Here is a 115,343-nt window from a genome sequence, read left to right on the forward strand (position 1 = left end):
TTGCCTCCGCTGCACGTGCGGCCTCCGCCTCCGCGGCGGCCTTCTGCGCAGCCGCCTCCTGCGCCAGTCTGCGCAGCCGCTCTTCTTCCGCCTGCCGTTGCCGTTCGATTTCGGCCGCTCTGACGCGCTCGGCGTCGTTGAACCGATAGAGCGCCACTTCGCGGCGCAGCCGCTGCTTTTCGAGCACGATCGCCTGCAGCCGCTCGACGCGCCGCCGCTCGCGCTCGAAGGCGCGCAGCGACAGATAGCTGGTGATATCGGTCACGTCCATCGTCTTGCCGGGTGACGGCAGCATGCCGGAAAAGTTCAGCCTCAGCGCCGGCTCGACACCCGGAAGCGCCTCCGCGCCTGGATTGAGGCCGATGCCGACCGTCGCGCTGATCCGCTTCTCCGGCAAGGCGATCTGTGCGTCAGCGGTAACCCGGGCCAGATCGTTGGCCACGGTCACATTCTGCACCCTGAGCGTTCCGTCGGTGACGTTGAAGGGAATTCCGAGCGGCGGCAGCTTCGCCTCGCCGTTGTTGAGCAACGTCTCGACGATCGGATGCACCTTGCCGGCATTGATCTGTTCCTGCATCGGGTCGGTGGCGGCAAGCAGCGGCGGAAGGATGGCAAGGTTCAGTCCGCGTATGCTCGTGTCGCCGAGTCTCAGCTCCCCCGAACCATTGAGCGAGCTGGCGATCTCGCCAATCGTCTTTCCCGAGGCCTCCATCGACAGCGACAGGCCGAACTTGCCGTTGGCGATCGGTGCGCCATCGCGCAGCCAGATGACGCCCGCAAGATCGGAATCGGCAAGCGCCAGCTTCGTCTGCAGGAAACCGGTGCCGTCGGCATTGGTGAAGAGAAGATTACCGGAGAGCTTGCCGCCATCCCAGTTGCCGGCCATGTCGTTGAGCTGCAACTCGTCGCCCTTATAGGCGACGTTGCTGATGAAATCGGACACTGGCGTTTCCGGCAGGCCAGGCCAGAATTCCTTGGCCGACAGCTTCACCCTGACGTCCAGATCCTTGAAGGTGGGCAAGCCCAGCGGCGCCTTCGACAGCGTGCCGCTGGCGGGATCAACGATCTGGCCGAACACCGCCTCGCCGAGCCAGCCGGCATCTGCCTTGGCGAGCGTCAGCTCGCCGCTCGCCGTCGTCTTCGCAGCCTTGCGGTCGAAGGTCAGCGCACCGGAAAACGCATTGTCGGCCGCATGTCCCTTGAGATCGGACAAAACGATCTTGTCACGATCGACGGCGGCGTTGACCTGCAGGCCGAACGGCAACCCCGTTCCGGTCTGCGGCAGGGCTATGCCGTTCATGATGAGATAGGGGTCGATATCGGCGCTGTCGAGCGAGACGACGATCTGACCGTTCATGAAGCTCTCCGGCCGCACGTCAACCTTGCCCTTCGCGGTAAACGAGGTCCGGTCGGTCGCAAAGGTCAGCGCCGCATCGGCAGGATCGTTGCCAGACGCCTTCACCTTGAGCGTCAGGCGGCCATTCGCGCCGACATCGACCGGCAGCGGGTCGAGTCCGGCCTGGCCGAACAAGATTGACGGCACGGCGTTTTCGAGCGTCGCCTCGAGGCTCGTCGTGCCGTTGCCGGTCAGCGCCAGAAGATCGGACATGCGGTAATCGAGGTTGACCCGGCTGCCGTTCGAGACGCCGGCCAGTGTCACTGTCAGCGCATCACCCTCATCGCCACCGAGCGTCAGCGCGCCGCGCAACGCCGTATTGCCGTACCAGCCGGCATTGCGCACCAGCCGGTCGAGCACGGGGTGGTGTGGAAGATGCTCGCGCAGCATGGTGAAGAAGCCGCCGGGATCGGCCGATTTGAAGGTGATTTCGCCCGCACCCTTGTAGTCGAGCAGCGAGCCTTCGGCGCGGCCGGTCGCCGTCAACTCGGCGCCTGCGAGATTCTTGACCGACAGCCGGTCGACCGCAAGCGCCCCGTCCGCGATCGTGAAGGTGGTCTCGACATTCTCGGCGTCGACCCCGAAGGCGGTGAACCTGTCGGCCTTGAGCTGTGCGGCGATCTTATGGTCGAGGACATTGTCGCCGCTCTCCTGCCCGGTCGCAAGCCCGGCCAGCGCCTGCAGCGCGTCAAGATCGAGCGTATCGCCATTCAGAGCCACCGACAGGGTCGGCGTCTGGCCGGAGATCGCCTGCCGCTCCAGGCGGCCCTTCAGCGTCGCCGATCCGACGGCGATTTCGAGGTTCTCGAAACGCTGCAATTCATGAGTCAGGCTGACATTGGCGGAAAACCCCGCCTGCCGCAATTGACGGATGGCCGGGTCGACCGAGCCGGCCAGCCAGGAGGCTAGGCCCGTTGGCTGGTTAGAGGCCACCACGATCTGGCCGTTGAAAGACGGGTCTCCCTGAAGCAGGAGCTTGCCCTTGCCCTCGACCTGGGTCCGCCCCGGCAGCGTGCCGACGGCGCTATCGATCATCCAGCCCGTACCGGCCGGCTCCAGCTCCAGTTGAACATCGCGTAGCGTCGTGTCGCCGGCGACGATCGCCGGCAGCTTGACGCTTGCCTTCCCCGGCACCTGCGGGATCGGCACCTGCGCAACAATATCGATCAGAGAATTCAACCGCTGGCGCGCCGAAACCGCGGCATCCCGCGTCGTCTTGCCAGCCGCGCCCTGATTGCCGATGCGGTTCACGTCTATCTGCTGCCCGTCGGCGGTCAACAGGAATTCCGGCGCGTTGCCGGTATCGAGCGTCGCCTCCCCGGTTATCACATAGGGATCGTCCGTCGGACCGATCTCCATCCGGTATTCGGGAATGCGGATACGTTCGTTGGTAAGCTCGAAGCGCCCCTTGAGCCTCGGCGGCTGCTCGTTCTTGTTGGCCGACTTGGCGCTGTTGCCGCTTTCGATCGCCGCCGAAAGCTGGCCCTGATAGTTCGGCTTGCGGTCGACCAGCTTCAGTTCGCCGTCGAGATCGATACTGACCGGATGTTTGTCCGGCGACAGCTTCGTGCGCATGCGCAGCACGCCCCTCTCGTCCGGCTGGCTGCTCGAAATCGAGAAATTGCCATGTTCGCCGTCGAGGACCGCATCGCCCTCGACGCGCCAGGGGCCGGCGAGCGATTTGGCCGACATCTCCGCATTCAGGCCGGTGATGCGGCGCGCCCGGCCCGACTGGTCGTCGAGGAAGTCGACTTCGCCACCGCTGACATGCACATTTTCGAGAACGACTGTTTTGGCCGGTATTTCGGCGCGGCTGCCGCGCATCCAGTCGAGTGTGCCGTCCTTGAGCAATCTGAGGCGCACCTTCGGATTGACGACGCGCATATCGAAGATCAGCGCCTCGCCCGACAGGAATGGCGCAAGCTCGGCATCCATGGAAAATTGTTCGACCTTGACGATCGGCGTGCCGTCGGCCTCCTGACCGACACGCACGTCATGCAGCGTGACCGACGGAAACGGCAGCAGACGGGCATCCACCGTGCCATGGACGGTGACTTTCTTGCCAATGATGCGGCTTGCCTGATCCTCGAAGTTCTTGCGGAAATCGGTCCAGTCGATGAACAGCGGCGCAAGCAGCGCCACAAACAGCACTACGACGATCACTCCCCCCAGAAAGACGAGGAACCGGCCTACCAATGCGAGGATTCTCCATTCGGGATTGTGTTGCCGACACTGTTCAGGGTTCTGTTGTCGACACTAGCGCTATTCATGGGATGGGCAAGGCCCAAGTTCATGAGAATATTCCGTTTTCAGCCTTGGTGAAAAATCTTGCCGGGGTTGAAGATACCATCCGGATCGAGCGCCTGCTTCACCTGTCGCATCAGATCCACCGAGCCTCCGAGCTCCTGCTCTAGAAAGGCCATCTTGCCTTGTCCGATCCCGTGCTCGCCGGTGCATGTTCCGTCCATATCGAGTGCCCGGCGGTTGAGCCGCTCAACGAAGCGCTCGGCCCTGGCGATGTCTCCGGCGCTTTTGTCGTCGAACAGCAGCAGCACATGGAAGTTCCCGTCGCCGGCATGGCCGACGATAGGGCCGAGCAGCCCATGTTCCTCGATATCCGCCTGCGTTTCGGAAACGCAGTCGGCAAGCCTCGATATCGGAACACAAACATCGGTCGAAAGTGCGGCAAGCCCCGGCGCCAGCGCCCTCGCGGACCAATAGGCGTCATGACGCGCCTTCCAGAGCTTTGTCCGCTCCTCGGCATTGGCGGTCCAAAAAAACTCGCCCCCGCCGCATTCAGCCGCGATCTCAGCGAAGGCTGCCGATTGCAGCGGCACGGTCTCGTCGGTGCCGTGGAATTCGAGGAAAAGTGTCGGGCTTTCGGCATAAGACAGGCCGGAATAGGCGTTGCACGCCCGCATCTGCACAGCATCGAGCAGCTCGATGCGCGCCACCGGAATGCCCATCTGGATCGTCATGATGACGGCATCGCAAGCTGCCTTGATGCTCGGAAAGGCGCAGACGCCGCCGGCTATCTTCTGCGGGATAGCCTGCAGGCGCAGCGTCACCGAGGTCAATATGCCAAGCGTGCCTTCGGCGCCGACAAAGAGCCGCGTCAGGTCATAGCCGGCCGACGACTTGCGGGCACGCCGCGCCGTGCGGATCTCCTCACCATTGGCGGTGACTACCGTAACGGCAAGGACATTGTCCTTCATCGTGCCGTAGCGCACGGCATTGGTGCCGGAAGCCCGCGTCGACGCCATGCCGCCGATCGAGGCATTGGCTCCGGGATCGATCGGGAAGAACAGGCCGGTATCACGCAGATGGATGTTCAGGGCCTCGCGGGTGATACCGGGTTCGACCGTGCAGTCGAGATCCTCCGGATTGACCTCAAGGACCCGGTTCATGCGGCTGAAATCGATTGAAATACCGCCGCTGACGGCATTGACCTGACCTTCCAGCGAGGAGCCGGTGCCGAAGCCGATCACTGGAGCCTTGTGCGCCGCACAGGCCCTGACCGCCATCTTCACATCGTCGGCGCTTTCGGCAAACAGAACGCCGTCGGGCAGTTGCGGCGGGATATAGGTGGTCGTATGGGCGTGTTGTTCACGGAAGGACTGGCCGGTCTGGAAGCGCTCGCCGAAGCTCTGTTTGAGAATACCGAGGACGGCGGATATCCCCGCCTCATTGCGTGTTCCAGCCCTTGCGTCCTTCAGCGCCATCCCTTTGATCTCCCTGCCATTCCGCGTAGACGAGACCGCGTCCCGGAAACTACAGCGCCGTGCGCCTGCTCAGACGCACAAGGACGCTGTACAACTTTAAAATTGCTGCGTAATTCGTCTCACATCGATTCCGAGTTTAAGGAGATATGCAGCAGGCTGGGTATGGGGCAAGTCAACGCGGCTGTCCAGTTCAGATTGGGAAAAGATTTCACTCCTCTTTTGTTGGAGACCAGGGGCTATGGACAGGCCCCGGCCGCCTCAGACGATCGGTGGATTGAGGAGCGCAAAGCCCTGCTGCCGTCGATAGGGGAAATAAGGATAAGGTGCAGTCACCGCGCTGACCTCGTCGAGTCTTTCAATCTGATTCTTCGACAGGCTCCAGCCGGCCGCGGCAAGGTTCTGCCTGAGCTGATCTTCGTTCCGGGCGCCAATGATGACGCTCGATACTGTCGGCCGGCCGAGCAGCCAGTTTATCGCGATCTGCGGTACTGTCTTGCCGGTCTCCGCTGCGATCGAATCGAGCACCGCGATGATGTCGAACAGCCTCTCATCATCGACAGGTGGGCCGTATTGAGCCGTCTCGTGCAGGCGGCTTGCGGCCGGCAGCGGCTCGCCACGGCGGATCTTGCCGGTAAGCCGCCCCCAGGCGAGCGGGCTCCAGACGAGAGCGCCGACGCCCTGGTCCGCGCCGAGCGGCATCAGTTCCCATTCATAGTCGCGGCCCGCCAACGAATAATAGACCTGATGGGCGATATAACGCGGATAGCCTTGACGCTCGGCCGCGGCCAGCGACTTCATCAACTCCCAGCCGGAAAAGTTCGAGACGCCGACATAACGGATCTTGCCTGCGGCGACGAGGCCGTCGAGCGTCGACAGCACCTCCTCGATCGGCGTCGAGGCATCGAAGGCGTGAAGCTGCAAGAGGTCGATATAGTCGGTGCCAAGCCGGCGCAGCGCATCCTCGGTCGCCCGGATCAGCCGTGCCCGCGAGGTGCCCCAGTCCTGCCGCCCCTCGCCCATCGGCAGCGCGGTCTTGGTCGAGATCAGCACGGCGTCCCGCCGGCCGCGGATCGCCTGGCCGAGCACTTCCTCGGAAGCGCCGACCGAATAGACGTCAGCCGTGTCGAAAAGATTGACGCCGGCTTCGAGGCAGATGTCGACGAGCCGCCGGGCCTCTTCGGCACCGGTATTGCCCCAGGCGCCGAACAGTGGGCCGCTGCCGCCGAACGTACCCGCGCCGAAGCTCAAAACCGGCACCCTGAGCCCGGAGGCCCCGAGTTTTCTGTACTCCATCGATCTGTCTCCTTTGTTTCCTCTGAGATAGACCCAGCCTCTCCATTGATATAGATTGCCTGATAGAACATCATCTGTGACTTGAATTCATCATGAGCCGTCAGGACATCAACCGCTCCGGCGAGATGGAAGTCTTCGTCAGCGTTGTCGAGCGCGGCGGCTTTTCAGCAGCCGCCACCGCGCGGCGCATGACGCCGTCGGCCGTGAGCAAGCTCGTCGCCCGGCTGGAGGCGCGCCTCGGCGCCCGCCTCGTTAACCGCTCGACCCGCAAGCTGCAACTGACGCCTGAGGGCTGCGCCTTCTATGAGCGCAGCATCGCCATTCTTGCCGATATCGCCGAGGCCGAACGCCAGGCTTCCTCAGGCGAACAGGCCTCGGGCCGCATCCGCATCAACACCAGCGGCTCCTTCGGCAATCATGTGCTGGCCCCGCTCGTGCCCGCCTTCCTGGCGCTTCATCCCGTCGTGACGCTCGATATCGCCCACACCGATAAGGTGGTCGATCTGATGGAAGAACGCGCCGATGTTGCGATCCGCACCGGCCCCTTGAAGAACTCCAGCCTGATCGCCCGCAAGCTCGGCGCCACCGGCAAGCTCATCGTCGCTTCACCCGATTATCTCAGGCGGCATGGCGAACCGCGCAGCGTCGCCGATCTCAGCCGTCATTGCCGGATCGGATTTTCCTACGCCCGCGCCGTAGAGGGCTGGCCGCTGCGCGAGGACAGCGAAACCGTGTCGGTGCCGATCACGCCCGGCGTGCAGGTCGCCGACGGCGAAGCCATGCGCCATCTGGCACTTGCCGGCGCAGGCCTTGCACGACTGGCCGCGTTCACGGTGCGCGCCGATATCGAAGCCGGCCGGCTGGTGCCGGTGCTGGAAGCGGCCAATCCCGGCGATATCGAGGAATTCTATGCCGTCTATATGGGCCAGGGCGGGCCGCTGCCGGCGCGCGTGCGCGCGCTGCTCGATTTCCTCGTCGAACATGTGCGTCTCTGATGAGATAACAAGGACTTGATGCGGCGGCTTGAGTCAAGTTCGCATGGCAGATCGGCCGGAAGCCAGATTTCGTAATTGACCGCACTCGAGGCAGCCGCCTATACCGAGGCCGCGCCGACCGGCCCTTCAGCCGGCCTCTCTTCGTCATGCCGGAGCTTCCTCCCATCTTCAGCCCTCAGGACTTGGCACCGGCCGGGAAACATACGGGGATTCATGCCACTCAGCCACGCACGCCGCCTGATGCGGGATGCCGGCCTGCCGAAATGGGCGCTGCTGCTCACGCTTTCCACGGCCTTCACCGTCTTTCTCGAACTCTTCGCCCTGCCCGCCTCGCTGCTGATCGGACCGATGGTTGCCGCCATCGTGCTGGCGCTGACCGTCGGCAAGGGAAAGCTTCGCGTGCCGCTTCAGCCGCTGCAGTTCGGTCAGGTCCTTGTCGGTCTGATGATGGCGCGCACCATCACCCCTGATATTCTCGGCGCCATGGCGAAGGAAGCGCCGCTCTTCCTGCTGTTCGTCTTCTCGGTGATCGCCATCGCCACCGGTCTCGGCTGGCTGTTGACGCGCTGGCAGGTGCTGCCGGGCACAACGGCCGTCTGGGGCTCGTCGCCGGGCGCTGCCTCCGCCATGGTCATCATGTCGGAAGCCTATGGCGCCGATGCCCGCCTCGTCGCCTTCATGCAGTATCTGCGCGTCGTCTTCGTCGCCGTCGGCGCTTCGGCGATTTCGCGCCTCTGGGTGGCGGCCGACGGTGGCGAGCCGCCGCCGCTCGTCCTCTTTCCCGCAGTCGACTGGCCGGCCCTTGCGGCGACGCTCGCCTTTGCCGGCTTTTGCACCTATGCCGTACGCCGCCTGCGCATCCAGGGCGGCATGATCATCGTTCCGCTCTTTCTCGGCGCCTTCCTGCAAGGCATCGGCCTGCTGAAGATCGAGCTGCCGATGTGGCTGCTCGCCACGGCCTATGCGCTCGTCGGCTGGAGCATCGGCCTGCGTTTCACCCGCTCGATCATCAGCCACGTGGCGCGCGCCCTGCCGCGGGTCGCCGCCTGCATCGTGCTGCTGATGGCGCTCTGCGGCTGCATGGCAGCGGCACTGCACGTCTTCGCCGGCATCGATCCGCTGACCGCCTATCTCGCCACCAGCCCCGGCGGAGCCGATTCCGTCGCCATTATCGCCGCATCAAGCGATGTCGACGTGCCCTTCGTGATGGCGATGCAGACCGGCCGTTTCTTGGTCATTCTGCTGATCGGGCCGGCGCTCGCCCGCTTCATCGCGCGCCGTTCCGGCCTTGCGGAAAATCCCGTCTGAGACTGACCCACTGGCCGGGAGTGACGCCGTACGCCTTCTTGAAATGGCGATTGAAATGCGCCTGGTCGGCAAAACCCGTCGCGGCCGCCACATCGGCAAAACCCTCGCCGGCACCCATCAGCGCCCTCGCCTGCTGCAGGCGCCGCATCAGCAAGTAACGGTGCGGGCTGGTGGCAAAGGCCGTGCGGAAATGCCGTGACAGCGTGAAGCGGTCGAGGCCGGTAATCTTCTCCAGTTCGTCCGAGCGCACCGGCCTGAGCGCATGTGCCTCCAGATAATCGCGTGCTGCCCGCACCTGCCGCCAGGCGACCGTGCCCAGTGGCCGGCGGCGCACCTGCGAATGCCGTAACAAGCCACCGGCGACGCGGCTGACGAAATCGTCGACGAAAAGCTCGTCCAGCTCCCGATCGAGTGCGCCGAGCGCTCCCAGAAGCACCTTCGCCAGCGCACTATCGGCAGTCACGGGCTGCTCGACGAAGGGAAGCCCGACCTTCTCCACCTCAAGGCATTCCATCAGCAGCGAAGGCTCCAGGTAGAGCATGCGGTAATGCAGCCCGGCCTCGGTCGCCGCGCCGCCGTCATGCTCCTCGTCGGGATGCAGCACGATCACCTGCCCCGGCAGGCTGAAGCGCCGCTCGCCGCGATATGTGAAAGTCTGAACGCCGTGCAGCGTGACACCAAGCGCATAGGTATCGTGCCGATGCGGCTCGAAGACGTTGCCGGAAAACTGCGCCTCGATACGCTCGATGCCGGGAAAGGCGGGCGCAGTCAGGATGCCGCTGCCGGCGGGCACGGCCAGCATGCCGCTGCCGGCGGGCACGGCCAGCATGCCGCTGCCCACCTGCGGCTCGCACAAACGTTCAAGACCCTCGAAGACCTGCGGCGTTAGATCCTGGCTCAACGCGTTTCGATACCCTGATGAGAGAGACTGGAATGTTTGATACCAAAATTGCGATCGTCCTGCGAAACAATCTTGCTGGCTGGCAGAAGCTGAACGTCACAGCCTTCCTGTCGACAGGCATCGTCGGACAATATCCTGAGATCATCGGCGAGCCCTACAAGGACCGCGCCGGCAATCTCTACAATCCGCTATCGATCCAGCCAATCATCGTGCTTTCCGCCGACGAAGCGACGATATCGACCATCCACCGCCGCGCGCTGGAACGTGAGGTAACCTCCTCCATCTTCATCGAGGAGATGTTTGCCACCGGCCACGACGCCGCCAACCGCGCCGTCTTTGCCGAGTTTGCCCCTGACGACGCCAATGTCGTCGGCATCGCGATCAGAGCCGACAAGAAGATCGTCGACAAGATCACCAAAGGCGCGACGATGCAGCATTGATGCGATCAGCGGAAACGAAAGAGGCCGAGCGCGAGCTCGGCCTCTGTTGTCTGAAAGAGCGCCTGCTCAGCCCTGCGTGATCGGCGCGATCTGGATTTCGACGCGGCGGTTCTGGGCACGTCCAGCTTCGCTCGCGTTGGAGGCGACGGGTTGGGACGGGCCGAAACCGACGGCGGAGACGCGGCGCTGGTCGATACCTTGGCCGCCGAGATAATCGGCAACCGAAAGCGCGCGGCGCTGCGACAGGTCCTGGTTATGCTGCAAGCTGCCGGTCGAATCCGTATGGCCGTTGACGTCAATCAGCGTGCGGTTGAACTTGCGCAGCACGATCGCCACCGAATTCAGCGTCGGATAGAAGCCCGGTTTCACGGCATCCTGGTCGACGTCGAAAGTGATGTTCGAGGGCATGTTGAGGATGATGTTGTCGCCCTGGCGGGTGACGGAGATGCCGGTACCTTCGAGCTGGGCGCGAAGCTCGGCTTCCTGCTGGTCCATGTAGTTGCCGATCGCGCCGCCGGCCAGCGCGCCGATACCGGCGCCGATCAGCGCTGCGTTGCGCTTGCCATGTCCGCCGCCGCCGACGGCCACACCGACGAGAGCGCCACCGAGCGCGCCGAGCGCAGCACCGCCCGCGGTATTGGAAACTTTCTGCTCACCAGTATAGGGATCGGTCGTCGTGCAGGCGCTGAGATAGCTTGCTGCGACAGCCAGAAGTATGAATTTCTTGATCATGGACAGGACGGTCTCCGTTCAAAACTGATGCGAGCAAATGGCAAGGATTACGGCAAGAAAATGAAGATGTTCCCTTGATAGGGGAATTTCAGGCGCCGAAACAGCAGCCATGTTGCAGCAATGCGCTGATATCACCAGTTTTTATCAATAGGTGGGGCGCTAGGCTGCATCTGATATCGCGCGGAACGCCAGTGGCCGGCCCCGCCCTTCGAGGCCCCTGTGAGGCACCTCAGGATGAGGTCGGAGTCGCGGCTTGCCAACGCAAGACGCAGTGAAGAGCACAACAATTAGCCCTCATGGTGCGGAGGCCCAAGGGGCCGCCTCGAACCACGAGAGCGGTTAGCTGGATGATCAACCTTTAGAAATTCTGGAACAGCTGCCTGACCGTATCGTAGGTCGCATTAGCGATGTTCAGCGATTGCAGACCGAGCTGCTGCTGCGTCTGCAGCGCCCTGAGCCTGCTCGACTCCTCCTCCATATCGGCATCGACGAGCCGGCCGATTCCGGCGGTGACGTTGTCGTGCAGCTGCGTGGCGAAGTCGTTCTGCAGCTCAATGCGTTTTTCCAGCGCGCCGAAGGCAGATCCGACCGTCGTCAGCTGCGTCAGCGCGGCATCGACGACGCTGATCATTTCGTCGACCTGCCCTTTCGTCGTGTTTGCCGATAGCGAAATGACGACCTGCCCTGCTGTGGTCCCGTTTTTGCTGGTTATCAGCACGTAGTTCTGCGCGGTCCCGAGCTCGGTGGCGAAATAGGCCGAGGTCAGCACGCCGTATTCGCCCGAACCGGTGGCCCGGTCGTCGATCAAATAGCGCGCATCCTTTGAGGTTGTGGCCCCGACAGGCGTATTGTCGATATGGTAGCTCAGCATGCCCACAGAGACCGTGCCGTCGGCATTGCGAATGAAGGACGCCGGAATCTGGCGCGGCTGCGTGGGCGTCGCATCATTATTGAGGATCACCCAGTTATCGCTGTTGAAGGTCGCCGATTCCGAAATGCTGCGCAGCTGCTCCTGCAACTGTTTGAGTTCTTCGTTGATCTTGTTCTTGTCGACCCCGTTCTCGGTGGCGGCGACAAGCTTGGCCTTGATCTCGGAGACGACGTCGATGACATTCTGCACACCGGTATAGGCCGTGCCCATCGTCGCAGCCGCCATACCGAGCGCGTCCTGGATCGCCGAAACGGCCTTGTTGTCGGTGCGTGCGGTGGTGGCGATCGACCAGTAGACGGCGTTGTCGGCCGCTTTGGCGACACGCATGCCTGTCGTGATGTGGTTCTGCGTGACCGTCATACTGCGATTGATATCACGCAGCACAGAGAGCGCCGCATCAACGGAAACGCGCTGATAAATACTCACGGAACTAGACTCCAAAAACACAACAGAACGCAACTGAACAGGGATGAACCTTCCACGCAGACACTCATGTCCGGGGTCGCTGGGTCTCCAGCGCATTGCCTTCAAGAAACGAAGAAGGCCACGGTTCCTGGCCACGATCATTGCCGCTTATGCTTAAAAAACGGCTAATCTTCAGAGGAAATTTATCTTGTTCCGCAAGACTTCATACACCATAAGAAACGCCGCCGAAGGCAATCCGGCGGCGTGTTCAATGCGGATGGAAGGCTTATTCGGCGGCCTGCAGCTGCTCCTCGCCGGGTGCCGCAAGCGGCCTTGTCGCGACCGACATCTCCTCGTGCAGGCGCGCCTCCTCATGCGCATGCGGCTTGGCGAAGCGGGCAAGCAGGAGATAGGCGACCGGTGTGATGAACAGCGTCACCAACGTGGCGAAACCGAGGCCGCCGACGATCACCCAGCCGAGCGCCACGCGCGCTTCCGCACCCGCGCCATGGGCAAAGACCAGCGGCACGCCGCCGAGAATGGTGGCGATCATCGTCATCATCACCGGGCGAAGGCGCAGCGCGCAGGCCTTTTCGATCGAGGAGCGCACGTCCTCGCCCCTGTCGCGCAGCTGATTGGCGAATTCGACGATCAGGATGCCGTTCTTCGCCATCACGCCGACGAGCAGCACCAGGCCGATCTGGCTGTAGATATTCAGGCTGGAGCCGGTGATGATCAAAGCGAAGACGGCGCAGGCAAGGCCGAGCGGCACGGTCGACATGATGATCACCGAGGAGAGCACGCTTTCGAACTGGGCGGCGAGAACCAGGAAGATGATGACGATGGCAAAGCCGAAGGTCAGCGCCATGCCGCTCGAATTCTCTTCCAGCGTCGCGGCTTCCGCAAGCGGCAGTAGACGCGCGCCGGGCGGCAGCAGGGGTTCCGCAAGTTCCGTCACCTGTCTGACTGCATCGCCGAGCGACATGCCGTTCCTGAGGCCGGCGGTGATCGCGACCGAGGCGAGCTGCTGCTCGCGGTTCAGCTGCGGCGCGACCGAACCTTCCTTCATCGTGGCAATGACGGACATCGGCACGATCTTGCCGTCGCTGGTTTTCAGGAACACGTTTTCGAGATCCGTGGGATCATCGATCGGCCGCGTCGTCGAAGTCAAAAGCACGGGATAGGATTCGCCGTCGACGAAGACGTCGACCACCGAGCGCCCTTCGAGCAGCGACTGGATCGCCGTCGAAAGCCCTGATATGTCGATGCCGAGATCGGACGCGCGCTCGCGGTCGATCGCCACCGATACCTGCGCCTGGCTGGGCTCGTTGGTCAGCCGCGGCGTATCGTATTGGCCGGTGGCATCGAGCGCCTGCACCAGCTTGGCGGCCGCCGCCGTCAGCGCCTCGTGATCGTTACCAACAAGCGCCATTTGCACGCCGCTGCCGGCGCCGCGGATGCGCAGGCTGTTGGAGGAAATGGCGTTGCCGCGCAGCGCCGGCACCTTCGCCGCCGCCTGGTTGATGTCGCCGACGATCTCCGCCTGCGTCCTCTGCCGCTCTCCCCAAGGGGCAAGCGTCAGCACCATGAAGCCGCTGTTCAGCGAGCCGCCCTGACCGGAGATCGAGAAGACATTGCGGATGTCACCGCTGTCGACCAGCGGCTGCAGATATTCCTCGACGAGCTGCATCTTGTCTCGGGTATACTCCAGGCTCGATCCCTGCGGCGTCGTCAGCCGCATCATCACCAGCGACCGGTCCTCTTCCGGGGTCAGTTCACTCTTGACCGTCGAGAAGGCGATGAGTGCCGCGCCGGCAAAAATCATCGAGACCAGGATAACGACGAAGGGCGCATTGAGGCATCCGTGCAGCGCCCATTTATAGCAACGGGCGAGCGCGCCGCCGAAACGGCCGAGGGCGCCGTGATCTTCAATCATCGGCTTCGTCAACATGCGCGAGGCAAGCATCGGGCACAATGTCAGCGCCACGATCGACGACAGTCCGACCGAGAAGGCGAGCACGAAGCCGAATTCGCGGAAGAGACCGCCGACCTGCCCAGGCAGGAAGGAGAGCGGGATGAAGACGGCCGCGAGCGTCGCCGTCGTGGCGATAACGGCGAAGAATACCTCGCGCGTGCCGAGCACGGCGGCCGCACGCGGCCCCATGCCCTCGGCGCGCCGGCGCACGATGTTTTCGAGCACCACGATCGCGTCGTCGACGACGAGGCCGGTGGCGAGCACGATGGCGAGCAGCGTCAGGATGTTGATCGAGAATCCGACCATGTAGATCGCGGCCAGAGTCCCGATCAGCGCCACCGGCATGCTGACGGCCGGGATCAGCGTCGCCCGCCAGTCGCGCAGGAAGAGATAGATGACGGCGGTGACAATGACGGCGGCGAGCACCAGCGCCAGCACCACCTCATGGATTGCGCCCTGGATGAAGACGGCGTCGTCGCTAGTGATAGCGATCGTCGTTCCCTCAGGCAGCGTCTTCGACAGCTGCTCGACGGCAGCCTTGATGCCGGTCGAGATATTCAGCGTATTCGACTGCGCCTGGCGGATGATGCCAAGGCCGATGCCCGCCTTGCCGTTTGAACGCAGCGCCGTATCGCCGTCGCGGGGCCCGAGCGTCACGGTCGCCACGTCGCCCAACCGGACGCGGTCCTGCAGCATAACATTGGAAAAATCCGCCGGCGTCTGCAGGTTGGCGGTAGCGCGCACGACGATATCCTGCGTCGTGCTCTTCAGCGAGCCGGCGGGAACGTCGAGCGCGGCATTGTCCAGCGCCTTCGTCATGTCGCCGATCGTCAGCCCGCGGCTGGCAAGCGCTCCCTGATCGACATCGACGCGGAATACCTTTTCCTGTTCGCCATATTCCTCGACATCGGCGACGCCGTCGACGGAGGCGAGGCGATCGATCACCTCGTTCTCGACCAGTTGCGTCAGGTCGTCCATGTTGAGCTTGGTCGAGGTGACGGCAAGGCGCATGATCGCCGAGGAATCTGAATCCGCCTTGACGATCTGCGGCGCATCCGCCTCGTCGGGCAGGTTCTGGGTGATGCGGCCGATTGCATCGCGCACGTCGTTGGCGGCGACCGCGAGATCGATCGCATCGGAGAATTCGAGCGTTACCCGGCTCTGGCCGAACGAAGAAGTAGACGAGATCGATTTCAGGCCGCTGACGCGGGCGGCGGCGCCTTCGATCACCTTGGTCAGTTCCTGGTCAATCGTCTGCGGCGAAGCGCCGTCGAAGGTGGTGCGTACCGTGACAACGGGACGGTCGACATCCGGCAGCTCTCGCACTTCGACGCCGACATAGGCTGCAAGGCCGGCGACGACCATTAGCGTGTTGAACACCAGCGCCAGGATCGGCCGGCGAACGAAAAGCGCGGTGAAGCTCTGCTTGCCCGACGCTCGGTCCTGAGGCATCTCGGTCACGCTCATTGGGTCGCGACCTCCCCGCTCGCGGCGATATCGGCGGAAACACGGACCGCGCCGCCCTCACGCACGCGCTGCAGGCCCTGCGTCACGATCTTATCGCCGTCCTTGAGATCGGCCTTGACGAGAATGAAGTCGGGATTGCGCTGCACGATTCTCACCCGCACCTTGTGCGACTTGTCGTCCGTCACCTGCCACACGAAAGATCCTTGCGAATCCCACTGCACGGATTGCGGATCGACCGCCGGGTATTTGTCGCCGGGAAATTTCATGCTGACGCTGAAGGACATGCCGGCGCGCAGCTCGTCGGAAGAGTTGTCGATCCGGGCGCGCAGGCGCAGCGTGCGGCTTGCCGCGTCGATACGGTTGTCGATCGCCTCTATCACGCCCGAAAACACCTGCCCAGGCTTTGCCACCGACATCGCCTCCACCGGCTGGCCGACTGCAACCGTATTGGAAAAACGCTCCGGCACCCAAAAGTCGACGAGGATTTCCGATCGGTCGTCCAATGTGACGATCGGCGTTGATGTCGTGACATTATCGCCGATATTGACCGGCACGATGCCGACGATGCCGTCAATCGGCGCCGTGATGTTGCGCCGGGCGAGATTGAGCTCGGCGGCCTGCAGCTGCAGCCGCGCGCCCTGCTCGGCGATCTCGGAATCGAAGACGTCCATGCGCGACACGCTGGATTTGATGTTGTGGTAGAGATTGGACTTCTCGACGGCGGCTTTCACCGCCACATCCGCCTGGCCACGGGCGATCACCTGCTCCTCGCTGTCCAGCTTGGCGAGAACCTGCCCCGCCTTCACCCTGTCGCCCGACTTGATGAGTATTTCGCGGATCGTGCCCGTGGCCTGCGGCGTCACCGCGACCGAGCGGATCGCATCCCCCGTGCCGATGGCGTTCAGCCGGTCGTTGACGACGCCTTGAACGACGGCCTGCGTCGCGACGAGAATGGCGCTGTTGCGCCCGCCGCCGCTGCGGTGGTTCTGTCCCTGTCCCGGCCCTTGGCCCCGTTGCCCCTGCCCCCCGCCGGAAGCACCGGCATCAGCTGTTTCAGGCGCTTTAGGCGCGATCATGGAAACGAGGCTATCCGGAATGCCTGCATCGCGCATCTTGTCGCCGGCGCCGGGCGCAAGGAAAACCCACGCGGCAAAACCGGCAATGATGACGATGAGCGAAAGTACAAACTGCTTCCAAAAGGCCATTCACGTCTCCGGAGGGACTCGAGGTTGGACCAGGGTCGGTCGAAAGAGGCGCTGCGCGATCGGCATCCCGGAGATCTAATCCCCAGGGATCGAGATTCCCGGCTGGTGCGACAATATCGCGCTTTTGCAGCTTAACGGCAAGCATAAGCACCCGGCATTACCGATTTGTAATATCAGCAAAGATTGGAAATAATCCGGCCGCTCACTTTTGCTTGAACGAAGCTCGCAAACGTCTTCTCGCCGGCTCTGTCGGTACGGGATATCCAGCAAAACCAGTGAAGAGCAATGTCTATCGGCGCATCGACCACCGCAGGCCGATCGTCGCTGCGATCCCCAGTATCGGCCACACCGCCCAGAAGGTCCCGCTCCAGGTGAAGAGGTTGATGCCGATGATGCCGAGCGCGACGATCGCGAGCGTGGCAAACTTGCGATCGAACCAGGTCTGACCGCGATTCCAGGCAAGCGCCGCCACCACGGCAAGCGCCAGCACGGGAAACCGCGCCCAGAAAACGCCCTCCCACGACAGGAGATTGATGACGATCAGCACGACGGCGATGACGCCGAGCACGGCAAACAGCTTCCGTCCGCCAGGCGCCGGCCTTGCCTCGGTCATGACGGCGGCCGCTGGCTGCGGCCGGGTGGCGGCCGCTGGCTGCGGCCGGGTGGCGGCCGCTGGCTGCGGCCGGGCGGCGGCCGCTGGCTGCGGCCGGGCGGCGGCGGGTCGTTCGGCAGGCGGGGCCTCGTCGCTTCCGTCGCCGATTCTCACCGCATAGCTCGGCACGCCCTCTTCGACGTTCTTCACCATCAGCGGCCCGAGAAACTCGAAACCGACCGCCACCTTGTTGCGCACCTGGTCGTAGACGGTGCTCGATATCACGATGCCGCCGGGGGCGGCCGAGGCCTGCAGCCGCGCGGCGATATTGACACCGTCGCCATAGATGTCATCGCCCTCGACGATCACGTCGCCGAGATTGATGCCGATGCGGAAGAGCATGCGCCCGTCGCTTGGGCGGCGGGCATTGAAGCCGGCAAGTTCGTTCTGCGTATCGACGGCGGCGCGCACCGCCTCGACCACGCTCGGAAACTCGGCGATCAACCCGTCGCCCCAGGTGTTGACGACACGGCCGCCATGGCTTTCGATGAGGTGTGCCATCGCCTCGCGGCAGCGCTTCAGCGTCGCGAGCGTCCCCTCCTCGTCGGCTCCCATCAGCCGCGTATAGTCCTGCACGTCAGCACAGAAGATCGTCGTCAGCTTCCGCCGGGTTTCGCTCATGGTCACTCGCCTTTGCGCTATCGGCCCCGAAAGGTCGCTGCAAGGTGGAATTGGGTTGAGTGGAGACCAATATGAACGATTGCAGCGGCGGTAAATTACGCAGCCTTTGTGTTTGTTGCCATCGATAATTGCAGATCGCCGCCGGATGCGGACGAATGGATGGACGCGCACGACGCGCGTTAGCCCGGCGCGCCGCAAGAAACCCAGATCATTGAACGATCTTGCGCGGACTCGCCGTATGTTCTTTCGCCACGGTGCTCGAACCGTCGATTTCCTGAAGCAACACATCGTAGCCCCAGAGATCGGCGAGATGTTGAAGAACGAGCTTCGTGTCACCTTCCTGCAGATAGCAGCCGTTCATGACGATATGCTGCAGCAGCAGTCGCCGGTCGCCGGCGAGATCGACATCGACGATATCGATTGCCGGATCGGTCCAGCCGATATCGTATTCGCGGGAGAGCTGGCGGCGGATGCGCAGATAGCCACGCTCATTGTGAATTGCCGAGACCAGCACACCTTCGGTCTGTTCCGGGTCGTCGTAGAGATGGAACAGCCGCAACCGCCGGATCAGGTTCGGGCTCAGGAACTGACTGATGAAACTTTCGTCCCGATAATTTGCCCAAACGTCGCGCAGGACCCCCATCGCGTCGCCTCGTCCCGCAATATCGGGAAACCATGCCCGGTCCTCTTCCGTCGGCTTCGTGACGACCCTCTCGATGTCCTGCATCATCGCAAAACCAAGCGCATAGGGATTGAAGCCCGAGAACCGCCGATCGTCGTAGTTTGGCTGGAAGACGACATTGGCGTGGGACTTCAGGAATTCGAGGAAGTTCCCGTCGCTGATCTGCCCCCGCTCGTGAAGCCGGTTCATGATCTGGTAATGGACGAAGGTGGCGGTTCCCTCATTCATCACCTTAGTCTGCCGCTGGGGGTGGAAATATTGCGCGACGTGGCGGACGATGCGAAGGATCTCGCGCTGCCACGGCTGCAGCCGGGGCGCGGATTTCTCAAGAAAATAGAGGATGTTATCCTGCGGGAGACCGAGCGCGGCACGGCGCTTCTCCAAGCCGATGTCACCCGCCTTCTTCGCCTTGCCGACGGGAACCGTGCGCCACAGGTCGTTGAACATCTGCTCTTCGTGGGCGCGACGCTCCTGCTGCCGCTTCTCCTCCTGGCGAAGGTCGATTGTGGTCTTGCCGGCATATCGATGCACCCCATGCGACATCAGCGCATGCGCCGCATCGAGCGTTCTTTCGACGGCCGTCTCGCCGTAACGCTCTTCGCAGCGGGTGATATAACCCTTGGCGAAATCAAGGTAATCGAGAATTCCCTCGGCATCGGTCCAGAGCTTGAAGAGATAATTGTTCTTGAAGAAGTGATTGTGGCCGAAGGCCGCATGGGCGATGACGAGCGTCTGCATCGTCGCCGTGTTTTCCTCCATCAGATACGAGATGCAGGGAGAACTGTTGATGACGATCTCATAGGCAAGGTCGCGCATCCCGCGGCGGTAGAAGGTTTCATGATGCGCAAAGTGTTTTCCGAAGGACCAATGGCGGTAAAACAGCGGCATGCCGGTCGAGGAATAGGCATCCAGCATCTGCTCCGAGGTGATGACTTCGATCTGGTTCGGATAGACATCGAGACCGAGCTCGCCGAGCGCGATCTCCTCGCACGCATCATGGATGCGCTGCAGCGTTGCAAAGTCCCAGTCGGCTCCCTCGAATAAGAGCCGCTCTCTTGGCCTCACCGTCATGGTCATGGCGTCACCTTCGACTGTGCCTCACGTTTCTGGAAGAGATCGTGGAAAACAGGGAATATTTCGCTTCGCCGGCAGACCTTGCGCATCGAAAGCGGCAGCGGTTCGGAACGGATCCCGTCATAGAGCATCCAGAGGGGCGACCGCGACACTGAAGAATCGCCGCCTTCCTCGCCGACTTCGATATAGGCGAAATACTGGCACAGCGGCAAAATCTCGCGCAGCAGCTGCCCGGTCAGATTTCCGTCCGAATGGGCGTTGTCGCCGTCCGAGGCTTGGGCGCCATAGATATTCCACTCCGCCGGATCGAAACGCGCCGCGATGATCGCCCGCATGGCGGCAAGCGCGCTCGACACCAGCGTGCCGCCCGTCGCAGGACCGTAGAAGAAGGTTTCTTCGTCGACCTCCTCTGCCCTGTCAGTATGGCGGATGAAGACGATTTCCACTTTCTTGTAGCGTTTCGACAGGAAAAGGTAGAGCAGCAGGTAGAACCGCTTGGCAAGGTCCTTCATGTGCTCCGACATGGAGCCCGAGACGTCCATCAGGCAGAACATCACCGCTTTGGCGACAGGCTTCGGCTCGTTTTCGAAGCGGCGGTAACGCACGTCGAGCGGATCGATATAGGGAATGCGCCGGCTTTTTTCCGTCAGGGATTTGAGTTTTGCCTCAAGCGTCACGCGGGTCTCGTCGTCCTCGCATTCCTCGATCTGCCGCTGCAGGGCTTCGATTTCTTCGCGGCGCGGGCGGCCAAGCGCAACGCGGCGCATCATCGCCAGCTTCGTGGTGCGACCGACGGCAATGTTGGCGGGGGATCCCGATACGGAATAACCGGCCCGAAACGGAGTTTCTTCCTCCGTTTCGGCTAGACGCCGCTTGGCAAGGTCTGGCAATTCAAGATCATCGAGGAACACATCGAGGAATTCCTCCCGCGTCAGCACGAAGCGGAAGCCGTCCTCACCGTCGCCTTCGCCTGCATCTTTTGGTTTTCCGCCCTTTCCACCCGGCGGCCGCGGAATGATGTCCCCTTCGACGAAAGCCCGGTTCCCGGGCAGGATGTGATCGGCGATGCCGCCTTCGCCCCGTCGAAAGCTTGGTTCGGCCATTCCATCGATCGGCAGGCTGATCTCCCCACCGTCGAGCACGTCTCGAATGTTTCGATTTTGCAGCGAACGTTTCACCGCCTGCTGCACGGCTCCCTTCATGCGTCGAAGGAACCGCTGACGATTTTCCAGACTTTTACCGCGCGGATTTAGCCGCCGGTCGACAATGTGCATAATGGCTCCGCATTAACTTGCCTGTTTGACGCGCATGTACCATTCGACGAGGCGCCGAACCTGCCTTTCCGTGTAACCTCGCGCGGCCATGCGCGAGACGAATTCGCTATGCTTCTTTTCTGTTTCCGAATCCTTCTTCGATCCGAAGGAAATGACCGGCAAGAGATCTTCGACCTGCGAGAACATACGCTTCTCGATGACTTCCCGGATTTTCTCGTAGCTCGTCCATGACGGATTTTTTCCGCCGTTGGCTGCCCGCGATCTCAGAGAGAACTTGACAATTTCGTTGCGGAAGTCCTTCGGATTGGCGATCCCCGCCGGCTTTTCGATCTTCGTTAGCTCCTGGTTGAGGAGCTCGCGGTCGAGAAGCTGACCGGTATCAGGATCCTTGAAGTCCACATCTTCGATCCAGGCATCGGCATAGTCTACATAGCGGTCGAACAGATTCTGTCCGTAGTCCGCATAGGATTCAAGATAGGCCTTCTGAATCTCGTTGCCAATGAACTCTGCGTAGCGTGGCGCAAGATCGGCCTTGATGAATTCCAGATAACGCTTCTCGACATCGTCGGGAAACTGCTCGCGACGGATCGCCTGTTCCAGCACATACATCAGATGGACGGGATCGGCGCCGATATCCGTGGTGTCGTGATTGAAGGTGGAGGCGAGCACTTTGAAGGCGAAACGGGTCGATATCCCGTCCATGCCTTCGTCGATCCCGGCAGCATCCCGGTATTCCTGGACGCTGCGGGCGCGTGGATCGCTTTCCTTCAGGCTCTCCCCGTCATAGGTGCGCATCTTCGAGAAGAAGGTCGAATTCTCGTGCTTGCGCAGGCGCGAAAGGACGGAGAACCGCGCCAGCATTTCGAGCGTTGCCGGGGCGCATGGTGCATCCACCAGTTCCGATCCCTCGATCAGCTTTTCGTAGATCTTCTGTTCCTCTGTCACCCTGAGACAATAGGGCACTTTGATCACGCAGATGCGGTCGATGAAGGCCTCATTGTTCTTGTTGGCCTTGAAGGTCTGCCATTCCGCCTCGTTCGAATGCGCAAGGACGATGCCGGAGAAAGGTATGGCGCCGATATTCTCGGAGCCGATATAATTGCCCTCCTGCGTTGCCGTCAGCAGCGGGTGCAGCATCTTGATCGGCGCCTTGAACATCTCGACGAATTCGAGCACGCCCTGATTGGCACGGTTCAGTCCGCCCGAATAGCTGTAGGCGTCCGGATCGTTCTGAGAATAGGTTTCCAGTTTGCGGATATCCACCTTGCCGACCAAAGAGGAGATGTCCTGGTTGTTCTCGTCTCCAGGCTCGGTCTTGGCAATCGCGATCTGGCGCAATCGCGAGGGTTGTATCCTGACGACGCGGAATCGGGAGATATCGCCGCCGAAATCGTCGAGCCGCTTCAGGCACCACGGGCTCATCAATCCGTTCAGGCGCCGCTGCGGGATCCCGTACTGCTCCTGCAGGAGCGAGCCCATCGTCTCGGGATCGAAGAGATTGAGCGGGCTTTCGAACACAGGGCTGATCTCGTCACCGGCCTTCAGCACGTAGATCGGATACACCTCCATCAACTGCTTCAGCCGCTCCGCCAGCGACGACTTGCCGCCGCCGACCGGACCGAGCAGATAAAGAATCTGCTTGCGCTCCTCGAGCCCCTGCGCCGCATGCCGAAAAAAGGAGACGATGCGTTCGATTGTCTCTTCCATGCCGTGAAAGCCGGCAAAGGCCGGATAAACCCGGATGGTCCTGTTCATGAAGATCCTGCCGAGGCGCGCGTCCTTGGCGGTGTCCACCATCTGTGGTTCGCCTATGGCAGCGAGCAGACGCTCGGTCGCGTTGGCATAGGCGATCGGGTCGGTTTTGCAGAGATCGAGATATTCCGACACCGACATGTCGCTTTCGCGGCGCGATTCATAACTGCGTGTGAACGCATCGAATACGGATTCACTCAGCATGGGACCTCCATTAAGGTAATGCCGCAGGCTCTAAGCCGTATAACCATCGAGATGGCCACGGCGTTCCTAAGAATCAATAGTTTCGTAGGTATATTCCACGCTGACCGGCCGTTTGTGGCAATGCACAAAATCGTGCATGCACCGGTATTTTTTTACTCCACGAAACTGTTTCTTATTGTAGTTGAGAAAAGGCTTGTCGCGATATCAGCACATTTAGCGACGTGACATGGAAGTAAAAAAGGTATGCAATAGCGCCCGTGATTCGAGCCGTAAATAATCGGCGATTGCCCGCCGGTGAGAGCCAGTCGGCTCCGACAGCGGGCAGCGAGTTCGCCGCCCGCAGAATGAAACCGGGCGAACGTCACATCCGACCGGCATATCCTACTCATGCGCCTCCTGGCTCTCAGCCGTTGAACGCCTTTTCCAGCGCAGCCACATCGATCTTGACCATGCCGAGCATGACTTCGGTGACGCGCCTTGCCCGCTCGCGATCTTCGTCGGCGATCATCTCGGAGAGCGCGCGCGGGACGATCTGCCAGGAAAGGCCCCAGCGGTCCTTCAGCCAGCCGCAGGCCTCCGGCGTGCCGCCATTGGCGAGGAAGGCATCCCATATCCGATCGATCTCCGCCTGGCTTTCCAGAAGGATCGCTATCGAAAAGGAATGGTTGAAGCTGTCGAGCGGACCGGCCTTCATCGCCAGGAAGGCTTGGTCGCCAAGCGTGAACTCGATCAGCTCGACGCTGCCGGGAGGGCCGCTCGGGGTTTCCGCCGGAAGTATGGTGGTTCGGCCGATCCTGGAATCCGGAATGATCGACACGTAGAATTCTACGGCTTCGCGTGCCTGCTCCGCGAACCAGAGATTTGAAATGACCTTGGGCATGGACAGCCTCCTTGTTGGCGAGTATCCCGGACTTCTGTCCGATGCTTCGAGGACGTCTGGTCGGCACCGGTTCCGACAGGCCGCGATCGGATTTTTTGGCCGCCCACCCCCCCGCAATAGCGGTGGCTCGGGAATGAAAGCAGAACATCTTTTCTGGTCTTTCCTTCCCGAATCACTACATTACGCGCCATGAGCAATAGTTTCGACGATATTCCCTTCTTCGACGAGGAGCCGGGCGATGTGGCGCGTAAGCCGCAGCCGTCTGTCGCAACCGCCGGAAGGCCGGCCGCCGGCGGCGGCATCGCCGCCCGCGCCATGGCGGCCCGTGACGGCGGCAAACGGCCGGACTATCTCGCCGGATTGAACCCGGAACAGACCGAAGCCGTCGAAACGCTGGAAGGCCCCGTCCTCGTGCTCGCCGGCGCCGGCACGGGAAAGACGCGCGTGCTGACGACCCGCATCGCCCATATCCTCAATACCGGCCGCGCCTTCCCGTCACAGATCCTCGCCGTCACCTTTACCAACAAGGCCGCGCGCGAGATGAAGGAGCGCATCGCCCTGCTCGTCGGCGGCGCCGTCGAAGGCATGCCGTGGCTCGGCACCTTCCACTCGATCGGCGTCAAGCTCCTGCGCCGCCATGGCGAGCTCGTCGGCCTGAGCTCCGGTTTCACCATTCTCGACACCGACGACGTCGTGCGCCTGATCAAGCAGCTGATCCAGGCCGAAGGCCTCGACGACAAGCGCTGGCCGGCAAAGCAGTTCGCCGGCATGATCGACACCTGGAAGAACAAGGGCCTCGGACCGGCCGATATTCCCGAAGGCGACGCCCGCGCCTTTGCCAATGGCCGCGGCCGCGATCTCTATTTCGCCTATCAGGCGCGCCTGTCGACGCTCAACGCCTGCGATTTCGGCGACCTGCTGATGCATCCGATCGCGATCTTCCGCAAGAATCCGGATCTTTTGAAGGAATATCACGGCCGCTTCCGCTATATCCTTGTCGACGAGTACCAGGACACCAACACTGCTCAGTACATGTGGCTGAGGCTTCTTGCCCAGCGCGCCAAGGGTGAGCCGCAGAATGTCTGCTGCGTCGGTGACGACGACCAGTCGATCTATGGCTGGCGCGGCGCGGAGGTCGACAATATCCTGCGCTTCGAGAAGGATTTCCCCGGCGCCAAGGTGATCAAGCTCGAGCGCAATTACCGATCGACCGAACATATCCTTGGCGCCGCCGCCCATCTGATCGCCCATAATGAAGGCCGCTTGGGCAAGACGTTGTTCACCGATCGCGCCGACCCAGATGACGTCAAGGTCCAGGTTCACGCCTCCTGGGACTCGGAGGAGGAGGCCCGCGCCATTGGCGAGGAGATCGAGCAACTCCAGCGCAACAAGCATCTGCTGAACGACATGGCGATCCTCGTGCGCGCCTCCTTCCAGATGCGCGAATTCGAAGATCGCTTCGTCACCCTTGGCCTCAACTACCGCGTCATTGGTGGCCCGCGCTTCTATGAGCGCCTCGAAATCCGCGATGCCCTGGCCTATTTCCGCCTGGTGGCGCAGCCGGCCGACGACCTCGCCTTCGAACGTATCATCAACACGCCGAAGCGCGGCCTCGGCGATACGACGGTGCGCGCGCTGCACGATTATGCACGCGCCCGCGACATCCCGATGCTGGCGGCCGCCGCCGACATCATCGAGACGGACGAGCTGAAGCCGAAGGCGCGAAAAGCCCTCTTCGACGTGATTCAATCTTTCCGCCGATGGCAGGAACTGCTTGAAAACACGCCACATACCGAACTTGCCGAGCAGATCCTCGAAGAGTCCGGCTATACCGACATGTGGAAGAACGACAAGAGCGCGGAAGCCCCGGGCCGCCTGGAAAACCTGAAGGAACTGATCCGCTCGATGGAAAGCTTCGAGTCAATGCGCGGCTTTCTCGAACACGTCTCCCTTGTGATGGATGCCGAGACCAACGAGAACCTCGACGCCGTCTCGATCATGACGCTGCATTCGGCCAAGGGCCTGGAATTCGACACCGTTTTCCTGCCCGGCTGGGAGGAAGGCCTTTTTCCGCACCAGCGCTCGCTCGATGAAAGCGGCCGTGCCGGCCTGGAGGAGGAACGCCGCCTCGCCTATGTCGGCATCACCCGCGCCAAACGTCGCTGCCACATCTGGTTCGTCTCCAACCGCCGCATCCACGGTCTCTGGCAATCGACCCTGCCCTCGCGTTTCCTGGACGAATTGCCGGAGACCCATGTCGAGGTCGCCGAGATGGAACAGAGCTACGGCGGTTACGGCCGCGGCGGTTACGGCCAGTCCCGCTTCGACAAAGCCGAACCCTTCGCCAACTCCTATTCGACCCCCGGCTGGAAGCGCGCCCAGGCCAACAGGACCGACGCCACCCGCGACAATTGGGGCACCCGCTCCGGCCACGCCGTCGAACGCATCGGTTATGGCGAAAGCGGCCCGAAGGGACGCACGATCGACGGGGAACTGGTGGCGAAGTCCACGTCCTCTGAATCATCGCGCTTCACCCTCGGCGACCGCGTCTTCCACCTGAAATTCGGCAATGGCAACATCACTGGCATCGAAGGCAACAAGCTGACGATCGATTTCGATCGCGCCGGACAGAAGCGGGTGCTGGACGGGTTCGTCGAGCGCGTGTGATTTTGCGGTTATACCGCGTGGAAACCGTTATCCGAACATCCGCATACTGCTGAGCCCGAGAATATCGTTCAGCAGGGCGATGCCCATTCCGACGGCGACGATCGACAGCCCGATCAGGAACAGTCGCCGAGCCCGGTCATATTTTGCGGCGAGCAGGGAGTCGCGCGCGAGCAGATCCGCAAACACCTTCACCTGAATGGCGATACCGACGGTCAGAAATGACATCGGCAGCAGATCGACGCGGCTCCAGTCATTGGGATTGGACACCCAAAGACTGATGAAATTGAGGGAGAAACCAAGAATGATCCCGGTCGCCGTCAGCGACCCGTTGCGGAAGGTGGCGTCGATCTTTTCATCTGCTTGAGGCTCGGACATGGCTTCAATCTTGACTTGCTGATGAGCTCAGAAAGACAGAAATCGCGGCGGCCGGCAAGATCGAGCGGACGTCGCCGTCGAAGAAGGCGCTGCAGCACCTCAGCCGGCAGACCGATGAAGGCTGACACCGGAAAATGAGGCTCTGCCGGGGAGATCCGCAGTGTAAAACCTTCGCCTTCCCGCCGTTTCGAGAGGAGAGTTACTGCGATCACATATCAATGGTTGCATTAACGTGTGCTTTTTCGACTAGCCACTACCGGAGGTACCAGAATTAACACTTGCGCGCCCGCGCTGGGAAATCCACTACTGGTGTGTTGGTGTGTTGGTGTGTTGGTGTGTTGGTGTGTTCGGTGCATTTGGCATTTGCATTGCAATAACGCGAAGGGATTGGCCTTGATGAAAGCGCTGCTGCTCGTCGATATCCAGAACGGCTTCTGTCCGGGCGGCAATCTGCCGGTGCCAGACGGCGACAAGGTGGTCCCCGTCGCAAACCGGCTGATCGACAGTGGCAGATATGATCTGATCGTCGCCTCCCAGGATTGGCATCCGCCCGGCCACGGCAGCTTCGCCTCTGCCCATCCGGGTGCCACCCCCTTCGAGATGGGCGAATTGTCCGGCAAGCCACAAATGATGTGGCCCGACCACTGTATCCAGGGTACGCTCGACGCCGAATTACATCCGGAACTGAGATCCGAAGAGATCGACCTGATCCAGCAGAAGGGCGAGGATCCCAGGATCGACAGCTATTCGGCATTCCGCGACAATGACCGCGATGCTTCGACCGGTCTTTCCAATTTTCTCCAGGAACAGGGTGTCACCGATCTCGACGTCTGTGGGCTTGCAACCGATTACTGTGTCAAGTTCTCGGCGCTCGACGCGCTCGAGATGATGCCTGGGGTGCGCGTCCGCTTCATCGAGGACGCAAGCCGCGGCATCACCCCCGAAGGTGTTGCCGCCGCCATCGACGAAATGCGGGCGCACGGCATCACTGTGATAAAAAGCGCAGATGCCTTGCGCCAATGAGCTTGCGATCGCCGGCTATTTCAACAAATAGGCATCGAATGTCTCATCGCTGCCGGCAACGGGGCCGAAGCGCTTGACCAGGGTCATCTCGCTCCGGAGTGCGGAAATGTCCTCTGGCGTCAGGGACAGCAGCCAATTGTAACTTTCGCGCAATGACACCGGCGCGGCAATTCGATCAAGCCGTTGTGAGAGAAGAACGACGACAGGACCATGCTCGCTCTGCTGCAACTGCCGCGCCGTCTGCAGAATGTCGGCAAGGCTGAGAGAAAGCCGCGCATTGCGGGTATAGTGCACAATGGCACCGAACCGCTCCTCTCTTAGGAGATAGGTGCGATTGGAAACATAATAGGGTAAGGCTTCCACGAGATAGTCGGGATCCGCCATGATGATCGCATCCTTGAGATCAGGACGGGATTGAATGAACGAGCCGAGATCCTGGGCTCGGCTGAGCGGCATGTCGGTGAAAAGGAATTGATGGACCCTCTCGATGCCGGAAGCGACCTGCAGCGCGAGCAATATCATGAAGCACAGGCGCCCGATCTTCACGATGCCGCCGGCAGCTTCGGTGCCGGCAACATCGGCGAGGCCGACCCGAGGCGGCAGGGTCAAAGCGGTGATTGCGATCATGAAGACCAGCCACAGCGCCTGATGCCTGTAGCTACCTGGGTAAACCAGCGTAAAAAGCAGAGAAAGCCCGAGGAGAACCAGTGCTGCTGCGAACATCGCCGGTCGCCGGTTCGCCAGCCCCAACAGACTGCCATAGATGAGCACAGCCATGAGCGACGCGAATATCCGGGCGAACAATGGATCAGCCAAGACCAGTGCAAGGATCCGGTCGGGGTAGAACGCCATGAAATAGGAACTGGGGGCGACAAGCGCCGAAAGGACAAGCAAAGCGAAATTCTTGCCCGCAAGATCGTTCTGCCCCGCATCGTTGAAGGTCGGATAGACCGTCATGACGCAGAGAACAATGCCGACGGCGGCAATGGCAGCGGCTGTCAAAAAGGCCCGATATGCGCTCAAAGGGGGTCTTGGCCGCGCCAGAACCAGATCGAAAAACCAATGGGCGAGGAAACCGCCGACGAGGACCACCGAATGGACGTTGGTATTGGCCAGCAAGGCGAACAGCAGGCCGAGCAATATTCCGTTGCGTCGGCCTTTCCCCCAGTTCAGGACGATAAGGAAGACCACCAGCATGCTGATGCCGTAATTTCGCGACATCGCCGCGTAATCGAAGATCGAAAAGCTGCTGAACAGCGACAGCAGCATGATGGGAAGGGGCAGTTTCAACCGGAAAACAAGAAGGTAGGCGGCGGCGGCCGCAATAGTCAGTGCGACGATTTTCAAGACGACGGGCGAGCCGATCATGACATGGGCGGCGCGCAGCAGGATATACCACAGGGCAGGATGCCCCTCGCCACGCAGCTGGCGAAGCATGGCGGCGAAATTGTCTCCCTGAAGGGCCAGTGACAATGCGCGAACTTCGTCACGCCATACCGTTTCGGACCAGCAAAGCGCAGACGCCAGCGCAAGCCAGGCGAGAAAGAGCATCGCCTTGGCGAGCCTGGCGGATCGAGGTTCATCAATAACAGAGACAATCAGGGCCAAATGACACCAACCTGGTGAAGGAAAGCGCCGACCGTATCGCCGCAGCCATAATTTGGCGTTAAGCGGGCCCGCCGCCCGATTTTCAGGCGCTGGATTTCTGCTCTCTCTCAAGAAGATGAATATCTTCGGCCACGTCTTCCATTCTCTTCAGTAGGGCAGCCTGGGCATCTCTCAGCCCTCGATTGTAGAAGTACGGGCCAATCTCCTCGGTAAAAAAATCGAGCAGGAATTCGGCCGGCAGCATGCCGATGGGATCAAGTTCGCGGTCGAAATAAGCGCGGATGCGTGCAACGATCTCAGTCTTTTCTTCCCTGGAAAATTCGATCTTCTGCACGTCTGCCTCTCCGACAAATGCAATCACCACGTTGATGCTTCAGCGAAATCGATTGGTCAATCAACGAAATTCAATTGTCGCCGAAGACCATAGCTCATAAGGGAAACCTGAATTTCCAACAGGACACTCACATGAATCGCGCCGACTTTGTTGAAGGTTTGCGGGGCGGCTCGGCCGTTGCGCTGGCATCGGCGCCCTTTGGCGCGCTGTTCGGAGCGCTGGCGGTTGAAAACGGCATGTCGCTTTCCGAGGCCGCCTTCATGAGCGCCACGGTCTATGCAGGCGCCAGCCAGATGGTCGGCATCGAACTCTTCGGCCACAATGTCCATGCCTGGCTGATCGTGCTGTCGATCCTTGCCGTCAATTTCCGCCACGTGCTCTATTCCGCGGCCTTAGCGCGCTACATCGGCCATTTCAGCTCGGTGCAGAAATTCTTCACCTTCTTCCTGCTCGTCGATCCGCAATTTGCTGCGGCGGTCAAGCGCGGCGAAGCCGGCAAGCCGCTCACCTTCGCCTGGTATCTCGGCTTCGGCATCATCATCTACATCCCCTGGGTGCTGATCAGCATCGCCGGCGGCATGCTCGGCGGCTTCATCGGCGATCCCAAGGCGATCGGCCTCGATATCCTGTTGCCAGCCTATTTTCTCGGCATTGTCGTTGGTTTCCGCAAGCGCGACAATTTCCTGCCGGTGGCGCTCGTCAGCGCGGTGGCATCAGTGCTCGCCTACCGTTACGTCGGCTCGCCCTGGCATGTCAGCCTGGGTGCGGCCGCCGGCATCGTGCTGGCTGCCCTGCTGCCGCTGCCGCGCGAGGTGCCGGATCTCGAAGCCGACGCCCTTCAATCCGAAGTGCACGAGGTCTGAGCCATGGAATTCGATCTCCACATGGCGCTCGTCATCCTCGCCGCTGCAGTCGCCACCTTCGCCACCCGGATCGGCGGCTATATCCTCATCACCCGAATGAAGAGCATTCCCCCGCGCGTGGAAGCGGCGCTGAATGCCGTGCCGGCCGCCGTGCTGACGACTCTTGTCGCACCTGCCTTCTTCATCGGCGGCTGGGAATCGAAACTGGCGCTGATCGTTGCCCTTATCGTGGGCCTGCGCATTGCTCATACATGGATGCTGGTTGCCGCCTGGGTTGTCGTGATGGCATGGCGCTACACGATCGGCGCCTAGCCCTGCCTTGCGCCTGAAAGATGCGCGACCTTGCAGCCCGAAAGCAGTGTCCGCCACCTCTTGCCTAATATTCGAGCGGCAGCGTCGCGTTTTCGAGCCAAGCCCTGACGTCGTGATCGTGGATCAGCGGCATCAGCGCCTCGCATGTGCGGCGGTGATAGTCGTTGAACCAATGCAGCTCATCATGGGTCAGAAGCTCGGGAATGACGAGGCTGCGGTCGATCGGGCAGAAGGTCAGCGTCTCGAAGCCGAGCATCGGCATGTCGCCGCCGTCAATCTCCTCGGCGCCGCGCACATAGATCAGGTTCTCGATGCGGATGCCGAAGCTGCCCGGCCGATAATAACCGGGTTCGTTCGAAAGGATCATGCCGGGCAGCAGCTCCTGCGTCGAGAGCCTGGAGATGCGCTGCGGTCCCTCATGCACAGAGAGATAGGAGCCGACTCCGTGGCCTGTGCCATGGGCAAAATCGGCGCCTGCCCGCCACAGTGCGATGCGCGCCAGCGGATCGAGGTCGCAGCCGCGTGTACCCTTCGGGAAACGTGCCGTGCTGATCTGGATCATTCCCTTGAGCACCATCGTGAAGAAACGGCGATGCTCCTCTGAAACCGTGCCGATTCCGACCGTGCGGGTAATATCGGTCGTGCCGTTGATATATTGCGCACCGGAATCGATGAGGAAGAGTTCGCCTGCCTCGATCATCCGGTTGGTCTCGGTGGTGACGCGATAATGCATGATCGCTGCATGTTCGCCGGCGCCCGAGATCGTATCGAAGGAAATGTCCTTCAGCGGGTTCTGCATGCTTTGGCCGACACGGGCGCGCACCGCCTCCAGATGTTCGGCGGCGGCGATCTCGCTTACGCTGCCTGGTTTCTCCTGCGACAGCCAATAAAGGAATTCCACCATCGCTGCTCCATCCTGCAGATGTGCAGCGGCCGAGCCGTTGATTTCGACGTCGTTTTTCACAGCACGCGGCAGCTTGGCGGGATCGGCGCCCTCCACCACTTCACCGCCAGCCCGGCGGATGATCTCCGCCAGCGCATGAGAGGCGATATCAGCGTCGATCAGCACGCGGCCGCCATCCCTGGAAACGGCAGCGAGCCTCTCTTCGAGCGCCGAAGGCGGCAGCTGCGTGCAGATCTGCCCGAGATAGGCTTCGGGCTCGATGCCTGTCTTGCGCTTGTCGAGGAAGAGTTCGGCCCGTCCGTCGGCATGAATGATAGCGCGCGCCAGCGGATGCGGCGTGTGCGGCACGTCGGCGCCGCGGATATTGAAGATCCAGGCAACCGACGAGGGATCGGCGATCAGCACCGCAGCAAGGTTTTTCTTCGAAAGATCGGCAGCTATCGTCGCAATCTTGTCGCTCGCCAGCACGCCGGCCTGGGCAACATTCTGGATGGTGACGGCGCCGAGCGGCTCGGCGGGCCGGTCGTGCCAGAGCCTGTCGAGCGGATTGTACGGCAGGAAGACCAACGTCCCGCCGATCTGCGCCAGTGCTTTTTCCAGGCGCCGTACCTCCGCGCCCGCGTGCAGCCAGGGATCGATGCCGAGCCTCAGCTCCTTGCTTCCGTTTGCCGCAAGCCAGACATGCGGCGGCTCGTTGACGAGATCACCACCCGAGAACACCGAGCCGTCGACCTGTTCGGCCAGTTGCGTCACATAGCGCCCGTCGACGAAGACGATCGCTTGGGTCCGCAGGATCAGCGCAATGCCCGCCGAGCCGGTGAAGCCCGTCAGCCATGCCAGGCGCTCGGAGCAGGCCGGAACATATTCGCCGTTGAATTCGTCGGCGCGCGGCACGAGGAAGGCATCTATGCCGAGCGCATCGAATCCGGCACGCAACGCCGAAACCCGATCCTTACCGAACTGCGGCGTGGAGGTGACCTCGAAAGACTGGAACATGCTGGGAAATCCGAATGGTTGAAACGAATCCGGTTAATGGGATGCGCGCCATGTTAGCGAAATTTCAATCGATGGGGAGAAAAAGCGACGAAACGAGTCGAAGTCACTGCCGACGCTCGTCATTTTGACAGAACGATGACGCCAAGAGTTTATTTGGCACGCTTTATGCATTGGCCGCATGGCTCCCATGAGGAAAACCCTCTGCCTCCGCATTTCAGAATAGCTATATAGGCGCCATCGAACAGTTCGGATGGAACAGCAAACAAAGGTTTTTGAAATGACCGCCTCTCTCTCGCGCTTCGCATATAGCAGCCCGGTACAGGCTGGCGAACGCCAGACCGTGCGTCACGTGATCGGCGCCCGCCGCCCGCAGAACGAGGACAGCCTCAAGCTGCTCGGTGCCGGTCAGCGCGTCACGCGCCACCAGGGCGCACCCAGCTACGCGTTCTAAGCTTAAAGCCTGTTCGTCTCCTCCCTCCCGGACAGGCCCATTGGAATGCAGTAGAGCCCGCTTGAGCACTCCTCCTCCTTCGAGCTCGCGGGCGTTGGCCGGATAGGCCGGTCTAAGGCGGTGCCACTGGCGCCGCCTTTTTCTTTTGCCTGAAGGGAGCTATTGTTTTTAGACAGCGCCAAAAGCAGTTTGTCTCCCATGGCGCGCGCAAACCTCCACCTCCCTCATTCCTGTGCTCGTCACAGGAATCCAGCGTGCCCAAGTCCTTGGGCACAAGAGACTCTCTTCAATCGCTCATAAAGCTATTCACCGCGCAGACGCGCGGTGGCTGGATTCCTGTGACGAGCAGCCGCGCCTTGGCAACGGTAAATGTTTCAGGGCGAGTTTGAGCTTCGAAAACTCAAGGCCGATCGAAATGAATTGTCACCCAACCGTTCCGCCAGATCGTCCTGACATGGCGGAGCCGAGCGCCACTATAGGCGGCGATCACCTTCCACCGTTGTGACGCGAGAATGCCCGAAAGAATCACCGAACCGCCGGGCGCAAGATACGTAGCGAGCTTTGGCGCCATTCGGATCAACGGCCGGGCGAGAATATTGGCGATGATAAGGTCGAATGGGCCATGCTCCAAGAAGGCCGTCGAATGAAAGCCCGGCGCGGTCTTCGTGACGATGCCCGACGCGATGCCGTTGCGTTGTACGTTCTCAGCCGCGACCCGCGTCGCGATCGGATCGATATCGGTCGCAAGCACCGGTATATTTTTAAGCTTGCGCACCGCGATCGCCAGAACGCCACTGCCGGTGCCGAGATCGAGCGCGTTGCGAACCCGGCGCGAACGCACCACGGCATCGATCATCTCCAAGCAACCGGCCGTTGTGCCGTGATGGCCGGTGCCGAAGGCTTGGCCGGCATCGATCTCGATGGCGATGTCGCCGGAGAGGACCTTGTCGCGGTCATGCGAGCCATGCACCAGGAAGCGCCCTGCCCTGACCGGCTTCAGCCCTTCGAGCGATTTCGCCACCCAATCGACATCCGGGATGACTTCTCGCAACAGCTGAGCATCGGGAAAAGCAACCTTCAGCGCCGCCTCGATGCGGGAGCGCACATCTGACTCGTCCTCGGTCATCATATAGACCGAGGCTTCCCAGACATCCTTCTTTTCATCGATTTCGGTGGTGCCGATGGCAAAGTCTTCTTCGCCGAAGACTTGGGTCAGGAGGTCGAGGATCGCTTCTGCCTCGCTTTCGGTGGTCGACACGTAAAGGCGGATTTCACTCACGATAGGCGGTCTTTCCCGTTTCCGTTGCCCGCCACCGGTCGAGCCAACGCCCTATCACGCTGAAGCCGTCATCCCTTACTGACGAGATTCTCCAGTTTCTTTACCGCCGTGTCCGGATTTTCGCCATAGGCGATCGTTCCGGCAAACCGCCCGGCTGAATCGAGCAGGAATACCGAGGCAGTATGATCCATCGTATAGTCGCCGTTTGGATCCTTCTCGTCGACCGGCACCTTTTTGGCATAGACGCGGAACCCCTTGATGACTTCGGCGATCTTGTCGGGCGGGCCTGAAATGCCGGTAATGCGTTTGGAAACGTTGGAGACGTACTCGTTCATGATCTCGGGCGTATCGCGTTCCGGATCGACGGTCACGAAATAGGCCTGCAGTTTGTCACCATGGGGATCGACCTTCTCCATCCAACCGTTCAGCTCGAAAAGCGTCGTCGGGCAGACTTCCGGGCAATGGGTAAAGCCGAAGAACAATGCCGTCGGCTTGCCGCGCAGCGCCTGTTCGGTGATCGGCTGGCCGCTTTGAGAAACCAGCGTGAAAGGCACGCCGAAGGGAGCTTCCGCCACGACATCCCGCGACTTCATGGAATAACTCACCGCGCCGAGAACTCCGGCAAGTATCAGAACACCGATCCAGACGGCGATGCGGAATGTCTTCATGGCGTGATCCTCGATCGGGCGGATTTGCCACCCGCCCCTGTCGGCGTGATTATCGTCTCGGCCGAAGGCGCGCAATTCAAGAATATGTTTTTTGACCCGTGATTAATTGTCTCACGGACCGCAGCCGTCGATCACCCGAAAGTCAGCCTGCCAGACTTGGCGTTCATCAAAAAAGCATTGCGCTTGAACGACTTCCCTTCTGCCCGAACCGACGATCTCACGATCAACACCATTAGGAAAGGCTTAAACCGTCATGTCTATATTTAGCGGTGCGTGCGGCGTACTCGAGCCGTTCTGACATGAAGTCTGCCGAGTGGCGAAACCTCCGGACGTCCGCATGAGGGTAGGAAAAAGATAAACCCCGCGCGGTTTATGGGAGGTCTTTTCATGACGAAATCAGCAGTGCGCAAGAGCCTGTCGGTCAGCCAGCGGCTCTGGACGCTCGGCGGCGCGGCCTTCATTGGTTTCGGCACGATGCTCGGCATCGGCTGGTACGAAAATGTGCGGGTCGACGCCAGCTTGCGTCGCGCCGGCGAAATACAGACGAGCGTCAATCATATCGATGACATGCGGGTTGCGAACTTGACGATGGTCCTGGCCGCCATGGACATCATCGTCGACAAGGACGACAAGGTGGTGGAGCCGGCACGCCTTAAGCTGATCGGCGACTCCCTCGCCGCCCTTACCAGCGGCTCGAAGGAAATGCGTCTGCTCGCCGACGAGATGAATGACGGCAATCTGCTAAAGAGTTACGACGCCGACGTCGCCGCAATGGGTAAGGCCATCCAGACCGATCTAGTCGCGCTGGTTCAGCAGGGCGCGCCCGATGCGGACTTCGACAAGATCGACGACGCGATCGATAGCGCCGGCGACGAGCTGACCGCGACCCTCGACAAGCTGGCCGCTGACGGCACCATTTTCGCCCAACAACATGTCGAGCTCGCCAATGCCGTATCGCGGGAGGCCCTCATCCTGCAGATCGGCCTCGGTGTCCTGGCCATCCTCACAATGGGCGTCCTGCAATATGTCCATGGCGGCTCGATCCGGCGCGGCATCGGCGCCGTGCGCCAGAGCATGCAGCGCATCATGAGCGGCGACCTAGCCAGCGACGTTCAGGAAAAGAACCGCGGCGACGAGATCGGCGAAATGGCCCGCGCCGCCGACAGCTTCCGCCTCGCCGCCATCGAAAAACGCGACCTTGAAGCCCAGACTCAGACCGAAAGGCAACGCAGCGATGCCGAGCACCGTGCCCGCGAAGCCGCCAAGCTTGCCGATGCTGAAGCTCTGAACGCCGCCGTCAGCGCTCTCGGCGCCGGCCTCACCCGTCTGTCGGGCGGCGATGTGACCGTAACGATCGACCAGCCGTTCCGCGACGAGCTGGAGCGCTTGCGCCTGGATTTCAACCAGACGACCGTGACGCTGCGCAAAGCGATGAGCGACATCGCCATCAACAGCAGCTCGATCGAAGCGAACAGCCGCCAGATGCGCGCCGCCGCCGACGACCTCGCCAAACGCACCGAGCAGCAGGCCGCCTCGCTGGAAGAGACCTCCGCCGCCCTCGACCAGATCACCGCCACCGTCCGTAACGCCACCAACCGCGCCGAGGAAGTGGGCCACATGGTCTCTCACACCCGCGAAAATACAGCGAAGTCGGACATCGTCGTTGGTGATGCGATGGCCGCGATGGAGCGAATCGAGGGCGCCTCCCGCGAGATCGGCAAGATCATCAACGTCATCGACGAGATCGCGTTCCAGACGAACCTCCTCGCGCTCAACGCCGGTGTCGAGGCAGCGCGTGCCGGCGAGGCCGGCAAGGGTTTTGCCGTTGTCGCCCAGGAAGTGCGCGAACTCGCTGGCCGTGCTGCGGGTGCTGCCAAGGATATCAAGGCCTTGATCGGAAAATCCGGCGAGGAAGTGAAGATCGGCGGCGAACTGGTGACGGCCGCAGGTGAAGCGCTTCGCCAGATCGGCGAGGATGTTCTGCGCATCGATGAGCATGTTAAATCAATCGTAACCTCTGCGCGCGAACAATCGGTTGGATTGAACGAAATCAATACTTCGATCAGCCAGATGGATCAGGTCACGCAGAAGAACGCGGCCATGGTGGAAGAGACGAACGCCGCAAGCCATACGCTCGCCATCGATGCCGAAAACCTGACGCAGTTGGTCAAGCAGTTCAAGACCGGCGAGGGCATGAGCGCCCGGCAAACGCCGCGAGAGGCAACGGCCGCCTCGCATTCGAGACCTTCTCCCGCACGCAGCCTGATAGGCAAAGTCGCGGGCGCATTCAACGGCGGTTCCGCCGCCAAAGCCATCGCCGCTCCCGCCGGGGACAACTGGGAAGAATTCTGATCATGAACAACAACGCCATCAAGCAGTCAGGCGCCTACCTCGAAATCGTTTCGTTCCACCTGGGCGACCAGGAGTTCTGCATCGACATCATGGCCATCCGCGAAATCCGTGGGTGGGCGCCGGTGACGCCGATGCCGCACACCCCGCCCTACGTTCTCGGCCTCATCAACCTGCGCGGCGCGGTGATCCCGGTCATCGACATGGCCTGCCGCCTCGGCATGAAGATGACCGAGCCTTCCGAGCGTTCGGCGATCATCGTCACTGACATCGCGGGCAAGCTGGTTGGTCTGCTGGTCGAGCAGGTTTCCGACATGATGACGATCAAGAGCGAAGACCTGCAGCCGCCGCCGGAAATCATCCCGGAAGCCCAGCGCGCCTTCTGCCGTGGCATCGTCGCGCTGGAGAAGACCATGGTCTGCTTCCTGAACCTCGATACGGTCATCGCCGACGAGCTGAATCAGGCGGCTTGATATTTATCACCAGAGATTGCGAAGGCCCGGCTCGTCCGGGCCTTTTCGTTTTGGAAGACGTGACTGATCTGACCTATTGACCTGATGGGCGGAGAGTCTTCTGCGCCAAAAGACTTGGGCGCGCTGGGTCCGTATGACAAGCACAGGGATGAGGGAGTTTGGGGAGACGACTCACCCCCTTCCTAACATCCGCAACCCTACTATGGCTTCCCATTCTTCCACGTCACATTCTGCCCATAGAGCGGAATGGTCGAAATCGACATCTTCGCCGAGCCGTCCGTCAACTCCCGCGAATGGGCGAGATAGATCAGCGTGTCGTTGCTCTTGTCGTAAATGCGGTTGACAACGAGCGTCTTCCAGATCAGCGACATGCCCTGACGAAACACCTCGCTGCCGTCCCTGGAGAGGTCGATGTTGCCGATCTCTATGGGGCCTGTCTGCCGGCATGCGATGGAATTGTTGGACGGATCTTCGAACCAGTTGCCGTTCTTGAAGCGATCGATCAGGCTGCGATCGAAATAGGTGACGTGGCAGGTGACACCCTTGACCTCGGGATCGGAAAGTGCCTCGACGATGATGTCGTTGCCGATCCAGTCGACCCCGACCTTGCCGACGACCTCGGCCGAGGTGGCGCCCGCGGAAATGGCAGCGAAGGAAAATGCGGCGAGAAAAAACGTGCGCAGCTTGGACATGGCGGCTCCCTGGATGATCCGCATCCTAGATAAGCATGCCCACAGGCTTTGCAAGAAAGCGCCGCTGCGGCGCGGGACACTCAGCCCTTCCTGCAGGTGCAGGGCTCATAGCCCCTCGCCGTCAACCGCCCCGGCGTCATTCCGATCAGCGCCGGGATCGCCTCCACGGCTTTCGCCTTGACTGCCTTCGCCATTTCGATCGCCGCTGCCGCGCAGACCGCCGCATCTTCGGCGGCGTTGTGGTGCATGAAACGCAGCCCAAGATGCTCGGCGATCAGGTTCAGCCGATGTGAGAGGAAATGCGGCCAGATCCGCTGCGCCATCTTCAGGCTGCAGAGATAGGTCAGTTCCGGATAGGATTGCCGGTAGAGATCGAGGCTCGCCCGCCAGACGCTGAAATCGAAGGCCGCGTTGTGCGCGATCATCGTCGCGCCGCTGATATCATCGTAGAACTCGTCCATCACCTCGGGAAACTCCGGCGCATCCTCGACATGCTCCGGCCGGATACCGTGGATCGCGATGTTCATGCCGGAAAACCGCATGTTGCGCGGCCGGATCAGCCTCTCCTCGACACGCGTCACCCGCCCCTCTTCGATCCAGGCAAGGCCGACCGAGCAAGCGCTGCCGCGCTGCTCATTGGCAGTCTCGAAATCGATGGCGATGGTCGTCAAGGACAAATATCCGAATCGTCTGCCCTACCGGAATAATCATAGCGGCGCGCGAAGGCAAATTTCGACCTGTTGACATCCACACCGATGGGGAAACTTCCGCGCATGATCAACTCTGTGACCCTTACCATGCATCATATCGCCACGACCCTTCCGGGGTACGCGGGAGCGATGGTGCGTCACTAGCCGTCCGATCATCCCGAGAACCCTGCCGAGGCGAGCAGAGTTTTCGAAAAGCCGGCTCTCCTCCCCTGAAATCCAAGGAGGCCATCCAATGTCTGAAACCGAAGAGAATAAACCCCGCGACCGAGCTGGCGTCGTCGTGCGCGCCGTCCGTCTTTCCGATGCCGAGGAAATCAGCGATCTCATAAATTTGCCGGGCTATCGGGCAGGCACGCTGCGGCCGCCCTACCAGCGGGTCGAAGAGGTCCGCAAGAACATGGAAAATCCTTCGCCAGGCGCGCTTAACCTCGTCGTCACGCTGGAGGGCAAGATCGTCGGCAATTGCGGCCTCAACCGCCTCGGCGGCCGCCGGCAACACGTCGCCAGCATCGGCATGGGCGTGCATGACGATTTCACCGGCCGCGGGTTCGGCCGCATCTTGCTTGGTGCGATGGTCGACGCCGCCGACGACTGGCTCGACGTCAAACGGCTGGAACTGACCGTCTACACGGATAATGAGGCCGCGATCGCCCTCTACGAGAAATTCGGTTTCGAGAAGGAAGGGCTCCTGCGCGCATTCGCCTACCGCGCCGGAGAATATGTCGACGCCTACACGATGGCGCGGCTGAGGACTTGAGACAAAGGGCCATCGACACCGACGTCAAACGCAGGGAGGGCCTGCCAAACGCTCCTTCGTCATACTCGAGCTTGTCCCGAGCATCTGCAACGATCGATACAGGGGAGATCCTCGACACAAAGCCGAGGATGACTCCGAGGAACCCTCAAGGCTTTCACACCGATCTCCTACCCGCCAATCAGCGCCAGCCACTCATCCTCGTCCATCGTCTGGACGCCGAGCTCACGCGCCTTGTCGAGCTTCGAGCCGGCGCCAGGGCCGGCGACGACGATATCGGTTTTCTTCGACACCGAGCCCGCCACCTTGGCGCCGAGACTTTCGGCCCTCGCCTTCGCCTCGTCGCGGGTGAATTTTTCGAGCGAACCAGTGAAGACCACCGTCTTACCGGCGACCGGGCTGCCTGACGTGACCGGTTGTTCGGCCTCCGTAGGCGTCACCTCGTCGAGCAGGCGGCCGATCACCTCGATATTGCGTGGCTCCTTGTAGAACTCGACCATGGCGCGCGCCACGACCTCGCCGATGCCCTCGATAGTGTTGAGATCGTTCCAGGCATCGCCGGAAAGCGGTGCCGCCTCCTTCATCGCGGTCGCAAAGGCCTCATAGGTGCCGTAGGAGCGCGCCAAGAGCTTTGCCGTGGTCTCGCCGACATGGCGGATCCCGAGCGCATAGATGAAGCGGTGGAGCGCGATGCTGCGCCGCTCGTTGATCGCCGCATAGAGCTTGCCGACGCTGACCTTGCCGAAGCCGTCGATATTCTCCAGCTTGGTGAGCGAGGATTGCTGGCGCTTCTCCAGCGTGAAAATCTCCGGGGCCGTGCGGATCTGCAGCGACGGGTCCTCGTTTTCAAAGAAGAAGTCGATCTGCTTCGAACCGAGCCCTTCGATATCGAAGGCATTGCGCGACACGAAATGCTTCAGGTGCTCTGTCGCCTGCGCCCGGCAGATAAAGCCGCCGGTGCAGCGACGCACCGAATCCATCTTGCCGGTCTTCTCGTTGACCTCGCGCACCGCGTGCGAACCGCAGACCGGGCATGTCTTCGGAAATTCGTAAGACCTTGCCGCCTCCGGCCGCTTCTCCATCACGACATCGAGGATCTGTGGAATGACGTCGCCGGCGCGCTGGACGATGACGGTATCGCCCTCGCGGATATCGTGTTCCTCCGGCCGGATGCGCTCGCCGCTATTGCCGATGCCCTTGATGTAATCCTCATTATGCAGCGTCGCATTGGTGACGACGACGCCGCCGACCGTGATCGGCTTCAGCCGCGCCACAGGCGTCAGCGCCCCGGTGCGGCCGACCTGGATCTCGATCTTCTCGACCTCGGTAAAGGCCTGCTCGGCCGGGAATTTATGCGCCGTCGCCCAGCGTGGGCTGCGCGAACGGAAGCCCAGGCGCTGCTGCAGTTCCAGGCTGTCGACCTTGTAGACGACGCCGTCGATATCGTAATCGAGATCCGGGCGCTTGAGGCCGATCTCATCGTAATGCGCCAGGATGTCGGCGACCGAATTCAGCCGCTTCATCAGCGGATTGACCGGAAATCCCCAATCCTTGAAGGTCTGCACCATGGAAAATTGCGTATCGGCCGGCATGTCAGACATCTCGCCCCAGGCATAGGCAAAGAATTTCAGCTTGCGGCTCGCCGTCACCTTGGCGTCGAGCTGGCGCAGCGACCCCGCTGCCGTGTTGCGCGGATTGACATAGGTTTGTTTGCCCTCCGCCTCCATCTGCCGGTTCAGCGCCAGGAAATCGCTCTTGGCCATATAGACTTCGCCGCGGATCTCCACGACCGTGGGAACGCCCTTCGGCAATTGGTTGGGTATTTCGGCGATCGTCCGGATATTGGCGGTGACGTTCTCGCCCGTGGTGCCGTCGCCGCGCGTGGCAGCCGTCGTCAGCCTGCCGTTCTCGTAGCGGATCGACATCGAAAGCCCGTCGATCTTCGGTTCGGCGGTAAAGGCGATCGACTGGTCCGGCAGGCGACCGAGGAAGCGATAGACGCTGGCGACGAAATCCTGCACGTCCTCCTGCGAAAAGGTGTTGTCAAGCGACAGCATCGGCCGCGCGTGGGCGACGGGCGAGAAGGTGACCGAGGGCGCAGCACCGACCCGCCGCGACGGGCTGTCCTCACGGATCAACTCGGGAAACCGCGCTTCCAGCGCATCGTTGCGGCGCTTCAATGCGTCGTAATCGGCATCCGAAATCTCCGGCCGGTCCTTGCCGTGGTAGAGCGCATCGTGATGCGCGATCTCCTTCGCCAGCCGTTCGAGCTCGACAGCAGCCTCTTCGATCGTCACCGTATCGACGGCGGAACTTTCGGTGGACATGGAACATCACTCCAGAGAATCTGGCCAGAAATCTGCATTGTTTTTAGAGCAAAATCGACGGATGAAAAGAGAGGCTGCATATCCCGTATCGGGAAGATCGACCCGCCGGTTTCTCCACCCTCATTCCTGTGCCTGTCACAAGAGTCCAGCCACGGCGCGTCCGCGCCGTGAATGACTTACAGGTCGGCAAACAGTCTCTCGCGCCCAAAGACTTGGGCGTTCCGGATCCCTGTGACGAGCACAGGGATGAGGGAAGTTGAGGTAGGCGTATGCACCAGACCTCTGCTCACGAAACCGTTGTCGCCGTCCTGCCCGCCCTATTCCCAATCCCGCGCATTGCGCAGCCGGATGCCGCTGACATGCAGGCCGGTATTCCCAAGGCTCTTCAGCGGCCGCAAGCTGTCGACTACCCGCAGCTCCACCCCGCGCGGCGCAAACTCCCGGTCGAGGCGCGAGATCGCGGTTCGCTCGATGGGAACGACGCGTGTACGGGCGACCCACATGCCTGCATCGCCGAGATCCTCGAAATCCTCGACCGGCAGCTCGTAGCGATGGATCGTCTCCGCTTCGAGCTTTTCCAGCCACTGGCGCTCGATGAAGGCGGCAGCCCGCCGGTCGCCGAGCCAGTGCCGCCGCTCGGCTCCGGACGTCTCGGAGGTTGCCCATATCAGGATGCGCGGGCAATCGCGGGGAAAGAGATACATGAAGTCATGGTCAGCATCGATCGCCCAGACGAGCGGAGCGTTCAGCCATTCCTTGCCCGCTGGGCGGGCCGAGGGAATGCGAACCGGGCGCGGCTCGAAGGCTGCAATGTCGGGATCATCACTGAAATGGAAAAGACGCATGGCAATGGATCGCCGCTGATCGGAGTGACCGGCATAATGTGAAGCGGAATATTTGTCACCGCTGCATGTATAGCATGCCGGATGGCTCAGCATCGGACGAGCTCGCCTACCTCTCCTCCTCATTCCTGGGCTCGTCACAGGAATCCAGCCACCGCGCGTCTGCGCGGTGAATGACTCACGCAGAATGAAAGGAGTCTTCCGCGCCCAAGGACTTGAGCTTGCTGGATCTCTGTGACATCCCTCGGGCAAAGCCCTGAGGCCACAGGGATGAAGGAGATTGACGTGAATGTTCGCGCCAAACTTGATCGTAGAAATGGAAAGCGCTGGTCGGACAATATCCGTCAAGCCGAACGCTTGTCACCGTTGCCGGCGGCAGCGATCAGCCGTTACCGGCCAGCAACCGCTTGGCGGCCGCCCTCGCCTCCTCCGTCACCGAAGCGCCGGCGAGCATGCGGGCGATTTCTTCGGTGCGGTCCTTCTGCGCCATCGTCGCGACGCGAGTGGCGATCTTTTCGGAACCTTCGGCCGCCGGCCCCTTGGAGATCAGCAGGTGCGTCGCCGCCCGGGCTGCGACCTGCGGCGCATGCGTGACCGATAGCACCTGCACCCGATCAGAGAGCCGCTTCAGCCGCTGGCCGATCGCATCGGCCACAGCACCGCCGACACCGGTATCAATTTCGTCGAAGACGAGCGTCGGCGCGGACCCGCGATCGGCGAGCGCCACCTTCAGCGCCAGCAGGAAACGCGACAATTCGCCGCCGGAGGCGACCTTCATGATCGAGCCGGGGCGCGTGCCGGGATTGGTCTGGACATGGAACTCGACGACGTCGATGCCTTCGGGCAGCGCCTCCTGCGCATCCGTGGTGATCTCGACCATGAAACGAGCGCGTTCGAGCTTCAGAGCTGGCAGTTCGGCCATCACGGCGGCAGCCAGCGCGGCGCCGGCCTGATGGCGCTTGTCGGAAAGCGAGCGCGCCGCCGAATCGTAATTCTCTCGCGCCAGACCGACCTCCGCTTCCAGACGCGCAAGCCGCTCCTCGCCCGCATCGAGGTCGGCAAGATCGGCGATCATGCGCACCGCCAGCGCCGGCAGCTCGGTGACCGGCACGGAATATTTGCGCGACGCGGCTCTGAGCGCGAAAAGCCGCTCCTCCACCCGCTCCAGCTCCCTGGGATCGTATTCGGTTTTGCGCAGCGCTGCCTCGACTTCCATCTGCGCATTGGAAAGCTGGTCGAGCGCGGCATCGAGCAGCGTCACCGTCTCCTCGAGCAGCCCGGGCGCTTCATGGCTCTTGCGTTCCAGTCGGCGCACCAGCGAGGCGATATGCGGCACCGGCGAGGCATTGCCGTTGAGGAATTCGGAGGCTTCGGCGATGTCGCCGGCGATTCGCTCTGCCTTCATCATCCTCTGCCGGCTTTCGGCGAGTTCTTCTTCCTCACCGTCTTGCGGCGAAAGCTTCTCGAGCTCCTCGACAGAGGAACGCAGATAGTCAGCCTCGCGCGCCGCGCTTTCCACCTTCTCGCGGTGTTTCTTCAGCGTCCGTTCGCTGTCGCGCCACAGACGATACAGCCGGGACACCTCAGCGACTTCATCAGTAAGGCCGCCGAAGGCATCGAGCAGGTTGCGGTGGGCATTGGTGTCGACAAGAGCGCGATCATCGTGCTGGCCGTGGATCTCGACCAGCATCTGGCCGGCCTGGCGCATCAGTTGCACACTGACCGGCTGGTCGTTGACATAGGCCTTGGTGCGCCCATCGGCTGATTGTTGACGGCGGAAGATCAGGTCGCCATCGTCGTCTATGCCGTTTTCACGCAGGAGCACCCGCGCCCCGTGGTCCATGCCGACATCGAACACCGCCGTCACCTGGCCCCTGTCTTCGCCATGGCGCACCAGACCGCCATCACCGCGCCCGCCGAGCGCCAGCGACAGACTGTCGAGCAGGATGGATTTGCCCGCTCCCGTCTCGCCCGTCAGCACGGAAAGGCCGGTCTCGAAGGCAAGATCCAGCCGCTCGATCAGGACGATATCGCGGATCGAAAGCTGGATCAGCATGGGACTTAGGAACCGAGCAGGAGTTTCTTGCCTGCCGCAGCGATCCACGAGCCCTTGTTCTCACGCGGCTCGGCGCCACCCGTCTGCAGCAGCTTGTAGGAATCGGCGTACCACTGGCTGTCCGGATAGTTGTGACCAAGAACGGCTGCCGCGGTCTGCGCCTCGTCGACGATACCCATGGCGTAATAAGCCTCGACGAGACGGGCCAGGGCCTCTTCGATCTGGTTCGTGTTCGGATACTTCTCGACGACGATGCGGAAGCGCGAAATTGCGGCGAGATATTCCTTCCGCTCCATATAGTAACGGCCGATCTGCATTTCCTTGCCGGCGAGCTGATCACGGGCGTAGCGGATCTTCGCCTGGGCATCGTCGACATATTCGGAGTTCGGATAATTGTCGACGACCGCCTGCATCGCCTCGATCGTCTTGGCCGAGGCGCGCTGGTCCTGGGTGACGTCGACGATCTGTTTGGAATAGGTGAGACCGATGAGATACTGCACATAGGCAGCGTCCTGAGACTTCGGATATTGCGACATGTAACGGTTGCCCGACGCAAGCGCATCATCGAGCTTGCCCTGGCGGTATTTGACGAAGGTGCTCATCACAAGCGCCTTGCGCGCCCATTCGGAGAATGGGTTCTCGCGATCGATCGCATCGAACTTGCGCGACGCTTCCGCCATGTTGCCCGCCTTCATATTGGCAAGGCCCTGGGTGTAGAGCACGTCAGGCGGATCGGTTTCGAGGCCAAGCTTGGTGATGTCGATATCGGGATCCGACTGGCAGCCGGAGATCGAGGCGCCTGCGCTAAGCACCAGAAGCGATGCGAACAAAGCGCGCGCTGTCTTCATCATACCTTCAGATCCTGCATAAGCCATTCAAAAGAACCCCACTGCCGCCGCTCGCTCCACGACAGCCATGCCTCGCTGGCGTTTCTAGCCACAAATGTGCATCAAGAGCAACGCAATGATAAGGCATTAACGCATTTTTGTGGCAGCCGCCGCCGGATTGGCCGGCTTTTCATCTTCTTGCCGATCTGTTGCAGCAGCGCATCTGCAAGAAATGCCTGTTGCCGCCAGTGCGACCGGATATAAAAAAACCGCCTCCGGGAAAGAGGCGGCCTGGTCTTGAGAATATGCTGGAGGTCATGCCGACCAGGGAGTGAATTCCGAAGCGCTGACGGCGATCAGCTCACGAGCGGCGACGCGCTGGCGCGGCGTCGAAGTCTCGACCAGCTCGTAGGCAGAGGGATCGGCGAGCAGCGCCTTCAAAGCATTGGCATTCATCTTGTGGCCGCCACGATAGGATCGGTAGCAACCGATGAACTGGACGCCGGCGAGAGACAGGTCGCCAACGGCATCAAGCGTCTTGTGGCGGACAAACTCGTCCTTGGCGTATCGCAGGCCTTCGACATTGATGACCGTATTGTCGTCCGAGATGACGACGGAATTTTCAAGCGAAGAACCGAGCGCATGGCCCGATGCCCAGAGACGCTCGACATCACGCATGAAGCCGAAGGTGCGGGCGCGAGAAAGTTCGGACTTGAAGACGGCGGCGCTTATGTCGCCGACCCACTTCTGCCGGCCGATCAGCGGGCATTCGAAATCGATCTCGACTTCGAAGCGCGTGCCGTCGTAGGGACGGAATTCGCTCCAGGAGCCGCCATGCTCGATCCGCACCGGCTTGGTGATGCGGATATAACGACGCTTGACGCCGAGCGAGACGAGACCGGCCTGCTCGATCGCTTCGACGAAGGGCAGCGAACTGCCGTCCATGATCGGCATTTCTGCGCCCTGCACCTCGATGATGACATTGTCGAGGCCGAGCGCATAGACGGCGGCCATGACATGTTCAATCGTCGCGATTGAACGCGTGGGTGAGAAACCGAGCACCGTGCAGAGGTCTGTATTGCCGACCTGCGAGGAGACGGCCTTCAGTTCGGTGATGTCGCCATTATCGTGCAGGCGCTGGAAAACGACGCCGGTGTCCGCTTCGGCAGGGTTCAGCGTGATCGAGACATTCGCACCCGAATGAACGCCAATGCCCGAGAGCGTCACGGGACGCGAAACCGTCGTTTGAAAACCCAGCAAGCCAATTGCCATAAAATCTGCCTTTATTTTTCCGCTCCAGCGGCTTGTCCCACGGCGCGGTTATCATTCCTTCTGCAGAAAGAGTCTCGTCCAGACGACTCCCAGCGCAGTTTTCTTGCGCCATATTTACGTGCGCCGGCGCTCCAATCCAAATCACTGTTTCTTTCGTTTTGTTACGAAGTCACACGGTTGATATCGCTCAAGAATTCCCGGCCGAAAAACAGCAATGCCCGGGACCTGGATCCCGGGCATGAACGGTGCCGATGCCCCGATATTTCAGTTCGACTGGCGGCGCAGGAATGCCGGAATTTCCAGCTGATCGTCTTCCTGCATCATGCGAGCCTGCGGAACCGCGCGACCCTGATCGTCGAGATTGCCGCGACGCGGCGCATAGAGGCTTGCTTCCGGCGACAACGGACGGCGCTGCTGTGACGCGGCCGGCGGTGCGGCGGTCATGTCGGCGGCAACGGCGTCATCGTCGCGGCGGCCAAGCGAATTGGTGATTCGCTTGAGCAGGCCCATCGGGCCGCGCTCTTCCTGGCTATGCGCGGAAGCCGGCTGCGTGCGATGGTCGAGTTCAGCCTGGACGACCGGCGGGAAATCCTCGACCTTCGGCATGCGCACCGGTTCAGCCGCCTGCCGGATAACCGGCTCCTGTCGGACCGGCTGCTGCTGGATGGGCTGCTGCTGGACGGGCTGGCTTATCACCGGCTGGCTCATTACCGGCGCCGGAGCCTGCTGCTGCACCTGCGGACGGATCGCCGGAGCTTCCTGTGCAGGCGCGAAGATCTTGCTCTGCGGGCGGAAGACTTCCTGCTGCGCAGCAGGCTGCTGGACGGGTGCTGCGGCACGCGGGGCCGAAATTTCGAGCTCACGTTCCATCTCGGCTTGGCGGATGGTCTGCGCGATCGGATCGATGGCCTTCGGTGCCTGCATCACCGGGGCAGGCTGAACTGCGGCCGCTGCCGGAGCAACAGCCGCGGAGGGACGGATAGCGGGCCTGGCGGCCGGCTGGAAGTTGCGCTCGGCGGCTTCGCTGATCGCCCGGTCGATACCGGTCGCGACGACCGAGACGCGAATGATGCCTTCGAGCGATTCGTCGAAGGTGGCGCCGAGGATGATGTTGGCGTCCGGATCGACTTCTTCGCGGATGCGGGTCGCAGCTTCGTCGACTTCGAAGAGGGTGAGGTCGCGACCGCCCGTGATGGAGATCAGCAGGCCCTGCGCACCCTTCATCGAGGTTTCGTCGAGCAGCGGGTTGGCGATTGCCGCTTCGGCTGCCTGCAGTGCGCGGCCGGAGCCGGAGGCTTCGCCGGTGCCCATCATCGCGCGGCCCATCTCGCGCATCACCGAGCGGACGTCGGCGAAGTCGAGGTTGATGAGGCCTTCCTTGACCATCAGGTCGGTGATGCAGGCGACGCCTGAATAGAGAACCTGGTCGGCCATGGCAAAAGCATCGGCGAAGGTCGTCTTGTCGTTGGCGATGCGGAAGAGGTTCTGGTTCGGAATGACGATCAGCGTGTCGACAGACTTCTGCAGTTCCTGGATGCCCATCTCGGCCAGACGCATGCGGCGGCCGCCTTCGAAATGGAACGGCTTGGTGACGACGCCGACCGTCAGGATGCCCTTGTTGCGGGCTGCCTGCGCGACGACGGGCGCAGCGCCGGTGCCGGTGCCGCCGCCCATGCCCGCGGTGACGAAGCACATATGCGTGCCGTTCAGGTGATCAATGATCTCGTCGATGCACTCTTCGGCGGCCGCACGGCCGACTTCCGGCTGCGAGCCGGCACCGAGGCCTTCGGTGACGTTGGCGCCGAGCTGGATGATGCGCTCGGCCTTCGTCATCGTCAGCGCCTGCGCGTCCGTGTTGGCAACGACGAAGTCGACGCCCTGGAGGCCTGCGGTGATCATGTTGTTGACGGCGTTGCCGCCGCCGCCGCCGACGCCGAACACGGTGATGCGCGGCTTCAGCTCGGTGATGTCAGGCTTTTGCAGCTTGATGGTCATGGTACCTGTTCCTTCTCTCTCTGGCCGCATCGCCACGCCGGCCAATTACGCAAATTTCAGAAACTTTCCTTCAGCCACTGGCCCATGCGGGCTATGCGGCTGTTATTTCCCCCAAGCGACATGAGCAGACCGCTCTGTGACGCATGTGTCTCCATGTCCGCGACCTGCGGATAAATCATCAGGCCGACGGCCGTCGAAAAGGCCGGGCCCTTGGCCGCCGTCGGCAGTCCCGAGACGCCCATCGGACGGCCGATGCGGACGTTGCGGGCCAGAATGCGCCGCGCCACCTCGGCAAGGCCGGTCAGCTGGCTCGCGCCTCCCGTCAACACGACGCGTTTTCCGACGATCGGGCTGAAGCCGGAACGCTGGATCCGGTCGCGGATCAGTTCCATCGTCTCTTCGATTCGGGCCGATACGATGCGCGAAACCAGCGCCCGCGGCACCTGAGACGGCTGGTCGCGATCGTCCTCGCCGATTGGCGGGATCGAGATCAGCTCGCGCTCATCGGAGGAATTCAAGAGTGCGGAGGCATGCACGACCTTCAGCCGCTCTGCATCCTCGATGCGGGTCGAAAGGCCGCGCGCCAGGTCGGTGGTGACATGATGGCCGCCGAGGCCGACGGCATCGGTATGAACGAGCTTCCCTTCGGCAAAGACCGAAATCGTCGTCGTGCCGCCGCCCATGTCGATCGCCGCGCAGCCGAGTTCGACCTCATCGTCGACTAGAGCCGCAAGACCGGATGCATAGGGGGTCGCCACAATGCCCTCGACCGACAGATGCGCGCGGTTGACGCTGAGTTCCAGATTCTTCAGCGCCGAGCGCTCCGCGGTCACGACATGCATGTCGACGCCGAGCGCATCGCCGTACATTGCCAGCGGGTCGCGGATGCCGCGCTCGCCGTCGAGCGAGAAGCCGGTCGCCAGCGAATGCAGCACCGAACGGTCCTGGCGCAGCGACTGCTGACAAGCGGCGGACAGCACCTTCTTCAAATCGTTGAGTTCGACTTCCTGGCCGCCCAGGTCGATCGTCGCGGTGTAGATATCGCTGCCGAGGCGGCCGGCCGTCAGGTTGACGATCAGGCTTTCGACGGTCAGCCCCGCCATCCGCTCCGCCGCATCGACGGCAAGACGGATGACGCCTTCCAACGCGTCGAGATCGGCGATGACGCCGGTCTTGATGCCGCGGGAGCGCTGATGGCCGATACCGATGATCTCGATATTGTGCGTGCGGCCCGGCAGGATCTGGCTTTCCTCGCGCGGCGTCAGCCGGCCGATCATGCAGACGACCTTGGTAGAGCCGATGTCGAGCACCGAAACGACATGCGACCGCTTCGACGAAAGCGGCTTCAGGCGCGGCAATCCGAAATGGGATGAACCGAACAAGCTCATATATTCTGCCCCGCCTTCTTCAATTCCTTGGTACGCTCCGTTACCGCCGCCTGCCGGCGGACCGCCGCTTCCGGTGTCAGCTGGATCGCGGTCCTGTCGGGCAATCTCAGATCGACCGCGGCGATGTCCCGCTCCAGGAGCTGATGCTCCCTGTCGAACTTCGAAAGCGTCGCCAGCGCCTGATCGATGCCGTCTTCCGGCAGCTTGACGATGACGCCGTTATCCATGTGCAGATCCCAACGACGGCCCGATATCCACACATAGGCCTTCACGCGGGCCTTCACGTCGGGCCACTTCGAGAAGGCGTCGCCGAGCGAAGCCGCCGCGGTCTCGGCGTCGCGGCCGACGACGAGCGGCAGCGACGAAAACTTGTTGTCACGCAGTGGCGCAATAACGCTGCCGTTCTTCTCGATGAGCGAAAGCTCCTGCCCGTGCTGCCAGATCGCATAGGCCTCACGCTCCTTGAGCTTCACTTCGATCGTCCTCGGATAGACCTTTCGAACCTCGACATTCTCGACCCACGGAAGGTGCGCGATCTTCCGGCGGGCCGCATCGACGTCGAGCGCGACCAGCGAGGTCGTGCCGTCGAGACCGATCAGCTGCAGGATCTCGATTTCGGAGGTTTCCGAATTTCCGGAGACTTTTACGTCCTCGATCGCAAAACCTGCGGCCGTCGTCGTGGCCTGCGCGACGGCTTCAGTGTGACCGCCGAGCGACATGCCGTAGAGGCCGGTCGCAACCAGGAAGGCAAGCGCCGACACCGTCCCGGTATGGGCCGGAATGTAGATGCGGCCGCTGCCGAGACTGATCAGGAAACGGGTGACGCGGCGCAGCGGACGCGGCAGCACGAACCGCTCTTCGGCCTCCACGATCGGAAGCACGGCATGATGGCTGGGGCGCCCTATCCTTTTGACCGTCAACGCAAACAAGACGCGTCCTCCACCATCCACCGGAGAAACTCACCAAAGGAATAGCCGGCATGACCGGCCATTTCGGGCACGAGCGAGGTAGGAGTCATGCCTGGCTGGGTATTGACCTCCAGCCAGATGATCTCGCCGTCTTCGGAGAAACGATCGTCGTAACGAAAGTCGGACCGACTGACGCCGCGACAACCGATTGCCTGATGCGCCCTTAGGGCCAATGTTTGTATTTTTTGGTAAATATTCGGTGAAATTTTCGCCGGGATGACGTGTTTTGAACCGCCCGCAGCATATTTGGAATCGTAATCATAAAAATTGTGTCCCTGCGGCACCACCTCCGTGACACCGAGCGCAGTCTCGCCCATGACGCCGCAGGTGAGCTCGCGGCCGTAGACATAGCGTTCGACCAGCACTTCTTCGCCATAACGCCATTCGGGCGAACTGACGACCTGCGGCGGATGCGCCTGATCTTCGCTGACGATCACGACGCCGAAGCTCGAGCCCTCGCGCACAGGCTTCACCACATAAGGCGGCTTTATCGGATGCGTCGGAGGAAAGGCGAAACGGTTGATGACCTGCGATTCGGCGACAGGGATGCCGGCGGCGGCAGCGACACGCTTCGCCTTGTCCTTATCCATTGCGAGCGCCGAGGCAAGCACACCTGAATGCGTATAGGGGATCTCCAGATATTCTAGGATGCCCTGGATGGTCCCGTCCTCACCGAACGGCCCATGAAGCGCATTGAAGACGACATCGGGCCTCAATGCCGCAAGCTTTTCAGAAACATCGCGGGCGACATCGATCGTGGTCACCTTGAAGCCTTCTGCTTCGAGTGCCTCTGCGCAAGCCTTTCCCGAGGAAAGGCTGACGGGCCTTTCCGAGGAAAATCCGCCCATCAGGACAGCAACATGCTTGCGACTCATCAACGCCCCCAAAAATAACTTCCACTTTTGAAATCGACGCTTGCGCGAAGCTGTCTACGTCGTTCGCGCCTTTGCCGGGCCTCACATGCATTAGAGCATCATTATGGTTAATGAAGTGTTTACTTTGGTTAACTGTTAGCCCGGAGTTTCGCGGCCTTTTAACATTTGCTCATTGTGCGACCGACCCCTCGCCGTCCGGGAATGAACCTGCGCGGAGGTGAAAAAGCGCATCCGTTCAACGACATACCCAATTGCGCTCACCCGCGATGGAGATAGCCAAGGGAATCGGATGCAATCTCTCAGCCGGATACCGGCAACAGTGAGGCGGCGGCCGGCGTCTCGAATTGATTAATGCAGAGCGCCTCGGCGCGCGGGCGTCACCGCTTTTCTATTGATGCCGATAGCGCTTCCGGTTAGCGAAGGCGCATGGGTGAGCAGGGAGAAAATCATGCGATGCCTCGTCACCGGCGCTGCCGGCTTCGTCGGTAGTCCGCTTGTCAAACGGCTGCACACAGACAAGACTTGCAAGCTCGTGGCCACCACGAGATCCAAGACCTCTGCCTTTCCGTCTGCGGTAGCGCATTTTCCGATTGAAATTACCGACGGAACCGACTGGAAGGCCGCGCTTGAAGGCGTCGACGTCATCATCCATCTCGCCGCCCGCGTTCACATCATGGACGACCGCGCAGCCGATCCGCTGGCGGAATTCCGCCGGGTCAACACCGCCGCCGCGCTCAATCTCGCCGAACAGGCCTCCCGCGCCGGCGTGAAGAGATTCGTCTTCGTCAGCACCATCAAGGTCAACGGAGAAGAGAACGACCGGCCGTTCCGGCACGACGACACACCGAAGCCGATTGATCCCTACGGCATTTCGAAGCTGGAATGCGAAATCGGCCTGCGCGAAATCGCGGCACGCACCGGCATGGAAGTCGTCATCATCCGCCCGCCGCTGGTCTATGGCCCCGGCGCACGCGGCAACTTCGCGCTTCTCGTCAATCTTGTCCGCAAGAAGCTGCCACTCCCCTTCGCTTCACTAAAGAACCGCCGCACATTGGTCGCGGTGCAAAATCTCGTCGATCTGATCATCGCCTGCATTGACCATCCCGCCGCCGCGGGCGAGACTTTCCTTGCCGGAGATGGCGAGGACCTCTCGACGCCTGAGCTCATCAGGGGAGTTGCCGCAGGACTCGGCGTCAAGCCGATGCTGGTCCCCGTCCCGCCTGCGCTGCTGCACATGGCGGCGAAGGCAGCCGGGAAGGAAGCCGTCTACCAGCGCCTTTGCGGTTCGCTACAGGTCGACATATCCCGGGCGCGTGAGGTTCTGGGCTGGTCGCCCGTCGTCACCCCGCGCGAAGGGCTGAAACTGGCAGTGAAGTAGGCCCTATTCGCTCGTCACGCCCTGGAACGGGCGCACTTCCCGGCCGGGCATGAAGACGCCGAGGCGCTTGATTTCCCATTCGAGCTTGATGCCGTCTTTCTCGAAGACCTCACGGCGCACCTGCTCGCCGAGATATTCGAGATCATAGCCGGTCGCCTGGCCCATGTTGATCATGAAGTTGCAGTGAAGCGATGACATCTGCGCACCGCCGATCACCAAGCCGCGGCAGCCGGCTTCGTCGATCAGCTTCCAAGCGGAATGGCCGGGCGGGTTCTTGAAGGTCGAACCGCCGGTTTTTTCACGCACCGGCTGCACCGTCTCGCGGTGATTGCGCACAGCGTCCATTTCGGCGCGGATCTGGGCGCGATCTTCCGGATAGCCCTCGAACAGGACCGAGGTGAAGATCAGATCGGCGGGTGCCTTTGAATGCCGGTAGGAATAACCCATCTCCGCATTGGAAAGCACATGCTTGTTGCCCTTGCGGTCGACGGCGTTAACCTCGATCAGCCGCTCACGCGTCTCGACACCGTTGGCGCCGGCATTCATCCGCGCCGCGCCGCCGATACCGCCCGGAATGCCGTAGAAGAAATGGAAGCCGCCGATGCCGTTGTCCATCGCCATTGCCGCGACGTGTTTGTCGGGGCAGATGGCGCCGGCGAGGATGCGGTTTTCGCCGGCAAGCTCGACGAAGCCGAAGCCTTTGGCCGAGAGGCGCAGCACAACGCCTGGAATGCCGCCGTCGCGCACCAGGATGTTGGAGCCGACGCCGACCACCGTCAGAGGTACCTCTTCCGGCAATATCTTCAGGAAGGCAATGAGGTCGTCGACGTCATGCGGCTGGAACATCAGTTCGGCGAGGCCGCCGGCCCTGAACCAGGTGACGCGATCCATGGGGGCATCCGGCGTGATACGGCCGCGGATATCCTTTACACCGTCTCCGAGAGACGCCAGAAGCTTTTCCCCATTCACCTGTTTCATGCGGACTTTCCCGATAGACCTTCCAGTTGCTTGGGCAGTGCTGCCGCCCATGATGTGATGCTCCCAGCCCCCAACAGAACCACGAAATCACCAGGCTTTGCAACCTCCGCAACCATTTGCGGCAGAAGCTCCGCCGAAGCGAGGAAGCGGGCGTCGCGATGGCCGCCGGATTTAATCCGCGAGACGAGCGACATGGAGTCGATCCCTTCGATCGCATCCTCGCCTGCCGCATAAACGGGCGCCAGGAAAATGCTGTCGGCGTCGTTGAAGCAGGCGGCGAATTCCTCGAACAGGCTCGCGAGACGCGTGTAACGATGCGGTTGATGGACGGCGATGATGCGCCCCTTGCAGGATTCACGGGCCGCCTTCAGCACCGCTTTGATCTCCACCGGATGGTGGCCGTAGTCGTCGAAGATCTGCACCCCGTTCCATTCGCCGGTCAGCGTGAAGCGACGCTTGACGCCGCCGAAGGAAGAAAGCCCCTTGGCGATATCTTCACTCGAGATGCCAAGTCGGTTGGCGACCGCGATCGCCGCCGTGGCGTTCGATATATTGTGGCGGCCGGGCATCGGCATGACCAGCCCCTTGAGCTCGGTCCTCTGGCCGGTGCGGCGACGGCGGATCTCGACGTCGAAGATCGAGCGCGTGCCGTCGATGCGCACATTCTTGAAACGCACGTCGGCTTGCGGGTTCTCGCCATAGGTGATGATCTTGCGGTCTTCGATGCGGCCGACCAACGCCTGCACCTCGGGATGGTCGAGGCACATCACGCCGAAGCCGTAGAACGGCACGTTTTCGACGAATTGCCGGAAGGCGGCGCGCACGGCGTCGAAACTGCCATAATGGTCGAGGTGCTCCGGGTCAATATTGGTGATGACGGCGACATCGGCTGGAAGTTTCAGGAAGGTGCCGTCGGATTCGTCGGCCTCGACCACCATCCACTCGCCCTCGCCCATGCGGGCGTTGGTGCCGTAGGCGTTGATGATGCCGCCGTTGATGACGGTCGGATCGAGCCCGCCGGCTTCGAGCAGGGTGGCGACCAGCGAGGTGGTCGTCGTCTTGCCGTGGGTGCCGCCAATGGCGATCGCATTGCGGAAGCGCATCAGCTCGGCGAGCATTTCGGCGCGGCGTACCACCGGCAGCAGCTTTTCACGCGCGGCGATAAGTTCCGGATTGGTCTTCTTGATCGCCGTCGAAACGACCACAACTTCGGCATCACCGAGATTTTCGGCGCGATGGCCGACGAATACCTCAATGCCTTTGTCGCGCAGTCGCTGCACATTGGCGCTGTCGGATTGATCCGATCCCTGCACCTTGTGCCCGAGATTGTGCAGCACTTCGGCAATGCCGCTCATGCCGATGCCGCCAATGCCGATAAAATGGACGAGACCGATCGCCTTCGGCAGTTTCATGCGCGTGTCCTCTTGAATTCTGAGACTGTCTTGCCGGCGGCAATAGCCTCAACCATGTCGGCAAGCAAGTTCGCCGCATTCGGTTTCCCGGCGAGCTTGGCCGCCGCCGCCATCTGCGAAAGCTTGTCCGGATCGTTCATCACATGGCTCAGTATAGAGGCGATACGCTCAGGTGAAAGCTCAGACTGAGAGATCACCTTCGCCCCCCCGGTCGCAGCCAGTGCTGCGGCGTTCGCCGCCTGATCATGGTCGAGCGCATGCGGATAGGGCACGAGAATGGCCGGGCGTCCGATGACGGAGATCTCCGAAACGGTCGAAGCGCCGGAGCGGCAGATCACCAGATGTGCCTGTGCAAGACGTTCCGCCATATCGTTGAAAAATGGCGCGATGTCGGCTCCCATCTCCAGCTTGGCGACACAGCCGCTGACCATTTCCATATCCTCAGGGCGCACCTGCTGCGTCACCCTGAGCCGTGTGCGCAGACCGTCATCGAGAAGGCTGATCGCCGTCGGCATGGCCTTGGAAAAATACTGCGCGCCCTGGCTGCCGCCGAAAACGACGAGATTGAAGGGCTCACCGGGATGCGACGGCGTGTAAGGCTGCTCGGCTGCGGCAAGAATTGCCGGGCGCACGGGATTGCCTGTTGCAACCGTCTTATCGGAAAAAGCATCGCCACTTTCCGGCAGAAAGCCGCCGGCAATCGCCCTGACGCGCGGCGCCAGCGCCTTGTTGGCGCGGCCCATGACCGCATTCTGCTCATGCAGCATCGAGGCGACGCCGAGCCGCGTCGCGGCCAGCAGCGGCGGCACGGTGGGGTAACCGCCGAAGCCGACAACAATCACCGGCTTCAGCCGCTGGATCAGCCTTTTGGCCGCTCGCATGCCGCTCCACAGCGTCCACAGCGAGCGGGCGACGGCAACGGGGTTCTTCGAGCCGATCGTCGCCGACGGCACGACATGGATCTCCTCGGCCGGGAACTTGCCGGCGTAGCGTTCGGCCCGGCTGTCAGTGACGAGATGCACCGAATAACCACGCTCCCTCAGCTTGAAGGCCAGCGCCTCCGCCGGGAACACATGGCCGCCGGTCCCCCCGGCGGCAAGCAGCACGATGCCTTTGCTCATGACCTCTTACTCCGCGGGCATGCCGTGCGGGACGCGGAAGAGGCTCCGGTCCTTCGCACGTTTTTCCGGGCGGTGGCGCGTCAGCGCCAGAATGAAGCCGGCGGTGACGCAGATCGCCACCATGGACGAGCCGCCGTAGGAAATCAGCGGCAGCGTCATCCCCTTCGCCGGCAGCAGTTCAAGATTGACGCCGATGTTGATAATCGACTGAATGCCCATCTGCAGCACGAGGCCAGCGACGGCAAAGCGGTTGAAATCATTGCGCTCGCGATAGGCATGCGAGAGGCCGCGCAGCACCAGCGCGGAAAACAGCGCAACGAGCGCCATGCAGAAGACGATGCCGAATTCCTCGGCCGCGACCGAGAAGATGAAGTCGGTATGCGCATCCGGGATAATACGCTTGACGATGCCTTCGCCCGGCCCCTGACCGAACCAGCTGCCGCGGATGATCGCCTCACGCGCCGTGTCGATCTGGAACGTGTCACCTTCGCCGGTCATGAACTTGTCTATGCGCAGCGCAACGTGCGGAAAGACGTAGTAGGCGCTGAGCAGACCGCCGGCGCCGCCGATGCCGAGCAGCATGATCCAGATCCACGGCATGCCGGCCATGAAGAACATGCCACCCCAGACGGCGGTCGTCAGGATGGTTTGACCGAGGTCGGGCTGCGCGACCAGCAGCGCCGCAACGATGCCGAACAGAATGATGGCAAAGAGATTGCCGGGGATTTCAGGCTGACGCGCATGCTCGGCAAACAGCCAGGCGCAGACGACGACGAAAGCGGGCTTCATGAATTCCGACGGCTGGATTGAAAGGCCGGCGATCCAGATCCAGCGCCTGCCGCCCTTGACCTCCTGGCCGACGAAGAGAACCAGCACCATCATGGCGAGCGAAATGATCAGGAGCAGGATCGCGGTTCGCCGCACCTGGCGCGGCGTCAGGAACGACAGCCCGAGCATGACGGCGATCGACGGGATCATGAAGGCCGCATGACGCTTGACGAAATGGAAGGGTTCGAGCCCGATGCGCTCGGCAACAGCTGGAGATGCCGCAAACGACAGCATGAACCCGATGCCCATCAGGAATATGAACATCGCCAGGAAGAAGCGGTCGATGGTCCAGAACCAATCGGCCAGAGGCCCACGTTCCGCGCGGCTTACCATGTCATCTCTCTCCTGTTGCCGGACCGATCAGCATCGTCATTCCGTCAAGGGCGGCCACATGGCTGACGAAGGCATCGCCCCTGACTTCGAAGTTCTTATACTGGTCGAAGCTTGCGCAAGCCGGGGATAACATCACGGCGGAAGCAGCAGCTTCGTCGCGCTCCGCATCGGCCGCCGCATGTGCGACTGCGCGCTCCAGCGTGCCGGAGATCTCGTAGGGCACGGCCTCGCCGAGTGTGGCGGCGAACTCCGCTGCCGCCTCGCCGATCAGATAGGCCTTGGCGATGCGCGGGAAATAGGGCACGAGCGTCGTGATGCCGCCAGCCTTCGGCAGGCCGCCGGCGATCCAGTAGATGCGATCATAGCTCGAAAGCGCCGGCGCCGCGGCATCGGCATTGGTCGCCTTGGAATCGTTGACGAAAACGACGCGGCCTCGTTTGCCCACAGGCTGCATACGGTGCTTGAGGCCGGGAAAGGAGGTAAGGCCTGAACGAATGTCGTCGGCGGAAACCCCGACGGCAAGGCAGGCGGCAACGGCCGCGGCGGCATTCTGCGCATTGTGGCTGCCGCGCAGCGTCTGAATGCCGTCGATCTCCGCAAAGGGCAGCATGGCGCCGCCGCCGGCCTTAACGAGCGTAGTGCCCTCGGCATAGATGCCCTCAGCCACCACGTTGCGGCGCGAAATCCGGACCACCTTGACACCTGCCCGCTCGATCCGGTCGGCGATCAGCGCCGAATGGCTGTCATCGATGCCGACGACTGCGACATCGCTGCCGGCGACCAGACGCTCCTTGATGTCGGCGTAGTGCTGCATTGTGCCATGGCGGTCGAGATGATCGGGCGTCAGGTTGAGCAGGATGCCCGCGGAGGGGTTCAGCGTCGGCGCCAGATCGATCTGATAGGAAGAGCATTCGATGACAAAATAACGCCCCGCCTTCGGCGGATCGAGCGTCAGCACCGCCGTGCCGATATTGCCGCCGAGCTGAGTGTCGTAGCCTGCGGATTCCAGGATGTGGGCGATCAGCGCCGTCGTCGTCGACTTGCCGTTGGTGCCGGTGATGGCGATGAAGGGGCAATCCGGCGCATGGGCGCGGCGTTCGCGCACGAAGAGCTCGACGTCGCCGACGATGTCGACGCCGGCCGCCCGCGCGAGGTCGACGGTCCAGTGCGGCTTGGGATGGGTGAGCGGCACGCCGGGGGACAGCACGAACAGCGCCTGCTGGCTCCAGTCGATGACGTGCATATCCTCCGTCCGGATGCCTTCCGCCGAAGCCTTGGCGACGCTGTCGGGATTGTCGTCCCACGCGGTCACCTCGGCGCCGCCCGCGACGAGCGCGTGAGCAGTCGCAAAACCGGAGCCGCCGAGCCCGAAGAGCGCGACCTTCTTGTCCTTGAGCGTCGTGGCCGGGATCATCGCCGCCTCACCGGAGCTTCAGCGTCGAAAGGCCGAGCAGGGCCAGGCCAACGGCGATGATCCAGAAGCGGATCACCACCTGGCTCTCGGTCCAGCCCTTCTTCTCGAAATGATGATGGATCGGCGCCATCAGGAAGACGCGCCGGCCGGTCATCTTGAAGAAGCCGACCTGGATGATGACCGACAGCGTCTCAATGACGAAGAGGCCGCCGATGATCGCCATGACGATCTCATGCTTGGTGGCGACGGCAACGGTGCCGATCGTGCCGCCGAGCGCAAGCGAGCCGGTGTCGCCCATGAAGATGGCGGCCGGCGGCGCGTTGAACCAGAGGAAGCCGAGGCCGGCGCCAATGACGGCGCCGAGCACGACGGCGAGCTCACCGGTGCCGGGCACGAAATTGATCTGCAGGTAGTTCGCAAACACCACATTGCCGGCGAGATAGGCGATGACGCCGAAGGAGGCGGCGGCGATCATGACTGGCACGATGGCAAGCCCGTCGAGGCCATCGGTCAGATTGACGGCATTGCCGGCGCCGACGATGACGAAGCCGCCGAAGACGACGAACATGATGCCGAGATTGATCAGGAAGTCCTTGAAGAAGGGAAAAGCGATGGAGGAACCGAAGGTCGAACCGGCGGTCCCCGAGGCAAGGGCCGTGCGCATCATGAAATAGACCGCGATGCCGGCGATGACGAATTCGATGCCGAGACGCGCCTTGCCGGAAAAGCCTTTGTGACTCTGCTTGGTCACCTTGAGATAATCGTCATAGAAGCCGATTGCGCCGAAGCCCAGCGTCACCAGCAAGGTGGCGACGACATAGACGTTGGAAAGATCGGCCCAGAGCAGCGACGCCCCGACGATGCCGGCCAGGATCATCAGCCCGCCCATGGTCGGCGTGCCGGCCTTCTTGAAATGCGTCTGCGGCCCGTCCGCGCGGATCGGTTGCCCCTTGCCCTGCCGGATGCGCAGCGAATTGATGATCGTCGGCCCGAACAGGAAAACAATCAATGCGGAGGTGAAGAGAGCGGCCCCTGTGCGGAAAGTGATATATCTGAACAGATTCAGAAATTTGAAATATTCCGACAGTTCGACAAGCCAGATCAGCATTCAGGGCCCCTTGTTTACCCGATCAAAGTTCGCGTTGCGTGTCGGCAAATGCTGGGAACTTGTCAAGGAGCGCGGCGACGATCTTGCCGAAACCGATGCCCAGAGACGATTTCACCATCAACACGTCGCCCGGTGCGACCGAGTTCAATACATATTTCGCCAATTCGTCCGTCCTCTCGCTATATTCGACCTGGACGCTTTCCGGCAGCGATTCCTTCAGCGCCACCATCTCTGCTCCTGCGAGCCAGACATGTTCGATGCCGGCCGCAAGTAGCGGCACGGCGAGATCGCTATGGACCTTCTGAGCATACTCGCCCATCTCGAGCATGTCGCCGAGCACGGCGATACGGCGTCCGCGGCCGGTCGGCTCGGAGGCCGCCAGCAGTGCGATCGCCGCGCGCATCGAAGCGGGATTGGCGTTATAGCTCTCGTCGATCAGCGTGAAGCTGCCGCTGCCGATCGACAGCCGGTGGCGCTTGCCCCTGCCCTTTTCCGGCTGCAGCGTCCCAAGCGCCCCGATCGCCTTTTCCATATCGGCGCCGACGACCCTGACAACGCCGAGCGCCGCGAGAGCATTTTCGGCGATATGGCGGCCCGGCGCACCGATCGCGACCTCCAGCGTCTCGCCGCCGATCGTCAGCCACAACGTCGAATTCTCGTCCGAGCCGTTGAATTCCGCGAGCCGGAATTCCGCCTTGGCATGTTGGCCGAAGGAATGAATATGCTCGATGCCGAGCGACTGCGCCGTTCGATCAAGGAAATTGAACTGGTCATTGTCGCGGTTGAGCACGACATGGCCGCCGGGCTCGAGCCCCTCGAAGATCTCCGCTTTAGCGGCAGCAATCTCCTTGATACTCTTGAAATTGCCGAGATGGGCCGGCGCGATCGTCGTGATGACCGCGACATCGGGGCGGATCATCGCCACCAGCGGCCGGATCTCACCCGGATGGTTCATGCCGACCTCGAAGACGCCGTAATCCGTATCATCAGGCATGCGCGCCAGCGTCAGCGGCACGCCCCAGTGATTGTTGAAGGAGGCGACGGAGGCGTGCACCTTGCCCGACGGCGACAGCACGTGCCGCAGCATCTCCTTGGTGGTTGTCTTGCCGACAGAACCGGTGACGGCGATGATCTTTGCCCGCGAGCGCTCGCGGGAAGCCTTTCCCAGGCGGCCGAGTGCGGCGAGCACGTCGTCGACGACAATCATCGGCACCGTCAGGCGACCCATCGCGGGAAGCCTCGCCTCGCTGACGACCAGCAGCGAAGCCCCGTTCGCCATTGCCATCGAAGCATAATCGTGACCGTCGACGCGGTCGCCCTTGATCGCGAAGAAGGCTTCGCCTGATCTAATCGAGCGGCTGTCGATGGAAATGCCGGTGATGCCTTCGGGCAGCGTGCCGAAGGGGCGCCCCGCCATCGCTGCGATCATGTCTTCGGTCGTCCAGAGCCAGCTCAAGATTGCAGTTCCTCCAAGGCCTTGCGCACCTCCGCGTGGTCGGAGAACGGCAGTGTGACGCTCCCAATCGTCTGCCCCTCCTCGTGCCCCTTGCCGGCAACGATCAGCGTATCGCCGGTTTTCAGCATGCCGACCGCCTCGCGGATAGCCGCAGCGCGATCGCCGATCTCGGAGGCGCAACCTGCTGCCGCCATGATCTCGGCCCGGATCGAAGCCGGCTCCTCCGAACGCGGATTGTCGTCGGTGACGATGACGACATCGGCAAGGCGGCAGGCGATTTCACCCATGATCGGCCGCTTGCCGCGGTCGCGATCGCCGCCGCAGCCGAAGACGACGACGACACGGCCGGTGGTGAATGGCCTCACCGAATTCAGCACATTTTCCAACGCATCCGGCTTGTGGGCATAATCGACATAAGCGAGTGCGCCATCTTTGGTATGGCCGACCAGTTCGAGGCGGCCGGACGCGCCCACCAGTTTCTCGAGCGCCGCCATCGCGACCTTCGGCTCGACTCCCGTTGACATGGCAAGTCCTGCCGCAACCAGCGCGTTGGCGACCTGGAAATCGCCGGCCAGCGGAATATCCACCTCGAAGATCTCGTCGCCGATATGGATCTCTGCCGTCTGCTTGTGGCGAAAATGCTCGACGCGTTTCAATGACAGATATTGCCCCTTGCGCCCGACGGTGCGGACGTCGTGACCCGCATCGACAGCCGCCTTGATGGCCTGAGCAGACCACGGATCGTCCGCGAAGACGACGGCCGGGGCACCCTTGGGCAGCAGCGTATCGAAAAGCCGCATCTTGGCGGCCATGTAGGCCTCGATCGTCGGATGATAATCCATGTGATCGCGGCCGAGATTGGTGAAGGCTGCGGCGGCGAGCCTGACGCCGTCGAGACGGCATTGGTCGAGGCCGTGGCTGGAAGCCTCCATCGAGGCATGCGTAACACCCTCGTCGGCGAGCTCCGCCAGCAGTTTGTGCAGCGACACCGGATCCGGCGTCGTCAGTGCGCCATATTCATTGCGCGTCGGCGAAACGACACCTGTTGTGCCGATCATCGCGGCTGCCTGGCCGGCATGTGCCCAGATCTGGCGGGTGAAAGAGGCGACGGAAGTCTTGCCGGCCGTGCCGGTGACGGCGACCATGGTCTCGGGCTGCCTGCCGTAAAAGCGGGAGGCGGCAATGGAAAGGAAGCGGCGCGGCTCCTTGACCGCAAGCACCGGGATGGGAGCATCGACAGCCTGGGAGGTGATCGCGACGGCGGCCCCACGGCCGGCGGCATCCGTGATGAAGCCCGCGCCATCCGCCCTGGTGCCGGCGACCGCGACAAAAGCGTTGCCCGGTTCCACCTTGCGGCTGTCCGAAGACAGGCCTGAGATATCAAGCAAGCCTGCCGGGCCTTCCAGTTGTGCTTCAAGTTCCGGAAACTGATCTCCGGCCAGGTCTCGCAATTTCATCGAACGCACTTTTCTCTCTTGAAGCCGGTTCACCCCTCGCGAATCGGCGTCGGTATTCATTCACACTCAATAAGACACCAGCAAGGCCGAACCGCCCTCCCCAAATTTCGGCTCGATGCCGAGAATGGGAGCCGCGCGGCGGATGATCTCACGAGCGATCGGGCCGGCAGTACCGGCGGAGATCGTTCCACCATATTGCTTCTCGCCTGTTTTCGGCTCGTCGCAGAAGGTGATGACCACATATTGGGGATTGTCGATCGGGAAGGCGGAGATGAATGAGTTGAAGTTGAGCGTCGCGGAATAACGCCCGTTCACCACCTTGTCCGCCGTGCCGGTCTTGCTGCCGACGGCAAAGCCCGGAACACGGGCGACGCGTCCCGACCCTTTGTAACCGTTGAAATCGAGAAGATAGCGGATCTCATCGCTGGTCGACTTCTTGAGGACCTGCTTGGCGACCTGGTCAGCCTGTTCGCGGGTGCGCGGCAGGAATGTCGGCTCGATCAGCTTGCCGCCGTTGACAAGGGCGGCAGCCGCCACGCCCGTCTGCAGCGCGGTCGTCGAGACGCCGTGGCCGAAGGAAATCGTGATCGAATTGATCTTCTTCCAGACGCGCGGCTGGCTCGGCATCTTCACTTCCGGCAGTTCGGTCTGCATCTTCGTCAGCAAGCCGAATTTGGTCAGATAGTCCTTCTGCGCGTCGATGCCGACGAGGTCGATGACGCGCGCCGTGCCGATATTCGATGAATACTGGAAGATTTCGGGAACGGTCAGCCAGCGCCGCTGTCCGTGAAAGTCATGGATGGTGAAGCCGCCGATATAGATCGGCTTGCTGGCGTCGAACGTGTCGGACATCTTCACCTTGCCGCTGTCGAGCGCCATCGCCAGCGAGAAGGTCTTGAAGGTCGACCCCATTTCGAAGGTGCCGTTCGTCATCCGGTTGAGCCAGCCTTCCTTGGCGCCCTCCTGCGGATTGTTCGGATCGAAGTCGGGTGCCGATGCCATGCCGAGCACTTCCCCGGTGTGCACGTCGATAACAGCCGCGCCGGCCCCCTTGGACTGGAAATTGTTGACGGCGTTGACGACGGCATCGCGAACGATGTTCTGCACGCGCAGGTCGATCGACAGCCGCACCGGCTCCAGCGGCTGGTCGCTCGTCATGCCGACCGAGGCGAGATCGGCGAGCCCCTGGTCGTCGATAAATTTCTCCATGCCGGCCACGCCGCGGTTGTCGATGTTGACATAGCCGAGGATGTGCGCCGCGGTCGAGCCGCCGGGATAGAAGCGGCGCTTCTCCGGCCGAAAGCCGATGCCGGGAATGCCGAGCGCCAGGATCTGGCTCTGCTGCTTCGGCGTCAGCTGCCGGCGCAGCCAGGCGAAATGCGAGCTCTTGACCGAAAGTTTCTTGTAGGTGTCCCTGACGTCGAGCTCCGGCAGAACAGTTGCAAGCTTCTCGACCGCCTCATCGACGTCAACGATCTTGTTCGGCTCGGCAAACAGCGAGACCGTGCGGATGTCGGTCGCCAGCACCTCGCCATTGCGATCGAGAATGTCGGGCCGCGAGGCCATAAGCCGGTCGGGCGGCAGGATGCTGGAGACGACCTCCTGATCCTTCATGGCATATTCGACCAGACGGCCGCCGATGACGACATAGACACCCATGAAGCCAAGGATCAGCAGCCCGACGCGGCTTTTTGCCTGCCCCGTCTTCTTCTTGCGCGACCCCTCGATGGCGACGCCGGCAGAAGGGCCGCCGAAGCGGTTATAGACGCCGGCGGAGAAATGCGCCTGGCTCTTCAGGACCATGATGCGGGAAAGAAACGACATTATTCCACCGACCCCGTTTCGATCTCGTCTGCTTCATCCGCCACCACTCCACGCTGCTCGGCCGCGTCGCGCTGCTGTGCTGCGCCGCGTGGCGCGGGCATCGGCACGGGCTGCGCTTTGCCGGTCGCGCCTTTGGCGCTGGCGACCGTCGCACCCTTGGCATCGGCTTTGGCCTCCGTTGCGTCGGGTACCGGAACCGCGGATTTCAGCATCGGCAATTCCTTGGCATGCACGAGTGCCGTCGAATCCGTCGGCTGCAGCTGCAATTCCGCATTGTAGGCATTGACCAGCCGCTCCAGCCGGTTCGGCTGCGATTGCAGCGCCCAATCGGCCTTGAGAAGATCGATCGTGTCCTTCTCGAGCTTGATCTCGGCTTCGAGGCGATGAACCTCCTCGAGCTTCAATTCGGCGCGATGTTTGATCGTGTAGGTGACGGCGGCAGTCGCCGTCATGACGCCGATGAGCACGAGATCGAATGTTTTCAGCATATCAACCTCCGAGCTTTCCGAGCGAGGCAAGATTGGGAAACCCGAAGAGCGACATATCCGCGGCCTCGGCGGCCGCGTCTGTCCGCAGGCCGGCGCGCAGCTTGGCGGAGCGGGCGCGCGGATTGGCTTCAGCCTCCGCCTCGCTCGCAGAAACCATCGGCTTGCCGATTGCCGTGAACGTCGCCGCCCGCTCATGTGCTGCCGGCAGGTGCCGCGAGCCGGTCGCCTTGCCGGCGCGGTCGGAGAAGAATTTCTTGACGATGCGGTCTTCAAGCGAATGAAAGGTGACGACGACGAGCCGGCCGCCGGGCTTCAGAGCTCGTTCCGCCGCAAACAATGCCTGCGCCAGCTCCCCGAGCTCGTCATTGACGAAAATGCGCAATGCCTGGAAGACGCGCGTCGCGGGATGGATCTTGTCCTTCATCTTGCGCGGAGTGACCAGCTCGATGAGACCGGCAAGATCGCGCGTCGTTTCGAAGGGCTTTTCCTCGCGCCGCTTCTCGATCGCATGTGCGATTCGCGGTGCCTGGTTTTCCTCGCCGAGAAAATGGAAGATGCGGATCAGATCCGCGACCTTGGCGCGATTGACGACATCGGCGGCCGAAACGCCTGTTGCCGACATGCGCATGTCGAGCGGCCCGCTCTTCTGGAAGGAGAAGCCGCGCTCGGGCTCATCGATCTGCATGGAAGAGACGCCAATATCGAGCACCACGCCGTCAAGCCCGCCCTGCGGCGCATGATCGGCAAGATTCGAGAACTGCGCGTGAATGAGCCGGAGGCGGCCGGCATGAGCGGCAACCATCGCCTGGCCCGCCGCAATCGCTGTGGGATCACGATCGAGCGCAATCACCTCGGCGCCGGCCGCGAGGATGGCCGCGCTATAACCACCCGCACCGAATGTACCATCGAGGATGAGCTTGCCGGGTGCGGGCGAGAGCGCTGCGAGGACCTCATTGAGAAGAACAGGAATGTGACGAACCGGTCCGCCACCGGCATCAGTTGAACCTCCGCCAGGATTCGTCACCATTCCGTTCCCTCGTTCCTTTAGGAACGCTTGCCCGCCAGCTTGCGCTCCCCTCGTGCCTGCGCCTGCGCAGCCAAGAATGCCTGCGGCTGCCAGAGCTGAAAATGATCCGCTCGACCGACGAAGGTCACTTCGTCCGAGATGCCGGTGAAGTCGCGGATGAAATCCGTGACCATCAGCCGCCCCTCGGCATCGAGCTTCATGAAGACCCCGCCTCCGTGGATCAGAAGCGACATCGCGTTCGCATCCGGCGAAAATGGATCTTCCGCAGCAATCTGCCGCTCGAATCTTTCGAGAAGATCCGAGCCGCCGACGCTGATCGCCGGAAACACAAAGTCCTGGAAACAGTAGAGCTCCTGGACGTTGCGCTGCGCCAGCACGGAACGGAATGCCGAAGGCACGGAAACCCTGCCCTTGGCATCGATCCTGTTGGTCGCGTTCGAAAGGAAGCGGCTCATGACTCGAAACATCCGTTCCCGCAGGGAGCCGGACAAAAAGACGCCCGAAAGTCCCAATATCAGGCACAGCCTCGCAAGCCGGATGAGCCAAATCCCACCCGACGCTTCCAGAGAGGAAGGCGCCTTTGCTTTGCGATGAATGGGCAAATGATTGCCCTGGTGCAGTGCGCATTTGGGATAGCATGGGACCATATGGGCGTCAATGGGATGCGACCGTTTTGCAACGGACGTATGATCAAACATTTATAAGCTGTTAAGTTTAACAAAGGGTTAGCGCAGCCATTTTGCAGATGGCAAGCATTGATTGCGCCTTATTAAAATCCGTCCATAACGTGCATGAATATCAGCTTGGAAACAGTCGGTTTCAGCGACTTAGGCTGAAAATCCAGGCCCTGCCGCAGCTCGGATGTTAATCGCCAGTTGGCCTGTAAGCCGGGTTCTGTATGGCTCCGGCGCGAACCGGAACGTGGCAGCCATTCCTCTGGGACAGCGCTCGCACGCTGCCTCACGCAACCCACCCGGATGACTGGCCTGGAAACCGGCCGGAGAGCCTTTCGGCCCTCCACGTCATCCCTATTCGGTCTTGCTCCCGGTGGGGTTTACCGTGCCATATCCGTTGCCGGAGATGCGGTGGGCTCTTACCCCACCCTTTCACCCTTACCTGTCTTGACAGGCGGTTTGCTTTCTGTGGCACTTTCCCTGAGGTCGCCCTCGCCGGACGTTATCCGGCACCGTGTTTCCGTGGAGCCCGGACTTTCCTCACCTTACCGCCTTTCGGCATTGGTAAAGCGCGGCTGCCCGGCCAACTGGCAGGGCTCCCATAAACGAGAGAGCCCGTAAATGCCACCGAAATTTAGGGGACAGCCCTAACGGAAATTAGGTGTGAAATCCGTGGAGTAGCCCTGTTCGCTGATTCTGCCCGACAAAAGCAGCTCCGCGCCGAGTCTGCCGATTTCGTCCGAACTCTTCGCCGAGGTGCCGGCGCAGCCCGTCAGCACCGCGATCGCAGGCGAAGAGGTATAGCCGATCATCGGATAGCCGCTTTCCGTATAGGAGACGACGCAGGCGGCCGTCGAAATCGACAGCGGCGCCATATCGGGCACAAGGTCGGCGACGAAGCGCTGCAGATGCGAGCGCACGCTCTCTCGCCCTTCGGTCTTGAACCAGGCCCGCATCTCGATGTCGTTGTGTAAGATCAGATCGTCGGGATCGCCGCCAATCTTCAGGTAGAATTTGCGATCGGGATAACGGATCGGCGGCAGCAGATAGATATGGGTGCCGGGCACGTCGAGAATGAGCGACGGCATCGCCGCAAGGCGGAGCGCATCAGCCTCGCCGATCTCGAACAGCGTTACGGTCCGGCCATAAACCGTCATGGCAACAGGCCGTGGCAAGAGATTTTCGGCAATGGAAAATCCGCCCGCTGCCAGCAGCACCTTTTCACCGCGATAGCTGAGGCCCCCGGCAGTCTTGACGCTCGCCAGCCCGTCCTCCTCGCGGATCCAGACCACATGATCTCGGATGACAGTCGCGCCTGCCCTTTCTGCCAGCAGAGATTGTGCCTTGACCAGTTTGCGCGGGCTGATATGTCCGGCGCCCCTCGCCTCGAACACACCTGCACTGCCGGCGGGAAAGGCAAAGAAGGGAAATGCGGTCTTCAATCCGCCCGCGTCCAGAAGCCTGGTCTCGATGCCGAGCGAAACGGCGGCCTGCCGAGTCCTTTCGAGATAATCGCCTCTATCAGGCGCGACGACGACGCAGCCGGCCTCCCGATAGAAGTCGATGCCGCTCTCGTTCGCGATCTCGCCGTAGCGACCGATCGAGCGATTGGCGAGCAGCGCCCAGTTGCGGTCGGGATCGATGGTGCGGGTAATGCGCCCCTCGTCGTAATGGCTGGCGAAAACGCCTTCATGCGCCTTGCGATCGTCAGGCTCGTCCGGGCCGATTACCGCGACACCATCCGTCTGCCGCGCCAGATGCCGCGCGGCGGCGGCTCCCATCAGCCCGCGGCCGACGACGATATATTTGAAATCGACTGCCATGATATCCCTCTCAAGCGAAGACCGGCGTCAACTCGCGGCCGAAATCCTCATCCCCGAGCCGCCCTTCCCTGAGAAGCACGGCGCCGAGACGCCCGAGTTCGTCGGAAGATTTGGCCGCGACGAAATTGCCGCCAGTCAGCACCGCGATCCGCGGCGACGGCGTGAAGCCGACGTAAGGATAACCGGTCGGGGTGAAATTCGCCACGCACGGAGCCGACGTGACCGGGCATCCGGCAAGCTCCGGCATCAGTCGCAGGGCGATGCGCGAGAGATGATCGCGCTCGGCCATACTGCCGTCGGAACGGAACCACGTGCCGGCCTCTTCCAGCCGGCTGAAGGAAAGCGCCTCGGTATCGCCGCCAAGCTTCAGATAGATCTTGCCGTCCAGATAACGCACCGGCGGCAGAATATAGATGTGGTCCTCCTCCCGGTCGCCGAGCACGATGGTCGATGGCATGTCGCCGAAAATCGCCATTTCGCGGTCGCCGATTTCGTAGAAGACAACGGTACGCGCCATCACTCTCAAATCGACGGGACGCGGCAGCAGGGCATGGAAATTGCTGAAAGCGCCGGCCGCGACCAATACGCGCTCGGCGCTATAGCTTCTGTCACCGGCCGTCACCTCGACATGGGAACCTGTGTCGCGCACCGACGTCGCGGTCGCCTCGATCAGCGAGACGCCGCCCTGTTCGGCAAGCCTGGCTTGTGCGCGCACCAGCGCCCGCGGATTGATGTGCCCGGCGCGCTTGCGCTCGAAATATCCGCTGAAATCAGGGCCGACGGCAAGATAGGGAAAACGCCGGTCGAGTTCCGCCGGGGCGACGATCTCGATATCGCTGCCGAGCGTCTCGCTGACGGTCAGCGCCCTCAGAAGAAAGTCCTGCTCGTCCTTCGGTGGGGGACCGGCAAAAAGACATCCGACTTCCGAAAAGAAGGAAATGCCGCTCTTCGCCTCGATGTCGCGGTAGCGCCGGAGCGCCCGCGCGGCGAAAGTTCCCCAGGCGAGATTGCCGTCGAAGGTGCGGGTAATGCGCGCTTCGTCATAATGGCTGGCAAAAACGCCGTGATGGACCTTGCGATCCTCCGGCTCCGAAGGGCCGATCAGCGCGACGCCGTCGGCCATGGAAGAGAGATGCCGTGCGGCCGCCGCTCCCATCATGCCGCGCCCGATGACGATGAACCTGAAATCGACTGCCATATCTCACCTCATATCGAGGTGACCACCTCGTTTCGAGGTGGGATATCACGGCGAGCGTCCCGATTCATATTACAAAAACAGCAGCGGAAGATTTCCCTCCGAGCCGCGCGGCGGCTCAGTCGAGCATCGCCAGGACCTTGCCGCAATAAGTCTTCGACACCGGATTCATGCGCGTTGCGCCATGGCCGGCATTATATTTGAGGATGGTGTTGCAGGTCTGCCCGCCGCCGAGCTGGTGGGCGGCCGCCAGATACTTCATGCCGTATTTGATGTTGGTCTCGGGATCGAACAGGCCTTTGCGCGTGCCGGAATATCCCATCATCCTGGCCGTTGCCGGCTTGATCTGCATCAGGCCGATTTCGCCGGCGCTGCCGCGTGCCTTCGGATTGAAATTGCTCTCGACGCGAACGACCGCCTGGGCGAGCGCCACCGGAACGTTGTATTCAGCCGCATATTTGTTGATCAGCGCAGCATAGGGAATGCTGTTGGAGAAATCGGGCATGGCATAGCCGCTCTGTCGATCGACGGTTTTCAGCGGGATGGTTTCGGCCCTGACGCCCCAGTCATCATTAGCCGAGGCAAAGTTATACCCCGCCAGCAGCATGCCAAGGCATGCCGCAGCACCAATAATAAACTCTTTCATATAGTTTCTTCACTCCGACCCAAAGAACTGCAGGGACTGCGCGCCTCGCTGTCATCCGGATACACGCGATCAAGGACTGATCGCGCTCCATGGCAATTCTTATCGTTTCATTTGGCGGCCACGGTTACACTTGAAATCAGCCGCGAGCGCCGTTCAGCGGGCGTCCTTAGACCATCGCAATGAGGAGATAATAGGGAAATGATGTGGCGGGGCGGATTTCTCGCTTGTGACGGCAAAACTGCCCGGAATTCCGGCTGCCGCCGTCAGGAAAATCGCGGTAGCGCCGACAGCAGCCGGTGCAGCGTGTCGATCGTCGAGAAATCGGCGATCCCGTCCACCCGTTCGGGCCGGAAATGGCGCTGGAAGGCTTCCACGTCGCCGGCCGTCTTTTCGGAGAATTTGCCCGTAATTTCAGTGCTGTAACCGTAAAGCGACAGCATTGACTGCAGCGCTTCCACCGGCTGGCCGGCGTCCCCGCGCTGGAAGAAACGCCCGCCGGTGATCGTCGCCGGCTCGACCCAATGGCCCACACCCGCCCGATGAAGCTCGGCCCAAGGGAATTTCTCGCCAGGATCAACCTTGCGAATCGGTGCGACATCGGAATGCCCGAGCACTCTTTCCGGCACAATCGACCAACGTTTGACACAGTCACGACACAATTCGATGACTGCTGCGATCTGCTCTTTCGGATAATCGGGAAGACCGCCGGGATGGCCGGCATTGGCGATTTCAATGCCGATCGACAGCGAATTGATATCGCTCTCGCCGTGCCAGTTGCTCTTGCCGGCATGCCAGGCGCGCCGCGCCTCCGGCACAAGCTGGATCACCTCGCCATTCTCATGCACGAAATAATGGCTGGAAACCTGACTCTCTTCCCGACACAGCCAGTCGAGCGCGCCATCGGCCGTCGGCATCCCGGTATAATGCAGGAGGATCATATCGGGACGACGCCCGCCCGCCCGCTCGCCTCGGTTGGGCGATGGCCGCACGCAAGCGCCTCGATAATCGGCCTCGAAAGAGGTCATGCGGCGCGGCGTTCCTTCTCGATCGCCGCATATGCTGCGTTCAGCGCCGCCATGCGCTCATTGGCGATCAAATGAAACTCCTTCGGCACCCCGCGCGAGATCAGTCGATCGGGATGATGTTCGCTGACCAGGCCACGGTAACGGCGGCGGATCGTCGGAAAATCGTCGGAAGGCGACACGCCGAGCACCTTGTAGGGATCGCCGCCGGACGAGACATGGCGAGCTGCGATCTGCTCGAAACGAGTCTCGCTCATCTGGAAGATCTCGGCGATATGGCCGAGGAAATTCAGCTCCTTCTCGTGAATCAGCCCATCGGCCTTGGCAATGTGGAACAGGCCGTCAAGCACGTCTTCCAGGACCGGGCAATTGGCCGCGCAGGTGACGCAGAGCGTCGAAAGCCGCTCGGCATAGGCTTCGTAGCCGGCGACATCCTGGCGTGCGAGATTATAGAGCCTGGCAACATTCTTGGCCTGATCCTCGGGAAATTCGAAGATCTCGCGGAAAGCCTCGACCTCTTTCTCGCTGACGATGCCGTCGGCCTTGGCCATCTTGGCCGAAAGCGCAATGATCGCCACGGAGAAAGCCACTTTGCGCCGGGTCTCGGGATCGCCTTCGAAAACCGTTCGAATAGCCTCGACCACCGCGGAGAGCGCATTGCCCGCGGTATTGCCAATGGCATTCAACAATTTTTCCCAGAAGGACATCGAAATCTCTCGTAAGCGTGCCAAGTATGAGCAATCAGCTTGACCAAAGAATCGTAGCCTTTGCAAGGCGACTATTGGTCGTAGCATCGAAAACAGTTTTCACGATTCAGTAATTATTGCACTGCAGCAAGCGATCGACCGGTTCGCCGGATCCGCCGTGAGAGGGGTTGCCGCACCACGCTCGCTCAATGCTTGACCGCCGATTTCCACAAACAGTTCCCGGCGGCAGCTCGGGCTTGAAACGATTATATCGCGCTTCCCGCCGCCTTTGCCGTTCAACTCGGCAGAAAGCCGCGTTTTTCGTAAATTCTTTACTTTACAGGGCCCTTTCCCTGCCGCATCCATGCGCTAGCTAACGCTGCCCACAGAAACATCGCAGGAGGGATCCATGGCCAAACAGAAAGTCGCAATGCTGACCGCTGGAGGCCTGGCGCCCTGTCTTTCCTCTGCCGTCGGCGGCCTCATTGAACGCTACAGCGACATCGCCCCCGAAATCGACATCGTCGCTTATAAGTCTGGCTATCAGGGCGTGCTGCTCGGTGACCGCATCGAGATCACCGGTCAAATGCGTGCAAAGGCGCCGCTGCTGCACCGCTATGGCGGCTCACCGATCGGCAATAGCCGCGTCAAGCTCACCAATGCCGCCGACTGCGTCAAGCGCGGCCTTGTCAAGGAAGGCGAGAATCCGCTGAGGGTCGCCGCCGAGCGTCTTGCCGATGACGGCATCACCATTCTCCACACGATCGGGGGCGACGACACCAATACGACGGCCGCCGACCTTGCTGCCTACCTCGCCGCCAACGGCTATGACCTGACCGTCGTCGGCTTGCCGAAGACGGTCGACAACGATGTCGTGCCCATCCGCCAATCGCTCGGCGCCTGGACGGCCGCCGAAGTCGGTGCGCATTTCTTCGACAATGTCAGCAACGAGCAGACGGCTGCGCCGCGCACGCTCGTCATCCACGAAGTGATGGGCCGCCATTGCGGCTGGCTGACGGCAGCCACCGCCCGTGCCTATCTTCAGCGCACCAGCCGCAACCAGTATGTCGACGGCCTGCTGATGGACGCGCATCTGAAGAGCATCGACGCCGTCTATCTGCCCGAAATGGCCTTCGACCTCGACGCCGAGGCCGCCCGCCTGAAGGACATCATGGACCGCACCGGCCATGCCACCGTCTTCGTCTCGGAAGGCGCCTGCCTCGACGCTATCGTCGCCGAGCGTGAAGCTGCGGGTGAGACCGTAAAGCGTGACGCTTTCGGCCACGTGAAGATCGACACGATCAATGTCGGCGCCTGGTTCCAGAAGCAGTTCGCCAACCTCCTGGACGCCGAGCGTTCGCTGGTGCAGAAATCGGGCTATTTCGCTCGCTCGGCCCCGGCCAATGGCGACGACCTCAGGCTGATCCAGAGCATGGTCGATCTCGCCGTCGAAAGCGCGCTCAATAAGGTGTCCGGCGTCACCGGCCATGACGAAGCGCAGAACGGTAAGTTGCGCACTATAGAATTTCCCCGCATCAAAGGTGGCAAAGCTTTCGACCTGTCGACGGCGTGGTTTGCAGAAGTCATGGACAATATAGGGCAGAAATACAAAGAAGCATGATTGACGGACGGTTAATATGGTGTCTTTGCTTATTCCCGACGGAATAGGAGGAGATTCCATGTCGCTTGAAGCCTGGCTCGCTTTTGCTGCCGCATCCGCCATCATGCTGGCCATACCGGGACCAACGATACTGCTCGTCGTTTCCTATGCGCTTGGCCATGGCCGCCGGACGGCCTTTGCGACGGTGAGCGGCGTGGCGCTTGGCGACTTCACCGCAATGACCGCATCCCTCTTCGGTCTCGGCGCAGTGCTCGCCACCTCCGCCGCCCTCTTCACCCTTTTGAAGTGGATCGGCGGCGCCTACCTGATCTGGCTGGGAATCAAGCTCTGGCGGGCTCCCGTGATTGGCGAGCCGGTCGCCGACAACGACAATCTGCCGGAGGAAAAGTCGCTTAAGATCTTCCTCCACGCCTATGTCGTCACCGCCCTCAATCCGAAGAGTATCGTCTTCTTCGTCGCCTTCGTGCCGCAGTTCCTCAACCCGACCCTGCCCTTCTTCGGGCAGATGGCGATCATGGAAGCGACCTTCCTGGTGCTGGCGATCCTCAACGCCGCTGCCTACGCTTTTCTCGCCCATTCCGCTCGCGGACTGATTCGCAAGGCGAGTGTCCAGCGCGCCGTGAACCGGACCGGCGGCACCCTGCTGATCGCTGCAGGCGCCGTAACGGCTGGGTATCGCCGTATTGCGGCTTGAAATCCGGGTATCGCGCTATTGCAGCTGAGAAATATTCCGTGGTTGCCGGAATGCAACGAATAGGTTAATGGGGTCATCGGGTTTAAATTTTTTAGTAACTTTTATACGCTGCCGGGGCGGCGCGATTTCACGAAAGTGACGGAATGGTAGCGATCGGATTGTCCGGCCTGAAACGCAGTCTTGTCGTTTCCACGGTGCTCTGCTGCGGCGTGATCACCGGCTGCACGAGCGTTGAATATACCTCTCAGGCCGAACTGACAGCCGCTCAGACAGTGGTGCCGACGCCGAAGCCTGGCGAAGACGCGACACTCGCCGCGATCCCGACGGCAGAAGGCGCGACCGGCCAGGCAATTGCAGGCGCCATGCTTCCCCAGCCACGCCCGTCGCTCACCGCAACGGCAATGCCGGCGGTGGCCGCATCCCAGCCGGTCGATCTTACCATGCAGGCAGGCATACAGCCGGCAGCCTATGCGCAGATCCCGTTGACGCCTGAGATGACGGCGATCCAATCCGTCGTGCCGACCCCGCGCCCGGGAACGCCGTCACAGCCGGCGACGCAGCTTGCCTTTGCCGCCACCCCCCAGAACAGCGCGCTTGCAGCACTGGCCGCCGTCGACACGACGCCGCGCTCCATGGATTACGGCTTCGACGAATCCGGACCGATCGATCCGCCGACAGCTCCCCCGATGTTCAGCGACGACGACAGGGACGATGCGCCGACCGTCGAGAAGAGCTTCGTCACCAAGCTCATCCAGAAATATTCGAAGATCTACGAGATTCCCGAGACGCTGCTCCACCGCATCGTCCATCGCGAGAGCCGTTACAATCCGAAGGCTTATAACAAGCGCGGCTATTTCGGCCTCATGCAGATTAAATACAACACCGCCAAATCCATGGGCTATGACGGTGCGCCGGGCGGCCTCTTCGACGCCGAGACCAACATCAAATATGCCGCGAAATATCTGCGTGGCGCCTGGCTCGTCTCTGACAACAAGGAAGACGACGCCGTCCGCCTCTATGCGCGCGGCTATTACTACGATGCCAAGCGCAAGGGCATGAATGATGTCGCCCAGGGTAATTACTGAAACCGGGCAGCTATCGAGACAAACCAATCGAAACAGCGGTCGTAGCCTACGGCTGCGGTTGCGGCTGATGCCCCTGTGATTCGGCCTGCTGTTGCGGCGCTCGCGCTTGCGGCAACGCCGCCAGGACTGCCTTCAGAAGCGTCTGCGGTTGATAGCCGAGCCAGCCCGGTGTCAGGCCGAGCCGAACGACGATCAGATTGGCGGAAGGCACGATCGCCATGCTCTGCCCGTCATGCCCCGTGAGCCAGAACGTATCCTCGGGCAGCCCGAACGCGGCGCTTGAGCCACCGGGCGCGAGCCAGGCCTGACCTTGAGTATACCGGCCGTTCGACGCCGCCGTCGGCGTGCGCATGGCGCCGACGAAACCCTCCGGCAACAGCCGCTGGCCGTTCCACACGCCATCCTGCAGCAGGAACTGCCCAAAGCGGGCCCAATCATGCGCCGTCGCGTAGAGATAGGAGCTTCCGACAAAGGTGCCACGCGCGTCGAGTTCGAAGACGGCACTCGTCATGCCGAGTGGGGAGAAGAGCGCGTCGTGCGGGTAGGAGAAGGCTGCCGGCGCCCTGCCGACTCTGTCCATCCAGATGCGCGACAAGAGCACCGCCGTGCCGCTCGAATAGAGGAAGCGCTGACCCGGCGCCGCCTCCATCGGCGCATTGGCCGGCAACGACACCATGTCGGGGTCGAGATAGAGCATGCGCGTCACATCCGCGACATCGCCATAATTCTCGTTGAAGGCAAGACCGCTCTCCATGCCGAGCAGGTCGGAAACTTTGATTTTGGCGCGCGCATCATCCTTCCACTGCGCCAGCAGATGATTGTCGTCGAAGGAAATCTTACCATCGAGCATCAGCCGGCCGAGGATGGCCGCATTCACCGTCTTCGTCATCGACCAGCCGATCAGCGGCGTCTTCGCTGAGAATCCGGGACCATAGGCTTCGGCGACGATTCGGCCATCGCGCACGACCACAATCCCTCGCATGGCCGGGCCGGCAATCCCTGTGTCGTTAAGCACCGCAGCGATCTTTTCGTCCCGACCGCCGACACCCTCGCCTTCCGGCCACAGCGCCGCGTTCGCCTCCATTCTTGCCGGCGCGTCGAAAGCTACGGCATTCGCCGCCGCCTCGAAATCGCCGTCGGGCACGCTCGTGCAGCCGAAAGCGCCGCGGTAAAGCGCGTAGCTCGAAGCAAACAGCCCCAGGAAGCGCGCGGTCACACGGTTGTTGTCGCGGTCGACGCTGACGCGCACGAGCCGCAGCAACGGATTTCCCGGCGCCTGCACGTCATCCGCCAGCACGTCTTCGGCGTTCCGGCCGGCAACGAAGACATTGGAGCAGACGATCTTGGCGGCATAGCCGTCGCCGACGCGCAGAAGCTCCGGCGGCCGGACGAGCAGCCAGACGGCGCCGGCAACGACGATGAGAACGACAAGGAGCGCAAGCGCCTTCAGGACACGCAGGACAAATCGCATGGCATTCCTCCGAATGCCCGGAGAGAAGCAGGAATTCCGCCTGCCTGGAAGGGCGCGGCGCGAAGAATATCCCGTCACCCCGATCACTTTCCGAGGAGGGGCGATGTTTTCGAACGGCACGGGCCCACAGCCCGCGTCATCAAACTGTAGCAGTGGCGCGCTACACGCCCTGAACGCTAAAAAGGTGACAGACTCATGTCAGAATTTGCACCGGATGCCGGCTTCCGCAAGAACCGGAAACTCAAGGACGCCCTTCTCCGCCACAAGGCTTTTTCAAAGGAGGGCTTCTCCGAGCGTCTCTTCAGTCTTCTCTTCTCCGGTCTCGTCTATCCGCAGATCTGGGAGGATCCGGATCTCGACATGCAGGCGATGGAGCTGAAGCCCGATCATCGCATCGTCACCATCGGCTCCGGCGGCTGCAACATGCTCGCCTATCTCTCCAAGGCGCCGGCCTCGATCGACGTCGTCGACCTCAACCCGCACCACATCGCGCTGAACCGCCTGAAGCTTGCTGCGTTCAAGCACCTTCCCGGTCACGCCGATCTCGTCCGATTCCTGGCGATGCCGAACGAGAAGTCGAACAGCCGCGCTTATGACCAGCATCTCGCTGCCAAACTCGATGAAGCGACCCGCAGCTATTGGAACGGCCGCAAGTTCGGCCGCCGCCGCGTCACCGTCTTCGACCGCAACATCTACGAAACAGGCCTGCTCGGCCGCTTCATCGGCGCAGCCCATCTTCTGGCCCGCCTGCATGGCGTCAAGCTGCGCGAAATGACCAAGACCCGCTCGATCCGCGAACAGCGCCAATTCTTCGAAGAACAGATCGCCCCCCTGTTCGAAAAGCCGGTCGTGCGCTGGATCACCGGCCGCAAGAGCTCACTCTTCGGCCTCGGCATTCCGCCGCAGCAATATGACGAGCTCGCAAGCCTTGCCGCCGATCATTCGATCGCACCGGTGCTGAAGCATCGCCTGGAAAAGCTCGCCTGTCATTTCCCGATGCGCGACAACTATTTCGCCTGGCAGGCCTTCGGCCGCCGCTACGGCACCGAAGAAGAGGGCCCGCTGCCGACCTATCTAAAGGCGGAGCACTACGAGGTGATCCGCGCCAATGTCGACCGCGTCAACGTCCACCACGCAAGCTTCACCGAACTTCTGGCCTGCGAGCCGGCAGCCTCTCGCGACCGTTATATCCTGCTCGACGCGCAGGACTGGATGACTGACGACCAACTGAACGACGTCTGGCGGGAAATCACCCGCACGGCGCGCGAAGGCGCGCGCGTGATCTTCCGCACCGCCGCCGAAAAGAGCATCATCGAAGGCCGTCTGTCTCCTTCGATCCGCGACCAATGGGATTATTTCGAGGAGAAATCGCGAGAACTGACCGCGCTCGATCGCTCCGCGATCTACGGCGGTTTCCACATTTACGGGAAGAAGGCGTGAGTAAGATCGGCGCCGAGACGGCAGGAAAGAGCGATCAACATGCCAGCCTGATGGATGGCATGTACCGCTACCAGCGCCATATCTACGACCTGACCCGCAAATATTACCTCCTCGGCCGCGACAGCACGATCCGCCATCTCGACGTGCCAGACGGCGGCACCCTGCTCGAAGTCGGCTGCGGCACCGGCCGCAACATGGCCTTGGCGCACAAGCATTTTCCAGGCGCAAAGCTGTTCGGCCTCGACATTTCCCAGGAAATGCTGATTTCGGCCCGCAAGACCTTCGCCACCAAGGCGACCATCCCGGAATTCCGCGTCGCCGACGCGACGGCGTTTACACCGCGCGAATTCGGCGTCAGCGGCTTCGACCGCATCCTCATTTCCTATGCCCTGTCGATGATCCCGGACTGGGAACGCGCCGTCGACGCGTCGATCGCCGCACTTAATCCCGGCGGCCAGTTGCATATCGTCGATTTCGGCCAGCAGGAAGGCCTGCCGCGTTGGTTCCGCCGCATGCTGCAGGCTTGGCTTGCGAGATTCCATGTCACTCCGCGCGCCGATCTGCGGGAGGTCCTGGAAGCGCAGGCCCAGGAACACAATGCGCGTTTATCCTTCGAAACAGTCGGCGGCGGTTACGCCTGGCGGGCGGCCATCATCAGCAGGCGCTCATAATTCGCTTGAAACTAACCGATTTTTTACGTTGATATGATGAAAAGAGGGTTATTCCTCTGCTGGGCTCGTCATTTTCGAAGGTCAGGCTGTGGAGCAAAGAGATCATTCGGTTCACGACGGGATACCCATGCGCCGGCTTTTGTTTTGCGTTCTGCCCCTGGCCATCCTGCTGGCGGGGTGTTCCTCCTCCGGTCACGACTATCTCGAAACCGCATCGATCAAGCCGAAGACGCGCTTCCGGGATACCGATCCGCAGGATTTCGGCCCCAAGCATCCGCAGCAGAATGCGATCCACGGCATCGACATCTCCAAATGGCAGGGCGATATCGACTGGAGCACGGTGAGGAATTCCGGCGTCGCCTTTGCCTTCATCAAGGCGACGGAAGGCAAGGACAGGGTCGACCCCCGCTTCGATGAATATTGGCGCGAGGCGCGCGCCGCCGGCATCCCGCACGCCCCCTACCATTTCTATTATTTCTGCTCCTCGGCCGATGAGCAGGCCGACTGGTTCATCCGCAACGTGCCGAAGGAGGCCATGCGCCTGCCGCCGGTGCTCGACGTCGAATGGAACGCCGAATCGAAGACCTGTCGTTACCGCCCCGACGCGGAAACCGTGCGCTCCGAAATGCAGCGTTTCATGGACCGGCTGGAGGCCTATTATGGCAAGCGCCCGATTATCTACACCTCGGTCGATTTCCACCGCGATAATCTCGCCGGCTACTTCCAGGATTATCATTTCTGGGTCCGCTCGGTGGCAAAACATCCCGAGGTGACCTATTCCGACCGCCGCTGGGCCTTCTGGCAATATACCTCGACCGGCGTGATTCCCGGCATCAAGGGGCCGACCGACATCAACGTCTTTGCCGGCAGCGCAAAGAACTGGAACAATTGGGTCGCGGCCGTTTCCAAGGATAGAAATTCTTAGTAACGTCTTTCAATCATTCTTGCTTCCGTCACATTCCTCTGTGAAAGCGACGGGCATCCATTTGCTATAAGGACCGCATTCATGCACCGCTCGCTCACAAGCCGCTCTGCACTCGCCCTCCTGTTTGCCCTCGCTTTTGCAGGCGGCGCGGCCGCCCAGCAGGCGCCCGCGGCCTCGGCTCCGGGAGCCCCCTGCGGCGGCGATCTGTCTGCCTTTCTCCAGGGCGTCAAGGCTGATGCGGTCGCCGCAGGCGCCAGCGCCGCAGCCGCCGACGAGGCGCTGGCCGGCGCCGAAATCGATCCCAAGGTCCTGAGCCGGGATCGCGCCCAGGGCGTCTTCAAGCAGACCTTCCTAGAATTCTCGCAGCGCACCGTCAGCCAAGCCCGTCTCGACATCGGCCGCCAGAAGATGAAGCAATATGCCGACGTCTTTGCCCGGGCCGAGCAGGAATTCGGCATTCCCCAAGGCGTCATCACCGCATTCTGGGCGATGGAAACCGATTTCGGCGCCGTCCAGGGCGATTTCAACACCCGCAATGCTCTGGTGACGCTGTCGCACGACTGCCGCCGCCCAGAACTCTTCCGCCCGCAGCTGATCGCCTTGATCGAGATGGTCGAGCACGGCGACCTTGACCCCGCCACCAACACCGGCGCCTGGGCCGGCGAGATCGGCCAGGTCCAGATGTTGCCGCGCGACATCATCGCCTATGGCATGGACGGCGACGGCGACGGCCATGTCCGCCTGAAGCAGAGCGGCCCGGACGCCATCCTGACGGCAGCGAAATTCATCCAGCATCTCGGCTTCGAGCGCGGTCAGCCCTGGCTGCAGGAAGTCACCCTGCCCGACAACCTGCCTTGGGAGAAATCCGGCCTTGGCGGCGCAATGAAGGCCAGCGAGTGGTTCGCGCTCGGCGTCAAGCCGCGCGACGGCAATACGGCCTTCGGTGAGCTCGAGGGCGATCTGGTCCTGCCGCAGGGCCGCATGGGACCGGCCTTCATCGCCTACCCGAATTTCAAGATATATCTCGAATGGAACAAGTCTTTCATCTACACGACCTCGGCCGCCTATTTCGCGACCCGCCTTTCCGGCGCCCCGACCTATCTCAAGGGCGCGCCGGAACAAGGGCTTGCCAACGACCAGATGAAGACGCTGCAGACCAAGCTGCAGTCGCTCGGCCACGATGTCGGAGAGATCGACGGCATTCTCGGTTCCGGCACGCGTATCGCGATCCAGAAGGAACAGCAGCGCTTGGGGATACCGGCCGACGGCTGGGCGACGCCTGCCCTTCTCAACGCTCTCTGATCGCCGCTGACGTTTACCGCCACCCGTTTTGCAAGAAACGGGTGGCGGCATTTGCCGCTTGGGCTAAAGCTTCCTGATGAAGAACCGGTGCCGGTTGCGGACGGTTCGCTTGCGGTGGAGGAAGCGGCATGGACAGCAAGATGAATGCCTGGACTTGGGGGCTGCTGGTCCTGCTCGGCCTGATCTGGGGCGGCTCCTTTTTCTTTGCCCGCATCGCCGTCCAGCACGTGCCACCGCTGACCCTCGTCTTCCTCAGGCTGTTGCTCGCCGCGCTCGCGCTGCATGTCTATATTGCCGGGCGTCTTGACATCTATTCGATCTTCAAGGCCCGCTGGCGCGAGTTCCTGATCCTCGGCGTCATCAACAATGTCCTGCCGCATGCCCTGATCTTCTTCGGCCAGACCCGCATCGGCGCCGGCCTTGCGGCGATCCTGAACGCGACGACGCCGATCTGGACGGTGCTCATCGCCAATTACCTCACCTCGGACGAGAAGTTGAGCTCGGCCAAGATCGCAGGCTGCCTCGTGGGTCTCCTCGGGACGATCGTGCTGGTCGGCCCCGGCATCTCCACCGGCAGCGAAGCCCCGCTCTGGGCGCTGCTGTTTCCGGTGCTCGCCGCCGTCTCCTACGGTTTTGCCGCCACCTACGGCAAACGTTTCAAGGGCGTCCCTGCCGCGGTCACCGCCGCCGGCCAGTTGACCGCATCCTCACTGATCGCTCTGCCATTGTCGCTGCTGGCCGATCGACCCTGGGCACTGACCATACCGCCGCTCGAAGTGCTGCTTGCCATCCTGGCGCTGGCGCTGCTTTCGACCGCCTTCGCCTATATTCTCTATTTCAGGGTCATCGCGACCGCCGGAGCCACCAACGCCTCGCTCGTCACGCTGCTGGTGCCGCCGAGCGCCATCCTCCTCGGCGTGCTCTTCCTCCGCGAAAGGCTCAGCCTGAGCGAATTCGCCGGCATGGCGTTGATCGGTTTCGGCCTCGTCATCCTCGACGGGCGCGCCTATCGCCTGCTGGCCAAGCCCGCCTGACCTCAGGTTGCATTTTTCGTATGTTTTCAACCAGTTGCGGCTTCGCCAAGTTTCGGGCGCATAGGTAAATTCGCAGTCGCCTGATTTAACGCCGTGTTAAAATGTGTGAAGAAAAATTTTCTCGAAATTATCGTTTTATCTCATGGCTTTAGGAAAATGATGTTCGACTTGTCCACTGGCCGTTTCGGCAGCGCAGCATAAAATCCGCTTCCCAACCGACATATTTCAGACATAATATCCGACGGCTAACGCGAGGAGACAGACATGGGACTCACGCAATCCTTGAATGTTCTGTTGGTCAGTGCAGCGTTTGCTTTCGTCTTATCCATGCTCTTCATTTGAGCCGGAATGACGGAGGCGGAATGCTGATAGTGCCTAAACTCCCCTGATCAATCCGCCAACGAAAAAGCGCATGTCCCGCCCGACATGCGCTTTTTCACTTTTGAACGTCTGCAAGGATCAGGCGGCGGCTCCCGCGCTCTTTGTCGTTCGGCGGGCAAAGCCGAGATTGTCAAGCACCGCGGAAACCAGCGGCGCGCGATTCATCGTATAGAGATGGAAATCACCGATGCCGCGCCGGACGAGATCCTCGATCTGCTCGGCGGCAACTTCGGCCGCGACCTTCGCCCGGTCCTCGGGCTTATCGTCGAGGCCCGCGAAACGCTCGTCGAGGAAGCCAGGGATGACCGCGCCACAGGCGCCGGCGAAACGCTTCAACTGCGTCAGGTTCTGGATCGGCATGATACCTGGCACGATCGGGATCGAGATGCCGGCGGCGCGCACCCGCTCCAGGTAGCGCTCGAAATTGTCATTGTCGAAGAAGAACTGCGTCAGCGCCCGGTCGGCGCCGTTATCGGCCTTGCGCTTCAGCATGTCGATATCGGCGGCCGTATCACGGCTTTCCGGGTGCTTTTCCGGATAGGCGGAGACCGAAATCTCGAAATCACCGACCGACTTGAGGCCTGCCACCAGTTCTGCCGCATTGGCGTAACCGCCGGGATGCGGCTGATAGGGCGCGCCGACGCCGCCGGGCGCATCACCGCGCAAAGCCACGAAATGCTTTACGCCGACCTTGCGAAACGTATCGATCATATGATGCGTTTCCTCCTTCGTCGCACCAACGCAGGTCAGGTGCGAGGCGGTGGCAAGCGGCGTCTGCGACAGGAAACGCGTAACAGCAGACAGCGTCGGCGCCTTGGTGGTGCCGCCGGCGCCGTAGGTCACCGACACGAAATCCGGATCCCAATCCTGCAGCTTGCTGACAGTATCCCAGAGCTGCCCTTCCATTTCCTCCGATTTCGGCGGAAAAAATTCGAAGGAGATCCCGAAGTTGCGCCCGCGTCCTTCGCTTTTCAAAGCCATGTCATACTCTCCCGGCAAATGTGGGTTCGGCGCCTTCGCTCGTTTGCGAAGCCATGAGGCGCCTCGGATCGCGCGCGAGCCAGACGGTGACCGTCAACCCCTGCCCGCCCTGCTGACCCGGATGAAGATCGACGACCTGCTCGACGTCGAGCCCGGCCTTGCGCAACCAGTCGGACATCGCCTGGTGCGAAAAGCCGAGACGGACATGGGCATGTTCGTCTCTGAGATATTCGAGCGTGTGCGGCGCGAGGTCGATGACCACGAGCCGCCCGCCCGGCCGCAGCATGCGCGCCGCTTCCGCGATCGCAATCTCCGGCTGATCGAAGAAATGCAGCACCTGATGGATCGTCACAAGGTCGAAATCCTGCCCCTCGAACGGAAGGTTCAAGATATCGGCGTGGCGCACCGTCGCCTTGGTGATGCGGGACTTGTCGAGATTGGCGCGCGCCACGCTCAGCATGTCGCGACTGGCGTCGACACCGACAGCACGGCGGTAAAGTCCGGACAGGAGTTCGAGGATGCGGCCGGTGCCGGTGCCGAGATCCAGCAGCGAATCGATCGGCTGGTTGCCGAGCAGCCGAATGACGGCGGCGTCGACCTCCTCATCCGCCGCGTGCAGGCGGCGAAGCTCGTCCCATTCCGCGGCATTGCGGCTGAAATAGGCTTGCGCCCGCTCGGCCCGCTGGCGCTTGACAGCCGAAAGACGCTCGCCGTCACGAAGGATGGTCGGGTCGTTCTCGGAGACATGTTTCAGCAGCGCCCGCACCAGCATGGCCGCCTTGCCGTCCTGCTTGAGGCGAAAATAGGCCCAGGCGCCTTCCTGATAGCGTTCGATCAGTTCGGCCTCGCCGAGCAGCTTCAGGTGGCGGGAGATGCGCGGCTGCGACTGGCCGAGGATTTCAGTAAGATCGGTCACCGTCAGGTCGCCGCCGTCGAGAAGCGCCAGAAGACGCAGACGCGTGGGTTCTCCGGCCGCCTTCAAGACGTCCACCAGCCCATCCAGTCCCAGCTTCAAAGGTTCGCTCATCATTGGCCCAATCAAGATATAAAGATATCTTTATGTGATTTGAAAAGCGGTGGCAAGCGGCAATTCGCACTGTTCGCGAAATTGCCTGCGCAAATTGCGACGGGGTCTGACACGAAAAAGCCCCGGTCGAACCGGGGCTTCGGAAGCAGAAATGAAGCAGGGATCAGCGTGTCAGGCGCTTATGGGCCTGGCTGCCCGGATTGAGCGCATCCGGGCCGAGGCGACGGACCTTGTCCTCCTCATAATCCTCGAAGTTGCCTTCGAACCATTCGACATGGCCCTCGCCCTCAAAAGCCAGGATATGCGTCGCCAGGCGGTCGAGGAACATGCGATCGTGGCTGATGACGATGGCGCAACCGGCAAAATTCTCAAGCGCGTTCTCAAGGGCGCCAAGCGTTTCCGTATCAAGGTCGTTGGTCGGCTCGTCGAGCAGCAGAACGTTGCCGCCGGATTTCAACATCTTGGCGAGGTGAACGCGGTTACGCTGGCCGCCCGAGAGACTGCCGACCTTCTGCTGCTGATCGCCGCCCTTGAAGTTGAAGGCGCCGCAATAAGCACGGGAGTTCATGTCGAACTTGCCGAGCTTGATCACTTCGGCGCCGCCGGAGATTTCTTCCCAGACGGTCTTGTTTGGATCGAGCGCATCGCGGCTCTGGTCGACATAGCTGAGGTGCACGGTTTCGCCGATCCGGATCGTACCACCATCCGGCGTTTCCTGGCCGGTGATCATCTTGAACAGCGTCGTCTTTCCGGCGCCGTTCGGACCGATGATGCCGACAATGCCCCCCGGCGGCAGCTTCAGCGACAGGTCGTTGACCAGCGTGCGGCCGTCGAAGCCCTTGGTGATGCCCTCCATCTCGATGACCACCTGACCGAGGCGCTCGCTCACCGGGATGATGATCTGCGCGTCGCCGGGACGCTGCTTCTCGGCCGCCTCCACCAACTGCTCGTAGGATTTGATACGCGCCTTCGACTTGGCCTGGCGAGCCTTCGGGCTGGAAGCAATCCATTCCTGCTCGCGGCTGATCGCCTTCTGGCGTGATGCCTCTTCGCGGTTTTCCTGCAGCATGCGCTTGGCCTTGGCCTGCAGATAGGCGGAGTAGTTGCCTTCATAAGGGATGCCGCGGCCGCGATCGAGTTCGAGGATCCAGCCGGTGACGTTGTCCAGGAAGTAGCGGTCGTGGGTAATCATCATCACGGCGCCGGGATAGTCGCGCAGGTGCTTTTCGAGCCAGGCGATGGTTTCGGCATCCAGATGGTTGGTCGGTTCGTCGAGCAGCAGCAGATCCGGCTGCGACAGCAGCAGACGGCAGAGCGCGACGCGGCGGCGCTCACCACCGGAAAGATTGGTGACATCGGCATCGCGCGGCGGGCAGCGCAGGGCTTCCATCGCCATCTCGACCTGGCTTTCCAGATCCCAGAGGTTCTGGCTGTCGATGATGTCCTGGAGCTTCGCCCCCTCTTCCGCGGTCTCGTCCGAGTAGTTCATCATCAATTCGTTGTAACGATCGACGATCGCCGTCTTCGCGGCAACACCTTCCATGACGTTCTCGAAAACCGTCTTGGTGGGGTCGAGTTTCGGCTCCTGCTCGAGATAGCCGACCGTGGCACCCTCGGCGAGCCAGGCTTCGCCGGTATACTCCTTGTCCTGGCCGGCGATGATGCGCAGCACAGTGGATTTACCGGCGCCGTTCGGTCCGAGGATGCCGATCTTGGCATCCGGGTAGAAGGAAAGGTGGATGTTCTCCAGGATCTTCTTGTTGCCATAAGCCTTGTTGAGGCCGGACATATGATAGATGAATTGACGTGCCATGCTGCGCTGCTCCGGGCGGGAAACTTCGTTTCGTGCCGCTATGTAGGCGAAACAGCGCCTGTGAGCAACGCCGAAACCCGTTTACGCCGGATTCCGGTCAGAAGCCCGCCGCATCGACAACGCCCTCGTCACAGCCGAACGTGGTTTTTCCCGCTCCCTGGATCAGATCGGCAAGGCCCGCGCTTTTTGCCGATGCCGTTCCCGCATCCGCAGACAGGCCGATCGTCAACTCGCTGATCACCCTGACATTGCCGGCTCGCCGGCAGCTCATCTTGACGCGCTCGCCCGCACCCGGCCCGAAGCTCTTGTCGAAAGCAGCCTTGATCGCCTCGGCCTTGACCGCCTTGCCGATATTGGCGGCAAAGAGATCGCGCACGGCCGATGTATTGAGCGCATCCACTAAATGGACGCCGACGCCGAAATAATCCTCAACGCTCATTTTCGTGCAGGTGCCATGCTTTATCCATTCGTGCCGTTCAAGGCCGGATTGGGTGCCGGGCATTGCCTTTGCAAGCGACGCCTGCGTCTCGGCCGAAAGCGCAACCGCGGGCAATGTATCCCATTTGCCGTCCTTGTCGGCAGCCTTCTGGTCCTCACTGACGCCGCAATAATCCTGCCGCATCGGCCACAGGCCGTGCAGCGAGAAATTCGTCGCGTCATGGCGCTCGCCGGTCTGGCTGGCGCATTCGGGCTTCTTCTGGTTCGTCTGGCAGAAGGCGGGCTGCCAGCTCGCAGCAAGAATGAAACGGGTACGGCCATCGGCCTCCTGCGCCACGGCAGCGCCGGCAAGGATCATCGACAAGGCGAACGTAAAGGTACGCAACTGCATGCTGCTCATTTCAACCCCCAAAGAAGAACAATGCAGGAACAGATAAGCACAAAGAGTAAACGGCAGCAACCCTGAATCGCAGCCGTGCCGAAATTTGTTATCGACTGCGCGTCGCCGGAAACAGCTGACTATTGCGGGGACCTCACTGTCTTAGAGTTACGCGAGCACCGTGTCGCACTTATAGTTGCAGCATATTCGCTTAAATCGATTCCGCTTTAAGGAATTATGCAGTAGCGATCTGCTCTGCTGGGGCGGGGAGGATCCGGATGTTTTCTGATACGCAAAGACTCGCGATAGGGGAAGCGTCTCTGGCCTATCACCATGCCGAGGCTACCCACCCGGCGCGCGGCGTCCTGTTGATATCGCACGGCCTGGCGGAGCATTCGAAGCGGTACGGCCGCTTTGCCGCGGCGATGGCGGCGCGCGGCTACCACGTCTATGCCCATGATCACCGCGGCCACGGCGAGACGACGGCGCCCGACGCGCCGATTGGCCGCTTCGCCGGCCGGGATGGCGTCGACCGGGTGATCGGCGATGTCCATGCCGTGCGCGCCCATGCGGCCTCGCGCCATCCCGGCCTGAAGGTGATCCTCTTCGGCCATTCGATGGGCGGTCTCGTGGCGCTCAATGTCGCCGTCACCGCTCCGGGCGACTTCGACGCTGTCGCCGTCTGGAATTCGAATTTCGCCGTCGGCCTTGCCGGCCGAGCCGCCCAGGCGATCTTGCTTGCCGAGCGGATGCTGAAGGGCTCCGACGTGCCGAGCGGCCTCTTGCCGAAGCTCACCTTCGGAGCTTGGGGAAAATCGATCCCGGACCGCCGCACCGAGTTCGACTGGCTGTCCCGCCATGCCGATGAAGTCGACAAATATATCGGCGATCCGCTCTGCGGCTTCGATGCTTCGGTCTCGCTCTGGCTCGATCTCTTCGAACTGACGTTTCGCGCACCGCAGAAGCTCCATCTCGACCGGCTGCCGCGCGACATGCCGATCCATCTGGTCGGCGGCGGCGAGGATCCGGCGACGGGGCGTGGAAAAGCCATCCTCTGGCTGTCAAACCATTTGAAAGCGCAAGGCTTCTCTCGTATCAGCACTCGGATATATCAGGATATGCGGCATGAAACGCTGAACGAGATCGACGCCGAAGCGGCGACCGCCGCCTTCGCGGACTGGTGCGACGAGGCACTCGCAAGATCCTGAGCCAGAGAGATCCCATCATGAGCAGCACCTCCGCCCGGCCCGCTTCGTCCGCCTCCGAAGTGACGACGGGGCTTGCGCTGATGTTTCTTTCGGTGATGTTCTCGCCGCTCATCGACATCTTCGCCAAGCTTGCCGTCGTCACCGTCCCCTCCGCCGAGATCACCGCCGGCCGCTTCCTCGTGCAGGCGCTCTGCATGCTGCCGATCGTGCTATGGCGACGCAGCTTTACCGATTTCTCGTGGCGCCAGAGCCTGTTCCACGCCATCCGCGGCTTCGTCATCACCGTCTCGATGATCTCCTTCGTCACCACGCTGAAATATATGGCGGTCGCCGACGCGATCGCGATCTTCTTTATCGAGCCGATCATCGTGACGATCCTCGGCGGCATTATCCTCAAGGAGACGATCGGCTGGCGGCGCTATACCGCCTGCGGCGTCGGCTTCTTCGGGGCGATGCTGATCATCCAGCCCAGTTTCGAGGAGGTCGGCTCCATCGCGCTCCTGCCTGTCGTCAGCGCGCTCTGCATTGCGATCTTCGTGTTGATGACCCGCGTCCTCTCGCACCGGGAGGACCCCTGGTCGATGCAGTTCCAGATGGGCATCTGGGGCTTGCTCTTCTGCGCTTTCCTGCTTTTTGTCGGCGAAGGAAGCGGCTCCGATCTCTTCGATCCCGTCATGCCTGCAGGCAGCGCCTGGTTCTACGTGGCCGGCGTCGGCGCCATGGCCGCGATCGCCGGCATCCTCGGCGTCTATGCCTTTCGTGCGGCACCGGCGTCGACGCTGGCGCCGCTGCAATATTTCGAGATCGTTTCGGCAACGATCTTCGCCTGGCTTGTTTTCGGCGATTTTCCGGATGCGATCAAATGGCTCGGCATCACGATCATCATGGCGTCGGGCTTCTACATCCTCTGGCGCGAGCGCCGCTTTGCTTCAAAGCCGGTATCCGATACATCTGAGGTGACGCTGGCGCCGTAGACACCGACGGGAGGAACATGACCGAGACCGCGACGAACATGCCGCCGCTTGCCGGCATCCGGGTGATCGAGCTTGCCCGCGTGCTCGCCGGCCCCTGGGCGGGCCAGATGCTTGCCGATCTCGGCGCCGACGTCATCAAGGTGGAAAATCCCGACGGTGGCGACGACACCCGCCAATGGGGACCGCCCTTCGTCGAAGGTGCCGACGGCGAAAATCTCTCGGCCGCCTATTACCACGCCGCCAATCGCGGCAAGCGCTCAATCACCGCCGACCTCAAGAGCTCTGAGGGCCAGGATCTCGTTCGTCGCCTCACAGCCACAGCCGATGTAGTGATCGAGAATTTCAAGGTCGGAGGCCTCGTCAAATACGGGCTCGATTACGACAGCCTGCGCAAGCAGAACCCGAGGCTCGTCTATTGCTCGATCACCGGCTTCGGCCAGACCGGCCCCTATGCCGGCCTCGCCGGCTACGATTACATCGTCCAGGGCATGTCCGGCTTCATGTCGATAACAGGCGAGCCGGACGGCCAACCGATGAAGGCGGGCGTGGCGATCGCCGACATCTTCACCGGCATCTATGCCGTCTCGGCGATCGAGGCCGCCCTGATCCATGCCCTGAAAACCGGACAAGGCCAGTTGATCGACATGGCCCTGCTCGACGTGCAATCGGCCGTCCTCGCCAATCAGAACATGAATTACCTCATCACCGGCGCCGCACCGACCCGCCTCGGCAACGCCCATCCGAACATCTCGCCCTATGAGGTCGTACCGACGGCCGACGGTTATCTCATCCTGGCCGTCGGCAATGACGGCCAGTTCCGCCGCCTCTCTGCCATCCTCGGCCTGGAGACGATCGCGGATGACGAGCGTTTCTCCACCAACAAGGCCCGCGTCGCCAACCGCGGCGAGGTGCGCCGCCTGATCTCCACCGAGACGCTGAAATGGCAGAAGGCGGATCTCCTGAAGGCCTGCGAGCAGAACGCGGTTCCATCGGGCGCGATCAACACGATCGAGGAAATGTTCGCCGACCCGCAAGTGAAGGCTCGCGGTCTGCGCATCGACCTTGCCGATGCCGCCGGCACCGTCATCCCCGGGGTCAGGACGCCGGTGGGGCTGTCGGAAACACCATTGCGCTACGTCAGGCCGAGCCCGCGTCTCGGCGAACACAGGGAAGAAATTCTGGCGGAACTCGCCGAGCTTGAGAGGAAGACATCGTCATGAAGAAGGTATCATTATGAAACAAACGGGCGGGGAACTGATCGTCGAGGCGCTGAAGGCGAACGGTGTCAAACGCCTCTCCTGCGTGCCCGGCGAGAGTTTCCTCGCCGTGCTCGACGCCTTGCGTGACAGCGATATCGACGTCCTCGTCTGCCGGCAGGAAGGCGGGGCGGCGATGATGGCGGATTGCTGGGGCAGGCTCACCGGCGAACCCGGCATCTGCATGGTGACCCGCGGCCCCGGCGCCACCAACGCCTCCGCCGGCCTGCATATATCAAGGCAGGATTCGATCCCGATGATCCTCTTCATCGGCCAGGTGCAGCGTGATGCACGTGAGCGCGAGGCCTTCCAGGAGGTCGAATTCCGCCGCGCCTTCACCGAATTCGCCAAATGGGTGGGTGAAATCGACGATGCCGCCCGAATTCCCGAATTCGTCACCCGCGCCTTTGCGATCGCAACCTCCGGCCGTCCCGGCCCCGTGGTGCTGACGCTGCCGGAAGACATGCTGCGCGACGAGGTCGAGGCGCCCCTCGCCAGGCGTTATGCCAACGTCGAGGCGCATCCCGGCCCCAGCCAGATCGACGATCTCTATCTGCGTCTGCTCAAAGCTGAGCGACCGGTGGTGATCCTCGGCGGCACGCGCTGGGATGCCGATGCCGTCGCCGATTTTGCAATCTTCGCCGAGCGTTTCCAATTGCCGGTCGGCTGCTCCTTCCGCCGGCAGATGCTGTTCGATCACCTTCATCCCTGCTATGCCGGCGATGTCGGCATCGGCATCAATCCGGCGCTCGCCAAGGAGATCAAGGAGAGCGACCTGGTGATCCTGCTCGGCGCCCGCATGTCGGAAATGCCCTCGTCGTCCTACACGCTGATCGACATCCCCTACCCCCAGCAATCGCTGGTCCACGTCTATCCCGATGCGTCCGAACTCGGCCGTATCTATCGCCCGGATCTAGCGATCTGCGCGGCACCGGCCGATTTCGTCGCTGCACTTACCGATCTGAAAGCGCCGACCGAGCCGCACTGGGCGGAGCGCACGGAGCGCATGCACCAAGCCTATCTCGCCTGGTCGAAGCCGCCAGCGATAGGTCCTGGCGCTGTCCATATGGGACCGATCATGGAGTGGCTGGAGGCGAATACCAGGCAGGACGCAATCTTCACCAACGGCGCCGGCAACTATGCCACCTGGCTGCATCGCTTCCATCGTTTCCGCCGCTTCAACACCCAGGCCGCGCCCACCTCCGGCTCGATGGGTTACGGGTTGCCCGCCGCGGTGGCCGCCAAGCGGCTTTTTCCCGAGCGTGAGGTCATCTGTTTTGCCGGCGACGGCTGTTTCCTGATGCATGGCCAGGAATTCGCCACCGCCATCCGCTACGGTCTGCCGATCATCGCAATCGTCGTCAACAACGGCATGTACGGCACGATCCGCATGCATCAGGAGCGCGAATATCCCGGCCGCGTCAGCAGCACCGATCTCACCAACCCCGACTTCGCGGCCCTTGCCCGCGCCTATGGCGGCCACGGCGAGACGGTGGAAAGCACGGAGGAATTCGCCCCGGCTTTCGAGCGCGCGCGAAGAAGCGGCAAACCGGCGATCATCGAGGTGAAGCTCGATCCGGAAGCGATCACACCGACCAGAACGCTTTCGGAAATCGCGCAAACAAAAAGCCGGTAAGGGCGCCCCACCGGCTTTGAGAGACGGAACTGCGGCGAACTTAGTCGAGCGCAGCCGTAACGATGAACTCGACCTTGTATTTCGGCGCGGCGAGCTTGGCTTCGCTGGTGGCGCGTGCCGGCGGATTGGCCGGATCGATCCAGGCTTCCCAGGCTGCGTTCATCTCGCCGAAATAAGCGATGTCGGAAAGATAGACGAGGGTCTGCAGGATCTTCGACTTGTTGCTGCCGGCGGCCGCCAGCAGACGGTCGACTTCGGCGAGCGCAGACTTGCACTGATCGGTGACGCTTTCGCCCTCACCCACCTGGCCTGCGAGGTAGACCGTGTTGCCGTGAATGACGGCGCCGCTCATGCGCGCGCCGACGTCGATACGCTTAATGCTCATTATCGTCTCCTGCATCAATGAAAGGTGCCGGCGCTGAGGTTCAACGCCGGAAGTAGGAGCCCGGAAAGGGCGGTTAATTGCGGATATGCTGAGTTTTCTGATAGATCGCCGTCGAGCGCGCGCCCGAGCGGCAATAGCCAAGCATTGGCCGCGGGAATTCGTCGAGCGCGTCGACCATGCCCTGCACTGCCTCTTCGGTCACGCCCATCGGTCCAACCGGCACATGAGCGATGTCGAGTCCGAGCTCTTTGGCACGCGCCTCGATGACGGAAAACGACGCCTGGTCGGGGCTTTCATGGTCGGGGCGATGGCAGACGATCGATTTGAAGCCCAACGCCTTGATCTCATCGAGGTCCTCAAGCGTGATCTGTCCCGAAACCGAATATTCATCGTCGAGCTGGCGAATATCCATCGTCTTGTCTCCTCAAAGATCGTGGGCTGAAGGTCTACGACGGGAGGCCCGCAAGCGTCAACAACACTTCACTCACAGGAAGGCAAAGGTCAGCGCATAGCTGCGGCTTTCGCCCGGGGCGAGCATGTTGAATTCACCGGCCGCATGAAGCTCGTCGCGCAATACCCAGCGATGCGACACCGGCTCGATGCCGATAATATGAGCGGGTGCCTTCTGGTTCCGCCAAACCTGCAGATAAGGCAGCGTATCGGCGCGGAAGCGCACGTTGAGCGTCCTGCCGCCAATTGCGGCGATCGGCCCGAGCCGGACTTCCGCCGAGCCCTCCTCCGTCGCCGTCGCCGGCACACAGAAGATGCCGCCGGGCTCCTCGCCGAATGTCCAGGGGAAGCCGCCATTCTCCAGCATCCGGCCTTCGAGCCGCGTGCCGTCGTCCAGCCATTTGCCGCCGACATTCATATGGTACATCAGGAAGGTCGGCACCGCCTGATCGCTGGTATTGATAACCCGGTCTTCGAGCCGCACCTCGCCGTTCGCGCCGTCGATCCGCCACAGCCGCTCGATGCGCTGCGGCAGTCCCTCGACCGTGGTAATGTCGATATCGGCGCGGCATTCGGCATTGCCATTCTCGTGTTTCGTCCACAGGATCTTGGCGGCGTGGCCGGAGGCCGATCCGTGCAGCGGATAGACCTTGCCGTCGGCACGGCCGGCGATCGGCTGGCGATGGCGGATATGGTCCGGGCCGCAGGTGAAGAGGAAACCTTCGAGCGAGTGATCGATTCGCGGATCGCCATCGTCCGGAATGGCACGCTTTGGCGCAATATCGACGCCGTCGACAATGCATCCGCCGATATCGAGCACCGATGTTTCATCCAGCATCAGGCGCGGCCCGCTTGCAGCGGCAAATTCGATCATCTCGGTCTCCTCAAGGTTAGCGGCCGCCGTAGCGTTAGAGCTTTTCCGGGTTAGATTGCAGCATTCTGTTGGCTCAAACGGTCGGATGGTCGACCGGCCGGCGCGCGTCGTAGCCAAGCTCTACGGCCAAGCCGGCCGGTCGATCAGCCGCCCTGTTTCAGCCAACCCTCCCGCAAATTTGGCTGGCAAATCTGCAAGACTTTGGAATCGCCGGACGCACATCGCTTCGCCACGGCGAAGCGGTGCGGCCGGTGGGCCGGGCATGTTTCCGCCAGGATCAGAGGCGATCGGCTCGGACGTACCTTGGGGTATGCCCTTCGCCAATCGCCTTTGCCCTGACGAAAACCTGCTCCGGCAGAATGCCGCAGTCTAACCCGGAAAAGCTCTAAGTTTCGCGCCCTCTTTCGTCAATCGCGCCGTTCTCCTCTTGCGCTTTTGCCGCAACCGCGGATTTTGCGGAACGGACACAAGGATGCAAACGTTTATGAGTAAAAGGAATCTTAGGGATTTTCATATTTTGTTCAGCACGCTTTCATAAATTCCACACTAGCGTCAAAATTCGCGGGTGTGTGTCGGCCCAGTCACTGTTCGAGGTGTGAGACGTGAATCGCTTTTTGAAGTCGGCATTTTCGCTTGCGGCCGTGCTGGCAGCCGTTGCGGCTGCAGCACCGCAGGCCGGCGCGCAGCAGTTTCGTGACCGTCGCCAGAGCGATGTCGTGCTGGTCACGCCGAACGGCGAAATCCTCGATTATGTCCCGCGCGGCTTTGCCTATGCCCGCGACCGCAGCGGCAACCGCGTGCTGATCGACGCCTACGGCAACGTCGTCGCCACCGAAATGCGCGCCCGCGGCTACTATCCACCACGGCCCGGCCCGCGCGAGGTTTATACCGACCAGGGTGGCAACGATCCCTATTATGCCGACGACAATTCCTATGGCGATACGCGTTATTCCGAACGCGGCGCCGTCACCGGTGGCATTCCGCGCGACGCTGCAATCGAGCGCCTGCCGCTCGGCGAGGAGCCCTATCCGAACGACAACAGCATTGGCAATCCGCAATCGGGCGACGATTACGCTTCGATCGATCCCGATCAGCAGATCCCGCCCGCCGATGCGCCGAAGGCAGCACCCGACGAGCCCGTGATCACGCTGAAGAACAAATCGAAGCCCGAGATCGTCGCGCTGCAGGTCTTCCTCGACCGCGCCGGCATCTCTCCCGGCGTCATCGACGGGCACATGGGCTCGAACGTCACCAAGGGCATTTATGCTTACGACCAGATGACGGGGTCAAAGCTCGACCCCAACGACACCGATGCCATTCTGGAAGAGCTGCGCATGAACGGCGGCCTGCCCGTCGTCAGCTATACGATCACGCCGGCCGATGCCGCCGGCCCCTTCGTCGCGGAGATCCCGGAAGATTATTCGCATAAGGCGCTGCTGCCGTCGCTCGCCTATACCTCGACCACTGAAATGCTGGCCGAGCGTTTCCATATGGACGAGGCCTTCCTCAAGGAGATGAATCCCGGCGCCGATTTCAGTGTTCCCGGCACGGTGATCAAGGTCGTCAATCCCGGCGAGATGAAGACCGGCGAGGTCGCCCGCATCATCGCCGACAAGGGGCGCAAACAGGTTTTCGCCTATGACGGCGCCGGCAATCTTATCGCCGCCTACCCGGCTTCGATCGGCTCAACCGACACCCCCTCCCCGTCCGGCACGGTGACGGTCGAGCGCGTCGCGTTCAATCCCGGTTATACCTACAACCCGAAGATCAACTTTCAGCAGGGCGCCAACGACAAGATCCTCAACATTCCCCCAGGCCCGAACGGCCCGGTCGGCACCGTCTGGATGGCGCTTTCCAGGCCGACTTACGGCATCCACGGCACGCCGGAGCCCTCCAAGATCGGCCGCACCCAGAGCCACGGCTGCATTCGCCTGACCAACTGGGATGCAACCGAGCTTGCGAAAATGGTCAAGCCCGGTGTGACGGTCGAGTTCGTCGACTGAGCCAAAGCCAAACTGGTCACCAACGATAAGGCCGCCGGATCGCCCCGACGGCCTTTCTGTTTCAATGCTTGGGTATTCAGGCCGCCGTCGCCATGCGAGCCGAGGCTGTCAACCGAACAGGCACCTTGCGCATGATTTCCTGGGCGAAACAGGCGGCGTTCTCACGCGCCTTGTCGAGATTGCTGACGCGCGTGGGGTCCATGGTCTGCAGCGTGCCGCCACAGTCGAAGATGTCGCGGAAGGCCGAACGTTCGATAATCGCCGTGTCCAGCACCGGCACGTGCCGCTCGCTGAGCAGCGACTTGACGAGTTGCAGCGCCCGGGTCGTCACCATCGAGCTGACGCGGGTCAGCACCACCGAATGGCCGATCTTGATGCCTGCCTTCTCGTCCAGATACTGCAGCAGTTCGAGCACCTGCGCGCCGCCGCGCGCATCCATGGCACAGCCCTGGATCGGGATCAGTACGTGGTCGGAAAGACCGACGGCGGTGGCAAGCAGCGGATTGCGCGCGCCCGGCAGGTCGACGATGAAATAGTCGGTATTATGCTTGTTTTCGCTGATATGCTGCGGCAGCGAGGCGGTCGTCACGAAATCGATCACTGAAATATTAGGCACGTGCCCCGATATCTCGTGCCAACGTGAAATCCAATGCTGCGGATCGGCATCCAGAATGGTCACGCGATAGCCCTGACGGGCAAGCTCGGTCGCGAGCAAGAGAACAGCGGTCGTCTTGCCGGCGCCGCCCTTGGTATTTGCGAATGTAATGACTGGCATGTTCGGTCCTCGGAGGAAATGGCGCGAGCCGGCATCGCTCTTGTGCGCACTGTCGGAGCATCGTGCGGTTAACCCATCCTTTACAATCATGGTTAACAAATTGCGAACGCGCGCGGCGAAATTGCAGGCGGTATTTTTCACATCCCTAAAATTCAGGATGCCTCCAAAATGAAAGAGCCCGGAAAGCAAGAGCTTTCCGGGCCGATCTGCAGGTCCAGCTGATCTTATCAGAAGCAGTCCCTGAAAAGCGCCTTGGTGTTTTCGAGCGTCATGGCAACCGGATTGCCCCCGGCGCTCGGATCTTCGATCGCCATGGCCGACAGTTCGTCGATGCGGTCGGACGCGATTCCCATTGCCGTCAGCGTATCCGGCACACCGAGATCGGAACGGAGCTTCAGCACATAATCGTAGAAGCCGTCGAAACCGCCCGAAATGCCGAGATAGGCGGCCGCCCGGCCGATCTTCTCCTCGATGACAGCGCGGTTGAAGCGCAGCACCGCCGGCATGACAACCGCATTGGTCATGCCGTGATGGGTGTTGTAGACCGCGCCGATCGGGTGCGACAGCGCATGGATGGCGCCGAGCCCCTTCTGGAAAGCGACCGCGCCCATGGCGGCGGCGGCCATCATGTTGGCGCGGGCTTCGAGATCGGTCCCTTCCCGATAGGCGCGCGGCAGGAATTCCTTGACGAGACGCATGCCTTCGAGCGCGATGCCGGCCGACATCGGGTGATAGAAGGGCGAGGAATAGGCCTCCAGGCAATGGGCGAAGGCATCCATGCCGGTGCCGGCGGTGATGATCTTCGGCATGCCGACCGTCAGTTCCGGATCGGAGATGACGACGCCTGGCAGGAACTTCGGATGGAAGATGATCTTCTTCACATGTGTGACGGAATTGGTGATGACGCTGGCGCGGCCGACTTCCGAGCCGGTGCCGGCCGTCGTCGGCACGGCGACGATCGGGGCGATGCCTTCGAGGCTCGCGCGTGTCCACCAGTCGCCGATATCCTCGAAATCCCAGACTGGCCGGCTCTGGCCGGCCATGAAGGCGACGCACTTGCCGAGATCGAGACCGGAGCCGCCGCCAAAGGCGACGACACCGTCATGGCCGCCATCCTTGAAAGCCTTGACGCCGGCCTCGAGGTTCTTCTCGTTCGGGTTCGGATCGACATCGGCAAAGATCGCCCGGCCGAGACCGGCATCTTCGAGGATATCGAGCGCGTTCTTGGTGATCGCCATCGAGGCGAGGCCGCGGTCGGTGACGAGCAGCGGCTTTTTGATGCCAAGGCTCTTGCAGGCGTCGGACAGTTCCTTGATGCGGCCCCGGCCGAGCTTGACCGATGTCGGATAGCTCCAGTTTGCAGTGATGTTGCTGCTCATGCTGTGACTTTCTTCAGGTGGAAGGATTTCGGGCGAGTCAGATTCTGGAAACCGATGATCGAGAGCGAACCGCCGCGGCCGGTCTCCTTGACACCGGTCCAGCAGAGCGCCGGATCGAGATAGTCGGCGCGGTTCATGAAGACGGTGCCGGTTTCGATCTCGCGGCCAAGCCGCGCCGCCCGCTCGGCATCCTTGGTCCATAGCGAAGCGGTCAGCCCGTACTGGCTGTCGTTCATCAAGGCCAGTGCCTCTTCGTCGCTCTTCACCTTCATGATGCCGACCGCCGGGCCGAAGGTCTCCTCGCGCATGAAGGCCATGGAATGGTCGACATCGACGAGGACCTGCGGCGCGAGATAGGCGCCGCCGTCATCCTGTGGGAAAAGCTTGGGGTCGACAAGCGCCTTGGCGCCCTTGGAAACCGCATCGGCGATCTGCTCGCGCACGACCTTGGCGAAGCGCTTGTTCGCCATCGGCCCGAGCGAAGTCTCAGGATCGAGCGGATTGCCGAGCTTGTAGTTCGACACCCAGGCGACCGATTTCTCGACGAAGGCATCGTAAAGAGACTCATGCACATAGATGCGCTCGATGCCGCAGCAGCACTGGCCGGAATTATAGGTCGCGCCGTCCATCAACGTGTCGACGGCCGCATCGAGATCGGCGTCTTCCATGACGTAGCCCGGATCCTTGCCGCCGAGTTCGAGGCCGAGGCCCGTGAAGGTGCCGGCGGCGGCCCGCTCCATCGACCGCCCGCCTTCGACCGATCCGGTAAAGTTGACGAAATTGAAGCTGCCGGCGGCAATCAGCGCCGAGGTCGTCTCATGGTCGAGGAAGACGTTCTGGAACACATCCTCGGGAACACCGGCCTCAATAAAGGCCTGCACCAGCCGTTCGCCGACGAGCAATGTCTGCGAGGCATGTTTCAGCACCACCGTATTGCCGGCCATCAGCGCCGGCGCGATCGTGTTGATCGCCGTCATATAGGGGTAGTTCCAGGGTGCAACGACGAAGACGACGCCATGCGCTTCGCGTTCGATACGGCGCTCGAAACGGTCGCTCTCCTCGACGACAACAGGTGCCAGCGCACCCGCCGCAATCGACGCGACATAATTGGAGCGCTCGTTGAAGCCCTTGTATTCACCGCCGTATTTGATCGGCCGGCCCATCTGCCAGGCAAGCTCCGGCACGACGACGTCGGACATTTCGTTCAGCCGTGCGGCGCCTTTCAGGACAAGCTGGACACGCTCTTCAAGCGGTCGCCTCGCCCAGGCCTTCTGCGCCTTGCGGGCGCGCGCCACCACGTCCTTGGCGGCGTCGAGCGAAAGTGCCGGGCGCTCCGCGTAAACCGATCCGTCGACCGGTGAAATGCATTGGATCATTGCCATGATCGATTTCCTGTCCTCGTATTCATCAAAAATTGAGTGAGGCCGCAGCCCCTCATCCGCCTGCCGGCACCTTCTCCCCGCTTACGGGGAGAAGGGATATGCAGCACCGTTTTCCTCAACCGCCAGCCCCGCAAGGGCACGTCCCCTCCCCGTTTCTACGGGGGGAGGGTTAGGGTGAGGAGCAATCCCGCGAAATCCGTATTAAGCTCTTTCGAAACCCCGCGCCACTTCCCAATCGGTGATGCGGCGGTCGTATTCTTCCTGCTCCCATTCGGCAGCACGGGTGTAATGGTCGATGACGTCGTCGCCGAAGGCTTTGCGCAGCATCGCCGATTCCGTCATTTCAGTCGTTGCCGCGCGCAGCGTGCGCGGAATTTCGCGAATGTCCTTGCCGCCATAGGCGTCACCGACGAACGGAGCTTCGAGCTCCAGCTTGTTCTCGATGCCGTCGATACCGGCGGCAAGCAGCGCGGCGAAGGCGAGATAAGGATTGAGATCGGAGCCTCCGACGCGGCATTCGATACGGATTCCCTTGGTCTCCTCGCCGCAGAGGCGGTAGCCGGCAGTGCGGTTGTCCTTGCTCCAGATCGCCTTGGTCGGTGCGAAGGTGCCGGCCATGAAGCGCTTGTAGGAATTAATGTAGGGCGCCAGGAAATAGGTGATCTCGCTCGCATGGGCGAGAAGCCCGGCGATGTAATTGTGCATTAGCGGCGACATGCCGTATTTGCCGGTGTGATCGAAGAACAGCGGCTTTTCCTCGAGGCTCCAGAGCGACTGGTGGATATGCGAGGAGCTGCCGGCGGCATTGTAGTTCCACTTGGCGAGGAAGGTGATGGCCTTGCCCTTCGACCAGGCGATCTCCTTGCAGCCGTTTTTGATGATCGCATGCCGGTCGGCCATGGCGAGCGCGTCGGCATAGCGCACGTTGATCTCCTCCTGACCGGCGGAAGCCTCGCCCTTGGAGTTCTCGACCGGAATGCCGGCGCCCTGCAGCCCGGTGCGGATCGCCCGCATCACCTCTTCTTCCTTCGTGGTCTGGAAGATGTGGTAGTCCTCGTTGTAGGCGCTGGCGAGCTTCAGGTTGCGGTAACCCGAGGCATGCGCCGCCTCGTAGCTCTGGTCGAACAGAAAGAATTCCAGCTCGGAGGCCATATAGGCCTTCATGCCCATGTCTTCGAGGCGCTTCACCTGCTTCTTCAGGATCGCACGCGGCGAATGGGCGACTTCCTCATGCGTGTGATGGTCGAGCACGTCGCAGAGTACGAGCGCCGTGCCCTCGAGCCAGGGAATGCGGCGCAGCGTCGCAAGATCCGGCTTCATTGTATAATCGCCGTAACCCTTCTCCCAGCTCGTCGCCTTGTAGCCGGAGACGGTCTCCATCTCCATGTCGGTGGCTTGCAGGTAGTTGCAGCTGTGCGTTTCCTTCCAGGCGCTTTCGACAAAATATTCGGCCTGGAAGCGCTTGCCCATCAGCCGCCCCTGCATGTCCACCTGGCAGGCCAGAACGGTGTCGATGCGCCCTTCGGCAACATCCTTCCTGAGATCGTCGATTGTATAGCTGCTGCTCATGAGTGATCCGCCTGAAATTGGGATTGAAAAAATCGGGGCAACAAAATCGCATGCGCCCGGCCTAGTGTGGCGGCCCGATGCCTTTTCGTTGAACCGGTGATGGGGCCGCAGGAGCGGCCCCGCCATTTGAGAGGGAAGCCTCGTTGCTTAACGTTCGCCGCTTTCGCCGACGGCCGCTTCTGCCGCCGCGATTTCGGCCTGGCGCTTCGCCACTTCGGCGCCGATCGGCGGCCCCTTGAAGCGCCGGCTCTCGAAGCCGAACCAGACGATCGCCGTCAGCAAGAGGAACCCGACGGTAACGTAAAGCGCAGCACCGTTCGGCGGCTGGACTCCGAGAACGAAGATCAGGACCATCGCGATGATCGAGAGCACGGCAAAGAGCTTGAAGAGGCCTTCGCCGAGGTTCCACGGGCCCATCTTGTCCCACTTAGACGTACCCCAGGCGAAGAGGCCGAGCGTTATCGGGATCGCAAAGGAGAAGAACAGGAAGATGACCGTGCACGAAACTACGATCGTGTAAACCGGCGTATCGCCGATTTTCACGAAGTCGAGTGAGGTGAACCAAACGAACAGAACCGACAGGATCGATCCCGTCCAGATCGCGGCCACCGGAGTGCGGTGTTGCGGGCTGACCTTCGACAGCGCCTTGGCGGCCGGAAGGCCACCGTCACGCGAGAAGGCGAAGATCATGCGCGAGACCGAGGTGACGGTCGCAAGGCCGCACAGCCACTGGCTGACGAAGATCGCTAGATAGAGGATGTCCTTGACGACGGGGTTTACCTGGCTGTCCATCGCCCAGAAGAACACATTCCAGCCCTGTTTGGCCGCGTCGTCCATGTTCGGCAGCATGAGCACAAAGGCGCACAGCATGATATAACCGAACAGCGCCGACCACAGGACCGAGGCGACCATGCCGCGCGGCACCGAATGGGCGGCCTTGACCGTCTCCTCCGACGTATGCGCCGAGGCGTCATAGCCGGTGATGGTGTAGATCGGCAACAACAGGCCGAGAAGGAAGACCCAGGCGCCCGAGGTCGACGGCCATACGCTACCGCCGACTTCGCCGGAATAGTTGGCGAACGTGAAGAGGCGGCCGAACTCATAGGAAGGGGCCGCGATAAGGCAGACGGCCGCCAGCGCGATCGAGGTTGCGAAGATCAGGTAGCCCGAGAAGTCCGTGAGCTTCGCGGTCAAGCCAATCCCCATGTGGTTTACCAGCGCCTGCGCGCCGGTAATTATGACGAGGAAAATGATCCGCACCGTGATCGTGTCCGTCAGCCCGAGATAAGTGGTGCCGAAGGAGCCCATGAAGAAGTAATAGGTACCGACGTTGATGGCGCCGAGAACGGTGACGAGACCGAGCAGATTGAACCAGGCTGTCAGCCAGCCGGTGAAGCGGTTGCCGAGGATCGAGCCCCAGTGATAGAGTCCGCCCGCCGTCGGATAGGCGGAGCTGATCTGCGCCATGGCGACGGCGAAAACGAGCGAGATGAAGCATCCCACGGGCCAGCCGATACCGATCGCCGCTCCGCCGGCGCCCGAAGTCGCCTGCGCCAGCGAATTGATGCCGCCGGAGAGAATGCAGATGATGGAGAATGAGACGGCGAAATTCGAGAATGAGCTCATTCGCCGTTCGAGTTCCTGGGCATAGCCCATGGAATGCAGGATGTGCACATCCTGCTTCTTGTCCAGTTCGGTGTAGTCCGACATGACTTCCCCCTGTTGACGAACCGGCCGCGGGATTGCAGGCCGGTTCAGTGCCAATTGCCCGCGGCATTTTCGCCGTGCGGACGTCCGCAGATAAACTGCTCCCTCGGGTCTTTTTTTATTCAGGCTTCCAGGCTGCGCTGGAGAAGCCCTGTCAGATAGTCGGCCATGACCCTTTGGCCGCCATCGTCTGCGACGAGGTCGTTGCGGACCTCGATCATCACATTGCGCAAGCCGTTCGAAAGCCCGTGCAGGATCAGCGTGTGGGTCACGCCGTCCTCCGGCCCATAAGGCTGGTTGCGTTCAGTCCTGTAAAGCGGCGCTTCAGCAGCAGCATCCATCATGCGGTCGGCCAGCCGGCTATCTTCGTCGTGCAGTATGCCAAGTTCGACGGCGCGTTGCCGGCCGTGATAGACCGGCGTGAAGCTGTGCATCGTCACGATAATGCTGTCTTGCCCCCTCGCCCTGCGATCGCGGATCAGCTCGCGAATGGCGTCGTGAAATGGCACGTAGAGCGCATCGGTGCGCGCCAGGCGTTCTTCGGCGGTCAAATCTTTGTTGCCGGGAATGGCATAGATTTCGCTGGTCTCCGGCATGGCGCCCGGTGAACTCGGCGGCCGGTTGCAGTCGTAGATGAGTCGGGAGAAGCGCTGGTAGACGAGCGTTGCGTCGAGTGCTTGCGATATGGCGCGGGCAACGGCGAGCGCGCCGGGGTCCCACGCAATATGGCTCGACAGCGCTTCGCTCGGCAAACCGAGATCGCTGAAGCAGGCAGGAAGCGCATTGGAAGCGTGCTCGCAGACGAGCAACACCGGGCTCTGGCCGCCGACGCGCTCGATCCCGACGCAGTTGCCGTCCGCTTCGCTGAGGATTTTCGGCCGGGCCAGCACCAAAGGCGCCACTCCTATCCATTAATAAAATGTTATAAGAAAAGAATTCTTCAGGTTTCCATCACTGTCAAGCATCCTCTGAAAAATTCTTTTCATGACACCGGTTGACATGGATTATGACAGCGTTGTTAACTTTGGTTGGGAAAGTGGCGCTAGACCATCCCGGGGAGCAAGATTAGGTGACAGTTGCGTCAAAGACGGTTTCGGACGTCATACACTCGCATTTCGGGCTGTTGACGCGCGCCGAAAAACAATTGGCTGAAAGCCTTCTCGACAATTATCCGGTGTCCGGCCTCGGCAGTATTACCACCATCGCCGAGAATGCCGGCGTGTCCACGCCGACCGTCGTGCGCATGGTGCAAAAGCTCGGCTTCAAAGGCTATCCGGATTTTCAGGCGCACCTGCATCTGGAGGTCGAAGCGACGATCTCCAACCCAATTGCCAAGCATGATCGCTGGGCGCAGAATGCACCGGGAACCCATATCCTCAACCGTTTCGCCGATGCCATCATGGGCAATCTGCGCCAGACGCTGACCGATCTCGACACCGCGACCTTCGACAGCGTCGCCTCGCTGCTGTCGGACCGCAAGCGCGGCCTCTACTTCGTCGGCGGCCGCATCACCGGCGCCCTTGCCGAATATTTCTTCACGCATATGCAGGTCATCCGGCCTGCCACGACGCTGCTGTCCTCCAATTCCAGCAGCTGGCCGCAATATGTCCTCAACATGAATGCCGGCGATATCCTGATCATCTTCGATATCCGCCGTTACGAACAGGAGATGGTGAGCCTGGCAACCGCCGCCCGAAAGCGTGGCGCCGAAATCGTCGTCTTCACCGACCAGTGGGGCTCGCCCGCCGCCAAGCTGGCCAGGCATGCCTTCCGTGTGCGGATCGAGGCGCCCTCAGCCTGGGATTCGTCCGTCGTTACTCTTTTCATCGTCGAGGCGCTGATCGAGGCCGTTCAGAATTCCACCTGGGATGAGACGAAGGAACGCATGAAGACCCTGGAGGGCTTGTTCGAGCAGACCACGCTTTTCCGCAAACTCGGTTAGGAGGACAAGACTAAAGGAGAGGAAAAACAATGACGGATTTGGCGGAAGTGAGCGATGCAGTCGCAATCGAAACATCTGTCGCAAGCGCCTGCTATCCCGGCAAAATTAACGTCATCCAACCGTCACACAAGCTTCATGTAAGCTGATTAACAGCATCGCCAGACACTGAAAACCCGAAGGAGAACAACAGTGATCTCTAATCTTTCTCGACTCCTGTCGCTTTCTACTGCGATGATCGTGGCTTCGACCGCGATTGCTGCCGCAGAACCGAGCGCTGAACTCATCGCCGCCGCCAAGAAGGAAGGCACGCTGACCACGATCGCCCTTCCGCATGACTGGTGCGGCTACGGCGACGTCATTGCCGGCTTCAAGGCCAAGTATGGTCTCGAAGTCAACGAACTGAACCCGGATGCCGGTTCGGGCGACGAAATCGAAGCCATCAAGGCCAACAAGGGCAACACCGGCCCGCAGGCTCCCGATGTCATCGACGTCGGCCTCTCCTTCGGCCCGTCCGCCAAGAAGGACGGCCTGATCCAGCCCTACAAGGTCTCCACCTGGGACTCGATCCCGGATTCCGCAAAAGATTCCGAAGGCTACTGGTACGGCGACTATTACGGCGTTCTCTCGTTCCTCGTGAACAAGGATCTCGTCAAGGAATCGCCGGCAGACTGGGCAGACCTGAAGAAGAGCGACTATGCAAACACCGTCGCACTCGCCGGCGACCCGCGCACGGCCAACCAGGCCGTCCAGGGCGTGTATGCCGCTGGCCTTTCCGCGTCCGGCGGTGATGCAGCCAAGGCAGGCGAAGAAGGCCTGAAGTTCTTCGCCGAACTCAACAAGGCCGGCAACTTCGTGCCGGTCGTCGGCAAGGCTGCCCCCTTCGCGCAGGGCTCCACGCCGATCATCGTCGCCTGGGACTACAACGCACTTTCGTGGGGTGAAAGCCTGAAGGGCAATCCTCCGTTCGAAGTCGTCGTTCCGAAGACCGGCGTCGTTGCCGGCGTCTATGTGCAGGCGATCTCCGCCTTCGCTCCGCACCCGAACGCTGCCAAGCTCTGGATGGAATACCTCTACTCCGACGAAGGTCAGCTCGGCTGGCTGAAGGGCTATTGCCACCCGATCCGCTTCAACGATCTTGCCAAGAACAACAAGATCCCGAAGGACCTGCTCGACAAGCTGCCGCCGGCAGCAGCCTATGAAAAGGCTGTCTTCCCGACGCTCGAAGAACAGGCTGCCGGCAAGGAAGCCATCACCAAGAACTGGGATTCCGTCGTCGGCGCAGCCGTCAAGTAATCTCCGATCCGGCCTCCCCGCCCAAAAGGCGGGGAGGCTTTCTCACTCCGACGCCCCAGGATGAGCTTTCCATGAGTACCGTTTCAACACCGATGGTAAGCAGCGCCCCCTTGATCAACAAAGACCGCGTGATCGACTGGCTGGGTATTGCACCCTTCATTATTTTTTCCCTGCTGTTCCTGATCATCCCCACGCTTTATCTCGTGGCCGGCGCGTTCCTGACGCCCGAGGGCGATTTCACGCTGAAGAATATCGGCGATCTCTTCACTCCATCCATTATCAGCGCCTACTGGATCAGTATTCGCGTGTCCGTCGCCTCCGCTCTCGGCGGCGCGCTGATCGGCTTCTTCCTCGCCTGGGCCGTTGTGCTCGGCGGCCTGCCCGCCTCGGTGCGCTCGACGCTTCTGACCTTCTCCGGCGTCGCCTCGAATTTCGCCGGCGTGCCGCTCGCCTTCGCCTTTCTCGCAACACTTGGCCGCACCGGCCTCGTGACGGTTTTCCTGCGGGAATGGTTCGGCTTCAATCTCTATGGCACAGGTTTCAACCTGCTGTCTTTCGTCGGCCTCACTATCACCTACATGTATTTCCAGATCCCGCTGATGGTGCTGATCCTGACGCCGGCGCTCGACGGCATGAAGAAGGAATGGCGCGAAGCATCGCAAATCCTCGGCGCCACCAACCGCCAATACTGGACGATGGTCGCCCTGCCGATCCTCTGGCCGAGCCTGCTCGGCACGACTCTGCTGCTCTTCGCCAACGCCTTCGGCGCCATCGCCACCGCCTTCGCGCTGACCGGCAGTTCGCTGAACATCGTGCCGATCCTGCTCTACGCGCAGATCCGCGGAGACGTTCTGCACAATGCCAACCTCGGTTACGCCATCGCTCTCGGCATGATTGTCATCACAGGCGTATCCAACATCCTTTATCTCATGCTGCGCATGCGCGCCGAGCGGTGGCAGAAATGAAAACACAACGTCTCGGAGCCTGGGCTGCCATCATTCTCGGCGCATCCTATTTCATCATCCCACTGATCGGCACCATCGAATTTTCGCTGCGCATGCGCCGCGGCGAATACAGCCTCGACGCCTATCAGTCGGTTTTCTCGGACATTCAGTTCCGCGAGACCTTCGGCTATTCCATGCTGATGGCGTTGCTCACCATCGTCTTCGGCATGCTGCTCGTGGTGCCGACGGCCTATTGGGTGCGGCTGCGCCTGCCGCAGATGCGTCCGGTCGTCGAGTTCATCACGCTGCTGCCGCTCGTCATTCCGGCGATCGTCATCGTCTTCGGCTACCTCAGAATGTACAATTCGTCATCCTACTTGCCGCTGACGGGTTCGACGACAGGGACTAACGCCCTGCTGGTCTTCTCCTATATCACGCTGTCCCTGCCCTACATGTACCGCGCTGTCGATACCGCCATGCGCGCCATCGATGTCCGCACGCTGACGGAGGCGGCCGAAAGCCTCGGCGCCCGCTGGACGACCATCATGTTCCGCTGCATCTTCCCGAACGTGATGAGCGGCGTACTCTCCGGCGCCTTCATCACGCTGGCGATCGTCATGGGCGAATTCACCTTCGCCGCGCTGCTCAACCGCCCGGCCTTCGGTCCGTACCTGCAGCTCGTCGGCGCCAACAAGGCCTACGAGCCTTCGGCGCTCGCCGTCATCGCCTTCTCGATCACCTGGCTCAGCATGGGCCTGCTCAACCTCGTTTCCCGCTTCGGCAAAGCCCGCCCGGCAAAGGCTTAAGGTAACTGGCTCATGTCCTTTCTCGCACTAAACAACATTCAGAAATCCTTCGGCCCGGTCCAGGTCGTCAAGAACTTCAACATGAACATCGAGAAGGGTGAATTCGTCTCCTTCCTCGGACCGTCGGGCTGCGGCAAGACGACCGTTTTGCGCATGATCGCCGGCTTTGAAACACCGACCGGCGGCACGCTGACCATCAACGGCAAGGACCAGAGCTCGCTGAAGCCGAACCAGCGCAATATCGGCATGGTCTTCCAGGCCTACGCGTTGTTCCCGAACATGACGGTGCACGACAATGTCGCCTTCGGCCTCAAGGTCGCCGGCGCCGCCAAGCCCGAGATCGACGCCCGCGTCAAGGAAATGCTCGGCCTGATTAAGCTCGATCACCTTGCCGATCGCTTCCCTTACCAGATGTCGGGCGGCCAGCAGCAGCGCGTGGCGCTCGCCCGCGCGCTTGCCGTCAAGCCGCAGGTGCTGTTGCTCGACGAGCCGCTCTCCGCACTCGACGCCAAGATCCGCGTGTCGCTGCGCGAGGAAATCCGCCAGATCCAGCAACAGCTCGGCATCACCACTGTTTTCGTCACCCACGATCAGGAAGAGGCGCTGTCGATCTCCGATCGCATCGTCGTCATGAATGCCGGCAAGGCCGATCAGATCGGTTCGCCCTTCGAGATCTACAACACGCCAGCCACGCGCTTCGTCGCCTCCTTCGTCGGCACATTGAACCTCATTGAGGCCAAGGTCGTCGATCCCGATGCCAACCTCATCCAGATCGGCGATCAGAAGATCACGCTGAAGCAGTCGGTCGCAGCCAACAAGGCCGGCGAAACCATCTCGCTGGCGCTGCGCCCGGAAGCCGGCTCCCTCTCCGACAGCGCCAGAAGCGACACCGCGCTGACGGGCCAAGTCGTCTCGGCTCACTTCTTAGGCTCGGTCATCCGCACCCGAATGGATGTCGGCGGCAACGTCATCTCCTTCGACATGTTCAACAGCCCCGGCACCACGCCACCGCAGGCCGGCGAAACCGTGACGCTGCGCTTCATGGCAGCCGACCTGCTGATCATCCGCGACTGATCCGGAAACGCAACTCGTGCGAAAGGCGCCGCCGACGCAACGCCTTTTTCATTTCAGGCCGCCCGAACTGTCAGAAAAGGTGATGCAGCCATCACGACAAAGCGCTTGAACTCTCCCAGCTTCGTGCCAGAAGTTGAATAAACCAAACGAGCCGGGCAGCCCGCGGCCCGGTATTTTGCGCGAGGGGATATTTCAATGATTACCTGCCACCTGCGCTATGTGATCGATCCATACAAGCTTGCCGAATTCGAGGAATATGCCCGGCTCTGGATTCCGATCGTCAATAGGATGGGCGGCACCCATCACGGTTATTTCCTGCCCTCTGAAGGCGCCAACAACATTGCCGTAGCATTGTTTTCCTTCTCAAGCCTTGCCACCTACGAGGACTACCGCACGCGCATGGCAAGCGATCCGGAATGTCAGGCGGCTTTCGAACTCGACAAGCGAAACCGCAGCATCGTCAGCTATGAGCGCAGCTTCATGCGGCCCGTCCTCGGCTGATCGAGCCCGCGCCGACTGGAAGCAAAAAGCCCCGCACGCTGGCGGGGCTATTCGTTCCGTCAACCGCTCAGCGGATCGCCCGGTCGTCGGCATCGAAGCGATGCACGCGCGCCTGGTCCGGCGTCGCATAGACGATTTCGTCGGGCTCATACTGGTGCTCGCCGAAGAGGCGCGCCGTCAGCAGGCCGCACTGGTCGGATTCCAGATAGATGATCGTGTCGGCGCCGAGATGCTCGACATGCACGACCTTCGCAGCCCAGCTCCCCTGCTCGCGCGACAGCGTCATGTGTTCGGGGCGCACCCCGATCGTCTTGGCGCTGTGATCGCCGACCTTCTCGCCCGGGATGAAATTCATCTGAGGCGAGCCGATGAAACCGGCAACGAAGACGTTGGCCGGGCGATTATAGAGTTCCATCGGCGAGCCGATCTGTTCGATCGCGCCGGCATTCAACACGACGATCTTGTCGGCAAGCGTCATCGCCTCGACCTGGTCGTGGGTGACGTAGATCATCGTCGCCTTCAGGCTACGATGCAGCCGAGCGATTTCCAGGCGAGTCTGCACGCGTAGCGCCGCATCGAGGTTCGACAGCGGCTCATCGAACAGGAAGAGTTCCGGTTCGCGCACGATGGCGCGGCCGATCGCGACGCGCTGGCGCTGGCCGCCGGAAAGCTCTGCCGGCCGACGTGCGAGATAAGGTGCCAGCGATAGCATGCCGGACGCCTTGCCGACGCGTTTGTCGATCTCCTCTCTGGAGGTGCCGGCCTGCTTGAGGCCGAGGCCCATATTGTCCTTGACCGTCAGGTGCGGATAGAGCGCATAAGACTGGAACACCATGGCGATGCCGCGTTTGGCCGGCGGCGTCAGCGTTTCGTCGCGGCCGTTGATGACCACGGCGCCCGAGGTGACATCCTCAAGGCCCGCAATGCTGCGCAGCAGCGTCGATTTCCCACAGCCCGACGGCCCGACAAAGATGACGAATTCGCCGTCCCTGACTTCGAGGTCGATGCCTTTCAGCACCTCATGCGTGCCATAGGTCTTGCGGATGGATTTGAGTTGAAGTGATCCCACTGTCTTTCCCTTACAATCTGACCGGCTGGCCGGTGCGCACGCTCTCGTCGGCGGCAAGGCAGATGCGCAGTGACGCCACCGCATCCGCCATATGGCGGTCGAGGTTCAGATCCTCACGGATCGCCCTCAGCATGAAGGCCTGTTCCAGGTCGCAGAGCTCCTGATGACCGGGCTCACCCGTCATCCTCATGTCCTGGTCTGGCCGGATGAACTTGCCGTCCGGGCCGGTTTCGGCCGTATGCAGACGGATCACGGAGGTCTTGGTGTGCGTGTCGATATCGTCGGACTTGGCGTTTGGATCCATGACAATCGACACCGCCCCCTTCGGCGACATCACGTCCTTCACGAAGAAAGCGGTCTCCGAGATCATCGGCCCCCAGCCGGCCTCGTACCAGCCGACCGAACCGTCCTCGAAAAGCACCTGCAGCTGACCGTAATTATACATGTCGGCAGCGATCTCATCGGACAGGCGCAGCCCCATGCCGCGCACCTCGACGGCCCTGGCGTCGGTGATCTGGCACATCACGTCGACATAATGAACGCCGCAATCGACAATCGGCGAGGTCGTGCGCATCAGCGACTTGTGCGTCGCCCAGGTCGGGCCGCTGGACTGCTGGTTGAGGTTCATGCGGAAGACGTAAGGCGGGCCGAGCTTGCGCGCCTCCTCGATCAGCTTCGTCCAGGATGGGTGATGCCGCAGGATATAACCGATCACCAGCTTGCGCCCGGCCTTCTCAGCCGCCGCCGCGACCCGCTCGGCATCGGCGACGGTGGTCGCCAGCGGCTTCTCCACGAAAACATGACAGCCCGCCTCGAAAGCGGCGACAGCGTAGTCGGCATGACTGTCGGAATAGGTGTTGATCGAGCAGAGATCCGGCTTCAGCTCCGCAAGCGCCGTCGCGAAGTCGGGGTGGACAGTATAGCCCTGCAGCGCGGGCTCCAGCTCCGGTGTCGAGCGGTTGACGAGACCGACGATCTCGAAGCCCGGATTGTTGTGATAGGCGAGCGCGTGGCTGCGGCCCATATTGCCGAGGCCGGCAACGAGGACGCGGATCGGTTTCTCCTGGCTCATTTGACGGCTCCCGACGTGATGCCGCGGATCAGCTGCCGCGAGAAGATGACGTAAAGGACGAGGATCGGCAGGATGGCGAGCGACAAGGCGGCCAGCACGGCGTTCCAATTGGTGACGAACTGACCGATGAAAATCTGCGAGCCGAGCGTCACTGTCTTGGTGCTTTCGGCAGGCGCCAGGATCAGCGGGAACCAGAGATCGTTCCAGATCGGGATCATCGTGAAGACGGCGACCGTCGCCATGGCCGGGCGCACCAGCGGTAGCACCAGGCGGAAGAAGATCGCATATTCCGAGAGCCCGTCGATGCGCCCGGCATTCTTCAGGTCGTCCGACACCGTGCGCATGAATTCCGACAGGATGAAGATCGCGAGCGGTATGCCCTGCGCGGTATAGACGAGGACGAGCGCCGTCAGCGTATTGACGAGGCCGGCCGCAACCATGCCCTGCAGGATCGCCACAGTGCCGAGACGGATCGGGATCATGATGCCGATCGCCATGTAGAGCCCGAGCAGCAGATTGCCGCGGAAACGGTATTCCGACAGCGCGAAGGCCGCCATGGCGCCGAAGAGCAGCACCAGCAGAATCGAAACAACAGTCACGATGAAGCTGTTCTGGAAATAGGTGGCGAAATCGCCCTGCCCGAGCACAGTCTGGTAGCCGACGAGGCTGAAGGTCGACGGCGTCGGGATCATCAGCGGTTCGCGGAAGATCGAGCTGCGATCCTTGAACGAATTGACGATGGTCAGGAACACCGGAAACAGCGCGACCAGGGTATAGGCGCCGAGCGCCAGGTGCACGAGGCCGGTGCGGATGGGAGATGTGCGTGCCTTGGACATGCGCGCTCCTCAGAACTGGTAGCGACGCATGCGCCGCTGGATGACGAAGAGATAAAGCGAGACGCCGGCGAGAATGATGAGGAACATCACGGTGGCGATCGTCGCACCCATCGAGCGGTCGCCGAGCTGCAGCTGGAAACCGAAGAAGGTGCGGTAGAGCAGCGTGCCGAGAATGTCGGTCGACATGTCAGGCCCGGCAAGCGCCCCCTGCACGGTGTAGATCAGGTCGAATGCGTTGAAATTGCCGACGAAGGTGAGGATAGAGATGATGCCGATCGCCGGCAGGATGAGCGGCAGCTTGATCTTCCAGAACTGCGCCCAGCCGGTGACGCCGTCGCATTCGGCAGCCTCGATCACCTCTTCGGGGATGCTGAGAAGCGCTGCATAGATAAGCATCATGGGAATGCCGATATATTGCCAGTTGGAGATCAGCGACACGGCGATCAGCGCCGAACCCGGCTTGCCGAGCCAAGGTGCGAACAGGAATTTCAGGCCGATGAGATCGAGCATCCAGGGCGCGACACCCCAGATCGGTGAAAGGATCAGCTTCCAGATGAAACCGACGATGACGAAGGAGAGCAGCGTCGGCAGGAACATCGCCGTGCGGTAGAAGGCGACACCGCGCAGCTTCGGCACCGAAAGCAGGGCTGCGAGCGCAATGCCGATCGGGTTCTGCACGCACATATGGATGGCGAAGAAGATCAGATTGTTGACGAGCGCGTTCCAGAAATCATGCGCCCAGCGCGGATCGCCGAACAGAACCTTGAAATTCGCAAGTCCGACAAAAGCTGATTGCCCGTCGACCGTGTTGTAAAGCGACAGCCTGAGCGTCTCGATGAGCGGCAGCACCATGACGGCGGAATAAACGATCACGGCGGGCAGCATGAAGACGAAGATGTGCCAGCGCACCGGGCGCTTGATCGGGACGATTTCGGCCGCGTTGTGGGTTTCGCTCATGGCTTTTGCCTTGTTGCTAGATAGATCTTGGAGCCGGGAAGCTGGACTTTTATGCACCGTCAGGGTGCTTCTTCGCTAAGGCGAACCGCCATGCCTCTGCGTGACGAAAGACCCCTTTTGGCCTTCCGGCCATCTTCCCCACAAGGGGGAAGAAGACTCGCGGAGCGATTCCCTCCCTGCCGGAACCGCTTTTTTGCGGCAG

Annotated in this window: 97 protein-coding genes and 1 other RNA gene (1 of these 98 only partly in view); 32 read left to right on the top strand and 66 right to left on the bottom strand. The window is 61.6% G+C overall.

The window, feature by feature from the left end; translation table 11 throughout:
- From HJC04_RS07430 to HJC04_RS07440, 3 genes are all read right to left on the bottom strand, one after another.
- Window positions 1-3,592, bottom strand: partial view of an AsmA family protein gene (locus tag HJC04_RS07430; RefSeq protein WP_221122670.1) — the 5' portion only. It extends 119 nt beyond the left edge of the window; the window shows 3,592 of its 3,711 coding nt (coding positions 1-3,592); it begins with the start codon at window positions 3,590-3,592; its stop codon lies off the left edge, out of view.
- 113 nt (window positions 3,593-3,705) lie between these two features.
- On the bottom strand, window positions 3,706-5,118 hold the full coding sequence (locus HJC04_RS07435; RefSeq protein WP_221145513.1) for an FAD-binding oxidoreductase: 1,413 nt from the start codon (window positions 5,116-5,118) through the stop codon (window positions 3,706-3,708).
- Window positions 5,119-5,376: 258 nt separating this feature from the next.
- Window positions 5,377-6,411, bottom strand: coding sequence for an aldo/keto reductase (locus tag HJC04_RS07440; RefSeq protein ID WP_221145515.1), 1,035 nt, complete (start codon window positions 6,409-6,411; stop codon window positions 5,377-5,379).
- 92 nt (window positions 6,412-6,503) lie between these two features.
- Between HJC04_RS07440 and HJC04_RS07445 the strand changes: the two genes are divergently transcribed.
- Window positions 6,504-7,406, top strand: coding sequence for a LysR family transcriptional regulator (locus HJC04_RS07445; protein WP_210630650.1), 903 nt, complete (start codon window positions 6,504-6,506; stop codon window positions 7,404-7,406).
- A gap of 213 nt (window positions 7,407-7,619) precedes the next feature.
- A complete protein-coding gene (locus HJC04_RS07450) occupies window positions 7,620-8,714 on the top strand; it encodes an AbrB family transcriptional regulator (RefSeq protein WP_210630649.1) in 1,095 nt (364 codons plus the stop codon).
- On the opposite strand, the gene HJC04_RS07455 is transcribed toward HJC04_RS07450, so the two are convergent.
- Complete coding sequence (locus HJC04_RS07455) at window positions 8,674-9,615, bottom strand: AraC family transcriptional regulator (RefSeq protein WP_221145517.1); 942 nt, start codon at window positions 9,613-9,615, stop codon at window positions 8,674-8,676. The genes HJC04_RS07450 and HJC04_RS07455 overlap by 41 nt on opposite strands.
- A gap of 32 nt (window positions 9,616-9,647) precedes the next feature.
- On the opposite strand from HJC04_RS07455, the gene HJC04_RS07460 reads away from it, so the two are divergent.
- Entirely contained in the window at window positions 9,648-10,055 is a 408-nt protein-coding gene (locus HJC04_RS07460; protein WP_210630647.1) for a DUF2000 family protein, read from the top strand.
- Between the two features lie 66 nt (window positions 10,056-10,121).
- On the opposite strand, the gene HJC04_RS07465 is transcribed toward HJC04_RS07460, so the two are convergent.
- The 9 genes from HJC04_RS07465 to HJC04_RS07505 all read right to left on the bottom strand — a co-directional run bounded on the left by HJC04_RS07465 (window position 10,122) and on the right by HJC04_RS07505 (window position 23,909).
- Window positions 10,122-10,787: an OmpA family protein gene (locus HJC04_RS07465; RefSeq protein WP_064694663.1), complete on the bottom strand. Its 666-nt coding sequence runs from the start codon at window positions 10,785-10,787 to the stop codon at window positions 10,122-10,124.
- Window positions 10,788-11,145: 358 nt separating this feature from the next.
- Window positions 11,146-12,144: a flagellin gene (locus HJC04_RS07470; RefSeq protein ID WP_221145519.1), complete on the bottom strand. Its 999-nt coding sequence runs from the start codon at window positions 12,142-12,144 to the stop codon at window positions 11,146-11,148.
- Window positions 12,145-12,409: 265 nt separating this feature from the next.
- On the bottom strand, window positions 12,410-15,565 hold the full coding sequence (locus HJC04_RS07475; protein ID WP_221145521.1) for an efflux RND transporter permease subunit: 3,156 nt from the start codon (window positions 15,563-15,565) through the stop codon (window positions 12,410-12,412).
- On the bottom strand, window positions 15,562-16,770 hold the full coding sequence (locus tag HJC04_RS07480; RefSeq protein WP_221122667.1) for an efflux RND transporter periplasmic adaptor subunit: 1,209 nt from the start codon (window positions 16,768-16,770) through the stop codon (window positions 15,562-15,564). The genes HJC04_RS07475 and HJC04_RS07480 overlap by 4 nt, the downstream gene beginning before the upstream one ends.
- Before the next feature lie 289 nt (window positions 16,771-17,059).
- Window positions 17,060-18,043 carry an adenylate/guanylate cyclase domain-containing protein gene (locus HJC04_RS07485; RefSeq protein WP_221145523.1) on the bottom strand — a complete coding sequence of 328 codons (984 nt, stop codon included), beginning with the start codon at window positions 18,041-18,043 and terminating at the stop codon, window positions 17,060-17,062.
- A gap of 208 nt (window positions 18,044-18,251) precedes the next feature.
- The gene (locus HJC04_RS07490; protein ID WP_210630642.1) at window positions 18,252-19,802 is read right to left on the bottom strand and encodes a SpoVR family protein; all 1,551 of its coding nucleotides are present in this window, start codon (window positions 19,800-19,802) and stop codon (window positions 18,252-18,254) included.
- Window positions 19,799-21,073, bottom strand: a complete 1,275-nt coding sequence (locus HJC04_RS07495; protein WP_210630641.1) for a YeaH/YhbH family protein — start codon at window positions 21,071-21,073, stop codon at window positions 19,799-19,801. The genes HJC04_RS07490 and HJC04_RS07495 overlap by 4 nt, the downstream gene beginning before the upstream one ends.
- A gap of 12 nt (window positions 21,074-21,085) precedes the next feature.
- Window positions 21,086-23,029: a PrkA family serine protein kinase gene (locus HJC04_RS07500; protein WP_210630640.1), complete on the bottom strand. Its 1,944-nt coding sequence runs from the start codon at window positions 23,027-23,029 to the stop codon at window positions 21,086-21,088.
- Between the two features lie 403 nt (window positions 23,030-23,432).
- Window positions 23,433-23,909: a VOC family protein gene (locus tag HJC04_RS07505; RefSeq protein WP_088391641.1), complete on the bottom strand. Its 477-nt coding sequence runs from the start codon at window positions 23,907-23,909 to the stop codon at window positions 23,433-23,435.
- A 189-nt stretch (window positions 23,910-24,098) separates the two neighbouring features.
- Between HJC04_RS07505 and HJC04_RS07510 the strand changes: the two genes are divergently transcribed.
- Window positions 24,099-26,576: an ATP-dependent helicase gene (locus HJC04_RS07510; RefSeq protein WP_221145525.1), complete on the top strand. Its 2,478-nt coding sequence runs from the start codon at window positions 24,099-24,101 to the stop codon at window positions 26,574-26,576.
- Between the two features lie 27 nt (window positions 26,577-26,603).
- On the opposite strand, the gene HJC04_RS07515 is transcribed toward HJC04_RS07510, so the two are convergent.
- Complete coding sequence (locus tag HJC04_RS07515; protein WP_097598119.1) at window positions 26,604-26,951, bottom strand: hypothetical protein; 348 nt, start codon at window positions 26,949-26,951, stop codon at window positions 26,604-26,606.
- Window positions 26,952-27,347: 396 nt separating this feature from the next.
- Between HJC04_RS07515 and pncA the strand changes: the two genes are divergently transcribed.
- Window positions 27,348-27,974, top strand: coding sequence for a bifunctional nicotinamidase/pyrazinamidase (gene pncA, locus HJC04_RS07520; protein ID WP_210630638.1), 627 nt, complete (start codon window positions 27,348-27,350; stop codon window positions 27,972-27,974).
- A gap of 15 nt (window positions 27,975-27,989) precedes the next feature.
- Here the strand turns inward: pncA and HJC04_RS07525 are convergent, their stop codons facing one another.
- The gene (locus HJC04_RS07525) at window positions 27,990-29,582 is read right to left on the bottom strand and encodes a hypothetical protein (RefSeq protein WP_221145527.1); all 1,593 of its coding nucleotides are present in this window, start codon (window positions 29,580-29,582) and stop codon (window positions 27,990-27,992) included.
- Window positions 29,583-29,664: 82 nt separating this feature from the next.
- Entirely contained in the window at window positions 29,665-29,916 is a 252-nt protein-coding gene (locus HJC04_RS07530) for a DUF2164 domain-containing protein (RefSeq protein ID WP_210630636.1), read from the bottom strand.
- A gap of 131 nt (window positions 29,917-30,047) precedes the next feature.
- Between HJC04_RS07530 and HJC04_RS07535 the strand changes: the two genes are divergently transcribed.
- The gene (locus HJC04_RS07535) at window positions 30,048-30,779 is read left to right on the top strand and encodes an AzlC family ABC transporter permease (protein ID WP_210630635.1); all 732 of its coding nucleotides are present in this window, start codon (window positions 30,048-30,050) and stop codon (window positions 30,777-30,779) included.
- Window positions 30,780-30,782: 3 nt separating this feature from the next.
- Entirely contained in the window at window positions 30,783-31,091 is a 309-nt protein-coding gene (locus tag HJC04_RS07540) for an AzlD family protein (protein ID WP_210630634.1), read from the top strand.
- Window positions 31,092-31,155: 64 nt separating this feature from the next.
- Here HJC04_RS07540 and HJC04_RS07545 read toward each other — a convergent pair whose 3' ends face one another.
- The gene (locus tag HJC04_RS07545; protein WP_221145528.1) at window positions 31,156-32,991 is read right to left on the bottom strand and encodes an aminopeptidase P family protein; all 1,836 of its coding nucleotides are present in this window, start codon (window positions 32,989-32,991) and stop codon (window positions 31,156-31,158) included.
- A gap of 250 nt (window positions 32,992-33,241) precedes the next feature.
- Between HJC04_RS07545 and HJC04_RS07550 the strand changes: the two genes are divergently transcribed.
- The gene (locus HJC04_RS07550) at window positions 33,242-33,442 is read left to right on the top strand and encodes a hypothetical protein (protein WP_221145670.1); all 201 of its coding nucleotides are present in this window, start codon (window positions 33,242-33,244) and stop codon (window positions 33,440-33,442) included.
- 400 nt (window positions 33,443-33,842) lie between these two features.
- On the opposite strand, the gene HJC04_RS07555 is transcribed toward HJC04_RS07550, so the two are convergent.
- Both HJC04_RS07555 and HJC04_RS07560 read right to left on the bottom strand, forming a co-directional pair.
- On the bottom strand, window positions 33,843-34,721 hold the full coding sequence (locus tag HJC04_RS07555) for a 50S ribosomal protein L11 methyltransferase (RefSeq protein WP_221145530.1): 879 nt from the start codon (window positions 34,719-34,721) through the stop codon (window positions 33,843-33,845).
- 68 nt (window positions 34,722-34,789) lie between these two features.
- On the bottom strand, window positions 34,790-35,389 hold the full coding sequence (locus HJC04_RS07560) for an SCO family protein (protein WP_210630631.1): 600 nt from the start codon (window positions 35,387-35,389) through the stop codon (window positions 34,790-34,792).
- A 387-nt stretch (window positions 35,390-35,776) separates the two neighbouring features.
- On the opposite strand from HJC04_RS07560, the gene HJC04_RS07565 reads away from it, so the two are divergent.
- A complete protein-coding gene (locus HJC04_RS07565; protein WP_221122663.1) occupies window positions 35,777-37,741 on the top strand; it encodes a methyl-accepting chemotaxis protein in 1,965 nt (654 codons plus the stop codon).
- Between the two features lie 2 nt (window positions 37,742-37,743).
- Window positions 37,744-38,211, top strand: coding sequence for a chemotaxis protein CheW (locus HJC04_RS07570; protein ID WP_004668786.1), 468 nt, complete (start codon window positions 37,744-37,746; stop codon window positions 38,209-38,211).
- Between the two features lie 200 nt (window positions 38,212-38,411).
- Here HJC04_RS07570 and HJC04_RS07575 read toward each other — a convergent pair whose 3' ends face one another.
- Together HJC04_RS07575 and HJC04_RS07580 are read right to left on the bottom strand one after the other, a co-directional pair.
- A complete protein-coding gene (locus tag HJC04_RS07575; RefSeq protein WP_210630629.1) occupies window positions 38,412-38,903 on the bottom strand; it encodes a CreA family protein in 492 nt (163 codons plus the stop codon).
- 80 nt (window positions 38,904-38,983) lie between these two features.
- The gene (locus HJC04_RS07580) at window positions 38,984-39,574 is read right to left on the bottom strand and encodes a 3'-5' exonuclease (RefSeq protein WP_210630628.1); all 591 of its coding nucleotides are present in this window, start codon (window positions 39,572-39,574) and stop codon (window positions 38,984-38,986) included.
- 271 nt (window positions 39,575-39,845) lie between these two features.
- Between HJC04_RS07580 and HJC04_RS07585 the strand changes: the two genes are divergently transcribed.
- Entirely contained in the window at window positions 39,846-40,370 is a 525-nt protein-coding gene (locus HJC04_RS07585; protein WP_221145532.1) for a GNAT family N-acetyltransferase, read from the top strand.
- Between the two features lie 167 nt (window positions 40,371-40,537).
- Here HJC04_RS07585 and ligA read toward each other — a convergent pair whose 3' ends face one another.
- The 9 genes from ligA to HJC04_RS07630 all read right to left on the bottom strand — a co-directional run bounded on the left by ligA (window position 40,538) and on the right by HJC04_RS07630 (window position 52,917).
- Window positions 40,538-42,694, bottom strand: a complete 2,157-nt coding sequence (ligA, locus tag HJC04_RS07590) for an NAD-dependent DNA ligase LigA (RefSeq protein ID WP_221145534.1) — start codon at window positions 42,692-42,694, stop codon at window positions 40,538-40,540.
- Between the two features lie 317 nt (window positions 42,695-43,011).
- Window positions 43,012-43,539 carry a DUF6886 family protein gene (locus HJC04_RS07595; protein WP_221145537.1) on the bottom strand — a complete coding sequence of 176 codons (528 nt, stop codon included), beginning with the start codon at window positions 43,537-43,539 and terminating at the stop codon, window positions 43,012-43,014.
- Between the two features lie 379 nt (window positions 43,540-43,918).
- Window positions 43,919-45,592, bottom strand: coding sequence for a DNA repair protein RecN (gene recN, locus HJC04_RS07600; protein ID WP_210630625.1), 1,674 nt, complete (start codon window positions 45,590-45,592; stop codon window positions 43,919-43,921).
- Window positions 45,593-45,597: 5 nt separating this feature from the next.
- Entirely contained in the window at window positions 45,598-46,467 is an 870-nt protein-coding gene (locus tag HJC04_RS07605) for an outer membrane protein assembly factor BamD (protein WP_210630624.1), read from the bottom strand.
- 267 nt (window positions 46,468-46,734) lie between these two features.
- Window positions 46,735-47,691: a UDP-3-O-acyl-N-acetylglucosamine deacetylase gene (gene lpxC, locus HJC04_RS07610; protein WP_221145548.1), complete on the bottom strand. Its 957-nt coding sequence runs from the start codon at window positions 47,689-47,691 to the stop codon at window positions 46,735-46,737.
- Between the two features lie 264 nt (window positions 47,692-47,955).
- Window positions 47,956-49,686, bottom strand: a complete 1,731-nt coding sequence (gene ftsZ, locus HJC04_RS07615) for a cell division protein FtsZ (RefSeq protein WP_210630622.1) — start codon at window positions 49,684-49,686, stop codon at window positions 47,956-47,958.
- Window positions 49,687-49,742: 56 nt separating this feature from the next.
- Window positions 49,743-51,074, bottom strand: coding sequence for a cell division protein FtsA (gene ftsA, locus HJC04_RS07620; protein ID WP_064803798.1), 1,332 nt, complete (start codon window positions 51,072-51,074; stop codon window positions 49,743-49,745).
- A complete protein-coding gene (locus HJC04_RS07625) occupies window positions 51,071-52,003 on the bottom strand; it encodes a cell division protein FtsQ/DivIB (protein ID WP_210630621.1) in 933 nt (310 codons plus the stop codon). The genes ftsA and HJC04_RS07625 overlap by 4 nt, the downstream gene beginning before the upstream one ends.
- Window positions 51,991-52,917 carry a D-alanine--D-alanine ligase gene (locus HJC04_RS07630; protein ID WP_210630620.1) on the bottom strand — a complete coding sequence of 309 codons (927 nt, stop codon included), beginning with the start codon at window positions 52,915-52,917 and terminating at the stop codon, window positions 51,991-51,993. The genes HJC04_RS07625 and HJC04_RS07630 overlap by 13 nt, the downstream gene beginning before the upstream one ends.
- A 448-nt stretch (window positions 52,918-53,365) precedes the next feature.
- Here HJC04_RS07630 and HJC04_RS07635 point away from each other — a divergent pair, with 448 nt between their 5' ends.
- Window positions 53,366-54,295, top strand: a complete 930-nt coding sequence (locus HJC04_RS07635) for an SDR family oxidoreductase (protein ID WP_221145550.1) — start codon at window positions 53,366-53,368, stop codon at window positions 54,293-54,295.
- Between the two features lie 3 nt (window positions 54,296-54,298).
- Here the strand turns inward: HJC04_RS07635 and murB are convergent, their stop codons facing one another.
- From murB to HJC04_RS07725, 18 genes are all read right to left on the bottom strand, one after another.
- The gene (murB, locus tag HJC04_RS07640) at window positions 54,299-55,273 is read right to left on the bottom strand and encodes a UDP-N-acetylmuramate dehydrogenase (protein ID WP_064810823.1); all 975 of its coding nucleotides are present in this window, start codon (window positions 55,271-55,273) and stop codon (window positions 54,299-54,301) included.
- Window positions 55,270-56,685 (bottom strand): UDP-N-acetylmuramate--L-alanine ligase, encoded by a 1,416-nt coding sequence (murC, locus tag HJC04_RS07645; RefSeq protein ID WP_210630618.1) that lies wholly within the window; start codon window positions 56,683-56,685, stop codon window positions 55,270-55,272. Before murC ends, murB begins: the two co-directional genes overlap by 4 nt.
- Window positions 56,682-57,806 (bottom strand): undecaprenyldiphospho-muramoylpentapeptide beta-N-acetylglucosaminyltransferase, encoded by a 1,125-nt coding sequence (gene murG, locus HJC04_RS07650; protein ID WP_221145552.1) that lies wholly within the window; start codon window positions 57,804-57,806, stop codon window positions 56,682-56,684. The genes murC and murG overlap by 4 nt, the downstream gene beginning before the upstream one ends.
- A gap of 6 nt (window positions 57,807-57,812) precedes the next feature.
- Window positions 57,813-58,967, bottom strand: a complete 1,155-nt coding sequence (gene ftsW, locus HJC04_RS07655) for a putative lipid II flippase FtsW (protein ID WP_221145554.1) — start codon at window positions 58,965-58,967, stop codon at window positions 57,813-57,815.
- Window position 58,968: 1 nt separating this feature from the next.
- Window positions 58,969-60,381 (bottom strand): UDP-N-acetylmuramoyl-L-alanine--D-glutamate ligase, encoded by a 1,413-nt coding sequence (murD, locus tag HJC04_RS07660; protein ID WP_221145556.1) that lies wholly within the window; start codon window positions 60,379-60,381, stop codon window positions 58,969-58,971.
- A gap of 7 nt (window positions 60,382-60,388) precedes the next feature.
- Window positions 60,389-61,489, bottom strand: a complete 1,101-nt coding sequence (gene mraY / locus HJC04_RS07665; protein ID WP_210630615.1) for a phospho-N-acetylmuramoyl-pentapeptide-transferase — start codon at window positions 61,487-61,489, stop codon at window positions 60,389-60,391.
- Between the two features lie 22 nt (window positions 61,490-61,511).
- Window positions 61,512-62,945 carry a UDP-N-acetylmuramoylalanyl-D-glutamyl-2,6-diaminopimelate--D-alanyl-D-alanine ligase gene (locus HJC04_RS07670; RefSeq protein WP_221145558.1) on the bottom strand — a complete coding sequence of 478 codons (1,434 nt, stop codon included), beginning with the start codon at window positions 62,943-62,945 and terminating at the stop codon, window positions 61,512-61,514.
- A complete protein-coding gene (locus HJC04_RS07675) occupies window positions 62,942-64,462 on the bottom strand; it encodes a UDP-N-acetylmuramoyl-L-alanyl-D-glutamate--2,6-diaminopimelate ligase (RefSeq protein WP_221145560.1) in 1,521 nt (506 codons plus the stop codon). The genes HJC04_RS07670 and HJC04_RS07675 overlap by 4 nt, the downstream gene beginning before the upstream one ends.
- A 6-nt stretch (window positions 64,463-64,468) precedes the next feature.
- A complete protein-coding gene (locus tag HJC04_RS07680; RefSeq protein ID WP_221122657.1) occupies window positions 64,469-66,226 on the bottom strand; it encodes a penicillin-binding protein 2 in 1,758 nt (585 codons plus the stop codon).
- A complete protein-coding gene (locus tag HJC04_RS07685; RefSeq protein WP_221145570.1) occupies window positions 66,226-66,714 on the bottom strand; it encodes a hypothetical protein in 489 nt (162 codons plus the stop codon). Before HJC04_RS07685 ends, HJC04_RS07680 begins: the two co-directional genes overlap by 1 nt.
- Window position 66,715: 1 nt before the next feature.
- Entirely contained in the window at window positions 66,716-67,741 is a 1,026-nt protein-coding gene (gene rsmH, locus HJC04_RS07690) for a 16S rRNA (cytosine(1402)-N(4))-methyltransferase RsmH (protein WP_221122656.1), read from the bottom strand.
- A gap of 17 nt (window positions 67,742-67,758) precedes the next feature.
- Window positions 67,759-68,196 (bottom strand): division/cell wall cluster transcriptional repressor MraZ, encoded by a 438-nt coding sequence (gene mraZ / locus HJC04_RS07695; protein ID WP_221102475.1) that lies wholly within the window; start codon window positions 68,194-68,196, stop codon window positions 67,759-67,761.
- A gap of 412 nt (window positions 68,197-68,608) precedes the next feature.
- An RNA gene (gene rnpB / locus HJC04_RS07700) (RNase P RNA component class A) lies at window positions 68,609-69,006 on the bottom strand.
- Window positions 69,007-69,062: 56 nt separating this feature from the next.
- Window positions 69,063-70,238: an FAD-binding oxidoreductase gene (locus HJC04_RS07705; RefSeq protein ID WP_210630608.1), complete on the bottom strand. Its 1,176-nt coding sequence runs from the start codon at window positions 70,236-70,238 to the stop codon at window positions 69,063-69,065.
- Between the two features lie 10 nt (window positions 70,239-70,248).
- Complete coding sequence (locus tag HJC04_RS07710; protein WP_210630607.1) at window positions 70,249-71,436, bottom strand: FAD-binding oxidoreductase; 1,188 nt, start codon at window positions 71,434-71,436, stop codon at window positions 70,249-70,251.
- 115 nt (window positions 71,437-71,551) lie between these two features.
- Window positions 71,552-72,079 carry a lytic transglycosylase domain-containing protein gene (locus tag HJC04_RS07715; protein ID WP_210630606.1) on the bottom strand — a complete coding sequence of 176 codons (528 nt, stop codon included), beginning with the start codon at window positions 72,077-72,079 and terminating at the stop codon, window positions 71,552-71,554.
- Window positions 72,080-72,342: 263 nt separating this feature from the next.
- Entirely contained in the window at window positions 72,343-73,104 is a 762-nt protein-coding gene (locus HJC04_RS07720) for an N-acetylmuramoyl-L-alanine amidase (protein ID WP_221145572.1), read from the bottom strand.
- A complete protein-coding gene (locus HJC04_RS07725; protein ID WP_210630604.1) occupies window positions 73,101-73,808 on the bottom strand; it encodes a DnaJ family molecular chaperone in 708 nt (235 codons plus the stop codon). The genes HJC04_RS07720 and HJC04_RS07725 overlap by 4 nt, the downstream gene beginning before the upstream one ends.
- A gap of 388 nt (window positions 73,809-74,196) precedes the next feature.
- On the opposite strand from HJC04_RS07725, the gene HJC04_RS07730 reads away from it, so the two are divergent.
- From HJC04_RS07730 to HJC04_RS07740, 3 genes are all read left to right on the top strand, one after another.
- Entirely contained in the window at window positions 74,197-75,408 is a 1,212-nt protein-coding gene (locus tag HJC04_RS07730) for a pyrophosphate--fructose-6-phosphate 1-phosphotransferase (RefSeq protein WP_221145573.1), read from the top strand.
- Between the two features lie 58 nt (window positions 75,409-75,466).
- On the top strand, window positions 75,467-76,102 hold the full coding sequence (locus HJC04_RS07735) for a LysE family translocator (protein WP_210630602.1): 636 nt from the start codon (window positions 75,467-75,469) through the stop codon (window positions 76,100-76,102).
- Window positions 76,103-76,245: 143 nt separating this feature from the next.
- A complete protein-coding gene (locus HJC04_RS07740; protein ID WP_221145576.1) occupies window positions 76,246-77,187 on the top strand; it encodes a lytic transglycosylase domain-containing protein in 942 nt (313 codons plus the stop codon).
- A gap of 46 nt (window positions 77,188-77,233) precedes the next feature.
- Here the strand turns inward: HJC04_RS07740 and HJC04_RS07745 are convergent, their stop codons facing one another.
- Window positions 77,234-78,658: a serine hydrolase gene (locus HJC04_RS07745; protein ID WP_221145578.1), complete on the bottom strand. Its 1,425-nt coding sequence runs from the start codon at window positions 78,656-78,658 to the stop codon at window positions 77,234-77,236.
- Window positions 78,659-78,853: 195 nt separating this feature from the next.
- Between HJC04_RS07745 and HJC04_RS07750 the strand changes: the two genes are divergently transcribed.
- The 5 genes from HJC04_RS07750 to HJC04_RS07770 all read left to right on the top strand — a co-directional run bounded on the left by HJC04_RS07750 (window position 78,854) and on the right by HJC04_RS07770 (window position 84,030).
- Entirely contained in the window at window positions 78,854-80,098 is a 1,245-nt protein-coding gene (locus HJC04_RS07750; protein WP_210630599.1) for a DUF3419 family protein, read from the top strand.
- Window positions 80,095-80,769 carry a class I SAM-dependent methyltransferase gene (locus tag HJC04_RS07755; protein WP_210630598.1) on the top strand — a complete coding sequence of 225 codons (675 nt, stop codon included), beginning with the start codon at window positions 80,095-80,097 and terminating at the stop codon, window positions 80,767-80,769. Before HJC04_RS07750 ends, HJC04_RS07755 begins: the two co-directional genes overlap by 4 nt.
- A 127-nt stretch (window positions 80,770-80,896) precedes the next feature.
- Window positions 80,897-81,694, top strand: a complete 798-nt coding sequence (locus tag HJC04_RS07760; RefSeq protein ID WP_210630597.1) for a GH25 family lysozyme — start codon at window positions 80,897-80,899, stop codon at window positions 81,692-81,694.
- Between the two features lie 81 nt (window positions 81,695-81,775).
- Entirely contained in the window at window positions 81,776-82,996 is a 1,221-nt protein-coding gene (locus tag HJC04_RS07765) for a lytic murein transglycosylase (protein WP_221145580.1), read from the top strand.
- Between the two features lie 128 nt (window positions 82,997-83,124).
- Window positions 83,125-84,030: a DMT family transporter gene (locus HJC04_RS07770; protein WP_221145582.1), complete on the top strand. Its 906-nt coding sequence runs from the start codon at window positions 83,125-83,127 to the stop codon at window positions 84,028-84,030.
- A gap of 459 nt (window positions 84,031-84,489) precedes the next feature.
- Here HJC04_RS07770 and metF read toward each other — a convergent pair whose 3' ends face one another.
- The 4 genes from metF to HJC04_RS07790 form a co-directional block, all read right to left on the bottom strand.
- Entirely contained in the window at window positions 84,490-85,392 is a 903-nt protein-coding gene (gene metF / locus HJC04_RS07775) for a methylenetetrahydrofolate reductase [NAD(P)H] (protein WP_210630594.1), read from the bottom strand.
- 1 nt (window position 85,393) lies between these two features.
- Window positions 85,394-86,419 (bottom strand): metalloregulator ArsR/SmtB family transcription factor, encoded by a 1,026-nt coding sequence (locus tag HJC04_RS07780; protein WP_210630593.1) that lies wholly within the window; start codon window positions 86,417-86,419, stop codon window positions 85,394-85,396.
- Between the two features lie 163 nt (window positions 86,420-86,582).
- Window positions 86,583-88,232, bottom strand: a complete 1,650-nt coding sequence (gene ettA / locus HJC04_RS07785; protein WP_210630592.1) for an energy-dependent translational throttle protein EttA — start codon at window positions 88,230-88,232, stop codon at window positions 86,583-86,585.
- 97 nt (window positions 88,233-88,329) lie between these two features.
- Window positions 88,330-89,070 carry a ribonuclease T2 family protein gene (locus HJC04_RS07790; RefSeq protein WP_221145584.1) on the bottom strand — a complete coding sequence of 247 codons (741 nt, stop codon included), beginning with the start codon at window positions 89,068-89,070 and terminating at the stop codon, window positions 88,330-88,332.
- A 257-nt stretch (window positions 89,071-89,327) separates the two neighbouring features.
- Between HJC04_RS07790 and HJC04_RS07795 the strand changes: the two genes are divergently transcribed.
- The 4 genes from HJC04_RS07795 to HJC04_RS07810 are packed head-to-tail and all read left to right on the top strand — an operon-like array spanning window position 89,328 to window position 94,123.
- Window positions 89,328-90,257, top strand: a complete 930-nt coding sequence (locus HJC04_RS07795) for an alpha/beta fold hydrolase (RefSeq protein WP_221145586.1) — start codon at window positions 89,328-89,330, stop codon at window positions 90,255-90,257.
- Window positions 90,258-90,274: 17 nt separating this feature from the next.
- Window positions 90,275-91,231: a DMT family transporter gene (locus HJC04_RS07800; protein ID WP_221122654.1), complete on the top strand. Its 957-nt coding sequence runs from the start codon at window positions 90,275-90,277 to the stop codon at window positions 91,229-91,231.
- A gap of 17 nt (window positions 91,232-91,248) precedes the next feature.
- Complete coding sequence (locus tag HJC04_RS07805) at window positions 91,249-92,451, top strand: CaiB/BaiF CoA-transferase family protein (protein ID WP_221145589.1); 1,203 nt, start codon at window positions 91,249-91,251, stop codon at window positions 92,449-92,451.
- A 13-nt stretch (window positions 92,452-92,464) separates the two neighbouring features.
- Complete coding sequence (locus HJC04_RS07810; protein ID WP_221122652.1) at window positions 92,465-94,123, top strand: thiamine pyrophosphate-binding protein; 1,659 nt, start codon at window positions 92,465-92,467, stop codon at window positions 94,121-94,123.
- A gap of 40 nt (window positions 94,124-94,163) precedes the next feature.
- Here the strand turns inward: HJC04_RS07810 and HJC04_RS07815 are convergent, their stop codons facing one another.
- The 3 genes from HJC04_RS07815 to HJC04_RS07825 all read right to left on the bottom strand — a co-directional run bounded on the left by HJC04_RS07815 (window position 94,164) and on the right by HJC04_RS07825 (window position 95,832).
- Entirely contained in the window at window positions 94,164-94,508 is a 345-nt protein-coding gene (locus tag HJC04_RS07815; RefSeq protein WP_097593761.1) for a RidA family protein, read from the bottom strand.
- Between the two features lie 73 nt (window positions 94,509-94,581).
- Entirely contained in the window at window positions 94,582-94,920 is a 339-nt protein-coding gene (locus HJC04_RS07820; protein ID WP_210630586.1) for a TIGR01244 family sulfur transferase, read from the bottom strand.
- A 72-nt stretch (window positions 94,921-94,992) separates the two neighbouring features.
- Window positions 94,993-95,832: a DUF4432 family protein gene (locus HJC04_RS07825; RefSeq protein WP_221122651.1), complete on the bottom strand. Its 840-nt coding sequence runs from the start codon at window positions 95,830-95,832 to the stop codon at window positions 94,993-94,995.
- An 85-nt stretch (window positions 95,833-95,917) separates the two neighbouring features.
- Between HJC04_RS07825 and HJC04_RS32215 the strand changes: the two genes are divergently transcribed.
- Both HJC04_RS32215 and HJC04_RS07830 read left to right on the top strand, forming a co-directional pair.
- Entirely contained in the window at window positions 95,918-96,205 is a 288-nt protein-coding gene (locus HJC04_RS32215) for a hypothetical protein (RefSeq protein ID WP_405049217.1), read from the top strand.
- A 229-nt stretch (window positions 96,206-96,434) separates the two neighbouring features.
- Window positions 96,435-97,835, top strand: a complete 1,401-nt coding sequence (locus HJC04_RS07830; protein ID WP_221145591.1) for a L,D-transpeptidase — start codon at window positions 96,435-96,437, stop codon at window positions 97,833-97,835.
- A gap of 76 nt (window positions 97,836-97,911) precedes the next feature.
- Here HJC04_RS07830 and HJC04_RS07835 read toward each other — a convergent pair whose 3' ends face one another.
- The 6 genes from HJC04_RS07835 to HJC04_RS07860 form a co-directional block, all read right to left on the bottom strand.
- On the bottom strand, window positions 97,912-98,610 hold the full coding sequence (locus HJC04_RS07835) for a ParA family protein (RefSeq protein ID WP_221102473.1): 699 nt from the start codon (window positions 98,608-98,610) through the stop codon (window positions 97,912-97,914).
- A gap of 227 nt (window positions 98,611-98,837) precedes the next feature.
- The gene (locus HJC04_RS07840) at window positions 98,838-99,989 is read right to left on the bottom strand and encodes an iron-containing alcohol dehydrogenase (protein WP_210630582.1); all 1,152 of its coding nucleotides are present in this window, start codon (window positions 99,987-99,989) and stop codon (window positions 98,838-98,840) included.
- Window positions 99,986-101,371, bottom strand: a complete 1,386-nt coding sequence (locus HJC04_RS07845) for an aldehyde dehydrogenase family protein (protein ID WP_210630581.1) — start codon at window positions 101,369-101,371, stop codon at window positions 99,986-99,988. The genes HJC04_RS07840 and HJC04_RS07845 overlap by 4 nt, the downstream gene beginning before the upstream one ends.
- 201 nt (window positions 101,372-101,572) lie before the next feature.
- A complete protein-coding gene (locus tag HJC04_RS07850) occupies window positions 101,573-102,940 on the bottom strand; it encodes a glutamine synthetase family protein (protein WP_210630580.1) in 1,368 nt (455 codons plus the stop codon).
- A 147-nt stretch (window positions 102,941-103,087) separates the two neighbouring features.
- Complete coding sequence (locus HJC04_RS07855) at window positions 103,088-104,650, bottom strand: amino acid permease (protein ID WP_221145593.1); 1,563 nt, start codon at window positions 104,648-104,650, stop codon at window positions 103,088-103,090.
- 119 nt (window positions 104,651-104,769) lie between these two features.
- Window positions 104,770-105,540: an N-formylglutamate amidohydrolase gene (locus HJC04_RS07860; protein WP_210630578.1), complete on the bottom strand. Its 771-nt coding sequence runs from the start codon at window positions 105,538-105,540 to the stop codon at window positions 104,770-104,772.
- A gap of 176 nt (window positions 105,541-105,716) precedes the next feature.
- Between HJC04_RS07860 and HJC04_RS07865 the strand changes: the two genes are divergently transcribed.
- The 6 genes from HJC04_RS07865 to HJC04_RS07890 all read left to right on the top strand — a co-directional run bounded on the left by HJC04_RS07865 (window position 105,717) and on the right by HJC04_RS07890 (window position 111,207).
- Window positions 105,717-106,589 carry a MurR/RpiR family transcriptional regulator gene (locus HJC04_RS07865; protein WP_210630577.1) on the top strand — a complete coding sequence of 291 codons (873 nt, stop codon included), beginning with the start codon at window positions 105,717-105,719 and terminating at the stop codon, window positions 106,587-106,589.
- Between the two features lie 189 nt (window positions 106,590-106,778).
- On the top strand, window positions 106,779-107,882 hold the full coding sequence (locus HJC04_RS07870) for an ABC transporter substrate-binding protein (protein WP_210630576.1): 1,104 nt from the start codon (window positions 106,779-106,781) through the stop codon (window positions 107,880-107,882).
- 71 nt (window positions 107,883-107,953) lie between these two features.
- Window positions 107,954-108,847 (top strand): ABC transporter permease subunit, encoded by an 894-nt coding sequence (locus HJC04_RS07875; RefSeq protein ID WP_221122649.1) that lies wholly within the window; start codon window positions 107,954-107,956, stop codon window positions 108,845-108,847.
- Window positions 108,844-109,632, top strand: coding sequence for an ABC transporter permease (locus tag HJC04_RS07880; RefSeq protein ID WP_221145595.1), 789 nt, complete (start codon window positions 108,844-108,846; stop codon window positions 109,630-109,632). Before HJC04_RS07875 ends, HJC04_RS07880 begins: the two co-directional genes overlap by 4 nt.
- Before the next feature lie 12 nt (window positions 109,633-109,644).
- Window positions 109,645-110,706, top strand: coding sequence for an ABC transporter ATP-binding protein (locus HJC04_RS07885; protein ID WP_210630574.1), 1,062 nt, complete (start codon window positions 109,645-109,647; stop codon window positions 110,704-110,706).
- A 195-nt stretch (window positions 110,707-110,901) separates the two neighbouring features.
- A complete protein-coding gene (locus HJC04_RS07890; RefSeq protein ID WP_210630573.1) occupies window positions 110,902-111,207 on the top strand; it encodes an NIPSNAP family protein in 306 nt (101 codons plus the stop codon).
- Window positions 111,208-111,274: 67 nt separating this feature from the next.
- Here HJC04_RS07890 and HJC04_RS07895 read toward each other — a convergent pair whose 3' ends face one another.
- From HJC04_RS07895 to HJC04_RS07910, 4 genes are read right to left on the bottom strand one after another with little or no spacing between them, the layout of a single operon-like run.
- Window positions 111,275-112,276, bottom strand: a complete 1,002-nt coding sequence (locus tag HJC04_RS07895; RefSeq protein ID WP_210630572.1) for an ABC transporter ATP-binding protein — start codon at window positions 112,274-112,276, stop codon at window positions 111,275-111,277.
- A 10-nt stretch (window positions 112,277-112,286) separates the two neighbouring features.
- Window positions 112,287-113,348 carry a Gfo/Idh/MocA family protein gene (locus HJC04_RS07900; RefSeq protein ID WP_221145597.1) on the bottom strand — a complete coding sequence of 354 codons (1,062 nt, stop codon included), beginning with the start codon at window positions 113,346-113,348 and terminating at the stop codon, window positions 112,287-112,289.
- Window positions 113,345-114,184, bottom strand: a complete 840-nt coding sequence (locus HJC04_RS07905; protein WP_221145599.1) for a carbohydrate ABC transporter permease — start codon at window positions 114,182-114,184, stop codon at window positions 113,345-113,347. The genes HJC04_RS07900 and HJC04_RS07905 overlap by 4 nt, the downstream gene beginning before the upstream one ends.
- A gap of 9 nt (window positions 114,185-114,193) precedes the next feature.
- Window positions 114,194-115,141: a carbohydrate ABC transporter permease gene (locus tag HJC04_RS07910; RefSeq protein WP_210630569.1), complete on the bottom strand. Its 948-nt coding sequence runs from the start codon at window positions 115,139-115,141 to the stop codon at window positions 114,194-114,196.
- Window positions 115,142-115,343: the final 202 nt, after the last annotated feature.

This window comes from Rhizobium sp. NLR8a, from assembly GCF_019685235.1.
Lineage (GTDB): Bacteria > Pseudomonadota > Alphaproteobacteria > Rhizobiales > Rhizobiaceae > Rhizobium.

Bases quoted from the DNA above. Each gene is read 5' to 3' on its own strand.
- HJC04_RS07545 (WP_221145528.1), bottom strand. From the start codon at position 32,991: ATGTTCCAGTCTTTCGAGGTCACCTCCACGCCGCAGTTCGGTAAGGAT.
- HJC04_RS07715 (WP_210630606.1), bottom strand. From the start codon at position 72,079: ATGAAAGAGTTTATTATTGGTGCTGCGGCATGCCTTGGCATGCTGCTG.
- HJC04_RS07560 (WP_210630631.1), bottom strand. From the start codon at position 35,389: ATGAAGACATTCCGCATCGCCGTCTGGATCGGTGTTCTGATACTTGCC.
- HJC04_RS07635 (WP_221145550.1), top strand. From the start codon at position 53,366: ATGCGATGCCTCGTCACCGGCGCTGCCGGCTTCGTCGGTAGTCCGCTT.
- HJC04_RS07675 (WP_221145560.1), bottom strand. From the start codon at position 64,462: ATGAATACCGACGCCGATTCGCGAGGGGTGAACCGGCTTCAAGAGAGA.
- HJC04_RS07495 (WP_210630641.1), bottom strand. From the start codon at position 21,073: ATGCACATTGTCGACCGGCGGCTAAATCCGCGCGGTAAAAGTCTGGAA.
- HJC04_RS07805 (WP_221145589.1), top strand. From the start codon at position 91,249: ATGACCGAGACCGCGACGAACATGCCGCCGCTTGCCGGCATCCGGGTG.
- HJC04_RS07740 (WP_221145576.1), top strand. From the start codon at position 76,246: ATGGTAGCGATCGGATTGTCCGGCCTGAAACGCAGTCTTGTCGTTTCC.
- HJC04_RS07435 (WP_221145513.1), bottom strand. From the start codon at position 5,118: ATGGCGCTGAAGGACGCAAGGGCTGGAACACGCAATGAGGCGGGGATA.
- HJC04_RS07490 (WP_210630642.1), bottom strand. From the start codon at position 19,802: ATGACCATGACGGTGAGGCCAAGAGAGCGGCTCTTATTCGAGGGAGCC.
- HJC04_RS07450 (WP_210630649.1), top strand. From the start codon at position 7,620: ATGCCACTCAGCCACGCACGCCGCCTGATGCGGGATGCCGGCCTGCCG.
- metF (WP_210630594.1), bottom strand. From the start codon at position 85,392: ATGGCTTTGAAAAGCGAAGGACGCGGGCGCAACTTCGGGATCTCCTTC.
- HJC04_RS07585 (WP_221145532.1), top strand. From the start codon at position 39,846: ATGTCTGAAACCGAAGAGAATAAACCCCGCGACCGAGCTGGCGTCGTC.
- HJC04_RS07910 (WP_210630569.1), bottom strand. From the start codon at position 115,141: ATGAGCGAAACCCACAACGCGGCCGAAATCGTCCCGATCAAGCGCCCG.
- HJC04_RS07745 (WP_221145578.1), bottom strand. From the start codon at position 78,658: ATGCGATTTGTCCTGCGTGTCCTGAAGGCGCTTGCGCTCCTTGTCGTT.
- HJC04_RS07570 (WP_004668786.1), top strand. From the start codon at position 37,744: ATGAACAACAACGCCATCAAGCAGTCAGGCGCCTACCTCGAAATCGTT.
- HJC04_RS07540 (WP_210630634.1), top strand. From the start codon at position 30,783: ATGGAATTCGATCTCCACATGGCGCTCGTCATCCTCGCCGCTGCAGTC.
- HJC04_RS07795 (WP_221145586.1), top strand. From the start codon at position 89,328: ATGTTTTCTGATACGCAAAGACTCGCGATAGGGGAAGCGTCTCTGGCC.
- rsmH (WP_221122656.1), bottom strand. From the start codon at position 67,741: ATGGTGACGAATCCTGGCGGAGGTTCAACTGATGCCGGTGGCGGACCG.
- recN (WP_210630625.1), bottom strand. From the start codon at position 45,592: ATGCTGATCCAGCTTTCGATCCGCGATATCGTCCTGATCGAGCGGCTG.
- HJC04_RS07630 (WP_210630620.1), bottom strand. From the start codon at position 52,917: ATGAGTCGCAAGCATGTTGCTGTCCTGATGGGCGGATTTTCCTCGGAA.
- murD (WP_221145556.1), bottom strand. From the start codon at position 60,381: ATGATCCCGGCCACGACGCTCAAGGACAAGAAGGTCGCGCTCTTCGGG.
- mraY (WP_210630615.1), bottom strand. From the start codon at position 61,489: ATGCTGATCTGGCTTGTCGAACTGTCGGAATATTTCAAATTTCTGAAT.
- HJC04_RS07535 (WP_210630635.1), top strand. From the start codon at position 30,048: ATGAATCGCGCCGACTTTGTTGAAGGTTTGCGGGGCGGCTCGGCCGTT.
- HJC04_RS07815 (WP_097593761.1), bottom strand. From the start codon at position 94,508: ATGAGCATTAAGCGTATCGACGTCGGCGCGCGCATGAGCGGCGCCGTC.
- mraZ (WP_221102475.1), bottom strand. From the start codon at position 68,196: ATGAGCCGCTTCCTTTCGAACGCGACCAACAGGATCGATGCCAAGGGC.
- HJC04_RS07770 (WP_221145582.1), top strand. From the start codon at position 83,125: ATGGACAGCAAGATGAATGCCTGGACTTGGGGGCTGCTGGTCCTGCTC.
- HJC04_RS07440 (WP_221145515.1), bottom strand. From the start codon at position 6,411: ATGGAGTACAGAAAACTCGGGGCCTCCGGGCTCAGGGTGCCGGTTTTG.
- HJC04_RS07685 (WP_221145570.1), bottom strand. From the start codon at position 66,714: ATGCTGAAAACATTCGATCTCGTGCTCATCGGCGTCATGACGGCGACT.
- murB (WP_064810823.1), bottom strand. From the start codon at position 55,273: ATGAAACAGGTGAATGGGGAAAAGCTTCTGGCGTCTCTCGGAGACGGT.
- HJC04_RS07750 (WP_210630599.1), top strand. From the start codon at position 78,854: ATGTCAGAATTTGCACCGGATGCCGGCTTCCGCAAGAACCGGAAACTC.
- HJC04_RS07875 (WP_221122649.1), top strand. From the start codon at position 107,954: ATGAGTACCGTTTCAACACCGATGGTAAGCAGCGCCCCCTTGATCAAC.
- HJC04_RS07515 (WP_097598119.1), bottom strand. From the start codon at position 26,951: ATGTCCGAGCCTCAAGCAGATGAAAAGATCGACGCCACCTTCCGCAAC.
- HJC04_RS07460 (WP_210630647.1), top strand. From the start codon at position 9,648: ATGTTTGATACCAAAATTGCGATCGTCCTGCGAAACAATCTTGCTGGC.
- ligA (WP_221145534.1), bottom strand. From the start codon at position 42,694: ATGTCCACCGAAAGTTCCGCCGTCGATACGGTGACGATCGAAGAGGCT.
- HJC04_RS07835 (WP_221102473.1), bottom strand. From the start codon at position 98,610: ATGCCAGTCATTACATTCGCAAATACCAAGGGCGGCGCCGGCAAGACG.
- HJC04_RS07720 (WP_221145572.1), bottom strand. From the start codon at position 73,104: ATGACCTCTTTCGAGGCCGATTATCGAGGCGCTTGCGTGCGGCCATCG.
- ettA (WP_210630592.1), bottom strand. From the start codon at position 88,232: ATGGCACGTCAATTCATCTATCATATGTCCGGCCTCAACAAGGCTTAT.
- HJC04_RS07855 (WP_221145593.1), bottom strand. From the start codon at position 104,650: ATGTCGGACTACACCGAACTGGACAAGAAGCAGGATGTGCACATCCTG.
- HJC04_RS07465 (WP_064694663.1), bottom strand. From the start codon at position 10,787: ATGATCAAGAAATTCATACTTCTGGCTGTCGCAGCAAGCTATCTCAGC.
- HJC04_RS07825 (WP_221122651.1), bottom strand. From the start codon at position 95,832: ATGATCGAATTTGCCGCTGCAAGCGGGCCGCGCCTGATGCTGGATGAA.
- HJC04_RS07820 (WP_210630586.1), bottom strand. From the start codon at position 94,920: ATGGATATTCGCCAGCTCGACGATGAATATTCGGTTTCGGGACAGATC.
- pncA (WP_210630638.1), top strand. From the start codon at position 27,348: ATGAAAGCGCTGCTGCTCGTCGATATCCAGAACGGCTTCTGTCCGGGC.
- HJC04_RS07880 (WP_221145595.1), top strand. From the start codon at position 108,844: ATGAAAACACAACGTCTCGGAGCCTGGGCTGCCATCATTCTCGGCGCA.
- HJC04_RS07850 (WP_210630580.1), bottom strand. From the start codon at position 102,940: ATGAGCAGCAGCTATACAATCGACGATCTCAGGAAGGATGTTGCCGAA.
- HJC04_RS07885 (WP_210630574.1), top strand. From the start codon at position 109,645: ATGTCCTTTCTCGCACTAAACAACATTCAGAAATCCTTCGGCCCGGTC.
- murC (WP_210630618.1), bottom strand. From the start codon at position 56,685: ATGAAACTGCCGAAGGCGATCGGTCTCGTCCATTTTATCGGCATTGGC.
- HJC04_RS07730 (WP_221145573.1), top strand. From the start codon at position 74,197: ATGGCCAAACAGAAAGTCGCAATGCTGACCGCTGGAGGCCTGGCGCCC.
- HJC04_RS07505 (WP_088391641.1), bottom strand. From the start codon at position 23,909: ATGCCCAAGGTCATTTCAAATCTCTGGTTCGCGGAGCAGGCACGCGAA.
- HJC04_RS07595 (WP_221145537.1), bottom strand. From the start codon at position 43,539: ATGCGTCTTTTCCATTTCAGTGATGATCCCGACATTGCAGCCTTCGAG.
- HJC04_RS07510 (WP_221145525.1), top strand. From the start codon at position 24,099: ATGAGCAATAGTTTCGACGATATTCCCTTCTTCGACGAGGAGCCGGGC.
- HJC04_RS07810 (WP_221122652.1), top strand. From the start codon at position 92,465: ATGAAACAAACGGGCGGGGAACTGATCGTCGAGGCGCTGAAGGCGAAC.
- HJC04_RS07475 (WP_221145521.1), bottom strand. From the start codon at position 15,565: ATGAGCGTGACCGAGATGCCTCAGGACCGAGCGTCGGGCAAGCAGAGC.
- HJC04_RS07485 (WP_221145523.1), bottom strand. From the start codon at position 18,043: ATGAGCGAAACCCGGCGGAAGCTGACGACGATCTTCTGTGCTGACGTG.
- HJC04_RS07790 (WP_221145584.1), bottom strand. From the start codon at position 89,070: ATGAGCAGCATGCAGTTGCGTACCTTTACGTTCGCCTTGTCGATGATC.
- HJC04_RS07760 (WP_210630597.1), top strand. From the start codon at position 80,897: ATGCGCCGGCTTTTGTTTTGCGTTCTGCCCCTGGCCATCCTGCTGGCG.
- HJC04_RS07900 (WP_221145597.1), bottom strand. From the start codon at position 113,348: ATGAGCCAGGAGAAACCGATCCGCGTCCTCGTTGCCGGCCTCGGCAAT.
- HJC04_RS07710 (WP_210630607.1), bottom strand. From the start codon at position 71,436: ATGGCAGTCGATTTCAGGTTCATCGTCATCGGGCGCGGCATGATGGGA.
- HJC04_RS07735 (WP_210630602.1), top strand. From the start codon at position 75,467: ATGTCGCTTGAAGCCTGGCTCGCTTTTGCTGCCGCATCCGCCATCATG.
- HJC04_RS07765 (WP_221145580.1), top strand. From the start codon at position 81,776: ATGCACCGCTCGCTCACAAGCCGCTCTGCACTCGCCCTCCTGTTTGCC.
- HJC04_RS07605 (WP_210630624.1), bottom strand. From the start codon at position 46,467: ATGGCTTATGCAGGATCTGAAGGTATGATGAAGACAGCGCGCGCTTTG.
- HJC04_RS32215 (WP_405049217.1), top strand. From the start codon at position 95,918: ATGGTCGACCGGCCGGCGCGCGTCGTAGCCAAGCTCTACGGCCAAGCC.
- HJC04_RS07550 (WP_221145670.1), top strand. From the start codon at position 33,242: ATGGAACAGCAAACAAAGGTTTTTGAAATGACCGCCTCTCTCTCGCGC.
- ftsA (WP_064803798.1), bottom strand. From the start codon at position 51,074: ATGAGCTTGTTCGGTTCATCCCATTTCGGATTGCCGCGCCTGAAGCCG.
- HJC04_RS07445 (WP_210630650.1), top strand. From the start codon at position 6,504: ATGAGCCGTCAGGACATCAACCGCTCCGGCGAGATGGAAGTCTTCGTC.
- HJC04_RS07840 (WP_210630582.1), bottom strand. From the start codon at position 99,989: ATGAGCAGCAACATCACTGCAAACTGGAGCTATCCGACATCGGTCAAG.
- murG (WP_221145552.1), bottom strand. From the start codon at position 57,806: ATGAGCAAAGGCATCGTGCTGCTTGCCGCCGGGGGGACCGGCGGCCAT.
- HJC04_RS07800 (WP_221122654.1), top strand. From the start codon at position 90,275: ATGAGCAGCACCTCCGCCCGGCCCGCTTCGTCCGCCTCCGAAGTGACG.
- HJC04_RS07500 (WP_210630640.1), bottom strand. From the start codon at position 23,029: ATGCTGAGTGAATCCGTATTCGATGCGTTCACACGCAGTTATGAATCG.
- HJC04_RS07890 (WP_210630573.1), top strand. From the start codon at position 110,902: ATGATTACCTGCCACCTGCGCTATGTGATCGATCCATACAAGCTTGCC.
- HJC04_RS07905 (WP_221145599.1), bottom strand. From the start codon at position 114,184: ATGTCCAAGGCACGCACATCTCCCATCCGCACCGGCCTCGTGCACCTG.
- HJC04_RS07705 (WP_210630608.1), bottom strand. From the start codon at position 70,238: ATGGCAGTCGATTTCAAATATATCGTCGTCGGCCGCGGGCTGATGGGA.
- HJC04_RS07845 (WP_210630581.1), bottom strand. From the start codon at position 101,371: ATGGCAATGATCCAATGCATTTCACCGGTCGACGGATCGGTTTACGCG.
- HJC04_RS07780 (WP_210630593.1), bottom strand. From the start codon at position 86,419: ATGAGCGAACCTTTGAAGCTGGGACTGGATGGGCTGGTGGACGTCTTG.
- lpxC (WP_221145548.1), bottom strand. From the start codon at position 47,691: ATGGCAATTGGCTTGCTGGGTTTTCAAACGACGGTTTCGCGTCCCGTG.
- ftsW (WP_221145554.1), bottom strand. From the start codon at position 58,967: ATGGTAAGCCGCGCGGAACGTGGGCCTCTGGCCGATTGGTTCTGGACC.
- HJC04_RS07680 (WP_221122657.1), bottom strand. From the start codon at position 66,226: ATGTCGTTTCTTTCCCGCATCATGGTCCTGAAGAGCCAGGCGCATTTC.
- HJC04_RS07725 (WP_210630604.1), bottom strand. From the start codon at position 73,808: ATGTCCTTCTGGGAAAAATTGTTGAATGCCATTGGCAATACCGCGGGC.
- HJC04_RS07480 (WP_221122667.1), bottom strand. From the start codon at position 16,770: ATGGCCTTTTGGAAGCAGTTTGTACTTTCGCTCATCGTCATCATTGCC.
- HJC04_RS07565 (WP_221122663.1), top strand. From the start codon at position 35,777: ATGACGAAATCAGCAGTGCGCAAGAGCCTGTCGGTCAGCCAGCGGCTC.
- ftsZ (WP_210630622.1), bottom strand. From the start codon at position 49,686: ATGACCATCAAGCTGCAAAAGCCTGACATCACCGAGCTGAAGCCGCGC.
- HJC04_RS07575 (WP_210630629.1), bottom strand. From the start codon at position 38,903: ATGTCCAAGCTGCGCACGTTTTTTCTCGCCGCATTTTCCTTCGCTGCC.